The sequence below is a fragment of the Micromonospora craniellae genome, from assembly GCF_014764405.1.
GTDB lineage: Bacteria > Actinomycetota > Actinomycetes > Mycobacteriales > Micromonosporaceae > Micromonospora > Micromonospora craniellae.
In genome coordinates, this window is record NZ_CP061725.1 from 2,130,250 (window position 1) to 2,245,592 (window position 115,343).

Consider the following 115,343-nt stretch of genomic DNA (forward strand, 5'->3'; position numbering starts at 1 on the left):
ACCGGCTTTGGCGCGCGACTGTGGTCCGCAGCCGGTCCGCCGAGGGGCACAGCCGTGAACCGCAGCCCGCAGCCTCTCCCCGACATCACGCCGGGCACCTTGCTCCTACTCGAAGCAAATGACTGGTCCTACGGGCGTGACCTGACCCCCGGTACTTCCGTAGCCATCGCTGTCACAGGGATCCGCGACCTCCTGTACCGCAGCGACGAGTGGATCTGGGTGCTCGGTCACCGGCCGGAGTGCGAGTACCCGAACGTGGACCGGCATTCGCCGTGCATGGAGGTGCGGGCCAAGATCGCCGCGCTGCACCGCCAAGTCGCCGCGTCATGACCAGCACCGACGACAGCGATCGGCCCGTCGATCACTTCGAGTCGGCGCGGAACACTGCGCTGCATCATCGCGACGGCGGTAGCTGTTTCCGCTGCCGGCAGGGCCGGTGTGGGCAGTACGCCTGGGCGGTCGAGGAGCTTGGTCGTCATGCCGGCGGGCGGAAGCTCCTTCGGCAGCTCGGGTTTCCCCTTTCCTGTGATGATTCGATTGAGGAAGGTCAGCCGCGGTGAACGCCACACCTTTCGTCGCTCCGGACAGCTACCCGGAGTATCTGCGTGGGTATTCCGAGTCGGTGGGGCCGTCTCGGCCGGTGCGTGCGGTCGGTAGTGCCGCCGCTCCACCGATGCGTCTTGCGGATGAGTTCTTCTATCTGGCGCACGACGATCAGACGGGTCGGTCGCGTCTGTTCGAGTCCGCGACAGCTTACGGCCTGGCTGCGGCGTTGTAGGCGGAGCTGGGTTGGGAGGGGCGGATCACGTTCGTGGGCCGGCATGTGCGGGTGATCGACCCGTCGCCGCCGGCGGACTGGCTGCAACACGTTGTCCTCGATCGGTTGGTGGCGGAGCCGCAGCACACGGCGACGCGAACGTGGTTGGCGTTCTTGGGCACCACCGCCTATGAGCAGGTGGCGACCCGGATGTGGCAGCTCGGGCTGCTGCGTCAGCGGCAGGTGGGTCGGTGGTGGCGGCAGCGCACCGTCTACGTGCCGTCGGACATGAACACCGCCGCCTGGTCGTGGGCCCGCCTGTCCTACCGGTTACGAAACCACGAACGGTTGAACGCGTTCGACGTGACCCTCGGCGGGCTGGCGATGTCCACCCAGCTCGATCCGATCCTGCTCGACGACGCGCCCCCGCTCGCCCGCGTACTCCTGCGCCGGCAGGTCGACCAGGCGTCCCTGCCGCTACGGGAGCTTCTTGCTGATCTCGGTGCCGTCGTCGGTGGTGCCGTGCTGAGCCACCGCACCACCTGAACGCCACCACACCCACCCGCACCACACCACCACCACTACTGGCTCGGCGTTGCCGCGCCGGGCTGTTGCTGACCCACTGAACTGTTTGGAGAGAGAACTGATGTCTCACACGAGACCTGACACCGTGTCCGCTGTCCTGGCCAGGGGGCGGCTCGGTATCCCGTCGGTGGTGTTCTTCGTGATCGCCGCCGCCGCACCCCTGACCGTCGTCGCCGGTGGCGCGACCACGGGGTACGCGGTCACCGGCGTCACCGGTATCCCGGTGTCGTATCTGCTGGTGGCGGCGGTGTTGGCGTTGTTCGCGGTCGGCTACGTGGCCATGTCCCGCCGGATCGTCAACGCGGGCGCCTTCTACACCTACGTCACCCGAGGACTCGGCCGCCCCGCCGGTGTCGGCGCCGCCATGGTCGCGCTGGTCGCCTACAACGCGATGCAGATCGGCCTGTACGGCGGGGCGGGCGCGGTCACCGCGCAGTTCCTCAACGACCGCTACGGCTGGCACCTCACCTGGTGGATCTGCGCCCTCGCCGTCTGGGCGGTCGTCGCGGGGCTCGGTGTCGCGCGGATCGACCTCAACGGTCGGGTCCTCGCCGTCGTCCTGGTCGCGGAGTGCGTCGTCGCGCTGACGTTCGACGCGATCATGGTCACCCACCCCGCCGACGGGACGGTCAGCTTCGCCACCCTCGCCCCCTCGCACGTGTTCGCCGCCGGGATCGGCGCCGCTTTGGTCACCGCCATCACCGGGTTCGTCGGTTTTGAGGGCACCGTCGTGTTCTCGGAGGAGACGAAGGATCCCCGGCGGACGATCGCCCGTGCCACCTACATCGCCGTCGCGGTGACCGGCCTGCTGTATGGGCTGTCCGCGTGGGCGATGTCGGTGGCCACCGGCCCCGACCGCATCGTCGAGGCGGCCCGCACGCACCGACGGCACGGATCTGATCTTCAACCTGGTGTCGCCGTACCTGGCCGACAGCGTCATCACCGTCGCCCGGGTCCTGTTCATCACCTCGCTGTTCGCCGCCCTGCTCTCCTTCCACCACACCGTGGCCCGGTACCTGTTCGCGCTCGGCCGGGAGCGGGTGCTGCCGGCGGTGTTCGGTCGCACCAGCCGCCGCACCGGGGCGCCGAAGGTCGGCTCCCTCGTGCAGAGCGGGATCGCGTTCGTCGTGCTGGTCGGTTATGCGGTCGCGGGGGCGGACCCGATCGTGCACCTCTTCTTCTGGATCACCGTCACCGGCGGGCTCGGGGTGCTGATCCTGATGACCGTCACCTCCGCCGCCGTCATCGGCTTCTTCGCCCGCATCACCCACATTGAAGGACCCTGGCGAACGGCGATCGCACCCGGGGCCGCGACAATCGCGCTCGCCGGGATCCTCACCGTCACCCTGCGGGAATTCGCCACCCTCCTCGGCGTGGCACCGGACTCGCCACTGCGGTGGGCGTTCCCCACCGCCTACGCCGCCGCCGCACTACTCGGCATCACCTGGGCGCTCACCCTGCGCACCACCCGTCCGGACGTGTACGCGGCGGTCGGCCTCGGCGCGCACAGCGCCACCGGACCCCACCGCACCCCCGACACCGTCCACCAACCCGCCTGACCAAGAGAGAAGCCGTGACCCGCACCAACAACAGACCACTCGTCCGCGCCGCCGCGAAGGCCGACGCCGGGCCGCTGATCGCCGTCCTCGCCGAAGCGTTCCACCACGGACCCCTCGCCGACTGGCTCATCCCCGACCCCGACGAGCGACGCACCGTCTACTACCGCTACTTCCGCGACGCCCTCCACCACGGACTGCAACACGGGCAGGTCCACACCACCTCCGACCAGACCGCCGTCGCGATCTGGTACCCCCGCCCCGAGCCCACCCCCACCGACCACCACCAACGGGTCGAAGCGCTGGAGCGCATCGCCGGCGTCTACGCGCCGAAGTTCGTGCTGATGGAGGAGATGTTCGACGCCGTCCACCCCGACACACCACACCACTACCTGGCCTACCTCGCCGTCGACCCCACCCGCCACAACCAGGGCATCGGCGCCGCACTCCTCACCGACCACCACCGCCACCTCGACCACCTCGGCCTGCCGGCCTACCTGGAGGCCAGCAATCTGCACAACCGGCGGCTCTACCTGCGCCACGGCTACACCGCCGGACCCACCATCACCCTGCCCACCCACGGACCCACCATCTGGCGCATGTGGCGCGGCACCCCCACCACCAACGGCGACCGGACCCCGTTCCCGCACACCACGCGGAGAAACCCATGACGACACAGCCCCACCCCGCCCGCCGTGCTCTCCTGCGCCTGTTCCTCGGCAGCGCCGTCCTTCTCCTGCCCGCCTGCCAGACTGACACCGCCACAACCCCTGGACCCGACACGACCGGCACACCCGCCGACGCACCACCATGGGCCAGCCCACCCACCAGGACCGCGACCGACGCCGGCCTCACCGCAGAGCAGCGGCCGACGCTGCTCGCCGAAACCCTGAGCAGCACGCCAGCCGACACCACCATCGACCTGCCCTACACCTACCTGCACCTGCAAACCTGGACACGCGCGACGAACACGATCATCCGCACCGACATCCGACGCTGGCGACACGCAGACGGCTCCGGCCGCGAAGTCACCCGCCGGGCACCCGACCTGGCAGGCGTGGACCACCAACCCCGACCCGACGAACGGCCCCTGTTCGACCACGCCACTCCCACCACACACCGCCACCCGCCCGGAAGCCTGCACCCGTACCTCCCCGAGCCGGTCCCGGCCGACCCGACACAGCTCGCCAAGCTTCTGGCACCGGCCGAGCTGGCCAGCGAGCCCGCATACCCGAGGCTGCTCGCAGGCGGCGTCATCGGCCTGGCCACCAGCCAACACCTCAACCGCCCCCAGCGGGCCACCGCACTACGTGTGCTCGCGCGGATCACCGGCATCACCTACCGGGGCACGACCACCGACATCGCCGGACGCACCGGCCTGGCATTCCACGTCACCGCCGACGGGTCCACCACCGTGCTGATCATCGACCCGACCACAGGGGAACTACTCGCCGCACACGAACGCATCAACGGCAGCATCAAGCCGGGTCTGTTCTCCTACGTCCTCATCCTGGCCCGAGGCCACACCACCGACACCGTCACACCACCCGCCACCGGGTGACGACCTGACCAGCCGCCGAACCCTGGACCCGAGAAACAGGAGACGGCTGGTCTTCCGGCCGGCGGCAGCGCCCCCCCCCGGTGTTCCTGCCGCCGGCCACCCCACCACCATGACCGACCTTGACATGGGTGTCGGTGGCGTCGTGGCCACGGCGACCGGCGGCACGGCCGCCTTCTCGGCTGGCTACGGAGAGTGCGGTATCACTGACCGGTCGACGCCGAGGCGGTCACGTGCCGGTCGGGGTGGTGTCGGGTTCGTCCTGCTCGGGGACGGGCGGCGGGAGCGCGACCTGGATCAGGCGGCCCGGTTGGGCCCGCTCGACGAGCGTTCCGCGGCCGGGTGGGCGGGTGGCGGCGCGCTCGTTGCCCAGCACGACTCCCTCGCGGCTGTCGCCGGAGAGGATCAGGCCGCTACAGCCCATCTCCTTGACCCGGTTGAGCAGCGGGTCGGCCATGGCGCGGGCCATGCCGCTGACCCGGCGGGCGAGCACCAGGTGCAGGCCGATGTCCCGAGCCTGCGGCAGGAAGCGGGACAGCGGGGCGAGCGGGGCCGCAGAACCGGTGGGCAGCAGGTCGTAGTCGTCGGCCACCAGGTAGATGTCCGGCCCTTCCCACCAGTCCCGCTGGCGCAGCCGCTGCGGGCTGATCCCGGCCGGTGGCAGGCGTTCGGTGAGCTTGGCGACCACCTGCTGGACGTAGGCGCTGGCGGTGTCCGGGTCGCCGGCATAGGCGGCCAGGTGGTCCGGTGGCACCGCGTCGAGCAGGGATAGTCGGGCGTCGAGCAGCACCACCCGCGCGTCCCAGGCGGACTGTCGGGAGCAGAGGGCCGCCAACCAGGTACGCAGGGCCGTCGACTTGCCGGAGCCGGCGTCACCGAAGACGAGGAAGTGCGGGTCGTCGCGGATCAGGTCGACGGTCACCGGCTTCAGGTCGGCCTCGCCGATCCCGATGGGCACGGCGGTCGGGGCGGCGTCCGGTGGCGCCGGCACCTCGGCGGCGTCGATCCGCGCCGGGAGCAGGCGTACCGGCGGGGCCGGGGGGCCCGACCACCCGGCGGCGATCTTGCCGAGTACGTCCTGCTGGGCCGCGCGCAGACCGTCGATGCTGTCCTGTCCGTCCATCCGGGGCAGGACGAGTTGGAAGTATACGCCCGGCAGGCTCAGACCCCGGCCGGGCACCTTCGCCGGCACCCGGGCGGCGAGCCGGCGGTTCACCTCGGACTCGGAGGGGTCGTTGAGGCGCAGCTCGATGCGGGTCCCGATGCTGTCCCGCAGGGCGGGGCGGATGTCGTTCCATCGACCGGTGGTGATGATCAGGTGTACGCCCACGCCGAGTCCCCGGGCGGCGATCTCGTTGATCACCGGGTCGGCCCAGTCGAACTCGGTCCGCAACGCGCCCCAGTTGTCGATGAAGAGGAACACGTCGGCGGCGCGTACGCCCTCGGGCAGTTGGCCGGAACGCCGACGTTCCCGCAGGTCGGCGATGGAGTCCAGGCCGAGGGCCCGGAGCAGGTGTTCCCGTTCGCTGATCAGTGACCGGACCTCGACGATCATCCGGCTGACCAGGTCACGCTCGCTGCGACCGGCCACCGAGCCGACGTGCGGCGCCTCGGCCATCGTGTGCAGCGTCCCGCCACCGAAGTCCACGCAGTAGAACTGCATCTCGTCGGGGCTGTGGGTGAGCATCCCGGCGAGCATCAGGGTCCGCAGCAGCGTGCTCCGCCCGGTCTGGGGTGCACCGACGACCGCGAGGTTGCCGTGCGCCCCGCCGAAGTCCATCATCAGCGTCTCCTGCTCCTGCTTGAGCGGCAGGTCGAGCAGGCCGATGGGTACGGCCAGCGAGCCCGTCATCGGCCAGTGCTTCGCGCCGTAGCCCCGGCCGGGCTGGTGGGCGACCGGGCCGAGCAGGTGGTCCAGGGCGAGTGCCTTCGGCAACGGCGGCAGCCAGACCTGGTGCACCGGGCTGATGACCGAGGTGAGCCGGTCCACCACGATGCCCAGCTCGGTCCGGCCACCACGCGCTGGCCCGGGTGGTGACTCGTCCATCTCCTCCTCGGTGATCCGGGTGATCCCCCGCAGCGGGAACTGCGCGATCGTGTTGCGGGGCTTCGCGCCGCTGGCCCGCGCGCGCTCCTCTGGAGAGACGTACCCGGCCGACACGTGCGCGACCCGGAACCGCTGATAGACGGACTCGTCCACCTTGATGTACGCGGACCCGGGGATCGGCGGCAGGTTGTACGCGTCGGTGGTGCCGATCACCGTACGACTCTCGCTGGCGCTGAACGTGCGCAGGCAGATGCGGTACGACAGGTGGGAGTCCAGTCCCCGCAGTCGCCCCTCCTCCAGCCGCTGGGTGGCCATCAGCAGGTGCATGCCGAGGCTTCGGCCGACCCGGCCGATCTGCACGAACAGCTCGGCGAAGTCCGGCCGACCGGAGAGCAGTTCGCCGAACTCGTCCACCACGATCAGCAGGTACGGCAGCGGGTCGAGCGGACGACCGTCGGTGCCGACGGCGCCCTCCGCGCGGCGGCTCTGGTACTCGCGTACCGAGTCGATGTTGCCCGCGTCGCGCAGCATGCGTTGCCGACGTTGCTGCTCGCCCATGAGCGCGGCGAGCACCCGGTCGATCATCGCGGCGTCGTCGGCCAGGTTGGTGATCAGACCGGCCACGTGCGGCAGCCCGGTCAACGGGGCGAACGCCGCACCGCCCTTGAAGTCGATCAGCACGAAGCTGAGCAGTTCCGGCGGATGGGTCAGGGCCAGGCCGGTGACGAGCGTACGCAGCAACTCGCTCTTGCCGGAGCCGGTGGCGCCGACGATCAGGCCGTGCGGGCCGGAGCCGCCCTGCGCCGACTCCTTGATGTCCAGCACCAACGGGTGGCCGTCCCCGTCGGTGCCGATCGGCGCGCGCAGCAGCCGCGGGTCACCGGCGCCGATCCAGCGGCTGGTGATCTCGGAGTTCATCGGGTCGCCACCGAGCACCATCTCGGTCAACGACACGGTCCGGGCGAGGACCTGCTCGCGTTCGTCGCTGAGTCGGAGCGGTGCCAGGGTCCGGGCGACCAGCTCGGCCATTCCCAGGCTCACCCGGTCGACGTGGCAGTCCGTGGCGGGTGTGACGACCAGTTCCGCCCTGCCCTCCGTGGTGAGCTGGCCGTCCGGCCCGCACCGTAGCCGCAGGTTGACCCGGCTCGGTTCGTCGGACTCGCGCTCGACCAGGAAGACGAGCGTGATGCCGAGGTGCAGCCCGGCGCCGGCCAGCAGCGCCGCCATCAGCTCGCCACGCCCCCACTCGGAGAACGGGTCGAAGCTGGTGAACACCAGGATCAGCCGGGGCAGGGTCGGTCCGCCGGTGGTCGGGCGCCGGTTGCCCTGCTGGTCGAGGCGGCGTCGGAGTTCGGCCTCCAGGTAGTCGGTGAGCGCGGCGGGGCTCTCCGCGACCAGCGACAGCTCCCCCGCCTCACCGCGCAGCTCCGGGTCGGTGGTGTGCGGCAGCCACTTCGCCCACTGCCACTGGTCGTCCCCGCCGGCCTCCACCGCGACGAGCACGTCGTCCGGCGCATGGAAGACGCCGACCTGGCAGAGCATCGCGCGGGCGACCTGCGTGGTGGCCGGCGGCGGGCCGAGCAGGCTGATCACCCCGGCCCGACCGATGTCGACCACCATCGGCTGCTCGGGCACCACGCCGAGTCGTTCCACCAGCCGTTCGGCGGCCTCCTGCGACTCCCAGTCGTAGTCGGTGAGCGGGTCGATCTTCGCGTCGAGCTCGATCGGGGTGGTCAGTCGGACCGTACCCCGGCCGAGCCGGACCTGGAGGAAGTCGGCGTCGTCGCGGCGGCGCTCCCAGACGCGGTGGCCGCCGACGCCGATCGACCAGAGCCGGGCCGGCTCGGGGTGGGCGAGCGCGGAGACGGCGCGTTGCGCGTTCGCGCTCTGTCGCGCCTGGTCCCGCACCAACCTCAGGTGGCCGCTGTACCGGCGGCGCTGCTTGCGGGCCGACACGCCACGGGTACGCCGCTGCCCCATGAACATGAAGATGACCGCGGCGATCGAGGAGATGAAGAAGACCGAGCCGAGGATGATGGTGGCCGGCTGCCCGAAGCTGACCATGTACGCGGCCATGCCCACGCTGCTGATCAGCGGAAGGACCAGGTTCCAGGCGTGACTGCCGGTCGACGCGTCCGGCACCTCGGGCGGTACGGGCAGCACGATCCGGTCCGTGGGCAGCGCCGGAAGGATGTGGCGGGCCGGACGGTGGAAGGCCACCCGGCTCATCCGGCGATGCTCCGCTCGTTCATGCCCTCCACGACGGGCCGGGGTGACCTCCCGTTCAGTCGTCGGGACGGGGTCATGTGCCCGGGTCGGGGCAGGTCATGATCGCCTCTTTGATCCGATCGAGGGGATCCCGGTGGCCCTCGGACACCAACGGCACGAGCGCGTTGATCTTGCGGATCCAGTTCGGCCGGACCGCACCACCGCGCGGCAGGTCGTCCTTGAACTCCCAGATGGCGGTGGTCACCTCGTCGGCCGACCGGGTGCCCTCGACCAGGTCGCCGATCGCGGCCAGGATCGCGTGGCTGGCCCGGTCGTCGAACGACACCCCGGCCAGGTCGGCGAGCATCGGTGCCATCGCGCCGACCTGGGCTGCCGGGCCGCCGGTGCCGGCCGCGCCGCCGGGACCGCCGGCCAGGCCGCCGAGGAGCAGGGGCTTGGCCAGGCTGAGCACCGCGTGGTGACCGGCGAGGGACGGTACCCGGTCCACCGCCTCCCGCAACTGGGAGTGCTGGTCGGGCAGGGCCGGTCCGGCGCGGTCCAGCCCGGACAGGATGGCCTGCGGATCGGTCAGCGGGGCGGACAGGAACGACACGATCGGGACGGTCGGCGGTGTGAACGCGGGCGCCCGGCGCAGACCGGTGGCCGCCTCGATCAGGTCCACACTGAGCGCGTCCACGACGGGCGGTGCCGCCTGGCCACCCCCGCCCGGGGAGCCGCCCGGTCGCCGCGCCGTCCACGCGCTGCCCAGGTTGAGCAGTGGCATTCCGTCCGCACCCGGCGCGGAGAGCCCGGGTGCCTCGTACACCAGTGGCGCGCCGTACTCGTCGAGCACCCGGGTGAGTTCCGGCGACGCGGACGCGCGGGTGTAGACGACCGGCACCGGGTCGTGACCGCCGGCCAGCACCGACTCACCCAGGTGCACGAAGAGGCGCCGGTTCAGCAGCGACACCTGCTCCGGGGTGGGCCGCCGACCGGGCCGATCGGTGGCGAGCACGATGATCGGCTGGTCGAGATACTCGGCCGCCTCCGCCAACACGCCCAGGTCGTGCGTGGACACCGCCGCCGCCGGGCCGATGATCTCCATGACCCGGCCCGTGCCGTCGGCCGCCTGCCAGGTGTGGAGCGCGACCTCGTTGCGAGTGGTGTCCGCCCAGGAAGGTCCGGTGGACACCGCGGCCGAGCTACCAGTCGAAGCCGCAGCGATCTGGATCAGTCGCTCCTCGACGCTCACCGGCTCCCCGGGGTACAGGGCGAGTCGGATCCGGCCGGATTCGGCGGCAGGCAGCAGTGCCGATCCGTCCGGGCCGAGCAGCGAGAGGTTGCGGGCCTCGTCGTTGACGGCGAGGTGGATCGACTCACCGTCCGGGCCGTCCACGACGACCACGGCGTGTGCGCCGGCACCGGCCTGGTCCATCCGGTACGCCAGGTCGACGTACCCGGTCGGCTCGTCCACCCGCTCGGCGCCGGTCGCCGCGAGCGCGTCGTCACCGGACCCGCCGAACCGCAGACCGTGGGTACGCAGCGCCGCGCGGTACCGGTGATTGGTCAGCTCCGCCGGCAGGCCGACCTCGACCCCGTCGGCGGAGAAGACGATCCGCCCGGAGAGGTACGGCTTCCCGGACAGGATATCCAGCACTTCGGCGGGTGCCTCCGCCCACGGCTTCGACGCCCGGTGGTCCGACGGCACCACCCGTACCGTGACGCCCGTGCCGGCTGCGGTGATCCGGCCCTCGGCATCCAGGTCGACGACGCGGTGCGGCCCGAACGGCACCGCGCCGCCCGTCGCGCCGTCGAGTTGGGTACGCAGCACCTGCGTCGACAACCGCAGGTCGTCCGCCCACTGTGTCAGCCCCGGCAGGGACGCCGGTCCGGCCGAGTCCGGCCAGTGCACCGGCATCAGGTCGAGTTGCTCGGCCGACTGCCGGTCCAGCATGCGACGCAACAGATCCGAGTCCGCCTGCGGGAACAGTGGCGTGGCCACCGGGCCGGAGAACCTGGCGGCGGCGTCGGCCCGCCGGACGAACGGGTCGTCGGCCGTGGGCATCGCGTCGGTCCCGACGGCCATCGCCCCGCCGGGCAGGAACACCGTACGTCCGTCGGCGCACAGCTCCGCCATCGGACGGGTGATCAAGGGAAGGTGGGTGACCACGCCACGGCTCCTCATCGTCTCCCCGTGACCGTGGCATCCCGGACGGGACGCGCGACAGTCCCCGTTATGGCCGCCGGGACGTCCCCGGCGGGCAGACGAAGAGCGATCGGCTGAGCGCGGCCAACTGCTCGTTGTGCGCCGGCTGGCGAACTCCCAACGCACGGAGTGATCGGCTCGCGTCCAGCTTGTGCGGTTCGAGGTCGACGACGAGGTCGACCGGCATGACGTGGGTGCCCGGCCGACCGTCGAGGATGGCGAGTACCCGATCCAGTAACGCTACGGCTGCGTCTTCGACAGCAGTGGTGCTCGCACTGTCAGCCCGGTCGGAGAGCATTCTGATCGTCGCGATATCACCGCCACCGATGGAGCGGATCAGCAGATTGGCGCGGGCGTCGGCGGCACCGTCCCGCCCGGCCGCACCGGGCCCAGGGACGACGATGAGCGTTCCCGCCGCGGCGGCTCGATCAGTCGGGCGCGGGGGCGGGGGTGGCGGGACTGGAATGCCTGCCCGGAGGACGGCGAGCGCCGCGAGGTCCCCGCCTCGCGCCGGCTGCCCCAGCACCTGTCGGGCCAGGGTGATGAGGTCGACCAGTTCGGGATAGGGGTCCACGTCGCGCCTGTCGGCATCGCGCACCGTGTGTACGAGTGCCCGCAGATCGAAGCGATCCGGCTTCAGGACGAGACCGTTCGCCCGTGCCCACATTGCGGTCACCTCAGCCAGCATGGGCTGGCGCTGGGTGGCAACGGAGCGGAGAACCTGGGCGAGGCGGCTCACCCCGATCAGGTCCGCCGCATTCGCATTCTGCCCGGAGACGATGACGGTGTCGTCGACGAGGTTGTCGATCTCCTCCGCGACATCGCCCCATGGCTGGATGAGGAGGCGGCTCAGCGAGCGGAGGTGCATCGGCCGGATCTCGCCGAGCATCGGCAGACGTCGCCGCAGGAGGGCGGTGACCGCCTGCAACGAGGAGGGCTGGTCCAGCGGCAGCCCCTGCGGCAACGCGGTCAACAACCGCGCCAGACCGACCATGTCCGGCTCTCGGAGATACGCCCCGAAGACGGCCTCACTCAGCCGCTGCACGTGCAGGAATCGACTCCTCACCTCAGCGGGCATGATGGCTGTGCGGAACGTCGCGACGACGTCGATGGCGACCCTCGCTCGGCTGGCCTGGGCCGCGTTCAGGTCACCGGCCAGAAGCCCCTGCGACAACAGAACCGGCACGGCACGGCTGAGTCGCGAGATGTCTCCCGCCGTGAGCTTGCCACCGAAGATCATCTCGGCTCTGGTCACGTGGTTGCGGAGCGCTGCCCGATTCCGTTCCGGCGAGTCGGTGGGGCTGATCAATGCCTCCAGTGCCGCCACGTCCCGCGACGACAAGGTGACCGAAGGCGTCGGCGCACCGAGCAGCCGACCGACCGAGACCTCGATCTGTTCCCATGTGTGCGGACGATGATCGCGGCCCAGCACCAGCAGAAGCCGGCTCATCCGCACCAGGTCGTTGGCGCCGAATGCAGGCCCGAACACGGGAGCGGTGAAGTAGGCGATGTCGTACAGCACCTGTTCCGCATCCGCATCGCCGGGCAGATCGGCCTCCACCCCCAGGTTCCGGGCCAACTCCGTGACCCGGTGCGCGCCCCCGGCCAGGTCCGCCAGCCGTTCGGCTACCTGCCGGACCGACACCCGCACCGGTGCGGTGTTCGCCCCACGGAACCGGTCACTGAGCTGCGCCCACCGCAGTGGTGGCCACATCTGGTCGTCCGCCACCCGAAGCCAGGCCTTCGGGAACCACCGCTGGACCCGGTGCGAGGTCGGTCCGTCCAGACCTGCTCCGCGCACGTCCACCATGGTGATCTGCCGGCGTAGCGCCGGGTCCAGTCGCAGGTTCACACTCTCCAGCAGGCCCGTCGCCAGAACCGGCCGGTGTCCCTCGGGGACCTGCGCCAACAACGGACCGACGGTCGACAGGGCGAGCCGGCTGGGAATGTCCTGGAGGCCGACCACCAATCGCAGCGTGGCCTGCCAGATGCGGCGCAGGTCGGTCGCCTCTCGGCCCACCCCCTCGGCCGAACCGTCGAGCGACGCCAGTTGGCGAAGAAGATCGGATTCCACCTCGACGAGATCGACCGCGCTGACCAACTTCTGCACCGAGCGTTCGAGGACGACCCGCCGGTAGCCCTTACGCACCCTCCTTCGCAGCCACTCCTCGTCCTGTTCGACCTCGGCGCGGAACCACGGTTCGAAATTGCCGAAGCCCCGCCCCTCCCCGACCCGCAACGCGACGTGGGTCAGATGCCCTTCGTTGGTGTCGACCGCAGCGAATTCCGTGGTGATGCCGAGTGCCTCGGCCACTCCGATGATTCGGCCGGGATTCGGGCGAAGGACATTGTCCAGCAACTCCCGCACCGTGAACCTCGCGCTCCGCGGCCGGTCGTCCAGCAGGTTCCGCAATTCACCCGGGCGAACGTTCAGGTCCAGGCTGACACCGTAGCGCCGACGATAGTGGTCGGCGAACAGGCGCTGGATCCGTGCGGCGTTCGTCGCCAGGTAGTTCCGCAACTCCTGCGGAAGTGCCATCAGCGCGGCATGGAACGTCTCCCGGGTGGCCCACAGCAACAGGTTCTTCGACATAGTTCTGACCTGGTAGAACCTCGATGCGACCGCACCGACCCGCGTGTACTCGTGGGCCAGGTGACCAGCGAGGGTCGTGGCCAGGGAGGGCATGGTCAGATCGGGGCGCAGGCCACCATTGAACTCCGTGGCGATCAGCCGGCCGAAGTCCAGACCTTCGTCGAGCAGGGCCAGCTGGTCGACGCGCGTTTCCGGGTGGTGCCGGCGTTGATGGTCGACGAGGTCTTCCAGGAATTGGTACATGCCCTCGACTGGCAGACCGTAATTGTGCTGCGCCTCTATGGCGTAGCCCCTGTCGGGAACGATCAACATCTGCCGGAAATAGGGAGCGACCGTCCAGTCCGAGAACGCCTCGCCGATGGTGGAGCGCCGCGATGCTCGCCTCATCGCGACGGCGGTCGTCCGGGTCACGGAGTGCGGGTCTGCGCCCACCTCTTCGTCGTCCAGCACGAGTGTCGCCGGTTCGACGATCTCCAGAACGTCGCCCCACCGTCCATCCGCGTCGAGACGGAATCCGTCCCTGGACGTCGCGATCCGTCTGGCGTGGCGAGGCGACGCGTCACCGGGCCACCTGAGGTTGGACACCTCCAGTTCCTTGCCGCCCCGCCCGCCGCGCAGCCGGCCAACCGTCTCCCACCGGCCGTTGCCCGCCCACCGGTAGTCCCGGTCCGGCAGCCCGGTCTCCGGGTCGAGGCCGTGCAGACCGCTCTCGCCGACGAGCACCCGCACCGCCCGGAAGGTCGTGCCGCCCCGGCCCTCCTCGGCGACGTGAATGACGGTCGAGGTCTCCGCGTGCGCCGCCATGCTCCGCCGGAGCCGGACGGCCTCCCGCCGGGCGACGTCGGCCAGCGCGTTCGTTCCCGACGCGACCCCGGTCAGCCCGGCCAGGGCACGATGGCGCGCGAGGGCGGCCGTCGGTGCCGTACCGGTCGGCGGTGTGGCCGCGTCGGCCTGCTCGCCGCTACCGGCCGTCAGCGATCGCGGCGGCTGCACCTGGAAGTCCAGGCCGAACCGATGGTCGAGTTCGCCGGCTCGGAACCACAGCTTCGGGAACCAACGGGCGCCAAGGCCGACCGGCCGGAACACCACCGGCCCGTCGAACGCGTCCGGGTCGGCGGCTCGCAGCCGGTCGAGCAGCACCGTCAGCCAGGCCGCACCACCGGGTACGCCCACCGCCGGGTCCTGCTGCCGGGGCCTGCCGTCCTCGCGCGCCGGGTAGCCGACCACCACCCCGTCCGGGGACGGCTCCTCGGCACGGACACCGCCGAGCGACCACACCCGTCCCTCGGACGCCGACCGCGCCGAGTCGATCCATTCGTCGATCGTCGCGTGCGTCTGCGTCACCCGCCGTGCCAGGTCGTCGGCGTCGACCGCCCCGGTGGCCAGCTCCAGCGCCGTCACCAGCCAATCGAGCGCCAACGGCTCGCCCGGTGCCGGTGCGGGCAGGCCCCACAGCCGGTGCACGAGCGCGGTGAGCCGGGCCGGATCCGCGCCGCCGATCGACCCGTCCAGGGCGAGCAGCCGCCCGGCTGCGGTCAACCGGGGCCAGCTCAACCCACCGATCCCGTAGGCGAGCGCGGCGACGAAACCGGCGTCGAGCAGGGCCGACGGAGTGCGCGGGTCGACACCGACCGCCTCGGCCAGGTGTGACCAGGACAGGCGGACACCAGGTGGATCACTCGACGTGGTGCTCGCCTGGTCACCGATGGCGCGCACCAGGTCCGGCAGGCCGAAGGCGATGCCACCGTCGTCGCCGGGCCACCGATAACGGCCCGGGTCGACCTGCCCGAACAGGGCATCGATCAGGTCGGACGTGCCCGCTGTCGAAACGAGTCGGTCGGGGAACGTGGGTCGACCAGCCACCACGTCCGGGACCCGCAGCGGGTGCGGGTGGACACTCTCGCCCCCGGTCAGGGCACGGCTGACCCGACGGGCCAGCACCACCGCAGCCCAGGGTGCGGGCTCGTCCGTCGGTCCCGTGTGCAGGGTCAGCTCGTCGTCGAGGCTCAGCCACCAGTCGTCGTGGTCGGTGAGCGCGTAGCCGTCAACACGGGTCGACGGCAGCGTCAGGCCCGGACCGGGCCGCAACTCCGAGTACGCCGGGGCGCGGAACGGCCGGAACTCGAACTCGGTGGCCGTCGCACCGAGGCTGTCCCACCCGCCGGCGCGCAGCGGACGGATCCACCCCGATCGCACCGGCACCTCGGCCAGCGCATCGCGGCCCAGCAGCAGCGTCCGGCTCCCGCCGAGCTGGTCGGCCAGCTCCACGGCCTGACCGGTCGTCAGCGGTGCCGCTGGCAGTACCTCCACCATCGCGTGTGCCCTGAGGTGATCGGGCAGCACGTCCAGCGCCGCCTGCACCGCCGATGCGGCGGCAGCCGCACGGACGTCCACGACCACCCGGAGGCGGCTCGGGTGTGCTGGGCGTTCCGGCAGGTCACTGAGGGCCTGGCGGTCGGGGCCCACGTACAGGCCGTCGGGGCGGGCCAGCAGGTGCTGTCCGGGCGGTGCGATGCGGTCCACGTCGGCCAGGTCCACCCGCCAGTCCCGGGCCGAACCGAGGGCCGACGAGGTCAGTTCCAGCTCGTCCGCCAGCGTCTGGGCCAGCGACGCGAGGTGCAGGGCGGAGGCGGTCGTCGCACGCGCCCAGGTCTGCTCACGGGCGACACCGAGCCAGGCCAGCGTCCGGGGGCTGAAGCCGGGGGTCTCCGTCGCCTCGGCCAATCGCCGGTCAGCGTCGCGGCCGTCCTGGTGCAACCGCTCCCGGGCCGGTCGACGGAGCGAGTCGCCGTGCTCGGGGTCGTACAGGTCCTGTCGCAGCGCCGTGGCAAGGCCGTGCCGATCGTCGTCGACGGGCAGCGGGTTCGTGCGGGCCGCGTCCAGCGCGGTCTGGTCGGTCACCCCCTGCGTGACCTGCTGCCAGGACCACTCGTCGTCGGTCGCCGCGACCGAACGGTGAACGAGGAAGTGCTGCGCGGCGACCAGCACCTCCCGCCGCAGCCCGACGAGCATCCGGTCCGGCTCGTCCAGGACCACCCGCACGGTCCAGGTGGGGCGGTCGAAGACCGCACCGAGGAGGCCGTCGGTGTCCGGCGGCAGCAGGTCGACCGAGGGTGGCGGCATCTGTTCGACGCTGGCGAGGTGAGCGGCCAGTTCCCGCAGCGCGTCCTCGGCGGCGGTGACAGCGGCATCGTCCGCCCCCGTGACGGCCGTGCTCTGCCAGGCTCGCCGCAGCGTGTCGAAGTGGGTCCGGGCCAGGTCGTGGGAGGCCCGCTGCACCTCGGAGGCGGCCATGGCGAACCCGCTGGCCGGGTGCGGGTCGACCGACGTGGGCGGTGCCGACGGCTGCCCGACGACCGGCACTCCGGTCAGCTCGGGTCCGATCCGCGCCGGATCGCCGCCGTCCGCCGGATAGCGCCAGAATGCCGCCAGGTCGCGCCGCAGCGCGTACTCGCCGATCGGGTCGAAGCCGACGTGCAGCGCCCGCAGCCGCCCCGGCTCGCTCTGCACCCAGCCGTCGCTGGCGTACACGTCGACGCCCAGGATGCGGCGGAGCGTGTCGGCGAGGCGGGTCGACCAGGAGTCCGTCGCGCAGTCGCAGATCGCCAGCGCCAGCGGCTGACCCCGCCACCCCGGCGTCACCCGGATGATCTCGGCGAAGCGGGCCACCGAGACGTGCCGGCCGTTGACGCGTACGCCTCGGGCGTCGCCGTGCAGGGCGAGCACGAAGGCGCCGGGGATCGTCGACAACGACTGCGGCACGGCGGTTTCCGGACCGCTCGCCTCGGGAGACCAGTACCGCCCACCCGGGAAGCCGAGGCCCGCGTCGGCGAACTCTCCGCCGACGCCGCCGTGCAGGGCGGGCGTGGACGGGGCCGGCAGGCCGCCGTCGTCCGAGGCGCGCGACGCGTCGTCGACCGCCCACACGTCGCCGGACACCTGGCCGCCGACCCGGACCTTGCGGCTGCCGCGCGATGTCGCAGTGGAGTCCCCGGCCGTCTCCGGTGCGCTGCCCACCGCCGCCCAGGCCGCCGGCAGATCCGCCACCCGGACCGGCCGGTCGCCTCGGGTGTTCTTGGCATGCTCCACGGCCGCCAGCAGCCGCCTCAGTTCGCTGTCGGTGACCGTTGCGGAGTCGCCACCGCGCAGCGCCCACACCGCCAGGTCGAAGCGGTTGCCCCACTGGACCGGGCGCCGGTCCTCCGCCGCCAGCGCGGCCGACAGCCGGCGCACCGAGGCGACCTGCGTGACGGTGGTCCGCGCGCCGAACAGCGCCCGCGCCCACACGCCCAGGGTGAGCAACGACTCCTGCTCGTCGCCGTCCACCGGCAGGCCCGCGTGGAGCAGCCGGCCGAACCGCTTCCGCAGGCTGGTCCCGTGTCGCAGACCGGTCTGCTGCGCCAACGGGCCCGGTTCGGCGTCCAACGGAGCGAGATCCGTCAGCCAGTCACTCAGCGTCTGCCGCCAGTTCTGCACCAGTTCGCGGCTGGCCGGATGGCCGGGCGGCTCGAACGCCCAGACCTGACGCCGGAGCTGCCGTGCGGCCCCGTCGGTTGCGCTGTATCCGAGGAGAGCGTTCGCCACCGCTCTGATCTCGGCGACGCTGCCCGTCCAGAGCGGGTCGTCGGCGAAGATCTCCCGCCGTACGGCGGCGGCAAGTTCATCCCGGTCCACCGACGGTCGGCCGATCCCCAGCGCTCGGACCAGGTGCACCAGGCCCGCCAGGTCCCCCGCCATCGGTTGCGGATCGTCCGACGAGCCGAACACGGACCAGACGGACCGGAGGGTGTCGCGCACGGTGGCGACGACGTCGCCGTCGGCAGCCTGCCGGACCACCTGGGTCAACGCCTGAACGTCGACGTAGGCCAGTCGGAGCGGCCCGCGGCCGGCCGGCGCCTCCAGGTGACGCACCAGATCGACGACGTCGTCCAGCCTGAGGTTCCATCGGCGGGGGCCGGCCAGGAGGCCGATCAGGCGTCCCAGCCCGACCATGTCGTCGGCGGTGGCCGTCGGGCCGAACAGGACGTTGGTGTCCCGGGCCAGCATGTGGAGCATCTCCACCGCTTCGTCACGGAAGTGACGGAGGGTCCGGGCCAGCCAGCGCAGGTGTCGCGGCTCCACCTCGGAGATCCGCAGATGCTCGAAGACCAGCCGTCGCAACGGTGTGATCAGGGCGGCCGGATCGTCGAGTCTCGGCCGGTCCGGCAGCACGGAGACCAGCCGGGCCGTACCGACGAGGTCCGCCGCCTTGGCCTCGTTGTCGAAAAGCCGCGCGGTAAGTGCCCGCACCTCGCGCAGCAGGTCGACCGTTGCCGGTTCGCGCTTGTCCAGGTCGGTGATGAGTGTGGCCGTCAGGGCGACGTCGGTCCCGCGAAGCTGCGCCGGGTCGCCGTCGGTGACAGCGGCGACGGCCTGCCGCAGGTCGGTCTCCCCGACGAAGGTCCGCCCGGTGAAGACCTCGATGGTCCGCCCCAACCGGGCCAGACTGCCTTCGCGCGGCTCGGGGCCGTACACCCAGCGGGCCAGCGCCGCCGCCGCACGCAGAAGTGCGTCCGCCGCCCGCCGGTCGCCGTCGGACAGCACCTCCAGCAGCCAGCGGACGTCCGGCACAGACAGCGTCACGGTCCACGGCTGGTCGGCGGAGAGCCGGCCGACCGCCGCTTCGAGGTCGCTCCAGGTCACCACGCGGTGCTCCGAAGGCAGCGCCGTCAGCAGGCTGGCGAGGCGCTCCAGGTCGGCCCGGCCGAACGCCGTCCCGGAGACGGCTGCGGTCAGGTACGCCAGGTCGTGCAGCGCCTCCCGGGCGTCGGCGCCGGTGGCCGGGTCGTCGGTCAGCCCCAGACCGTGCGCGAACCCGGCCACCCGGTGTCGGTCCCCGGCCAGCTCATCCAGGCGCCGGGCCACGTCGCGCACCGGCACCCGGACCGGCGCGCTGTTGGCACCAGCGAACCGGTCGCTGACCTCCGTCCAGGTGGGTGGCAACTGGACCGGCTCGTCGACGACGCGCAGTTCCGCCTTCGGGAACCACTGGTGAATCTTGGGCCACGACCGCTCGGGCAGGTCCACCGCGCGCAGGTCGACGATCCGGATCCGGCGGCGCAACGCGGGGTCCAGTCGCAGGTGCACGCTCTCCAGCACTGCCGTCGCCAGGTCGACGCGCCGCTGCGGCGGCACCCGGTCCAGCACGTCGCCGATCGCCGAGAGATCGAGCCGGTCCGGGTGCTCCAGCAGCCCGGTCAGCAGCCGGAGCGCGCCCTGCCAGACCGGTCCGGGCCCGGCCGGGCCGCCCGGGGCCGGTTCACCGGACGCCACCTGGCGTCGCAGGTCCGCCACCAGGTCGGCCAGCTCGACGGTGGGCGGGGCGGCCGACGCCGTACGCGCGAAGGCGACCTTCTGATAGCCCCGACGAACCCGCCGCCACAGCCATTGGCCGTCGCGTTCGAGGACCGAGGAGAACATCGAGTGCGCCAGCCCGAAGTTACGTCCCTCGCCGACCCGCAACCCGACATGGCGCAGGTGGCCCTCGTTGGAGTCGATCTCGTCGGTGTAGGTCCGGATGTTCAGCGCCTCGGCCGGCGTGATCACGCGGTCGGGGTTGGTGCGGACCACGTTGTCGAGCACCTGGCGCAGGGTGAACGACTTCCCCGGCACCTCGACGTCCAGCAGGTCCGCGCCGCGTCCAGCCTTCGTCAACTGGTCGGCGTGGTGGATCCGGTAGTGCCTGACGAACTGGTCCTGCACCCACTCGGCGTGGGTGTGCAGGTAGCGCCGCAGCTCGGCCGGGAGCGCGGCGAGCGCGGCCCGCCAGGTCTCCCGGGTGGCCCAGAGCAGCAGGTTCTTCGGCCGGTGTTCCTCGGTGTGGTAAGCCGACGCGACCGCGCCCACCCGGGTGTACTCGTGCGCCAGGTAACCGGCCAGGGTAGTGGCGGGCGACGGCCGGGTCAGGTCCGGCTTCACGCCGCCGTTGAACGCGGTGACGACGGACTCAGCGAAGACGAGGCCCTGCGTGGTCAACGCGGCGGCCTTCCCGAACGCCTCGTTCCTGGCCTGGTCGCGGTAGTCGACCAGGTCCCCGAGGAACTCGTGCAGGTCCTCGACCGGGAAGCCGTAATTGTGTTGCACGTAGGGCAGCTCGGTCAGCGGGGTGAGCGGTGTTTCCCGCATGTCGGGGTCGACCGCGTAGTCGTCGAAGACGGAACCGAGCCGGCCCGGCCAGTTGACCCGCCGGGACGCCTCGGCCGTCGCGCGGGCGACCACGGTCGGGTCGGCGCCGATGACCTCGTCGTCCAGGACGAGCATCGGCGGCTCGACCACCTCCAGGCGGCCGCCGGTGCCACCGTCGGCGTCCAGCCGGAGTCCGTGCGGTGAACGGGCGATGTCCCGGCGGCCTCGCCCTCGGCCCGGGTCGGTGCGTCTGAGGAGAACCGGCAACTCCAGCTCCCGGGCTCCCCGTCCGCCCCGCAGTCGCAGGATCGGCTCGGTGTGCGCGCGAGGTGGCTGCACCTGGAAGCTCTGCGACAGCCGGTGGTCGAGTGCGATGGCCTGCCGACGCAGTTCCGGAAGCCACCGGGCGTCGATGCCGACCGGCCGGACCACGACCGGGCCGCCGAAGAGGTCGGGATCGGCGGCGCGTGCCCGGTCGAGCAGGACCGTCAGCCAGCCTGCCCCACCGGGCACACCGATCGCCGGGTCCAGGGGCCGCGGCCGGCCGTCGTCGTGGGCCGGGTAGGCGATCACCGCCGCGTCCGGCCACGGGTCCTCGGGACCGGCATCGCCGACCGACCACACCCGGCCGCCGAACAGGGGACGGGCCGAGTCGATCCAGGCGTCGACCGTGGCGTAGAGCTGCCGTCGACGGTGCGCCAGCTCGGCGAGGTCGGCGGCGCCCGGCGCCAGTTCGACGGCGACCATCAACCAGTCCCGGGCCAGCGGTGTGTCCGGGTCCGGGTCGGACAGGCCCCACAGCTCGTGCAGCAGGGCGGTGAGCTGGGCCGGGCTGCGATACCAGGCGGCTGCGGGGCCGGCGGAGATTCCGCTGTCGAGGGCGACGAGCTGCCGGGCAGCGGTCAACCGGGCCGAGGTCAGGCCCCCGAAGCCGTACGCGAGTGCGGCCACGAACCCGACGTCCAGCAGCGCCAGCGGGTCGCCGGAGCCGACGCCGACGGATTCGGCCAGCCGCCCCCACGCCTCGCGGGCCGTGTCCGGCGGCGCATCCGGCGCGACACCGGCCAGGTCACCGAGCGCGTACACCAGATCCGGCAGCGCGAACCCGAGATCGCCGGCACCGCCGGACCAGACGTAGCGCGCCGGGTCGACCGGGCCGAGCAGGTCCGGCCCGACGGCGTCCGACGCGGACGACGAAGGCATCGGCGGCGGCGCGGCCACCTCGTCCGGCGTACGCAGCGGCATCGGGTGAAGGTCGTCGCCCCCGGCCAGTGCCCACGCCACGCGGCGTGCCTGTGTCAGCGCCGCCCACGGGACCGGGCCGGGCACGGCGCCGTCCAGCGACAGTTCCTCGCCCAGGATCAGCCAGCGGTCGCGCTCATCGGCGAGCCGGTAGGTCCCGTCCGACCCACGGGGCAGGTGCAGGGAGGGGCTGAGGCGCAGCGTCGATGGCGGTGCGGCGTCCCTCGGGCGGAACTCGAACTCGGTGGCCGTCGCCACGAGGCTGTCCCAGCCTCCGGCCCGCAGCGGCCGGACCCGCTCCGACCGGGCCGGTACGCCGGTCACCGCGTCCCGGCCGAGCAGCAGAGACCGGCCGGATCCGCCGAGCCGCTTCGCCAGCTTGATCGCCCCGGTGGTGTCCAGCGGTGCGGGCGGTAGCAGTTCCACCATCACCCGGTCCGCGAGGTGACCGGGCAGTGCCTGCACCACCGCCCGGACCTGCCGCCGCGCCCTGCGAAGCGACCCGGCGTCCCGGGCGTCCACCACCAGGCGCAGCCGCGACGGATGCGCCGGGCGGTCCGGCAGCTCACCCAGCGTCTGCATGTCGGGACCGACGTACAGGCCGCCGGGCCGGGGCAGCAGCCATTGTCCGGGCGGTGCGTCGAGGTCGGCGCCGAGCAGGTCCGTGCGCCAGTCCCGGGCCGAGCCGAGCTGCGACGCGGCGAGTTCGAGCGCGTCGGCCCGGGTCTGCGTCAGGGAGTTGCGGTACGACTCCACGGCAGACGCGTACCGCTGCCACGCCTCGTCTCGTGCCTGTGCCAGCCGATCGCGTACCTGCGGACTGAACCCGGGAATGCGCTGGGCACGGCCGAGCCGCCGGTCGGCGTCGCGGGCGGCCCGGTGCAGTCGCTCCCGGACCGGCCGACGGACGGCGTCGCCGTACTCGGGGTGGTACAGATCCCGCCGGAGCGCGACGGCCAGGTTCCACCGGGTGTCCTCGGCGGACAACGGGTGTCGCCGGGCCGCGTTCAGAGCCAGCCGACCGACCGCGTCCCGGCCGGTCTCCTCGTCACCGATGCTCGCCGTCAGCCGGTGCGCCAGGAAGTGTTGTGCTGCCGCCAGGACGGCCCGCCGCAACTCCGTCAGCATGCGGTCCGGCTCGTCCACCGCCACCCGCGCCGTCCAGGTGACCGGGTCGAGGCCGCCGGCCGTGCCGGTGTGCGGCGACAGCTCGACCGAGGGCGGCGGCATCTGCTCGGCAGCGGCGAGGTGGTCGGCGAGTTCCTGGAGCGCCTCCTCGGCGGCGGACCTGGCCGCGTCGGTGCCGCCCAGGTCGGACCGGTCGGAGGTCGACACCGGCCCGGCAGGTGCATCGGCCGCCCCCGCGACGGCCGTGCTCTGCCAGGCGCGGGTCAGCGCCTCGTAGTGGGTCCGGGCCAGCTCGTGCGAGGCCCGCTGCGCTTCCGGGCTCTCCACGGCGAGCACACCCACCGGGTCCGGATCGAGCGACCACGACAGCGCTGGGGAGGACTCGCCCGCTCCTACGGCGACCAGGTCCGACCCGACCCGCACCGGATCACCACCGTCGGCCGGATACCGCCAGAACACCGCCAGGTCACGCCGCACCACGATCTCGTCGTCGACGACCGGGGCCGCTGCACCGGAATCCGGCCTGTCGGTCGGCGCGAAGCCCACGCGGAACGCCCGCAGCCGCTCGTCGTCGGTCTCCACCCAGCCGTCGCTGGCGTACACGTCCACCCGCAGAATCCGCCGCAACCTGTCGGCGAACCGGGTGGACCAGGTGTCGGTGGCGCAGTCGCAGATCGCCAACACCAACGGCTGCCCCGACCATCCCGGCGTCCGGCGCACCAACTCGGCGAAACCGGCCATCGAGACGTGCCGACCGTTGATCCGGACACCCCGGCGGTCGCCGTGCAGCGCGGCCACGAACACACCCGCGATGACCGGCAACGACGTCGGCACCGCCGACTCGGACCCACCCGCCTCCGGCGGCCAGTACCGACCACCGGGAAAACGGACACCCGCGTCCGCGAACTCTCCGCCGCCCGGTACGTCCAGATCGACGACGGTCGGCGTGGACGGCAGACCGCTGTCGTCGACCGATCGGGGTCCCGACTCGGCCGGCCAGACGTTGCCCGGCACCAGGCGCTCGACCTGGTGCTTGAGCGAGAGCCGCAGGTTCCGCAGTTGCTTCGCGGCCTCGTCGGCCTTCGCACGCAACTTCGGGTAACCATCGAGACGGTCATCTGCCTCGCCTGCCACCTCGCCTGCCGCCGTGCCGGCCGCCGCGTGTACCCGATCGATCGCCTCATGCCAGGCCGTCGCGAGCGGCCCCAGCTCGGCATGGTCGTCCGTCAGCCGCGCTAGGCTGACCGGCCCGGACAGCGCCTTCAAGGCATTGCTGAGTTCCTCCTGCTGGAACTCCACACCGTCGTCAGCTGCCTCCGCCGCCGCCCGCCCGGCCGGCAGTTCGGCGGCGACACCCGGCTCGGCTTCGGAAAGGTCGAACACGGGGGCCGCCTGCTCCTCGCGGAATCTCCGGTTGGCCGCGGAGGCCACTCGGAGGGCGTCGACGTATTCCTCGCGGGCCTTCTGGACCGTCTGGACCTGCGGCTGGTACTCGTCGTCGCGATGAGCGGTCCATTGCCGAAGCAGGCTCTCGACGCCGCTGGGCAGTGGGGAGTCGTCGTTCGCGCGGGCTGCGGCGACCGCATCGAGAAGACGTTGCCACGCCTGCTGCTCGGCCTCGATCCGCTGCGCAAGATCCTGCCCGGCCACGATCATCCGGTGCCAGGCGTCTTCTGCCTCCTGCGCGGCCCTGCGATAGGTGGCGGCGGCCGCGTCGACCATCTCGATGGGCGGCGTCAGCGCCGCAGCCACGGGCACCGTCAACAGATGGGTGGTGAACGCCTCCCGCTCGCGCAGCCGGAACCAGAAGCCGTCGGGGACGACCACCTCGATGCCTTCGGCTCGCCCGTCGAGCGTCGCGACGAACCGGTATACGACGTCGGCCCGGTACTCGTAGGTGCGCCCGATGTCGCGGATGCTGCGGTAGCCGCCCGGTTCACCCTCGTCACCGACGGCGTCGTCCTCGGTGTTGGACGTCTCGTTCACCCCGGTGAGCGCGAACAGGTCGGTTTCGTTGATCTCGCCGTCGCGCTGGTTCCAATGGTCGAACGAGGTCTGGAAGAGCAGGTCCTGGATTCCGCTGTCCGCGTGCTGGTGATCGACGCCCGATGGGGTGAGCGTCACCTTGCGCCGCTCGATCCGGACGACCTCACCGGTGGGCCCGGACACCGAGTGCAGGCGCACGTTGCGCAGGTTGGCGAGAAGCCGCGCGTCCACGTCCCGCCACGTGCCCTCCGTCACGCTCCGGACCGAGAGCACCGACACCGTCGGCAGGGCCAACCCGGCCTGTTCGCCGTCCACATCCGGCAGACGGCCGGCAGAGTCCCGGTCGCTCGCGTCGTTGATCTGGAAGAAGGTGCTGCTCAGGACGGTTCGGGTAAACAGGGATTTCAGGGTGGCGCTCGCGTCCGATCCGGCCACCTGATAGGACGAGCCGATCCGGTCCATCGCCGTGAGGTCGCTGCCCGGCAGACCGGTGCCGCCGTTGACCATCATGGTGAGCAGGCGCTGCGCCGCGAGCCGCAGCGACACGGTTCCCCGGACCTGGCCGGGTCCGAAGAACGCGGGCAGGCGGACCGCGAGCGGGTCGTTCTTCCACCGCACCAGCCGGGCCGGCTCCACCTCCCAGGGCGCCAACAAGCGGATCGTCGCCGGCCCCGGCGAGACGTCCGGCACCTCGCTGCCGCCCGGATGCTCGGGAGTGCTCATCGTCTCGGGTACCCGGACCAGCGGCCGTGTCGGCACACCGGAGATGATCTCGACGGTGCCATCCCCGTACTCGACGACGGCCTCCGGTAGGAGGTTCACCGCGAATCGCACCGTCGGCCCGGTGGAGGTCACCGTGGTGTGCACGCGCAGGAGGAGCGCCTGGTGTTGGTACGTGGACCGGCCCCGAGCGCCACCCCCTGCCGCCCCCGGCATCAGCGCGAAGACCGGGCCGTGCGAGGTGCCGTCGCCGGCCAGTCCCTGCAGCGTGCCCAGGTGGCGGCGGGAGACCGTGTCGTTCTCCTCCTGCCGGATGTGGGCGATGTGATGGTGCTCGATGCTCACGTCGTGTCGCAGGTCCCGGAAGACGGGTTCGCCCTTCTGTCGCAGCCGCACGGACACCTCGACGACTCGCCGTCCGAGATAGGTCCGTCGGCGCAGCACCAACGGGATCCCGTCGTCGAGCAGGTCGTCGAGGAAGGCGTTGACCCCGTCGGCGCGGACCCCGGCCAGCAGGTGCCGCAGACCACCGAGTACGTCGTCGGCGAGATCGTCGGGCAGCGCTCCGGTGATCTGCTCGGCGAGCCGGTCGTGGAGCAACGCCCTCAGCTCGTCCAGGTCGATCTTGTCCTCGAGAACGTTGATCGTCAGACCCTGCCCCACCCGCATCGGCTCGGGCGCCCGCCAGGCACGCTCCCGCCCCAGCGGCGGCGGCATCAGCCCCGCCAGCAGCCGCGCTGTCGTCGGATCCTGGGGATCGATCAGCAGAGCCAGATCCTGGAGGTCCGACTCGGCGACGTAGACGAACAGCGAGTCGGGGACCGTCGCCTGCCAGGCCGACGACCGTAGCAGCGGACCTCGCCGGCCGGGCAGCAACGCCAGCAGGTCCCGGGTGCCGGGCAGTTCGGTGAGCAGATTGCCCCACCGTGCGGTGGCCAGGGCCAGGTACTGCAGATCCGCCTTCAGCACCAGGTAGCGACCGGTGTGCGACCGGTTGCGTTCCTGGGCGCCGGTGACCTCCTGGCGGATGGCCCGCATCCGTTCCCGGTCGTAGTAGTAGCTCCCGAAGAGACGACCGGCGAAGCGCCCCGCGGGATGGTCGGGAGTCCAGCCGGGTCCGGTCACCACGCCGCCGGTCCACCTGGTTCCCCCGCCTCGCAAGACGAACGCGCCGCTGGTGCCGCGGTAGTAGTCCTCGATGGACAGCGCGTCGATGTACTGCTCCAGCCGCCAGTTGACCGGCACGACCCGCGTCGCCACCCCGGCGTGCCAGTCGGCGTAGCTGCCGTCCCCGAGCAGACCGCCCAGTTGGAAACCGCCCGGCGCGGTGAGTGTGCTGAAGTGCCCCTTCTGCACCGACTCCTCAAGCGCGTCGTTCAGCGCTTCGTTGACCGGGGTTCCCGAGGTGGTCATGATCGGCGAACCGTTGCTGACGTCGCGTATCGCCAGTTCGGCGAGGGTCGTCAACACCCCCGGCTGCACGTCCATCGCGTCGATGTGGGTGGCGCGGGTCAGCAGTAGCGGGCGGGCGCTGTCCAACACCAGTCGGGTCTCCCCGGGGGCGATCTCGACCGGTGGCGTGTGTGTCGCCGCCGCGACCGTGACCGGCGTGACGCCGGACTCGACACGCCAGGACAGGTCCGACGGTGTCCACAGACTCACCGTCCCCTGCGGCGGCGCGCCCCCGGTCAGCAGCCGTTCCGGCGGACTCACCTGCATCCGCCAGCCGCTGTTGGCCCACGCCACGAGCGCCGAACGCCGCCATCGTGCGGGCCGTCGGTGGTGCAGCCAGAGCGCGTCGAAGTCGAGGTCGAAGTCGAACACCTCCACCCCGGTCGCCCGGTTGGCCCAGCGGTACGCCAGCACCGGTGCGCCGAAACCGCCGGATCTGACCCGTGGCCAGCTCACCTTGCCGATCACACCGAACCGGCCACCGATCTCGGTGGCCAACGACTTCACCGCCACCGCGAATTCGGGCCCGGTGGAGTACGCCTGCTCACGGGCGTGGGTGGAGCTCACCAGGTCGGTCAGGACCGCGACGTCCACCGGCTTGATCAGGCCGGTGGTTCCGGCGTGCCGCCGGTTGCTCAACGTCCCCTTCACCACGAGTTCGTAGTAGTCGGAGTGCAGCACGCCGAACTGTCGGAAGTTCATCCGCGTACCGCTGCCGATCAGTGGGGACAGGCCGCCACTGATCGACGAGGTCCGCGCCAGGCCGGCCGCCAGCGTGCGGTAGTTCTGCACGATGTCGTAGACGTCCCGCAGGCGTCGGTCGGACGGCTCCACCGTCCGCCAACCGGGGAACAGTTCCTGTTTGCTCGATTCGAGTTCACCGAGCAATTGGTCGTGCAGGTCACGCAGGCCGGTGAGGTCGGCCACCACCGAACTGCCGATCGTGGTCGGATGCTCCCTCGACAGGTACCTCGGCGGCTGGATCCGGTCGCCGTTGGTGGGCGTACGGCCCACTCCCCTTCGTGCGCTGGACCTGCCCGGGTAGCGGAACGTCAGATCGGTCACCCGCTGTGGGTTGACCATCCGGTCGGCGTCGACCAGCCGCCGGACCTCTTCCACCTGCATCCGCACGAGCAGGGTCACCACGGCGTGCTGGCCCGGCTGGTCGCCCATCGGTTCGACGTCGAAGGTGACCTCGGCCGCGTACAGCGCGGTCTGCCCGACGGTCTCGGCGAACTTCTGGCTCACCGCACCGCTGCCGGCGGCACCGCCACGAGTTCGTCGGAACGACTTGCCGAACAGCCACCGCAGACCGCCGGACACGGTGATTCCGAACCCTCGGAAACGCGATCCGGGTCCGGCGCCCACCGTGCCGCTGAGGGCGTCGATGACGCCGGTCTCGGCGGCCACCTCGATCGTCCTGGCGAAGATGTGCCGCATCGCCACGTCGTCGTCCATCTCGGTGACGGAGAGCAACTGGGCGGCACCGAACTCCGCGCGTACCCGCTCCGCCGCGATGGGCTTGGCGTTCCGGTCGTCGGCCAGGACCGGGGCGTAGAGGTAGGTGTCCACCATCTCGTGGATCGTGTTGCCGACCTCGTCCCGGTCGGAGAACTCGTACAGGGTGGCTCGGGCCGATCCACCCACCACGAGGGGCCGGCCCGCCGCCGTGGCCATCGCGTCGACCAACGCCGTCGTGTCGCCGACATCGTCGACGACGTACGCCCGTGGCAGTTCGCCGTGGAAGTCGATCGTCAACGGAAGGTCGCCGGCGGTCACCGGTTCCCGGGCGATCGGACGCTCGCTCGGCTGCGGGACCAGCCGGCCCGAGGGCGTACGCCGCAGCTGCTTCAGGTCGAAGCCGGACTGCTCGTGGCTCTTCTTCCGGAACTTCACCCACTTGATCAGGCTCTTCGACCCCGACTCGATCCTGCTCGAGCTGCTGGGCTGGCGGATGACCGACGACGCGGTGGAGTCGATGGAGCCGCGGCGGGAAATTGTCGGTGGTGACCTGTCAGGGCTTGGTTCGCTACCCCAGGTGTCCTGCCGGAACTGTGGCGACGGGTGGCTCGACTCGGAGATGACGGAGTCGGTGATCACCGATTCGGCGTCGTGCGACGACCTGACCGAATCGGACGCCGAGAAGGTAGTGGCTCGGGCCTTGCCCTTCGCGTTCGCCGACGGACGCGTCATGTAGACCGGTATGTCGAGCAGCACCGATTTCGGCAGCAGCCGGCTGTGCGGTTCACCGCGTACCGCCTGTCCCGGTTCGGCACCGGGGGCGATGCTGGTCACCGTCCATCTGCTGTCCGCGCGGAAGGCGGTGGCGGTGGTGCCGCTGCGCAGCATCCGGGTGTGCAGGACCCCTGCGGACCTGCTCATGGTGCTCGCCGGCTCGTTACGCGTGATCGCGACGTGCACGGCGACGAAACCAGCCGTCAACGCGCCGAACAGCGCCGAGAACGGGAGGTGGACGGTACGCGGACGGAGGAACTTCTTGAGGTACTTCTGCTTGCGCGCGGACAGGGTGGCGCTGTCCAGCCGCCGGGAACTCGGTATTCCCGGGACCTTCTCCTCGACCAGGGCGTTGACCAGTTTCGAGCCGACGTGCAGCTCGATCGGGATGCCGTCGCGACGCATGAAGTACCGGTTGCCGTTGACGAGGAAGCCGCGGTACCGGTGTTCGAGGTCGTACCGCAGGCGCACCATGCCGGGGTCGTGGTCGGGAACGCCGCGCCCGACCGCTTCCTGGACCAGCACCAACACCTGGGCGGCCTCGGCCGGGAGCAGGGTCGCGTCGGCCGGGCCGAGAAGCTGGTCCTCGACCAGGTGCCTCGGCAGCTCCCAGCGGTCCACCGCCCGGTCGACGGGCAGGGTGAGCGCCTCGTCGGCGGAGGGCGGCACCGCTCGGGCCGGAGCGGACCGGTACCGCTCCTGCCAGGCGCTCAGCACCTGGTTCAGCCGAACCTTGTGCCCCGGCTGTTTGATCTCGTCGACCAGATCCACGAGCGCGCGGAGGTCGTCGTTGGTGATCGGCCGGTCGGCGGACGCGCCCCGCCATCCCCGCAGCAGGTCGGTCAGCAGCTCCGGACGCATCCGATCCTGCACACCCGGGGTACGCCGCCACAACGGGTCACGTCGGACCGCATCCACCAGACGCCGTACCCGCCGCAACAGCGTGGCCCGCCGCGCCTCGTCGCTCTCGACGAGTTCTCCCGGGTACAACGCCTCGGTGAGACCGACGATGTGGAACAGCCGGCGACGGGCCCAGATCGGGATGTCCGGGCGTCGGGCCCAGGGGTTCAACCGGGACATCTCCTGGCCCCACTGCGCGGTGCCCGGTTGGTGGTGCAACCCGACCGCCTGCGCGGTCTCCCGCAGCCAGGACCCGAGGCTGCCGTCGACACCGACCAACCGACTGAGCAGCTCCCACATCTGCCGGTGCCAGTCGGACAGTTCCGTCCCGAACCCGAACCATGAGGTCAACTCCGCGTCGGCCACCGCCCGGTCCAGGTCGACGTCGAACCGGCCCAGGTCCGCGCGGAGCAGGGCCATCGCCTGTCCGGTGAGGGGCGCCCATTCGTCCTGGCCGCCGAAGGCCAACTCCTGGCGTGCGCCCAGGCTCCGCTGTGCCCGCTCGATCCGGTCGCTGAGCTGCGACCATCGGCGACCGAACCGGCCACTGTCCACGCCACCCAGGCGGGCCAGCCGGGCGCGTACCTCGTCCGTCGCCACCGGGCGGTTCCGGAGTATGAGAGCGTCGAGCGATGCGGTGAGTTGCCCCGGTCGGTCGCTCCAGAGCGCGTGGTACCGGTTGTCGTCGGTGCGGAGCAGGTACAGCATCGGACCGGACTCGCCCCACGCCGGGTAGGACTGGATGCGTCCGGGCTCGACCTCGTCGAAGGCCTGGAACCGGAACGCCCCGGCGCCGCCGAGGCCACGGACGGCGCCGTGCAGCCACTCGAAGATCTCCCGGTCCCAGTCAAGTCCGGCCGGTACCGCTTCGGCGAACCGCAGCAGTTGCGCGGACGTCGGCACCCGCCGTACGCCGGTGGCCACCACCAGCTCCCGCACCGCCCGCAACACGGCCGGCACCGACGACCCGCCCAGGCCCGGTGACAGCGCCTCCGGCAGCCTGGGTGCGGTCCCCTCCCGCTGGTACTCGCCATCGGCGGTCACCTCCCAGCCGTCCTCCGACGGTGGCCGTGCCGTCGCCGGCAGCAGGTCCTCGGCCGGTCCGGTCCAGGCCGGGGCGTAGCTGCCGTCGCGGGAGTCGTGGACCAGGTGGAACAGCGGACCGAGGTCGCCCCGGACCGGCTCACCGACGACGGTCTCGCCGTCGGTCACGAAGACCTGCGCGCGGAAGCCGAGTTCCTGCCCCATCACGGAGAGCAGAGCCGCGTCGGCGGGTTGCTCCGGCACCGTCCCGGCGGGCAGGACCTCCGCCTCGCTCAGGTGCTGCCACAGTCCCTCGGCGGTCGCCGGGTGTCCGTGCACGGTCATCAGCCGGGCCACCGCGTCGGCCAGTCCGATCGCGTCGGCGCGGTCGGCGGGGCTGACGTTCAGCCCGTCGGGCAGGCGAACGGCCCGCACGCCGGGCACCGGAGCGAATCCGCCACTCCCGGATCTCGCCCACTCCCGCCTGTGCAGCGGGGCGATGCCGTTGTACGCCGACTCGTAGACGAAGATCAGCGGCCCGGAGTCGCCCTCGATCGGGTACGCCCGGTACCTGCCCTGGCCGACCTCCTCGAACGCCTGCAACCGGAACGGGGCCGGTTCCACGGACTGTGCCGCGCCCGCAGATCGCTTCAGCGCCCAGTGCAGAAGCCGGAAGATCCGCCGGGGCCAGGCGAGGTCCGCATAGAACGTCGACTTCTCCTGTAGTGCCGAGCGCGGTGGCAACCGCCGTGCGCCCATCACCTCCGTCAGCAGCATCTCCACCGTGAGCACGATCTGGTCGGCCCGACCGTTCACCCGGGTATCGAATGTCGACAGGCCCGGGGGGAGTTCGGCGGCGGTCGTCTCCTGATAGCCGCCGGTCGACGTCACCGGCCATCCGCGCAGCCGGTGCAGCGTCTGCCCCGCCAGGTACGCGCGCACCACCTCGCCCGAGTCGCCCTGCACCGGGTACGCCCGGATGCCGCCCGAATCCAGCCGTTCGAAGCCCTGCAGCCGGAACGGGACGCCGCCCGCATCGGCCGCCGCCGCCCGGAGCCAGGTGTACAACTGCTCGTCCCACCGCTCCGGTTCGGTGGGCGTCGCCGAGGCCACCGGGGGCATGTCCCGCAACTGGCGCAACGTGGGCAGCCGTGCCGGTCGGGCCCCGGCAGCCAGCAGGTCCTGCACGACCCGAAGGACGTCGTCGTCCTCCTGCTCGGCGACGCCGGAGTCGTCGAACCACAACCCCGTGGGCAGCCCGGCAGCCTCCCCCTCCGGGTATGCGCCGTCGGGGCGAACGTGCCAGCCGCCGGTGCCGCGAACCGGTGTCACCAGGGCCGACGTCTCGTCGATCGAGGGCGGCTGCGCCACCACGCTGATCACCGACGCACGACGATCACCCGGGTGGCTCTGCGAGACCTCCTGCGCGGCCGCCTCGACCGCCTCCGCCAGCTCGGCCCGGAAGGTGGCGAGGTCCGCGTGCAGGCCGCCGGCCAACCGGCCGGCGCGCTCCCGCTGGCCCGAGCCGGGGTCATGTAGCTCGGCACCCGGGCGGGTAGCCCACTGCCACGCCTGACCGATGCGCCGCCGAAGTACGGACCAGCCGGCTTCCATGACGGTCCGCGATTCGCCGTGCAGTTCGTCGATCTGGTCGATGATCTCCCGTTCGACCAGGGGTGTCCCGTCCACGGCGAGTGACCGCAGCCAGAGCACGCTCCGACGCCACTGCGAGGCCGTCGCGACGACCGGGGTCGCGTCGACGCCGGTGGCGGAGTCTGACGCGTACCGACCACCCGGCGTCACCGTGTCGGGAATACCGAGTCGCGCCTGCCGGATCCGGCGCACGAGTCCGGGCACCGGTTCGGGAGGCCCGGTGTCTCCGGCCAGTCGTGCAGCGTCCTGGCCCAGGAAATGGCGGTGGATGCCCGACTCGGCCTGCACGTCGACGAAAGTGTTGATCAGCTCGTCACCGTCGCCTGCCACCGGCAGGACATGGACGAGATGGCTCTCCGGCAGTCGCAGGAATGCCTGCATCCGGAAACCCGGCTCGCGGTCCATCAGGTTCCGCGATGCCTCGCTCACGCCGTCCATCAAGGAGACGGATGGCCCCTCGGTGTTCCGGGATGTCCACCGCAGCAGGTAGTCGACCCACTCGTCCTGCGTCGGGACCCGCTCCGGTGCGGTCCGGGCGATCACGAGGCGCAACAGAGACGTGAAGAACTCCACGCTACTGAGCCGCCGTGACCGGGTCTCGCGCAGCGCTTCGGGGAGATCGTCGGCGCCCTCCTCGGGATGCGTGTACGTGCCGTCGACGGCACGCTTCCACCCGAGGTCGTCACCGGGGGGGTCGACCGACACCGGTTCCTCGGCCGGATCAGGCGGACTGGCGTCCAGTTCCGTGGTGTCGTCGAGGTGCTCACGGTCGCCTGTCGTAGGGGTCGGCTCCGGCTCGTCGACCGTCACCGCGTCGCCGAGCCGCACCCCCCAGGCCAACCACTCGTGCATCGCGTGGAGCTCGGCTCGCAGCGAGGCCAGGTTCGGGCCGGGGGCCTGCTCGCCGACCAACGGGATCAACCAGACCGACAGTTCGTGCCGGGCCACCTGCGGCGCGACCCCCGCACGGACTCGGTCGCCGAGCTGTGCCAGCAGCGCAGCGCCGCCGGTCACCCCCTGCTCGGCCGCCGACCGGCCGTCGACCATCGGCAGGCCGTCCGGACCGGACAGGTACCCGACCACGATCCCGCCTCCGGCGAAGGGCAGCAGATGCTCCGGCCGTACCCCGTCCCAGCCGAAGATCTGTTCCTGCCAGTCGACGGTCCTGGTGGTAGCGAACACCTGGTCGAGCCAGTCGTTGGCGGTCAGGTAGCGGTCTGCTGCCGCCGCTGTGTCCACCTCCGGGGACAGCAACGGCTCCAGCACGCGCCGCAGGCGTAGCGGGAAGTCGGGATCCTGTGCGTCGGCATCCTCGTAGAACGACCCGAAGCGGCTGAGCAGGCTCTCCGCGAAGTCCACCGCGGATTCACCCCGATCGGGTCCGGCGTGCCACAGCCGGTGCGCCGCACTCAGCCTCGGCAGGGTGAGACCGTGCACGCCGTACGCGATCGCCGCCAACTCGGCCAGGTGCACCAGGTCCCGGCGGGAGTGGAGCGCGTCCTCGTCGGACGTCGGCATGCCCAGTCGTCCCGCCAGCGCGGTCAGGGCGCGCACCGCGACCGCCGGGTCGGCCGGCACACCGGTGGGCTCGGTCAGCCCGGCCTCCTCGGCTCGCTCCAGCAGGGCATGGAGCAGGAGACGAAGGGAGTCGGCGCCCTGGCTCGGGTTGGCGTACGCACTCAACCTGACCCGGAAGCCGCCCGACGAGTAGCCGGTCCCGAGCGCGCGGCGTACCAGGTCCCAGTCGGCCGCCGCGACGTCGTCGGTCGTGGTGTAGCCGTCCCCGTCGACCACCGGCGGTGTGCGGGACGGCCGGTGCACGTGGACGAAGCCGTCGTCGAAGCCGACGCCGATGTGACTGGCCAGGACGCGGGCCACCCAGATCCCGGCGCCCGCGACCGTCCAGGGTGTCTCCCGCTCCGGGGTGCCGATGACCACGCGGGCGGTACCGGCACCGGTCAGGTCCGGCGATGCGTCGACCGGGCCGATCCACACCCGGTCGTCCACGGTCGTCACCTGCCAGCCCGGATAGAGCTCGAAGGAACCGTTCCCGAGGTTGCGCAGGAGGTAGGGCTTGGCGAGGGTCAGCGTCTGCCGCTGTGGGTAGCGGTGGACCGTGTAGTAGCCGGCGAAGGGCGGCAGCGTGAGGGCATGGTTCCGGGCGTGCGGTACGAGATGGTCGGTGTGAGGTCCGGACACGTCCAGCAGTTCCGGGGCGAGCGTCAGCAGGTGCCAGCCGCCGAGGATCTCGGCCAGACCCACCGCCTCCGGCACGGTCAGCCGTCGGGTGGGCGTGGCCACCAGCTCCACCAGCGACGGTATCCGCAGACCGTCGGCCAGTGCCGCCAGCACCAACCCGGCATTATCGAGATCATCGATACGTACCAGCACCAGCGGCCGGTCCGCGCTCGCCAGGCGGTCCGGTGGCACCGCTTCCACTGACGACGACGGAGACACGAAGCTGCCGGCGGGGATGGCCAGCGCGGTGTATCCCTCCGGTGGCACGACCTCGGCGTTCGGCTCCGTCCGCCAGTCCTGCACCGAGCCGGTGGCCTCGAAGTCGACCTGGATGAGGTGCGCCTGCGTCTCGAGGGGCAGAGCCATGTAGAGGATGGCCGCGTCGGCCATCTGCCGCATCGCCACGGCCTGTCTCCGACCCAACCAACGGCGGAGCCGGGGGCTGAATCCGTCGATGCGATCCACCACGTCGAGCAGGCGGGTCGCCTCACGGTAGGGCGCCCCGGCGGCGGCGACCGCATCGATGACCCGGCGGCTCTGCTCGCTGTCGACCGTGATCTCCGCCCACAACCGCTCACCCGAGCCGGTGCGCAGGTCGCCGGCCACCTGACCGGCGGCCAGTTCGTTGCGGACCCGGGCGTCGTTGGTCAGCGGCGTGATGGCGAAGGCACCGACCAGGCCGGCCACCGCCTGGCCGGCCACCACCGCCTGCTCGTAGTGCACCATCTCGTGCACGAGGGTGGAGACCATGCTGTCGAAGGAGCTCGGGTCGACGTTGACCCGCCACGTCTGGCGGGAGAAGAGACCGGCGGCCCCGGCCATCTGGTTGCCACCGACGGTGAGGTTCTGCGGCAGGAGCAGCGGGCCACCGATGTGGGCCGCGATCACATTCGCCAGGCTCCGCCACGCCTCCCTGTCCTCATTGGCGAGAAGGGCGCGATGATCACGTACGTGCGCACGCACGGCATCGTGCAGTGCCGGGTCCGAGGTCGCCAGCAGCCGGTGGTCCAGCAGCGGATCGGACGGCCCGACGACCGTGACGGGCAGCGGTCGGGCCTGCCGCAACGTACGCCAGGCCTCCTGCTCCTGGAAGGCGTCCACCTGGATCCGGCGCGCTGCCGGATCGACGGTGTTGGTGTGGCCCGGCCGCACCGTCCACCCGTCGCCGACCAACTCGGTCAGGATCTGCTGGTCGTGATAGCGCTCCAGGATCTCGTCGAGCGGAGTGGGACGGTGCGCATTCGTCACCGTGCCGGCCTCGTCCACCCGCGCGTAGACGAGGGCACTGCGTCGTCCGGTGACGAGCCGGTACAGCCCGACCCCGGGCAGCGTCAGATGATCACGGATCCGCGTACCGGCGCCGACGACGTGCCGGACGTGGTCGATCGCCGAGTCCACCCCGGCGGCCTCGGCGTACCGGGCGAAGTACCTCTCGTCGGACGGGGACATGAGGGGGGCCCGCCACCGCCGGCCGCCGTCCGCGTCGGCCACCGCACGGAGGCGGTAGATGTCGCGTCCCGTCTCCGGACTGACGATCTGGAAGGTCTCCGGATCGATCCTGCGGCCCGACACCGGCCGGGTCCCGCCGTCCGCCAGTGTCTCCGTGACCACGTCGAGCGGGGTGCCGTCCGGACCGGTCGGCTCCCATCCGCCCGCCTCACCCACCCACGACGTGCGGAGCACGCGGGCCGACGGGGCACCGCCCGACGGCGGCAGCGTCCATCCCACCTGGTCCAGCCGCTCGCGGGCCACCCGGTTGGCGGTCAGCCGGGACACGCGGTAGTCCTCAGCGTCGAAGCCAGGCGAGGCCACCGACAACCCGGCGAAGAACCCGTCGCCCGGCGTGGGCTGCATGCCGTACTCGTCGACGAGTACCCGCCGGATCCGGTCGTTCGTGACGAACCTCGACTGGTAGTACTCCTTGCCGCTGTTCTCGGTGACCAGGTATGCGGCCAGGTGCACGAGGCCGGGCACGTCGGAGTTGTTGTACAGCCCCATCGTCGTCACGTGGTCGGCGTCCGCCCGCATGGTGTTGACGGTGTGACTGCCGCGAGCATCTCCCCGAGGGCCGAAGACGTCGAGGATGATCCAGCCCCCCTCCTCCACGGTGCCCGCCAGCGGCTCCCGCAGCCGCACGTACGAGCCGTCCGGGGCCAGCGCCACCGGCCGGAGCAGCGCTGCGGCCTCCTGGAGGACCGGCCAGGCGGTGTCGTCGGAGGCGTTCAGGTCGACGCGCCGCTCGGCCGGGTCGAGGGCGCTGGCGTGACCGGGGCGCAGGGTCCATCCGGCCTCGCGCAGCGCCGTCACGGTGTCGTACGCGGCGAAGCGGTCCAGCAGCCGGTCCAGTGGCAGCGGTCGACGCGCCGAGAACACCTCGCCGTCGACCACCATGGCCCGGACCAGCACGGTGTGCCCACCCATCCGATGCCGGTAGAGCTGGTGACCGGCCGCATCGAGGTCCACGCTCCCGGCGACGGGCTCGCCGTTGCGGACGACGTACGTGACGAAGTCCCGCGCCTTGTCCTCCGGCGTACGCGAGCCCAGCGTCCGCTCCACCCGATGCCGCGCCCGCTCGACGGGGCCCTGGGCGGCCGTCCAGCCGAGGTCCCTGGCGAGTGCGTGGAAGTGCCGCGCGTCCTCCGGCGACAGCATGTCCCGCGTCGAGGTGCGCCCGCCGTCCGGGTCGCCCTCGGAGGTCGCCGCACCTGCGGCATCGGCGACCGACACCGGAGCCTCCGCCGGATCAGGAGGACTGGCGTCCCACGAGCCGAGATCCGAGTCCGTCTCGGCGTCCGGCAAGCGGTCCTCTTCGACTGCGGCCCGGAGGCGGTCCTCCGTCACGCCCAGCAGGCCGTGTCGTTCGTGCACATCCACCGCGACATGCAGCAGGGCCACTCGGGCGCTCTCGTCGACGACGTCTCCCTGACCGCCGGTGTGCAGGCCGACCCGACGCGCCAACTCGGTCAACAGATCGACGACCCGGTCCGGATCGGCCTCCGCGTCCCCACCCGCGAGGCCGACCAGTTGGTCGAGCAGCATGATCGGCAGGTAACCGTCGAAGCCACCCATCTGTGTGTCAGTGGTGGCGAGATCGCTGTCACCGAAGGCGTGGCTCCACAACAACCCGTCCAGCGGATCGACGGCGACCACGTCGCGGAACTCGCGGCGCGCTGGTGGCGGACCGACGTCTCCGTACACCTTCCACAAACCCTCGCCCAGGGGCATGCCGGCCTGCGACGCCAACCCATCGGTGAGCAAGATCCCGAGCCGGACGACCGACCACGGTGTCGCTACCCCCGGCGCACTGATGGCGACCGACTCGTCCCCGAAGGAGGGCACGATGTCGAGGGCATCTTCGGGGCGGATCCAGATCCGGTGCGGCTCGGCCTGCACCGTCCAGCCCGGCCCGAGTGCGAAGCGACCGCCACCCAGGTCGGCCAACTGCGTCACGTGCGACACCGGTAACGGCTCGTCCTGCGGCTCGGCATGGACCGTGTAGTAGGAGACGAACGGTCCGACCGCCCGAGTGTGCGCACGTGAGTACCCGACGAGATGGTCGACCCGTTCACCTCGAGTGATCAGATCCGCCCGCAGAGCCAGGTTCTGACCGTCCTGCAACAGACCGGCCAGCGCCGTCACCCGTGTCCCGGCGACCCGGGGAACGACCAGATCGACGAGGGCGTTCGCCGGTAGGTCCGCAGCCACCCGGCGGAGGACCTGCCCGGCCTCCTCCGCAGAGGCCGCGTGCACCACCACGATCGGGCGCTCGGGGTGCACGAGATGCCTCGGCGGTGGGACGGCCGCACCGTTCGTCGCGCGGAGCTGGACACCAGCCGGCCCCGACCATGCCACCTCGACGCCCGAGTCCGGTTCGACCCGGACGTCGATCTCCGCACGCCAGTCGCGGACCGATCCGCCGGCGAGCAGACGATCCTGAATGCTCCGCGCATACCTCTCGACCACCTGGCTGTGCAGCAGGGCAAGCATGTCGGCGCGGAACCGTGCGACCCTGCTCTCGTCACGCGTGAGGCGTCGGTCCAGTCGCGCCGAAAGCTCACCGTCCTCGGCGGAGCGCACATCCGTTTCGGTGCCCAGCCACCTGTCGGCAGCCAGCAGGGCGTCCTGCAACAGCACCCGCCGGGCCTCGACCTCCGACTCCCGCAACCTCGCGGCCGGGGCGAACCGACGATCGCCCGGAACGAACATCCGCTGGAGGTGACGTCGGGCGTGGGGAGCGGTGAAGGGACTGTCGACCGACTCGCCGAGAGTCCCCCGGTCATACCGCGCCTGTTCCGCGAGCATCCGCTGCTCGGCGCGCAGAATCTCGGCGGACAGCGTGCCCAGGCTGCGGTCGACCGAATCCGTGCTGATGCTCAACGACCACGCTGCGTAGCTCAGGGCAGTGGGCTCTCCCGGTACCACCTCGACGCGGAGTTGCGGCAGGCCGACCCAGTCGGTCAGCAGGTTCGTCAGCTCCGTCCACGCTTGATCCCGTGCGTCGCCGCCTGCGGTGAGCGTCGCGTAGTGGTCACGGGCCCAGGTACGCACCATCGCGGTCAGCGCGCGATCGAGAGCGTCGAGAGGCGGCAGGACCGGGCCCCCGGAGTCGGTGGTCGCGACCGGCGACAGCGGTCGGTACGCCCTGTCGGTGGATCGGTCGAGATACAGGACCGGCCGCTCGCCCGGATTGGTGTGCTCCGCGAGCACACCCTTGCGGATCACGATGTCGACGTCGAGTGCCCGAGCCAGCACCACGGCCAGGTCACGGCTCGCCGTCGGGTCGCGGGTTTCCTGCGGCCCCAGGTGCTCCGCCAGAGCGTCCGGCCGGCCCGCCAGGGCGCTGCCGAGCGCGGCGGCGAGCACCCGACGTCGTGGGGCGACCGGCACGACCGGCCGGTCGGTTGCGGCGGGGAACTCCTGCGGTGGGAGCGTACGTGCCAACTCTGCGCGGACAAGACGACGCTGGCTCTCCCGTGTCCAGTCGTCGAGCGCTGCCTGGACCAGACGCGAGAGCTCCTGATCGCTGGCCCCTGGATGCTCGCGCCGGACGTTGTCCTCAATGATGGCCCGTCGGTGCTCGTTCGGTACGGGCGCTGCGGCCAGCGCCGGGAGCCTCGACCCCAGTTCGAGCAGTGCACCGGGCGGCAACTCTTCGACACGCTGTGCCGGTTCCGCACCGACAAGGTCGCGAACGAGATCGTGGTGCTGCCCGATCTGCGCCAACACGTGGCGGCGCAGTCCTGCCGGGGCGCTGACACCGGACGGCAGACGCACACCCTGCCACCCGGCGGCATCGATGACGGCGCCCAGCAGACCGTGTTGCGCCCACCGCCCCGATCGCGAGTGCAACTCCGGCATCGACACGGAGAACCGATCCGGGTCCCGTTGCGCCAGCCACGTGCCGATCTGGCGCAGCAGGCTCGTGGCGGGTTCGGTTCGCACGCCCGCCAGCCAGTCGACTGCGGTCCCCAGGATCGCGACGTCCTCTTCGGTGGCGCTCTCCGGCCGGGCAGGGGTGGCCAACCAGACCGACCGGGCCGTCTCGTACGGGTCGGCGACGCTCGGGACGGAGGTGGGTGAGGTCCACTCGGGCAGGGGGATCTGGGCCTGGAAGCGCTCGTACCAGACACGCACCGACTCGTCGCTGCCGTCCAGTTGGTGCCACACGTTCCCAGCGGCTCGGCGCCGGTCGCCGCGTGCGGAGGCGAGGTCCGTGCCGGGTGGTAGTGCACTGGCGAAGGCGTGGAACCGGGCGTAGAGCCCGTGCCAGTACCGCAGCGAGAGGTGACGCGAAGCCCGCTGCCGTACGGCGTCTCGGACGAGGGCCTCCGGGTTACTCGTGACGACCTCGGCCAGGAACGCGACCGGGTGTTCCTCGTCGGGAGCGAGCATCGGCACGTCCGGCTTCCACCGGACACCTCGTGGCAGACTTGCCCTCTCCTCGCCGGGCGGATACCACGACGTCAGCTGGAACAGTGTCGCGACCTGCGCGGCTCCCGGCGGGTCCAGGTCCAGCACGTCGAGCAGGGGATGGAGTTCCGTCCAGCCGGACAGGTCGAGCAGCCGGTCGTCGAGCCAGACCATGTCGGAATCGCCCTGGCCGGAACCGTCGCCCCGCGACGGGCCGGCGTCGGCCGTGCCGACACCGCCTCGTTCCGCCGCCCGGACCAGCGCGAGGACGATGCGCAGCCGGGCCTGTAGTCCCGCCAGACCGAACTCGAGATGCAACGGCATCGACCAGGTGCGTACACCGTCACCGGTGCTCTCGAACGTGCCGTCCGAATCGGCCCGGGCGCTCACGGCGGCGCGTTCCGGGCCGGACGACATCCGCGTCAGGAGGTCCGAGTACGTGACGGCAGCCTCGTTCAGCGAATCGAGCGAGAAGGAGTCCACTCCCGTGCCGGGTGTCCTCACCTCGATGGAGAGCGCCACCTCTGCCCGGCCGTCCCACTGCCGCAACTCGTCGACCAACAGACCGAGAGCGCGCCAGACCGCAGGACTGTCCACCAGACCACGTACTGCGGACTCGTACCCCGCCGGGTGCACCACCTGGTGCTCGCCGTCCATGCTCGGCACGGCATTCCGGAGCCCCTGCCACACCGGCGTCATGTCGTGGCTGATCTGCTGGAACGTCCGGGTGAACTCCGCGTCCTCGGAATCTCCCTTCGGCCCGAGGGTGAGGTGCAGTCCGAAGGTGGTGCCGCTGTCGGGCCCGGCCAGGCCGCCCAGCGCGTTCTCGACGAGATACGGCAAGGGGCTCACGCCGACCGAGACGCGGTCGCGCAGCCAATCCACAAGTTCCTGCGCCGGCGGCCGCGCGCCGGGGGCACCGAGGTCGGGCCAGTCGTCCAACCCGTCCGCAGCGCCGTCGTCCACCCAGTTCGGTATCGCCAGGTTCATCGGTGGCCGTGGCATCGGAGCGGAGAGCAGGTTCGTCCAGTCCGCATCCGAGGTCCCGATGACGAAGTGGTACGCCGCCCGGATCACCTCGTCGGGTAGGGCCATCCCTCCGGTGACGAATTGACGTGCCAGGGCCGGCCAGGGCTGCTCGGCCAGCCGACCGAAGGAGTCCGGGCTCCCGTGCACCGCCGCCCGCAGCACCGTCTCCTGCCAGCTCACGCGCTCGCCCCGCAGGTCGGTGGAGGTGCTCAGCCGATCGGTGAGGGCTTCGGCGTCGAGACCGGACGTCGACGTGTCGACGGCGAGGATCGCACGAACGCGGGCAGCGCTCGGGATCTGCGGCGCCTCGAACGACGTGTGGGCGACGGTGGGATCGTCGAGTACCCCGCCCAGTCCTGACGCCGGTGGCTCGGTCTGGTGATGGACCTGCCGCCCACCGAGCACGAGTCCGGCCGCCTGGGCGCGAAGCGCCGGATCGGTGAGCAGCCCGGTCAGTCGGTGTGCCCGATCTCCCAGCTGGTGTGGGCCACCCACCTGTGACGGGTCGCGGAAGCCTGGGCTGGTGAAACGCCAGTTCCACTGCTCCTGCGACAGGGGTCGCCGGGCGACCCGGACGAGTTCCGCCGCGATCCGCACGCGGGCCTGCAGGACACCGGGCCAGACCTGACCGGGAGCCATGGTAAACGAGACGTGGTCGCCCGAGCGCCAGTTCGCGCGAACGACGAGGGGGCCGGTGCGGTGATGCTGCAGGAATTCCTCGAAAGAGTCGAACTCCTGCATCAGGTCTGCGGACCGGTACTGGTCTCCGTCGGCGAAGGGAGTCAGTCCGGCGGCCGTCAATACGTCGGCCAGCGCGTAGTAGAGGTGAGCCAGCCGGAGGTAGGCGGCTGCGTCCGTGCCGAACTCGGTCCGGACGGAGATCGCCACGTACGTGGCGGCGGCATTGTGCGGCACACTGTCCGTCAGTCGGGCGAATCCGTCCCAGCCACTACGGTCGGTCCCGAACTCGTAGATCAGGTCGCTGCCCAGCAGGTGGGCACCAGGCAGTTCCCCGACCTGTTCTGCCAGCTCACCAAGCCCGGTCAGAGAGAGTTGGATCGTCACACCGGTCGGCGCGGGGGCCTCCGGCAGGATCGGCACCAGCCACGCGCCGGGCTCACGTGCTCGTGCCAGTGCCTCGACCACTGCGAGCGGATCAGAGCCACCGATGAACCGGTGAAACAGCTCGGCGGCCTCGCCGGACTCTGCGGAGGCCAACGCGGCGGCCTGGACGGCGCGATCGCTGTAACGGCTGAGCGCGGCCGAGCCCTCACGGTTCCACACCCGCCAGAGCTGCTTGGGGCCGAGGGCGTACCTCTGGAACATGGACTCGGCCCATGCCTGGTAGTCCGTGACCACCTGCGCGATCGTGGGCCGCACACCGCCCGACACGGTCGGTGGCCGTCGGGTGTTCGCGTACAGCGCCACCGACTCCGGTGCAAGGTGCAGTAGCTCCGCGATCTCCAACAACCTGTCGATACCGAGCCAACTGCCGTCGTCGAGCAGCGTCGGAAGATTCGACGGGACGGTCCCCGAGCGCTGTACGAGCCGGAACAGTCGATCGGTGATCGTGTCGCCCGATGATCGCCCCGCCCAGTCGGGCCGGGCCCGGATCGACTGGCCGACGTCGTACGCGACGCTGAAGCGGTCGCCGTCGGGCGTCTGGTTAAGCCGTTCGAGGTCGTCGTCGGGTCCGAGCACCGCCGGGTCGACACCGAGGACGGATGCGAGCGCGAACAACCGCGCCGGATCCTGCACCCCGAGGCGGCGGGCCTGATCGACGACCCGGTCGGGAATCTTCCCGATCCGGAGACTGAACGCGGTCACCCAGGCGGGGCTGACACCCAGCTGGCTGGCCAAGGCCGTCTGCGCCGGCGTCGACAGGTCCATCCGCTTGGCCAGGGCGTGCAGCAGTTCGAGGTAGCCGACCTGATCCGGGAAGTGGTCGTCGGTGAGGAGCCCGACGACCCGCGTCTGCGCGCTGGAGTCCAGTCCCCACTGCCAGGTGAGCCACCGGCCGATCAGTCGACTCCGGTCGGTCGTCGGCTGCCAGGCGTTCGCGCCCAGTCCCAGATCGGTCAGGAGCGTCAGCGGGAGCGTGGCCGCCTGATAGACATCGGCGGGCACCTGGTTCGGATCGCCCCAGATCAGGGCCGTCAGACTGGCGGCGATCTCGTTCAGATCCTGTGTCCAGAAGTCGGTCTCCCGCGGCAGCAGGTCGGCGATCGGAGCGAACTGGTGCAGGTGCACCTCCCACTGAATGGCCAACTCGATCAGCCCGACCTGCGACGGCCCGGACGGCACCTGATAATTCCGCGTCGCCGCCAGATCCTGGCCGCCCGACAATCGCGCGTAGTCGAGGACGTCCTCCGGCGGCGCCTTCATCCTGCGTGCCTCGTCGAGCACCGCGAGGTGGTCCACCCACGGTCGCCTCATGATGTCGTGCGCGATGTCCGACTCATCGGTATCGAACCGCTCGCTGAACCACGTGGCGAACCACTGGTCAGCGGCGCGCTCGACGGGCAGCGGGCTGATCAACGCGGCGTCTCTGGGCGGTCGGTCCGGGTCCCTGACGCGGTCGAGAAGCTCAGCGGCGCTCAGCGCTCCCGGATGCGCGAGGACATCCTGCGTGTCGACACCCATCAGGTCGAACAGCTCGCCCGGCGTCAGGCCGTCGGTGCCCGAGGTCAACGGGGTGTGCGTGCCGACCCACAACGCCCACCACGGCGCGGTCGTCACGTCGTCGAAGCTGTTCCGAAGGTGCGTCACCAGCTCCGCGACGGAGAGCCGGTCCGGTTCCGGCACCGACGGTGGAGATGCCGACAGCAGGCGCGCCGCCGATCGGAAGGGCATGAGGTCCGTCGGAGCGGCGTCCATCCGCCAACCCCACTCGAGCAGGACCGGTGCCCGCACGTTCGCCCGATATGTCAGCCTCGGCAGGTAGGTCGGCATCTGACCGGTCTTTCGGGTCAGGTCGAACAGCCAGTGCGCCTCGCCGTCGTCCAGTTCCATCCGCTCGGCCAGACCGACCAGGCGGGGCAGGTCGACCCAGGCGTTGGCGGCCAGTGCCCGCACCTCGTCGGCGGACACCCCGAACCGGGCCGCCCACCTGGTCGCCTGCGCCTCGGTGACCGGAGGCACCTGCCGATACAGGCCGGACGGCGTCAACGCGCCGAAGGAGCCTGCGACGTCGTACGGCGTCAGCGCGTGGAGGAAACCTGCGATGTCGTCCAGCGGCCGGTCGCCGAGCATCCGATAGAGCTGTAGCCGCAGGTGCCGGGACGACAGATCCGCGAGCAGCGCGGTGGCCGGGAAGCCGAGCCGGCCGCTCAGTGATGCGTACCGGACGAGCTGCTTCGGCGTACGGAACCCGCGTTCCCGGGCGACGTCGAGGACCGCCTCCCCGAGCGAGCGATGCGGACCGCCCCGCGCGGACGCGGTCGCACGCCGCACGCCCTCCCGCACCACGTCACCGATCATCAACAGCGCGGACCAACTGTCCGCTGCGGTATCCGTCCACTGTGCTTTCGGAGGTTCGTCGGGGTCCGTGGGCACTGCGGGCGCCGGAGACTGCGGCGGCTCGGCACTGTACGGCGGTGGCTCGGCCTCGGAGAACTTCGCCGCTGACCGGAGCTCGTCAACCAGTCGATTCAGCTCGTCGGCCATCCGCTCCGGCTTGTCGGCCTTGGGAAGACCGAGTTCCGCCACCACGGACGTCGGATCGTCACCCCGATGGTACTGCTCCCAGGCCCAGTCGAACGACCGCGACATCAGGTGCGCCGGCAGCGCGTCCAGCAACTCCAACGACACGCCCCGGGCGTTGAGCCACCGCAGGACCGGCAGGTCGGCCGGGTCCAGAATCAGCCGGCGGCCGATGTCGGCCAGCAGACCCAGATCGTGGTCGGTGTACACCCCGTACGGCCGCAGCCGCCACCGCAGTTCGGCCAGCAGTTCGTCGGGCGCGATGTCGTCGCGTCCGGCCACCGTCGCGGCCAGCTCGCCACCGAACAGCTCCAGCGCGTACGGATCCACCCCGATTTCCACGGCGAGCAGGTACCAGGCCCGCAGCAGTCCCGGCACCGACGCCGCATCGGCCGGGTTCGCGCCGAGCGACGACAGTTCCCGGCGGCGGCCTTCGACCTCGACATGCTGTGCGGCGATCTCCCGGGCGGCATGACGTACGCGGGCGGCGGCGGCAGTCCGCGCGTCGCGGATCCGGTCGACGTCATCCGCCACCCTGGCCAGTTTCTCCTGCGTCCTGGCGAGTTCCGTGACCAGGGCCGCATGGTCGGTCAGCCGCTCCCGGTCGTGTTCCATCCGACGCCGGAGGTCGTCCGCGCGGGTCTGGAGGCGTTCCGCCGCACCGTCGAGTCCGGTCGCCTTGGTCTGCCAGTAGCCGTGGTGGTACTCGGCCGACCAGTGCGCCTGCTTCGCCCGGTCCAGCTCGACTTCCGCGTGTGCCAACCCGCCGCGCGTGTGGGCCAGCACCGCCGCCACCGCCAACGGCTCGATCCGGCCCGGCTCCGGCACCCGCTCGATGAGCTGCACCCACCGCAACATTCGGGTCAGCCGGGCAGCCTCGACCACCAGGTCGTCTTCACCGATGACCCCGAGCAGTCTCGCCAGCCGCCAGAACCCCGCACCGTCGAACCCGTTCGGCTGACTCCTCAGCAACCGGTCCCAGGCGTCGGGGCCACCCACCGCGTCGGTGAGCGTCTGGTGCTGGTCGGCGCTCAGCCCCGAGGCCGACGGTGCTCTCCGCTGCTCGGCGCTCAGGTTCGACGCCGACGACGCCTCCCGCTCGTAGGTGGGCAGTTCGTCGCGCAGCGGATCAGCGTCGCGCATGATCCGGTCGGCGTCGCCAGGCGACACCGACAGCTCGACCGCACCGTCCAGCCGGACAGCCAGTGGCGGTGCTGCCGCCGAACCCGTCGGAGTCACCTGCGCCAGCAGCCCCACCCGGATCCGCTCGCGGGTGGTGCCGTCCCGATCCGACCGGCCGAGGCGTACGCCGCCGAACATGGCCAGCTCGACCCGGATCGGACCCGCCACCACACCCGATCCACGCAGCGCGTCGGGCAGCAGCGCGGTCAGCCCCGGCGCAGAGAGCGCGTGATGGATCATGTCCACCGTGACCGGGTCGGCCACCGCCGGGTGGGGCCGGACACCGCCCCGGGCACTCGCCGACCGGCGGCCGGTCCAGCGGCCCGAGTGGAGTTCCGCCGTCACCGCGTCGTGGAGCGCACGCACCGACGTCGGAACGATCGCGCTGACCTGGATCTGTCCGTTCCGTACGGCGTCCGTGGTCACCGCCAGTGACCGCAGGCCGAGCGCCCCGAGCGTCTCCTGCGGACCGCCGGGCAGTGCCGGCACCGTCGCGACACCGTCGCGATCGATCCGCAGCTTCGGCTGCGTCAGGATCTGGTCCGGCACCGTCACCTGCTGATCGAGAAGCACCGCACGGGTCTGTGGCAGATCAGTGACCGGTTCGCGGCTCGGAATTCCGGGCGGTACCGGCCCGGTGTGCTCCAACCGCACCGTCACCAGCAGGGATGCGTCGTAGCGATGCGCACCGTCAGCCGAATCGACGTGCCGGTAGGGGCCGGCCGACGCGGTCCGCACGACCAACCGGAACCGCTCGTCCCCGGACCTTCCGGACCGCGCCGGGCGGATGATCACACCGGCCTGAAGGTGTGCGGCCGGTACGGCCCCGAGGCGCTCGGTGGAGAGCAACTCGGTCAACCGCCCCGTCGGCCGACCCGACACACCGATCATGCTCCAGCGGCTCCGCGCGAGTCTCGACGCGTACGCGCCGACCACATCTGCGGCAGCCTCCGACACCGGATCCGGAACGGCCGGGTCCGATGCCGAGAGGGAGCGCTGCTCGTGCTGGAGGGGAAGCGCTGCGGCGGGCAGGAGTTCGGGTGGCCACGTCCCGGCCGCCACCGGCGTCTCGGCCGGATCGGGTGGGCTGGCGGTGATCTCCATGTCGTCCGGATCGCCGCCGGCCGAATCCGTCTCGTCCATCCCGGTCGACACCGACGCCGCCAGCCGTACTCCCCAGCCCAGTCGCTTGTCCAGCGCGGCGAGGTCGGCCCGCAGCACGTCGAGCGACTCCTCGACCGCCGGATCGTCGACGAGCGGCGTCAGGAACACCCGCTGCCGGCTCGGGTCACCGTCGTTCAGCTCGGTGCGCAGCGTGTCACCGAGTTGGGCCAGCAGCGCGGCACCGCCGCCGACCTGGTGGTCGGCGGGCGGCCGGCCGTCGAGCAGCGGCAGCCCGTCCGGGCCTGCCTGGTAACCCACCACCAGAACGTCGTCGACCTCGGGTAGCAGGGGAAGTGCCGCCCAGACGTCGAGTGGTATCCGGGCCAGGTCCGCACCGGGCCACCAGAGAGCCCCGGCCTCCTCACCGGCCGGTCTGGTGCCTTCGAGCACCCGGACCAGCCACTCGTACGAGCGATCGTAGGACGGGCCGAGCGCCGACCGGGAACCGTCCGACATCGCCACCGGCTCCAGCACCCGCATCACGAGCAGCGGAAGCTCCCGGTCCAGGTCCTGGACGTGGCGTGCGGGAACGACCCGCTCGACCAGCGTCCTCGCCCGGGTGACGGCAGGAAGCGCCAAATCTCCCGCCGTCGTGTGCACGTGCCACGCCGCACGTAGTCTCGACATGGTCAGGCCGCCCGGACCGTACGCGACGGACGCCAGTCGTCCCGCCGCCAGCAGGGCACGCCGGGCGGCGAGCGCGTCGGAGTCGGGTACGGCCGGATCGAGCGCTCGCAGCCGGTCCGCCAACCCGGTCAGCGCGTCGACCGCGCGCGACGGTGGCACGAGCGAGTCGACGCCGCTCAGGTGGAGCAGGGCGTCCAGCACGTAGTACAGCTCGTAGTCGGCGGACTCCACCAGCCCGGACAGGCCCCCGTCGGCGTACCGGCCCTCGGCGGAGCCCCCGGCTGTCGGGACGTACTCCGCGCCGAAGGCGAGGCGTACCAGCTCACGGTCGCGGTCCTCGACCGCGTGGAGCACGTCGTCGGTGACAGCCGCAGGCAGGTCGGCGGGTGTGCTCCCCGGTCGGAACACGTGGACGAAGCCCTCGTCGGCGGTGGCACCGACCTGGCCGGCCAGGATCCGGGCCAGCCAGAGTCCGGCGCTGACCACCGCCCACGGCGTCTCCTGGCCGGGGCTGCCGATCACCACGCGCGCGTGTGGCACACCGGTCAGGTCCGGCTGCCCGTCGGCCGGGCCGATCCAGGCCCGGTCGCCCACCGCGACCACGTGCCAACCCGGATACAGCTCGAAGGTCCCGACGCCCACATTCCGCATGAGGTACGGGAAGGACATCGGCAGGAACGGTGGTCGCGAGCTTCCGTGGAGTCGGTAGTAGGCGGCGAACGGGGCCAGGGTGGGCGCGTGCGTCCGGGAGAACGGCAGCAGGTGACGGGCGAACTCACCGGCGGGTGCCACCAGGGCCGGGGCGACGATCAGATGCTGACCGTCGTCGAGCGCCGAGGAGAGCACCGCCAACTCCTCGACCGTGAACAGCCGGCCTCCCGGCGCGCCGTGCAGTTCCACCAACGCGTGCGCGGGCAGGGACGACGCCAGCTCGGGCACCACCCGCTCGGCGTCGGCGAGGTCGGTCAGGTGGATCAGCACCAGTGGCCGGTCGGGATGGGCGAGCCGAGGCGGCGGCGGCACCGTCACGCCCTGCGGACGGAAGACGCTGCCCGCCACGGTCGCCTCGACGACGTACCCGGGAAGTGGCGGCACCTGTGCCTGCGGTTCCCGTCGCCAGTCCCGCGCCACACCGCCGGAGTCGAAGTCGAACTGCACGAGGTGTGCCTGAGCCTCCAGCGGCAGGTTCAGGTATCGGGTCATCGCCTCGGCGAAGTGTCGGAGCACGCCCTCGTGGCCCCGCGCCAATCGGCCACGGACTCCGGCGTTGAACCCGCCGAGGCGGTCGACTTCGTGCAGGAGTGTCGCCGTCACGTCGATGCGGGACTGCGCGGCACCCACGGCGGCGATGATCGCCGTGGCCCGAGCATCACCCTGCGGTTCCAGTTCCGGCCGCATTCGCGCGGCGATGCTGTGCCCAGGGCTGCCGGCATCCACCGCTGTCGCGGAGAGTTCGTCACGGACCCGGGCGTCGTGGACGAGTGACCTCAGCTCGCCGCCGTCCGACCGGGCCGCCGTCAACCGGCCGACGAGCGTGACCTGCTCGACATGGACCAGCTCGTGCATCAGCGTACGGAGCAGGTGTTCGACGGAGCCGTCGGCGAGCCCGAACCTCCACGACCGCCGGTCGAATCCGCCCAGGTGTCCCTCGGCCGGTTGACCGATGTGGAGACCATCGGGTCCCAGCTCGGGCAACCCGGCGTGCCGCAGGACGAGGTTCGCCAGGTTCCGCCAGCCGTCCTGCTGCGCGGCTTCTCCCGACCTGCCGGAGAGCCGCCCGTAGTCGGCACGGACCAGCTCGCGTACCGCCTCGTGCAGGACGCGGTCGGCGGTCGCGAGGAGCCGGTGGTCCAACATCGGATTCGTCGGCGCGAGCGCCACGGCAGCTTCGGCCGGATCGGGCGGGCTGGCGGTGATCTCGACGGGTTCGTCCGGTGCCGGTCCGACCCCAGCCGCGCCGGCACGATCCGCCACACGGCCCGGCCGAGGTCCGGTGGCGACGGCGACCGACGCCTCATCCGGCATGGTGTCCCAGGCGAACAGCCGGTCCAGTTGCCGTTCCCGCTCGATCGCCGGGCCCTCAAGGGGCAGCGCGGCGTACTCGATGAGGGTGGATTTGTACGCGGCGCGGGCACGGATCATCTGCAGCCCGAGATCAGCCTGATCGTGCGGGCTCAGGGCCGGCCCGGCGACGGCGGCCCGAAAGCGCTTCACCGCATCGATGTGCTCCCGGTACACGTCGCGCCGACGTGCCTCCACCGCCTCGTTCGCCCTCCGGTCGGCACCGAGACGACTCTGGAACAACTGCTCGCCGTACTGATGGTCGTCGCTGCCCGCCACGGTCGGGTTGTCCAGTGCGGCCTGGAGCACCCGGTCGTCCTCGATGGCGAGGTGCCGCCGCAGGTCCGCCACCGAGCGGTGGGTGGCCGCCAGGTAGCGAGCCATCAGGAAATACTGCTCGACGTGCTCCCACTCGTGGCGCAACGTGATGACCACGGACTGCCAGGTGGTCAGCTTGTCGGAGAGCAACAGACGCCAGCGCTCGTGCTGGAAGCCGCCCTTGTATTCATGGACTCCGAAACTGCCAGGGCCCGGGGCGTTGATCAGCGGCTCGAACCGCGGCACCGGGACGTGTCCCGGACCGGCCGGATTGAGCGTGTCCGACAGGTACGCCCAGAGCTCCTCCTTGGCCTCGCGGGTGGGTGGGCCGGTGAGACCGTGCCCGATCCGGCGCGCCGCCTCGTGGTACTCCATCAGCCGGCGATCCTCCGGCAGATGCCGGTCGAATCGCTGGGAGATCAGTTCCCTCATCTCCAGTCGGGCCAGCCGCTCCTTCGGGAGGCCGCGCAGGTACGTCCCCAGTTCGTCCCACACCTCGCCCGGCGGGTCGGCATCGGCCCCACCCACGAGGACCCAGGTCTTCCCGTCGTTCGGGCGGGCCAGGAATTCGGTGATCGCCGACTCCGTGGCGCCCGGCGGCCGGACCCAGATCAGGTTCGGATACCTCACCAGGGTGTACTCGGCGGCCATCGGCCGGGTCCGTGGCCCGTCGCCCGCGGTGGTGTCCTCGTCGACCAGGTACCAGCCGTGGTCCGCCGACGTGCCCCCGGGCAACCGGCGGAACGGCACCGGCGTTCCGGCGGTGACCTGACCGACCGGTACGGTCATGACCGCCCCCACCGGCAGGTGCCGGTCCACGAGCGTCCGCAGCTTCTCCGGCGTCACCCGCCGCCCGGTACGCGGCATCTCCACCTGCTGCCGGCCGGCGATCACCGGCTCCAGGGCACGCAGGTACCGGCCCACCACCCTCATGTCGGTCACCGACCGGTCGACCCGCAACGCCTCCCGGCCCGCCACCAGCGGCGCACCCGCGTTATCCGCCGACGTCGGGGCCGCGCCCCGATAGAGCCGGTAGGTGTCGGCCTGCTCGTGCCGGATCTGGTAGCCCTCGGGAACGGCAGCCGCGCGCACCGCGGTCTGTTCCTCGCGGGCTTTCCGCTCCTGCTCGGCCTGCCACGTCCGCAACGCCTCGTCGAGCTCGCGCCGCCACCGGACCTCCTCGGCCTGCCGGACCTCATCGGCCTGCCGCGCCGCCTCCCGCTCGTGGATGACGACCGTGACGCGCTGCTCGTACGTCAGGCCACGGCCCTCGCCCCGGCCACGCAACACCGTCCACTCGGCCTCGGTCAGCGGGCCGGGCAGCTCACGCGGGGGCAGCAGCACCGGTTGCCGGTCCCGGTCCAGCACGATCCGGACCCCACGGTCGCCGTACGGGCTGCGCCCCTGCTCGGCCGCCTCCACCTGCTGCCGGAGCCGTCCGGCCCGGGCATCGTCCGCGCCGACCGCGACCAGTTCGTCCAGCTCCGCCCGGCCGCGCTGCGCGAACGACCGCAGTGCCTCCACCACGTCCCGCCGCCGCAGCGGCGACAGCCCCGCGCCGAGCCCTTCGCCGTCGAGGATCCGCTGCTCGCCTACTGACGGGGCGACCACCGGCGGCACCGACGGGGGGCCGTCCCCCGCCGGGACCGGTGGTGCGGGCTGCTCGTCGTGGGAGTGCGTGAACTCGTCGGTCGCCACGGCTTCGAGATGGGCGATCCGGTCCGCGCGCCACATCCGTTGCGAGACCGAGCCGCCCGGCAGGGCGTCCCAGGCGCGCAGCTCCGCCAACTCCGCCTGCACCTGCGCGGTCTGCCAGGCCCGGTTGCGCTCGCCGACGACCAGGTCGGTGCGCTGGTCGAACGGCAGCCCTCGGCCCTCGCCCCGACCGGCCAGCACCTCCCGTTCGGCCTCGGTCAGCGGCTCGTCGCGAACGTCCGACGGTGACGGCTGTCGCACCGGGGCGACCGTCCACACCCGGTCACCGGCCGAGGCGTCGCCCACCAGGGCTTCCAGGTCGGCGATGTGCTGCGTCCGCCACGCCTGATCCGTTGTCGGCTCGTCCGGCAGCGGCTCCCGGTCCCGCAACTCCGCCAACTCGACCCGCAACTGCTCGGCCTGCCAGGCCGCGTTGCGCTCGACGACCACCAGGTCGATCCGCTGCTCGTACGACAGGCCCGCGCCCGCGCCCTGTCCGGCCAGCACCCACCGTTCGGCCCGGGTCAGCGGCAGGCCGCGTACGTCACGCGGTGGCAGCAGTTCCGGTCGGCCGTCCCGGCCGGGCACCACCCGCACGCCCCGATCCCCGTACGGGCTGAGGCCCTGCTCGGCCCGGGTCACCTGCTCCCGTAGCCGGGTGGCCTGCCGCAGGTCTGCTGGACCGCCTGCCGCCGTCAGGTCGTCGATGCGGGTCCGCGTCTGCTGCACGAACGATCGCAGCGCCTCCACGGTCTGCACCCGCCGCGCCGGTGACAGCCCCTCGCCGAGACGCTGACCCGCCAGGATCCGTCGCTCCGGCACCGACGGACGCTCCACCGTCGGAAGCGGCGGACGCTCCACCGTCTGCACGGATGGGCGCTCCAGCGTCCGCACCTCCGGAGCCGACTTCCCAGCCTCCGGCCGCTCGCGTACCACCGGTGTGCTCTCGACCGTCCGCGTCGGCGGGGCCGGTGCCTCGGTCACCGGCAGCAGTGCGCCACGGTCGGTGACATGCACGGGCTCCGGCCGCGGAGCCGCCGGCTCACGGCCCTGGGCCGGCACCTCCCACTCCACCCGCGTGGAGGGAGCGCCCGAGGTCTCGCGCGGTCGCAGGCTCGGCTGGCTGTGCTGATTCAGGACGACCCGGAACCCGCCGTCGTCGTACGGGCTGAGGCCCTGCCTCGCCAGCTCGACCTGCTGCCGTAGCTCGGCGATGCGGGCCGCGCCGGCCGCAGCAGCCGTCGGCCCCTCCAGCCAGGTCTCGGCGCCCCGCGCGAACGACCGCAGCGCCTCGACCGTGAGCACCCGATGTCCCGGCGACAGGCCCGCGCCCAGACCCTCACCGTCGAGGATCCGCTGTTCCCCTTCGGACGGATCGGTGATCCGTCGCGAACGGGCCTGCAGATGCGCCAGTTCCGGCGGCAGCATCGTCGGCGTCTCGACCTCGGCCGCCCTGGTCTGCCGCGCCCAGGTCCGCTCGTTGAGCACCAGGTTCACCCGCTGGTCGGGACGCAACCCGAACCCGGCACCCCCACCCCGCAGGATCTCGGTCTCCGCAGGAGTCGCGTTCTCCCACGCCCGCGTGCTCCGCTCGGCAGCCGACGTTCCCGCAGGCGGCTTCGGCACCGGCACGACAACCGGCTCCGGTGTACGCCCCGCCAGCGTCGACTGGATCTCGGCGATCCGCTGTGAGCGCCACACCCACTCCGACACCGGTTCGCCCGGGGTCCGCACCTGCCGCCGCAGATCCGCCAACTCGGCCCGCAACCGCTGCTCGGACTGCTGTGCCCAACTGCGCTCGTTGAGCACCAGGTTCACCCGCTGGTCCGGACGCAACCCGGCACCCGCACCCCGACCGTCCAACACCTCCTGCTCGGCGGGCGTCGGGTTCTCCACGCGACGCGGACCAGCAGCGGACGGCCTCGACACCGGTGTCGTCTCCGGCTTACGGTCACCCAGCGCAACCTGGATGTCGTACATCCGCTGTGAGCGCCACACCCACTCCGACACCGGTTCGCCCGGGGTCCGCACCTGCCGCCGCAGATCCGCCAACTCGGCCCGCAACCGCTGCTCGGACTGCTGTGCCCAACTGCGCTCGTTGAGCACCAGGTTCACCCGCTGGTCCGGACGCAGCCCGGCACCCGCACCCCCACCCCGCAGGATCTCGGTCTCCGCAGGAGTCGCGTTCTCCCACGCCCGCGTGCTCCGCTCGGCAGCCGACGTTCCCGCAGGCGGCCTCGGCACCGGCACCTCGGCCGGTTGCTCGCCAAGCCTGGACCTGATCTCCGCGATCCGCTGGGACCGCCACACCCACTCCGAGATCGGCTCACCCGGCGTCCGCACCCGGCCCCGCAGTTCCGTCAACTCCGCCCGCAGACCCGCCTCGACCTCAGCCGCCTGCCGCGCCCAGTTCCGCTCGTTGAGCACCAGGTTGACGCGCTCATCCGGCCGCAACCCGGCACCCGCACCCCCACCCCGCAGCACCTCCGACTCGGCAGGCGACGCACCCGCCCACGCCCGAGCACTGCGCTGCTCAGCCGTCTCACCCGCAGATCTCGGCAACGACCACTCGGAACGCACACCCAACGCCGACTCGAGCTCCGCGATCCGCTGATCCCGCCGTACCCACTCCGACCCGTCCAGTTCCACCTGCGTGGCGGGGGCCGCAGGCGTGTCCATCTCAGGTGCCCGCAGTTCCGGGCGGCCACGCCGGTGCAGCACGACCTGGACTCCACCGTCCCCGTACGGGTTGAGGCCCTGCCTCGCCAACTCCACCTGCCGCCGCAACTCAGCGATCCGCGCCGCCCCGGCCGCAGCAGCACCCGGCCCGCCGATCCAGGTCTCGGCGCCCTGCGCGAACGACCGCAGCGCCTCCACCACCAGCACCCGCTGATCCGGCGGCACGCCCGTGCCCAGCCCCGCACCATCGAGAATCCGCTGTTCCGCCTCGGACGGGTTCTGCCCCCACTGCTCCCGTGCCCGCAGATCCGTCAACTCCGCCCGCAGGCCCGCCTCGACCTCAGCCGCCTGCCGCGCCCAGTTCCGCTCGTTGAGCACCAGGTTGACGCGCTCATCCGGCCGCAACCCGGCACCCCCACCCCGCAGCACCTCCGACTCGGCAGGCGACGCACCCGCCCACGCCCGAGCCTGCCGCGCCGCCGGCGACTCACCCTGCCTCGGCGACGGCACGTCCACCGGCTTCGGAGCACTCCCACCCAGTGTCGACTCGAGCTCCGCGATCCGCATTTCCCGCCGTACCCACTCCGAGGTCGGCTCACCCGGCGTCCGCACCCGGTCCCGCAGATCCGTCAGCTCGGCCCGCAACGCATCGTCAGCCGCCGTCGCGTATCCGGCCGAGATCCGGTCATTGAGCACCACGTTCACCCGCTGGTCGGGACGCAGCCCGGCACCCGCGCCCCCGCCCCGCAACACCTCCAACTCCGCAGGCGACGCGTCCGCCCACGCCCGTGCCCGCCGGTCAGCGGCCGATCCGGGCGATGGAGCCTTGCCACTGCCCGATGCGGGCTCCTGCCTGGTCGCCGGCTCAGGTCTGGTGCCCGCCTCGGGCTTGGGGCCCGCCTCCGGCTGCACCGGCGGCGCAGGCGTGGCCTCGGCTGGCGCGACCTGGGCCGGCGTCGCCGGGGCCGGTTGTTCGGTCGTCGGCGCAGGCCGACCATCCCGGACCGGCGGCGACGGCTCGTACGTTCCGGTACGCGGCGTCGACGAGCCTGCCGGCGGATCCTTCCGCAGGGTGCCGGACTGCCCCGTCGAGGGCTCCAGACGCTTCGTCCCCGACTCCGGACGCTGCCCGAACGTCTCACCGGGTCGCGGCGCCGAGTCTCCGACCGGCGGATCCTTGCGCAACTTGCCGGGCTTGACCGGCCCGGACTCCGGCGACGACTCCAACCGCCGGTTCGCCGACTCCGGACGCTGCCCGAAGGTCTCGCCCGGCCGCCCCGCATCGCCCACCGGCCGGTCCTTGCGCAGCTTCCCGAGCCCCGCCTGCGGCTCCGGCGACGACTCCAACCGCCGAGTTCCCGACTCCGGACGCTGCCCGAAGGTCTCGCCCGGCCGTCCCGTGTCACCGACGGGCCGATCCTTGCGCAACTTCCCAGGCGTGACCTGCTCCGGCTCCGGCGACGATTCCAACCGCCGGGTCCCCGACTCCGGACGCTGCCCGAACGCCTCACCCGGCCGGGACTGCCCCGGCGGCGTGGTGACGTCGCCCGGCGGACGGGAACTCTCGCCCGCCCGTGTCCGCGTGCCCGGGTTCAGGTCCGCATCCGGCCTGGTCCCGGTGCCGGGTTTGACCTCTGCGCGCTTGGCCGCGCCCTCAACCAGGTCCGCCATCTGCCCGTGCAGACTGTCGCGCGCCGCCACGGGCTGTCCGGCCGACCTCGGCCCCGGCGCGGCGGCCGGGCCGGACCGCGAGCCGAAGACCTCGCCCGGCTGCGACCCGGCCGGCGTCCGGGTGTCGGTGGTCGGGATGCGGTCCGGGACGCGCTTGGCACCGCTCGGCGGTGCCCCCTCGGTGCCGGAGGGCGAGCGCTGGCCGCCCTGCCCGGCTGGTGCCCGGGTCTCGCCCCCGACTCCTCGGGGCGTGTCACCGACGTCCCGGGCGCCACGGGTGGTCCAGGCCGGGTTGTCCACCGTCGGCTCGATGTACCGGTCCGGGGTCACCGTCTCGGTACGGCTGCCGGTGCGCGGCTCCCGCATCCCCATCGTGCCCTGCGATCCACCGGTACGCGACGAGCCGCCGCCCTCCGCCCCGGCCGAGCGACCCGGCTGCGGATTACCGGTGTCGGTCCTCGGTGTCGGGGTGTCGGTCGACCGGGGCGGCGTGGTGAGGTCCCCGGTTCTGGCCGGTCCCGCCCCGCCGCCGTCCAGGCCCCGCTGTCCCGGCGGGACCAGGCTGCCGTCGGCGTCCGGTCGGGCCGGTCGGCCCCCGAGCTGCTGGCCCTCGCCGTACCCCTTCCAGCTTCCGCCGGAGGCCGGCGCGTCCGGGGTGGTACCCCTGCCCCCCGGTGCGATCCCGCCGCCGGTGTTGCCGCCCGGTCCCGCCGACTTGATGACGACGGAGGGCGGCTGTGGGGTCGGCGCGTCACCGCCCCGGCGGAACATGCCCCTGAAGTTCTCCACCGAGTTGACCACGCGATCGATGGTCCCGCCGCCGAGCCGGTGACCGGGGCCGGGCATGTCCGCGCCCGGAGTCGGCCGGGAGGTCACACCGAGTGGCGCGGGCTCCGGTGGGTTGAGTTGCCACCCGGGGCGGCTCTTGATGTCGACCATCTGCCCCCGGCCCCGGTCCAGTCCGGAGACGGCGGACTTGCCGGGGGTGTGCTCCTGCCAGGAGTAGTAACTGCCCTCCGGGGCGCGCCCACCGGAGTCCGGCAGGACGCGGTTGTCCCGGTCGGGCATCCGCATCCAGCGGTCCGACGGCTGCTGGTTGCCGGCGCCGGGCCGGCCCTGCACCGCCTCGTCCGGCAGGCGGACCCACTTTTCCCCGTTGATCTCCCGGACCTGGGCGGGACGCTCGGTGACCCGGCCGTCGCCGGTCGGTCTCGACGAGACACCGAACTGGTCGTCCCGGACCACCTTGCCGTCGCCCAGGCGGCGCCCGGCGCCGGGGTCGGGTGGATCCACCGGATCGGTCCGAGGCGGTCGGCCGAGCCCTCCCGGGCCGTGCGGCTCGCCGCTGGATCCGCCGAGCCGCACGCCTGGCGGTTGGTCCGGACCGCGTTGCAACAACAGGAACTCGGTGCCGAACTTGTCCGTCCGGATGTGCCAGTCCCACTCGCCGCTGTACTGGTCACGACCCGAGGTCCTGGGGGGTGGTGCCTCGGCAGGTGGCGGGACCGGGCCTTTCACCTCCGGGTCGGGTCGCGGACCGCCGGGTCCCTTCGGCCCCATCACGGGTACGGCCGTCTGGTCCGGATAGGGCGCTCGGGCGTCGATGCCGTCGGGCCCGGTGTGCCGCGGACCACCGGGCATGGGCTTCGTCGGCACCGGGACCTGCTTGAGCGGAGTCTCGACCCCCGGCTGACCGCTGAACTGCCGACCCGCGCCGCCCTGCGCGTCGCCGCCGACGGGCCGCCGTGGGGTCAGGGCGGTGATGTGATCGTCCAGGCGCTGCACGACGAGGGCGTTGCCACCGGTGGGCTGCCCGCCGGGGCTGTCGGCGAGGATCCGTTCGCGCAGCGCGCGCATCTCGGTCAGCGTGCCCGGCCGGCTGGACTGCGACACCCCGGGTTGACCCTTGCCGCCGCCTCCCTCGGTGATGAGGTCGCGGATCCGCGCGTCGAGGTTGGCCTGCACCGGGTTGGTCTTGCCCGGCTCCGGCGCGCCCTTCGAGGACGCGCCCACCGGGGCGGTGTCCGTGGTCGGCTTGCCCTGCCCGACGACCGGCGGCTGGTCGCCGTTGGTGCCGCCCGGACGGGAGCCGGGCGGGACATCGGCCGGGACCTGTTCGGGGGTGTCCGGCCGCGTCGCCGTGTGCGAGGTGGGTCGGGGTGACGTGACCGGGGTGTCCGGCCGCACGGCCGGTGGCTCGCCGGAGGCAGGTGCCCGGTCGAGCGGTGGTCTCGTCGTGACCGGGGTCCTGACGTCGACCGGCACGTCGCTCGCGGCGAGGTTGCCCCGTGGGCCGGGCTGCCCGGCGGGTGGTGCCGGTGTGGACGGCTCGGGGGTGGCCGGTCTCGGGGTGGACGTGGGGACGTCGACCACCTGGTTGGTCGGGATTCCCTCGACGGGACGCCCTGGACGCGGGGCCCCGCCGACGGTGCCGCCGCCGGGCGTGTTCACCGGGTTCCCCTCGACACCCGGCTGGACCGGGCGGCCGGGCGGTGGCACCGACACCGTGGCATCGGGAGTGGTACCGGCAGGTCTGCCACCCGGCGGGGGAACGTCCGTCACCGTGCCGACGCCACCGGGCCGCGCCACGGGCGGATCGACCGTCAGGCCTTGGCCCGGCGGCGGAGTGCCGGACCGGACCGGTTCGGGGGTGATCGGTGACACGTCCCGGGCAGGACCGTTGACACTGAAGTCCCGACCCGCGCCCGGGGTCGCGGGCAGGTCCGGGCTGGCGGCGGGCGGCCGTCCTCCAGCAGGGGTAGCGGGCAGGTCGGGGCTGGCGGCCGGCGGCCGTCCTCCGCCGGGCGTCGCGGGCAGTTCAGGGCTGGCGGTCGGCGGCCGTCCTCCGCCGGGCGCCGGCTCGGGCGTCAGCGCCGACGGCGGCCGAGGATCGGCGGCGACGGCGCGCGGAGGCGTCGCGGGCGCGTCCACTCCGGCCATCGCCGGTCCACCCGGCGTCCGCGTACCGACGGGTGGAACACCCGCGTCGGCCTTCGGCGGTGGGGTGGTGCGGGCCGGCGGCGGCAGGCTGCTGGCCGCGTTGCCGTTGCCGACCGCCGCCGGTGGCCGACCGTCGGGCTGCGGCACCCCGGCCCGGGGTTGCGGTTGGGCTGGTGGTGGCGTGTTCACCGGGCCGTCGAGGCGGGCCGGTGGCGGTGTGGTCCGCGCCGGTGCGCCGCCGAGCGCCGAGGGTGGGGGCTGGTCGACTGTGGTGGGTCGGGTGGTCCGGGTCGGCGCGGCCCCACCGGCGGTCGCCCGCCCGCCGGTGGGACGGACCGGTGGCGGCGTCGAACTGGCACTGACCGGGCCCGGCGTCGGGGGCCGGCCACCGACGGCGCCGTACGGGGGTGGTGCGCCGAGCGGAGGGCCGTCCGGCGAGCCGACGCCCGGCACGTCTCCGCGACCGGTCCGCAGGTCCGGGGTGGGGGTGTCGCCGGGCCGCCCGCCGGGGGCGGTGCCGTCCAGGCCCTTGACCGTCGGCACGTCGGTCGACTTCGGCCCACCGCCGCCGACCTTGCCGAGTCCCCGGGTGGAGAGTCCGAACAGACCGCCCAGACCGGCGGCGGCACCGACGTTGATCCAGCTCTCGTTGGTGATCTCGAACTTGCCGTCGACGTGCGACGCGATCGCCTGAGCGAAGACCTCGGCGGCGAGTTGGGTGGAACCGAACACGGCCGCGCCGAGGCCGAACTGGAACGACATGTTGATGATGGCCCGCAGCGCCGTGGCTAGACCGGCGACCGCGCGTGCCATCGCGGCGACGAGGGCGGCGAGCGCCGGGCCGATCGCGAAACCGACCAGGAAGCCGAAGAGCAGTCCGAAGATGACGCCCAGGATCGTGGCGAGGGATTGTTTCCGGATCTCTTCGAGCTTCTTGCGGATCTCGTCCGCCATCTTGCGCAACCGCCGGGCCCAGCGGCGGCACAACTCGGCGGTGTTGCGGAGGTTCTTCTCGAGATTGGGCAGCGTGCGGGTGGCCGCCGCCCGCCCGCTGCCCTGCCAGTTACCGACCCGAGCCAGCGCCCTCGACGGTGTGAGGACCAACCGATCGAGGTCCTCGGCCTTGGCTTCCCACTGCGCGGCGAGCGCATCGAGTTTGTCAGGATCCGGATGGGTGTCGCTCGCCATCCGTCACTCTTTATCCGGCGGCGGTGGCTTGTTCGCGTCGGGATTGTTGGGGTAGAGGGTGTGCACCGGCGACTCGGTGGTGTTGTACGCGTCCCCGAGATCGACGGGCGGAGGGGTGCCGCCGTCGCCTTCGCCGTCATCCTCCGGCGGCAGGTCATCGGCGGGGATGGCGGCGGTGAACTCGTCGAACATCTTGATGACCGTCTTCTCGGCCTCGCCGTAGTTCGACGCCGCGCTCGCCGCGATCCCGCACACCTGCGAAATCAGCCCGTAGGTTTCCTGTTCCTGCGATCCGAACAGATCCCACTGCAGTTTCTGCAACCGATAGTTGAACTGCTGGACCTCTTCGGCGGTCTCGCCGGCCCAACTGAGTTCGAGGTTCTTCCAGGTGTTACCGATACGCTCCCACGAATCGACGACATCACCCATGAGTTTGACGACTCGCTCCGACCCGATCGTCCACATTCCCTGCGGGTCCACATTGATGCTCTGGCCGTCGTCGTAGTGTGCGGGCGCACCGCTCCCCATGCTCAGCCCCCCGCCCACGCACAAATCGGTTCCGTGCCGGAGACGCTAGCATCGGCCCAGCTCAACCGGACCATCTCAATGTTGGTGACGGTGGGCGTCCCCCGAAGAGGGACATCCGTCTGCGGGGGCCCACGTGGTACATGTCTAAGATGGCCGACCCTGAGCTGGACACCTACGTACAGGCGTCGATTAAACACGTACCCGAACTGCACATGGAAGAGCGCACGGCGCGATCGGTCACCGGCGACAATCTGTTCAACCCGCCCAAGGACGCGGGCGACGAAACGAAGGAACTCGTCGAGCCGACCGTCCGCGCGTTCGGGGTCACGCCCGCCGACCTTCGCGGGGCACAGGACTACATGCTCAATGAACTCAACACCCAGGTCGACGAGTTCGAGGCGTTCAAGGCGGACGTGCTCAGCAAGGGTGGCTGGATCTTCTACGCCGAGAACGAGGGCGGCGTACAGAACGACCGCGAGATCAGAAGCCACGACGGCGGTAGCCACATCTCGCGGCACACGGTGAGGGGCGAGGACCTCCCGCCGGTCGAGGACCCCAATCCGGATCAGACGCAGATGCTCGTGGACGCCCAACTCTCGCTGCTCAAGGCGGTCGGCGGTTCGATCCAGGCGGTGGCGCAGTACGTCGTCCGGGTCAACAATGCCGCCCAGTTCTACGCGGAGGCCGACAAGCAGTCGTTCGGTGAGACGGTGCCGACCGCGCCCGAGTCCCTTCCCCGGGTCGGTGGCCCCGAGGAATCCGCCTGATGACCGGGCCGGAACTGACGCCGACCAAGGGGCACACGTTCGAGCGGCAGAGTGACGGCTCCGTGGTGACGTACGACGCCAACGGACAACCGGTCCAGCAGGTGATGCCGGACGGGCGGGTCTACAGCTCCTTCGACGACGCGGGGCGCGCCCGGTACGTGGAGATCCCGCCGTCGGACGGGCAGGCGGCGACGTACGCGCACATCGGCTACCAGGACAACCTGACGATTTTCCGGTACTCCGACAAGTCGGTGCTGACCTTCGACAGTCACAGCCAGGACCTGGTCAGCCAGCGGCTGCCCGACGGCACCCTGTACACCGACTTCAACGCAAACGACCAGCCGCAGTACGTCGAGATCCCGGCCCGCAGCGGCCAGCCGGCGACCAATGCCGAGATCAGCTACGTCAACGGCAACACCGTCTACACGTACGCCGACGACAGCGTCGTCACGTACGACGCCGACGGCAAGATCCTCAGCGAGCAACGCCCCGACGGCACGACGTACAGCGACTTCGACGCCAGCAACCGGCCCGGCCACATCGACGTCCCCGCCACCGAAGAACGACCCGCCACCAGCGCCGACATCACCTACCAGGACGGCAACACCCTCTACACGTACGCCGACGACACCGTCATCACCTACAACGCCGACGGCAAGATGCTCAAGGAGCAGCGCCCCGACGGGACCACCTACAGCGACTTCGACGCCGACAACCGGCCCGGCCACATCGACGTCCCCGCCACCGAGGGCCGCCTCGCCACCAGCGCCGACATCACCTACCAGGACGGCAACACCCTCTACACGTACGCCGACGACAGCGTCATCACGTACAACTCCGGCGGCAAGATCCTGACCGAGGAACGTGCCGACGGCACCACCTACAGCCAGTTCGACGCCGACAACCGCCCGCACTACGTCGACATCCCCGCCACCGAGGAACGCCCCGGCGTCACCGCCACCATCAGCTACCGGGACGGCAACACCGTTTACACGTACGACGACGAGAGCGTCGTGACGTACGACTCGGAGGGCCAGATCCTCACCGAGGACCGTGGCGACGGGTGGGTCATCACGTACAAGGACGGGGCGCCGACGTCCGGCGTCAACTCGGAGACCCGGGAGACGGTGACCATCACGCCGACGGCCGGCGGTGGTTTCCAGTGGACCTACTCCGGCGGCACGACCATCTTCCGCAACTCGGACGGTGCGGTCACCAGCATGGAGCAGAACGGCTGGACGTTCACCACCTTCGACTCCGAGGGTCGACCGACGTACGGCACCCAGGGCACCAAGACGGTCACCATCGAGTACGGCAGCAGCGGCAGCGACATCAAGTGGGCGTACACCGACAACGGCAAGCCCTCGATCACCGTGGTCACCAACGCGGACGGTACGCCGATCACCCAGATCAACCCGGACGGTTCCCAGTTCACCTTCGCCGTCGAGCTCGACAAGCTGGCCGACGCCGCCAAGAAGGTCGCGACCGAGCGGGACGCGCTGGAAAGCAAACTGAACGAGATCAACAAGGAGTTCCGCACGCTGCGCGACTACTGGATGAGCCCGGCCGGCAAAAACTTCGCGCTGTTGCTCGATCAGGTCGACGGTCTGAGCGGGCAGACGCGCGACGTCCTCAACGAGGCGATCCGGCGGATGAAGCACACCCATGCGATGTACACCGACGTCGAGGAGCAGAACACCAAGAACCTGACCAACAACAACCGGTGAGCCGCCGCCTCACCGCACCTCGAACTCGTGGATCGAGTACCCGTACCCGGGCATCGCCTTGGCCGTGCCGACCATGCGTACGTAGCGGGCCGGGGTGCGGGTGACGGCGATGTCGACCGTCCCGCCCGCGCCGCTACCGGTCTGGTAGACCGTCCGCCACGTCCCGCCGTCGGCGGACACCTCGACCCGGTACGCCGTCGCGTAGGCCCGTTCCCACCGCAGCCGCACCTCGGTGACCTGCCAGAGTTCGCCGAGGTCGACGGCGAGCCACTGGGTGTCCGGGGTGAACACGCTGCCCCACCGGGACTCCCGGTCCCCGTCGATCGCGCTCGACGGCCGGTAGATCGTCTCGAAGCTCGACGCGCTGGCGGTCCCGGAGAGTGCCAGGTTCCGCCCCGAACTGTTCACCCGACCCGGCATCGCCGAGGACGCCGCCGGCCGGGGGGTGGCACTCGGTGCGGACGACGGCGACCCGGCGGGGCGGGTCGGGGCCACCGGCGCGGGCACCCGGTCGGTGCCGCCCGTCGACGCCTGGCTCTGCCCGGGAAAGCTCGGGCCGGGGGCCGCACCGGTCTGGCCGCTGCTGCCGGAGGCGGGACTGACCGAGGTGGACGGATCGTCGCCCGGGGTACCGGACGGGTCGGCGGCGACCGGCGTCCCGGCGGAGAACTCCGGAAGACCCTGCGGCGGCGGTACGGCGTACCCCGGCGACGTGTCGGCACCGGACGGCTGCCCGTTCGGATTCAGCACGTACCCGCTGGCGACCGCCACGGTCAGGACCGCGACGGCCGTCAGGATCTGGGCCGACAGCCGGGGATTGCGCCGCCGCCGGGTCTCCGGTCCGGCCGGACCGGACCCGGACGGGTGTCGCCGCTCGTCGTCCGGACCGGACGGGGGCGAGACCGGCGGACGGGACGCCTCGGTACGCGGTGGGTGCCCCGCCTCCGTACCCTGCTTCGGCTCGTCGCGGCGGACCGGACGGACGGCCTCGTGCCGCGCCACCGGACGGATCGGATACTGCGTCGTCGGCTCGGCCGCCAGCGCGGGCCCGACCGGGGCGTTCCCGCCGGCCCGGCCGCCCGCAGGCGACGCGGTCGTCTCCTGCGACGCCGCACCCGCCCCGATCGTCCGTCCGCCTTCGGGACTCCGCCTCGGGACCGTCGGGTCCGCCGGCCGCTCCGCCGGTGCCGGGACAACCGGGATCGCGCCATCGGACTGCGGGGCACGCAGCACGACGGTCCGCTGCACCACCGGCGCAGCCGGTTCACCCTGCTCCGGGTCCGGCGTCGGGACCGCGTCGTCCCCGGCCGCCACCGCGAACCGGGCCGGCGACAACTCGACCCGCTGACGGGTCTCGGCGGGCATCCGGCCCAGCAGCGCGCCGAGCACCGGCAACACGTGGTACCGGGGCGGCTTGCCGGGTACGCCAACGAAGATCCGCATCTTGCCGGAGGTCCACGGGTGTGACCGCACCAGGCGTGCGGCGTGCTCCTGCTCGGGCGGCCGCACCCAGAGGCCGGACTGTGTCACCTCGGCCACCCACCGCTCGCCGAGCCGGAAGACGTTCTCCGTCAGCTCCGGGTAGCCGTCGAGTCCGCGTACCGGTCCGACCGGGCGGGCCGGACCCTCGGGCGGAAAACTGAGGACGGTCGCGATCGGTTCCCAGGTGGCCGCCGAGTGGTCGACGGCGAGACTCGTCGGTCGGCCCTCGGGCGTGAGCGCCGGCAGGCCGGTGTGCACCTGCACCGGGACACCCGTTTCGCGGGCCAGGCTCGTCGCCGCCGCCGCAGTCGTGGTCACCGATCCATAGGAGGCCAGCACGAGTTGCTGGCGTAGGTGGGACGGGAGCCGGTCGAGGAACTCCACGATGGCCTCCGCCTCCGGCTCCGGCTGCCCGGGCCGCCCGATCAGCAGCACCGGCCGGTCAGCGTCCATCGGCACCCCGTACGCGGGGTCGTCGTAGTCCGGCATCGGCGTGCCCGGCAGCCGACCGAACAGCCACATCCCGGCCGGTACGGGAAGCAGCACCAGATCACCGGGGCACGTCGCGGCGCACAGCTCGTCGACGTCGTTCTCCCAGGGCGGCTGCGGGCTGCGATGGCCGGCCGGGGAGGCCACCCCGTCGGGGGTGTGCCGCAGCCAGCCGTCCACCGCGAACAGCGAACCCCCGGGTACCAGCAGCACCTCGGTACGGGGTACGTCGAGGGTGGCGGTCAGCTCCCGGGCCAAGCGACCGACCGGTCCGCGACCGGCCGCCCCGGCCACCGCGACCCGGGCACGACTGCCCGGCGGCACCGCGATGGGCAGCACCGTCTCGACGAACGCCCAGTCCTCGGCGGTGTCGAGCGGCCCGATGACGGTCACCACGTCGCGCTCCGCCGCCAGCCCGGTCGCTGCGGCGGCGACCGCTCCCGTCGGGTCGGCGCCGACCACGGCCACCCGGTCACCGACCCAGTTCAGGGCCGAACCGAGCTTGCGGAACCGGTTGCTGTCCGCGAGCGACTCCGGGTTCGACTCGGCACCCGGTCCGACCGGTTCCGGCGACGGCTGCGCGTCGGAGGTACGGCCTCGTTGTTCACGGATCATGTCGACTACTACGGGCCGGGGGCTTCGAGTGTTCAAGACCCCCGGCCCGGCCTGCGGTGATCGTCAGCCGCGCCAGGTGCGCAGGTTCGAGAACTCCGCTTCCGAGTAGTTGTTCCAGGCGAGGTTGGCGGCGTTCGCGATGTCGCCGAGCGCGCCGTCGACGCCGAACAGACCGTTCGCTCCGGCGTTCCACTGCCCCTGGAGTCCGACGTACTCCTCGCGCGCCTCGCCGACCCAGCTCTCCTCCAGCGGGACGAGCTTGCTCTTCAGGGTCGCGAGCATCTCGACCAGCTCGTCGGCGGTGCTCTTGAGCCTGGCGCCGGCGAACTCCAGCTCCGGGGGGACCCGGATGCGACTACCCATACTGTCGGTCACACGAACTCCTCTACTCGGGCGGGCTGACGGTTCCGGTCAGGCGCCGGGCTCGGGCCCGAGGCGGGCCGCCGGAATACCGTTGATCTCGGGCATGGTGCGCACCGTCGCCTCATCGGCCGTGACGTAGTTCCCGGCGTTGCGCTGCAGGCCCCTGGAGATCCCGTTCAGGGCGTCGTTGAGCATCCGGCCGCAGGAGTCGTACTCCTCCATGGTCTGCTTGTATGCCTTGGAACCCGGCCCCAACCAGTACGACGCCAGGTCGTCCACGTCCCGTCGCAGTGTCGCGAGCCGCGCCTGTAGTTGTGCAGCCGTGTCGGTGCAGGACTGTGAACCGTCCAGCAGCATCTGCGGAGTGATGTCGACTAGCTTCATAGGCCCTCCCGGTCGATGCCGCTCGGCCTCCTGGCCGTCCGGACGGCGGTCCCGTCCCAGCCTGCCCTGCCGGCACGGGACCGGCACAGTCACCAGTTCCAGGGACACCCGTCGCACCGGACGGTGAGGACACCCGGTGCGGACATAAAGGGACTACCGGCGATACGGCGAGTCGTGCCATCGTGCGGCGGGAGTGTCCTGGGCAGGGAGGCCGACGCAGAGCACCGAACGGCGGAGACCATCCGAGGCTGGCGGTGCCGGAGGAACGACCGGGAGGTGATGGGTGTGCCGGTCGCTCATGGTTGCCGGGAGATTCTCGTGGTGGCGGGCCGGCTGGTACTCACCGGTGAGCTGACGCAGACCGGGCATTCGGCGGCGTTGGCGGCCTCGCTCGCCGCGGTGCGGCCGGTCGACGCGGCCCTGGTCTTCCTCGCGGAGGAGAAGCCCCGTTCGGCGGTCGGCGCGGACTTCCTCCACGGGCAGCCGTTCTCCGACCAGTTGGTGCTGGTGCCGTGGGAGGTCGAGCGCTGGGGAGTCGACGGGCGTCGCCTGGTGGACGACGCGGAAGCGGTGGAGAAGCTCGCGGATCTGTACCGGGTGCAGGTGCAGGTACCGGTCGGGTCGGCGCGCTCGGCGCGGCTGGTGCCGGTGGACCGGACAGGTCGGGAGACGTCGTGGGACGACGCCGTGGCGGTGCGGAGCCTGCCGTGGTCGCACGTCGCCGCCCGAGAGGCGGTACGCACGGCGATCGAGATAGCGTCCGACCGCACCTCGCCGTCCTGGACCCGGATCGAGGCGTTGGCCGGCCGGCTGACGGAGTCGCACCAGCGGTTGCGGGTCCCGGTGCCGACGGCGGCCGTCGCGATGGCGTTCCGTCTGGTACGTCACGGCCTCCCGCCCGGGATGGACGCGACCGCCCCGGCGGTCAAGGTCATGCCGGCGTCGGTGACCGACGTGCTGTCCCTGACCGGTGGCGAGCCGGTGCCGACGGGCGACGTCGACGCGCTGTTCGACGGCCTGTTGCGGGTCCCCGACTCGACGGCGTTGGTGCGTCTGCGGCCCGGTGCGGGCACGGGTGGACTGGGCTGGTTGGTCCCGCACGACGGGGTGGTGTGGTGGTTCGGTGCGTCGCCTGCGCCCGGTGGCGGCACGGGGCCGATCGCCGCGCCGGTGGGCGAAGGATGGCTGGCCGCAGCGATTCGTGAACCCGAAACGCGCATGGTGGTGGTCGACGCGGACGGAGGGGCGACCACCCTGGACGCCCTGCTGCGCGACGTGGTCGAGGTGCGGGCGCCCGGCGGGGTGAACAGCGTGATGACGCCGCCGCTGCGGCCCGGGGAGTACGTCCTCCCGGCGGCCGACGCCGAGGCCGCACCGAAGACGTGGCCACCACCCCACACGGTGGGTGTCTTCGCCGACGGCTCGTACGCGGTGGCGAAGCCTCCACCGGACGACGTCGACAGACGGTACGGCTCCACCGGATTCCTGATCTTCGGTCCGGACGGCAGGCCGCGCGGTCGCTACGACATCCACACGTTCGAGGAGAACGACCATGTGGCCATGTCGCAGTTGCACAACCACTCGGACATCCCGGGCGCCCTGGACCTGGCCGCCTTCTACGTCACCGAGCACAGCAGCAAGCCGTACTTCCAGTTGGTCAGCGTCATCAACGCGAAGTTGCAGCAGACGAGCGGCGACGACTACGGGATGGCGCTACTGCCGGGATCGAAGGCGGGATCGCGCGACTACCGGGCCGCACGAGAGCCGATCAACCGGATCGCGCGACAGCGGCTGAGCGCCTCGGGCTGGAGCCTGGCACCGGACGGCGGTACCGCTGCGACGCCGCCGTTCGGCCCGGCACGGGATGCCGACGGACGGCTGCGGACTCCGGCTGCTGCGGAGCCGATCCTGTCGTCGTCCGAGGCGGGTTACTTCTATCGGCTGGCCAGGAGCGTCCGCTGGGAGTCGGCGTCCGATGCGCTCGGGCAGGCCTGGCACCGGATGCAACGGGCGGGCGGTCTGCGTACGGAGGCGGACAAGGCACGCGAGTTCGTGCAGTACGTCGTCGATACCGGTCAGGAGGTCCGACCGGACCTGTTGCTCGACGGCTACCGGGTGTACCGGGCCACAGTGAACGGGAAGACCGTCACGGCACGCGCCCGTGTGCTGCCGTACGGGACGGACGGACGACGGGTGGTGGCGGCACGCCGGCCGATGCCGCTGGACCGGATGTTGGAGCGGTTTGGCGGCGAGGAGATGCTTGCGGACCTGCGTCGCTTCGGCTGGCCGATACGCATCAGCCACGAGAGCCGGTTCGTGGCCTCGTCCGCCGGTGTCGCGACGCCCGAGCTCCACGTTGATCCGTTCGACGACCGGTCCTGGCCGGTGGTGCAGCGGGCGCACCGGGCGCTGCTCGGCGCCGCCGACACGGAGGACGTCCACCTGTTCCGGTCCGCCCACCCCGACCTGCGTGAGGCGGTGCGCGCTCGGGTCCGTCAGACGTACCCACGGTTGATCGGGCGGCACGGCGTCGAGAGCCAGTGGCAGGCGTGGAAGGGCGTCGCCCGGGTCATCGGCCGACAGACCGGCTCGCCCACACTCGTCGGACGGGACCAACTGAGCCAGCCGTCGCACCTGAGCCACGGCTCGTTCTCCGCCGACGTGTGGAACGTCCATCTAGACCTCGGACAGTCGCTCGACAGCACCCTGAGGACCCTCGCCCACGAGATGCTCCACGTCGAGCACGCCGCCATGATCGCCTGGTGGCGCGCCGGGCGGGAGGGACCGGAGGTGTACGCGCAGAGCACCACCAGCCCCGAGGTCCAGGAGATCCTGAGGGACGGGCGACCTGCTGACGACGACCCGAGGTATCCGGCCGCCGGGCGGATGTGGCACGACAGCCGGAGCCGGCCCCGGGGGCAGTGGGTGAACGTCGCTCTCGACGCCGTCGGCGACCTGGTGGGCCGCGCAGAGATGCGCCTCGATTCGGCACGTCGACTCGACCGGTTCGGCCCACGGGTGTTGCGCCGGCTCGAGACCGGCCGTGATCGGGCCCGGCTGGCCGAGGCCAGTGTGCATTCCGTGTACCGGAACGATCCGACCGAGGCCCAGGCGTTCCGTCTGGAGTTGACTCTCGCCGCCGACGGTTCGGTGCGGGACTGGCACGTCGAGGTCGACGGGCTGGTGGACGTACTCGCGGAGCCGGGGGCTCTGAGCCTCGGCCCGGCGGGCGTCTTCCTGCCGAGGACACCGACGGCGTCACCGCCGCAGCGGCTGCCTCATCCGGATCGGCCACTGGTGGTCGTCGAGGTCAGGGATGTGGCAGACGCGCGTCGACGGCTCACCGACCTGCGGGCGGCGCTTCCGACCGACGCACTCGTGGAGTTGCTGCCCGCCGCTCGACTCTCGGCGGCCGACGTCGTCTCGTTGGCCGATGTGCTGGGCGACGACCACGTCCTGGCGGTCGGTCGGGACCTGGTGGATTCCGCCGCCGGTCAGCTTGTCGCACACACCCGGGCGCACCAACCGACCATCACGCCGTTCGCCGCCTACTACACCAGGCATGCCGTCCCACAACGGGACATTCCTGTCGGTGACATGTTCACCCTCAGCGCCCGCGACGACGGCAGATTCGAGATGCTGCCGGGCTGGCATGTCGTCACGGTCGGCGACCGGGTGTGGATCGGCTCTGCGGACGCCTCACCACGGATCGCCGACGACGACCCGCGCGTGGTGATCGGCACCCCTGACCGCCCCGTCCCGTGGACGGTCTGGCAGTACGGCATGTGGGTCGCCCGGGCGCTGGCCAGCCACACCGGGGCCGTCGCCGACGCGGATTTCGTCCGGGTGCACCGACCCGAGCCTCCGGTGTCGCCGCGACCGTGGCCGTCGACCGCGTCGCTGCACGCGGAGACCGCGCACGACCGGCGGCTACTCGACCTGGCGTTCGGTGCGCAGTGGCAGGAGGCCCTGCCCACGTCCGGGAGCGTCCCGGCGCGGGTCGGTCACTACCTGCTGGACGCGTTGCTGGACGAGGCCGGTGCCGATCCGGCCGAGCGGGACCCGGCAGCGCTGGTGGCCCACCTCGACCGGTACGCCGAGCGGTTGCGCCTGCCACGTACGACGGCAGGCCCGGTGGCGGCCCGGCGGGAGTTGCTCCGGCGGCTGTGGCGCGACGCGGGCATGTACTACGGGATCCTTGCCGAATTCGACCCGCAAACGCCGCCGGGCAGCACCGCCGCACACCCGGACGACCACCTGGAACTCGACGCCAGTCCGCCCGACCCCGCCGAGGAACCGGTCGTGGTCGGCCCGCAGCCCCCCGCCGTGCTGGTGCCGGGCCGGTTCCCACTGCTCGTCGACGAGTTGCTGTTCGTCTCGGAACCAGACACCGAGGACGCCGCCGACGAAGCGCCGTCGGACCCGATGGACATCGACACGTCGCCCGAAGCCGACGAGACCGGGTCGGACGCGATGACCGTCGATGCGCTGTCCGAAGCCGACGACGCACCGAACGAGCGTGTCGAGGGACTGGCGGCGAGCCTGGTGAGGGATCACGCGCCGCATCTGCTGAACGCCCGCTGGGAGGCGACGGCCTTCGATACTGCGGTCACCAACCAGCGCGTCGTGCTGCGTGACCTGTTGAGCGTCGAGCAACTGACGAGATGGCGTACCTCCGGCCTGTTCGACAGCGGTGTGGTGCTGCGCCCGGCGCGCGGGAGCAGACCGGACGACCAGGGGGTCCGGCTTGTGGTGCGCGCGGACCCAGCCGACGCCTACCAGCACGTGGACACGGCGGAGTCCGCGCAGTGGTATGCCGCACCGTTCCTGATGACGGTGCGATGGGAGCACCCCGGCCGACCGTCGAATGACCTGCCGGTGGTCCGCGCGGCGCTGGTGCGGTTGCGGGCGTTGGTGTCGGACGAGGTGTTGTCCGGGCCGCAGTCGCGGGTGACGCGGCGCGGGGCCGAACTCGTCGGTGTGGATGAGAAGTTGGCCGCGACGGTGGGCCGACTCAATCCCGCAACGCTGGATCTTCCACCGGAGACGCTGCGGCGGGGCCTGGCGCGAGTGGCCGCCATCGATCCAGTGTCGGTACGGACACTGCACGACGCCGTCGTCGCGGAGGTCGAGGTGGGCCGCTGGCGAGCGGCTGGACGGCAGTTGACGCGGGCCGACACGGTGCACCAGGTGTTGTCCGGGCCCGGGTTGTCCGGATTGCTCGGCGTTGCCCTGCGCCCCCAGGGCACAGTGGCGGGTCCGCTGAGGATCCGGATGGCGATGGTCGACGCGCTGCCCCTGGGCACGCTCAGCAGAGACGGCGTGGTCTACCAACGGGTCCGGGTCGGGCTGCTGGTGCAGGTGGAGCCGGCAGAAGCTCGCGGTTTGCCGCAGCTCGTCTTCCGGCTCGACGGCGCACTGGAGTTGGCGCTGGACCCGCCCACCGCAGCGCGGCTCAGGCAGGAGACGCCACCACCGGCGTACCAGCGGGTGTGGGAGCGGGACGAGCCGGTGTCGGAGGCGGCCCCGACGGTGCCGACGGTCACCCCGACGGTGGATCAGCAGCCGCAGACCGACGACTTCCACGGCGACGAGTGGACCCGGCTGGTCAGCGACCTGGGTGTGACGGGCCCGGACGAGGCCAGGACCCGGCAGTGGGGACGTCTGATCGAGAGCGTGCCGGACCCGGACGAGGTCACCGACCTCACGGTCGAGGCGATCTCGGCGGTGCACGGGCCGCTCCCGACCGACGCTGAGGTGCGCGCCTCGGCGGATCTCGTGGAGCCGGTCCGACGGGCGTGGTACGCGGTCGCCCAGGATCTGGGTCTCCCGCCGGGCGCCCTGCGGATCCTCGGTGCGGAACTGGTCACCGTGGTGCGGACGCGTACCACCGGCACCAGGGCCACGGCCGACGAGCTGCTGATCGGGTTGCGCGAGCGGTTGGGGCCGTTCGGGGTGTCGACCGATGTCGAGGTGGTGTATCTGGCCGAGCTGAGCGCCCGGCTCGGACTGGGCCAGGATGATCTTGCGTCGTTCCGCTGGCTGAGCGAGCGGGGGGTTCCGCTGGAACTGGTGCACACCCTTCCGGACAGGTTGGCCGGACGGTCCGTGGCCTGGGCCGCCGAGCAGGTCCACCGGAGCGACGACGTCGACGGTGTGGCGGCGGACCTGGGCCTGTTCCTCGGCTCGGTCGGGCCGGACGAGGCGGCGCGGAAGGTCCGGAGCACGCTGCGGTCGCTGGCGCTCACCGCGCTGGCCGGGCAGCTCGGCCTCGGGCCGAGCGCCGTGTCTGCCACGGAGCGCGAGCACCCGACGGCGGCGCCGGGCGCCCCTCCTGTCGACGGAGCGGAGGATCCGCCGGGCGGGAGGCCGTCCGAACGACTGGAGACGACCGGCAAGATCGATCTGGCCGGCCTGTTGGCCATCCGAGAGATGATCCGGACTGCGGCTCGGGTGATCGGCATGAGGGCGGACCGTGTGCGGCCCGCTGAGGTCGGGACGCTGGTCGAGCGGGTGGTGGATCAGGTCCGACTCATCGCCGAGGAACTCGGGTTCAAGTCGCCGCAGCACGTCACGCGGTACGCGGAGTTGAGCGGCGGGCTCGGATTCCCGGTCACCGAGTTGAGCGACCTCCTGCCCTCCGGTCACCTGGCCACACTCGTATACCGGTTGGTCGGCAACGTGCCGATGCCTCAGATCACGCGTTTCCTGGACGAAGTTGCTCCCGCCCGGCCGATTCGGCAGTCGGCCGATCGGGAACCTGAGCCGACGTCGACGTCGACGAGGTGGAGCGTGCGGGAGGCCGCCGGCTGGGCCGACCGGTGGGAGGTGCCCGAGGAACAGGTCCGGGCGGTGGCCGCGCTCCCCTTGGTCGACCTGTCGCGTGTGGCCCGGATGGTGGACAGACTGCACCTGCCGAAGGAGCAGATCGCGCGACTGCTCGACGTGATCGCGACGACCGGCCAGGTGCCGGACCGCCTGGACTGGTTCGCCTATCGGGCCGGGGTCGAGCCGGAGGTCGCGCTGGAGCTGGCCTGGCGGTTGAACACGAACATCCTGGATCTCCTGCCGATGCGGGCAGTCCTGCACCGCCTGGCGGTACACGCGCCCGAGCGGTCGGACGACCGACTGACCGTCGAACACCTGGTTCGCCTGCTCTCGCAGGGGCCGCACGGTGAGCCGGTGCCACCTCCGGCGTGGACCTTCTGGGTCGGGGCACACCTGCCCACCGGGTCAGGGGCCGACGGGCTGACTCCGAACGAGTTGCACGACCTGGTGTTCAGCAGGTTCCGGGTGGGCCACGCCAGCGTCGCGGAGTATCACCAGCGTCTGATGGGCCTGGACTGGATCGGGCTGCTGGAGCAGGCGATGGACGACTCGGCGGGCCGGTTCGACGAGGACGAGCCTCCACCGGTCCGCCCACAGCTACCGGCAGCGCGCGACGCGGACCTGTGGCTCGCCCAGTGGCTCGCCGAACAGGTGGGCATTCCGCCCCACGAGGTCGAGAGCGACCTGATCGACCGCCCGTGGCTGGACCATGTCGCCGTACTCGACGCCGCCCGTGATCTGGCGGTGCCGGTGCCGACAGCACTGACCTACGCCCGCCGGTGGGGCGGACTCAAGGCATCCGACGTCCCGCCGCTGCCACCGGACGCACATCCCGACACCGTGACGTGGCTGTTCGGCATGTCCGCACGGTGGGACGTGCCGCTGGTCCAGTTCGGGCCGATCGCGGCGGCGATGCCGCGTCAACAGGACCCACCCACGCCGATCCCGGCGATCCCCGACAACGTGCTGCGACGACTGTGGCCCACGAGAGTCAGCTTCGGTGAGACGGACACGTTCTGGGCCGCGCAGGTGCCGCTGGCGTTCCTCACCGACTGGAGGCTGGCGCCGACCGACTGGACGGGTGATCAGGTCGATCTCGGGTGGTGGCTGACCAGCGTGCTGGGCCTGCCGTCCGCAACGAACACCAGCAGACCAGGCTCAGCGATGGACATCGACTCGGACGTCGGCACGGCCAGCGAGTCGGATGTCGAGATGGCGGACGAGTCGGATGACGAGACGTCCAGCGTGTCGCATGTCGAGCCGCTCGAGAGTCTCGTCGAGCAACTGTGGGACGAGCTGACCGATCACCACCGTGCGCAGTACCTGACGACCCTGTCGGAGGTGGCCGACCAGCTCGGCCTCGACCTGCACCGACGCTACGAGTTGTCCACGGCGCTGCGGGTCAGCGTCTGGTGGGTCACCGGTTTCAGCGTCCGGATCGGGCAGGTGCCCGACATCGAACACCACGCGTCACGGCTGGGCGTCCCCTCGGACAAGCTGTTCGCGCTGGCTTCCGTCCTGGGTGTCGATCCGGCAGTCCTCGGCCCGCAGGACGACCTCACACGCCTCAACGACGCCGACGAAGCCGGCGTGATGAGGTTCGCCGCGGTGGGCGCAGTCGCCGACTCCATCCGGAACCGCCCGGACTGGCGGTCACGGCAGATGACCGACACGATCACCGACCACCTGTACGCCATCGTGTTCGCGCAGACCAGCGTGCCACCGAAGCTTGTCCACCAACTCAACGACGACGGCAGATGGCTCGGTCTCCGCGGTCTGTTGGAAGGCGCCGCGAGGGCCGATGTCCCGGCGGAGTCGCTGGCGGTGTACGCCAACCTGAGTCGGCCGCCGAAGACGGCCGGTGGCGGCGCAGCCGGGCCGAGCCAGGTGATCGAGGCGTATCAGAGGCGGCAGCGATCCGACGAGGCGACGTACGGACTCGACACGTCGGACCTGTGGCCGGTGTGGAACCACGACGGTTCGGCGACCCTCGCCCGAGGCGACGTCGCCGAGGTCAGCGCCGCAGCCCTGCGATACGCCGAGCCGTATCAGCGCGCCGAGGTGTTCCGCCGGATCACCGCTCATGCCGGTCGGCAGGACGCCCCGCAGAATGTCGCCGGTCTGATCCGGGCGATGGGCGCGGCTGCGGGACCCGACTCCGCACCGCACGAATGGCTGAGCCCGCTGCTCCGCGACGCACCCGTGCCGGACGGCATGTCGATCAGCCTCCTGTCGTCTCTCAGCGGCGCTTCAGACGAGGTGAAGAACACGTTCGCCAACCTCTCGGACATAGCCGGTGTGCGTGTCGGGCGTCCCACGGACGGCCGGTACTCGTTGCAGTTCACGTTCGGCTCGGCGTGGGGCGGCTGGGCCGGTCTTGCCGACGTGCTCGACACGCTCAGAGACCTGAAGTTCACGATCAACCAGGCAACGGTCGAGGTCAGGACGGGGTACGGCGCGGACGCCGCCGCCTACCTCCGGCTGGCCCACCTCTACTACGCGCATCTCAACGCGCTGAGCCAGATCGGCCTCGCGAACAGGAGGAACCCGCCGCCGCAGTACGGCTTTTCGAGCTTCGCCGGGTTCCTCCGAGCCCACCGGGAGGCCAGTGGCCTCTCCGTCAGGGTGGCCTGGAGCTCCGACGACGTCGTCGGGCTTCGCCTGGACGCCCGAAAGGAACTCCTGTGGCCCGGCATACCCCAGGCCGGGCTCCGGATCATCGCGGAGATGGTGGAGCTGGCCCGCCGACCGTTCCCCGATCCGCAATGGTGGGACTGGACGTTCCGGCCACCCGGCGATCACGCGGACGACGCCTTCGAACTGGGCCTCGACGGGTGGCGGCTGGTGGGGTTGCTCGCCGACGAGTCGACCCGCGCCCAGGCCGCCGCACTGTTGACGATCTTCCGGCCGGAACGGAAGGCCTCGGATCACCCGATGGCGTGGGGCTTGGGTCCGGTCCGGGACGATCCGACGATCCCGGAGACGCTGCCGCAGACGCACGAGGTGCCCGACGCCGGCCTGCTGGCCGAGATCCTGCCCGCCGGCCGGTCTACGGCGGGATTGGCCGCCGCCGCCGCGGTCACGGCCCGGTTGACCGATCCGGAACTGGGGATGTCCTATCGGGCTGCGGTGGTGCGGGCGGCCGGCGGCCGTCCGGTGTTCGTACCCGGCCGGGTGCCGGGAGATCAACCCGTCTCGGATGTGCTCCGACAGTTGATCAGCGGGCAGCTCACGTTGCCGGACGAGGCGATACGGGCGGCGTACCACGCGGTGGCGCAGGCGCCCGACACCGCAGCTCTCCGGGGTCTCCTGGGCCGGGACGGTTGGGACGCACTGATCCTCGACCCGACCACCGTCGACGCGCGTCTGGGTCGGCCCCGGGTGCGGCGCGACACGCTGCCGGCGACGTTCGAGGCGAACGCCTCGGACAGACACGGGAGATGGCCCGATCCGTCGCAGACCGTGGACTGGCTCCGGCATCGGATCGGCGCCGGCCGACCACCGGTGCCGTACTTCCTGGCGAACGCGTTGGGCCGCCTGGGCGATCCCGGGTCCGGCCGGACGTTCGCTCTCACCATCGACGGCATGTGGAGTGACGACGTACCAGGTGAGCCGTGGACGTGGGTGGCCGCCGAGGACCGTTGGGACCCGTTCGCCGACGCGTTGGCCGCCGCACAGTCTGCGCTGGCCACGGCGCAGTCCGCGACGGTTCCGGATAGCCGCAGGTCACGGCTGAGGATCGAGCCGGACCCGGAAGAAGTCGACCAGTTCGTCGTCCACGCTACCGAACTCGTGGACAGCCCACCGGTGTGGCGCGCACTCGGCGCCGTGGTCGAGGCCATGCGACGGTACGGCGTGTTCGTCCAGCGGATGGCCATCACAGCAGACCACGCGCCGCTACCGACCGCGAGGACCGGGCAGTCGGTCGACCGTACGGCGGCGCTGGACCGTCTCGTTCGTGCCCACGAGGACACGCTGACCCGGCTGTTCGGTTCACCGGAACTGCCATGGCTGAATCCCGTCGACCCGCCGGAGGTGGGCGCGGCCGGATCGAGGCCCCACGCGGTCGAGGTCGGCGTCACCTATCCCGGCATCCTCGCGACCGGCCTGGGCGGATTGCAGGGCGGGGTACTCGTGGTGTTGGCGCTCCTGGCCGCCACGGCACGCGCCTCCGTGGCCGCCTCGGATCTGCCCGACTCCGATGCTGATCCGGTCGGCACGAACTTCGCCACGACCAGGTCTGAGCCGCAGCAGGTGGACGGGTGGTTCCTCGACCCGTCGGGGGAACCACAGATAACCGCATTGCTGGCCGCACTGAGGTTGGACCAGGCCGAAAGCGCACAGGTCGCCGCCCTGTTCCACCTCAACTCGTGGTATCCGCCGCCGGACTCTCCGCCCGCAAGGGCGCGGGGCATGGGCGACCGCGCCGTGTGGCCGATATCCACCAGATCGGAGCATCCCGCCGCGTTCGTCGCCGCAGTCGCCGGCACGACCCCGGCGATGGCAGCTCGAGACGCCGTCACAGGCCTTGAGACGCTCCGCCTTCCGCTTGACTATCTGCGGGGTGTCCAGCGGCGGGCCGACGCGTACCTGCGCTCGGCCCCACCGGTCACCGATGCGGCCACCGCGTTGACGCTGCGAGAGGCCAGCGTGGCGGGACTCTGGGAGGAACTGGGGCGCAGCGGCGCGACGATCGGCGCCTGGCACGAACGGTTCCAGCGTGAGCAGGTCGGGCTGGGCGATCTGGCCGGAGACGGCGAGTCGCCGCCCGGCCCGATCCCGAGCCTCACGGCAGAGGCCCGGAGCGTCCTGGACACCGTTCCCACCAGTGGTGCCACCGTCGAGGACGCGGCCGTGCTGGGTTCGGTGGCCTCCTGGCTGACGTCGCGGACAAGACCCAGGATGGAGGTGGCGGTCGAGAGCGAGGTCGAGCTGCTGCGTCGCGAGATCGCGGACCGGCTGCACGCGGGTACGCCCGCGCCTCTCCTTGCCGCCGCGACCTCGGCCGTGGAGAGGCAGTGGGCCCACCGGGGATTACTGGGGGCGGTCCTCGACGCCGCGGCGTGGCAGGGTGTCCCACTTCCCCCCGAGATCCACGCCCCCCGCCATCTGCGGGACTTCGTGACATCGCTGGTGGCGGCCGAGCCGGCACGGTTCGCCGACGTGGGCGGTGGGCGGGGCGCTCTGCTCGCCGAGGAGTTGCCGTTCAGCACGTTGTCCGCACTCCTGGCCGGTTTCCGCGCTCCCGAGCCGACGCCGGAGCAACTCAGTCGATGGCAGGCCGAAGCATCGGCCGCGGTACGACGTCGGCTGCCCGACGCGGACGGCCACACCATCCGGGAGGCGGTGCTGGCCGCGACCGGAGCACGGGTACGGGAACACCGGCGTAGCCAGTGGCGGGCGGAGTTCGCCCGACGAGTGGAACGGCCGACTCCCCAGTTCAAAGCACAGCTCATGCGGGCGCTGACCAACGTCGATCCGCACCGCGTACGGCTGGTGCAACTGGTCATCGACGCCAGCGCGACCAGCACGCGTCATCTGCAGGAGGGCTTGGCACAGGTCGACCTGCACGCGACGGCGCTGGGCCGACACCTTCCCGAGGCCATCGCCAGGGCGCTGGACGTCAACATCGTCGTGCACAGCGACCAGAGCCCGACCGTGCAGACGTACCCGGGCCCCCGTCCGGTGCTGCACCTGTCCCGCGTCGATCGCGGCTCGGCCGAGGTGTTCGACAGGTACCAGCCATACCCGTCCGCAGTCAGCGCGGGGCCGGCCCCCTCGTTGACGGGGCGTCTCGCCGACACCATGGACCCGCGACTGTGGCGCTTCGCCCAGGACTGGGTGCGCGAACGCTACCCGCTCCTCGACGGTAGTCGAGGCTGGAACGAGCAGCGGATAGCGTGGTACCGGCTGGTGGAACTGCTTGCTCAGTGGATCGACGTGCCGATGATGGCGACGTTCATCGCTACCGGCGAAGACCGGGCTCAGGCCACTTTCGACCCGATGCCGTGGAGGATGGATCTCACCGTCGCATCGGTCGATGAAGCCCTCGTCGAACTGTTGCCAGAACTGCTCGTGGCAGAGGTGGTCACGATGCAGGCTCAGGCAGAAACCCACAAGTCGCAGATGTCGCGGCACACGGCGGATGAAAACGCCGTGGAGCACATGTGGAACACCCGCGATCCGGGCGACGAACGGCATGAGGAGTGGCCCCGACACTACACCCAGGCGCGGTTGCAGCGGGACGACGTCAAGCGCGCGGGAGATCTGCTCTGGGAGGCGGGAAGACGCTCTTCGACCATTCTCCCTTTCCCCGGGCTGACCCGGCTGCGACGTCGACTCACGCAGGGCTGGACGGCTGCGCGATGGGAGTACGCCAACACGCTGACCAGAATCGAGCGCTACGATTCGGTAGCCCAGACGCAGTTCGATCTTCAGCAGCAGCTCCGGAAGCTCGGTTCGACGCGAGACTGGCGGAAGACACCGCACACGCAGATGCGGGAGATCGACGGCTTCGAGTCGGTCGACCTGGGCCCGGCAGGGACGTTCCTACGCCCGGCAGGTTCGCACACCGCACCGCCCGCGCGGATGTCGAGCGCGACTCAACGGCTCGTCGTGGTGGAGGTCGGCGACGCGGCCACCGCACCTCACGTGTTGACGCAGATCCTGGACGGCCTGCCCGACACGGCAATCATAGAGCTGATGATGTCCGGCCCGGTGAACGCACCGCAGGCCATAGAGCTCGCCCGGCTGATCGGCGACAACCGAACACTGGTGCTGGCCTCGAATCTGGTCGTTCCCGGTGACCTCTCCGATCACTTCGCTGCCCACTCACGCTCGCTCACACCGACCTTCGGCCCGGTCGCGGCGTACTACGCCGTCAATCCCGAACCACGCCCTCATGCCGTCGACATCGCAGGTCTACTTCTGCGCCACCTCGGCGCCGGCAGGTACGAATTCCTGACCGGCTGGGACGTCGTCACCGTTGGGGATCGCCTCTGGATCCGACCGACCGACTACCGGGGGGAGCTGCCCTACTCCGGTGCCGCCCGGATCGTCATCGGCGCACCAGGACAACCGACACCATGGACTGTGGAGCAGTTCGGTCAGAAGATCGCATCGACCGTCACCATCGCTGCCGATCTCGCACTCCAGGGTTTCGTCCATACACTCGGACGGACCGCTCCGATGTCGCGGCCACCACGCCCCAACCGGAGTGTCATAAACCCCGTCGACGAACCGGACAGGCAGCTTCACCAGCAGGCATTCGGCCGTGGCCATCCCGGGAACGAACTCGTCGTGCCGGTGGGCGCCGGCCCCGAAGCCGCTCAGGAGACCCTGACCCTCGGCCATGTGGTCGACATCCTGTTGGACCTCGCCGGGGCCGATCCCGCCGAAAGCGACATCCAGGTTCTGCTCGGCCGGTTGGACCAGTTGGCAGTGCAGCAGGGCATCCCGCGGGACGACACGACGCCGAACGGCGCGCAACGCGCACGGAGGGCGTTGCTCAAGCGGGCCCGGGACAAACTGAGCGAGGCGGGCCTCGCCGGGTTGCTGGCCGAGATCCCCCCACCACCTGACGTCGTGGAGCTCACCGCCAGCCCTCCCGAACCGGCCGAGGCACCGGTCGTGGTGCGAGCACCCGACCCCGACCCGGCCGACGCCGGACACCCAGCGGCCGACGACGACGGTCACACGGGTCGTACCGGAACTGCACAGACCCGGCAGCCGGCGCTGTTGCCGGTCCAGGCCGGGGTGTACCTGCCACCGGTCGACCACGACATCGTTCGCCCACCCGTGATCGACAGCATGCCCCGTTACCAGAGCTACGTCTCGGCCTTCGCGACCCTGGACCCCGCCACGACGGAACTGGTCGCCGGCACCCGCCGATACGGACCGGAAAGGTTCCACCAGGAACTCACCGCCGCAGGCGTACCGGTCGACGCGAAACTGTCGTTGGCCCTAGCCCCGCCAGCGGCCATCGTTCATACCGAACCCGATCGCCGCGCGGCACAACGATTCGCAGACGAGCTGTGGTCGATTCGCGGCACACCGGGAATCTTCAGCATGGCCGAGACTCCGGGGCCGACCACCGCCCTGCCCGCCCTGCCGGAGGTACTGACCGGATGGCTCAGGCAGGCGGACTGGTCGGATGCCCAGCACTACCTACACCAGCACCTCACCGAGTTGTCACAGCGGGACAGCATCGAGGCGATGCGCGCCCTCACCACACTCGATCCGGACAACCGGGTGGCGGCTCCCTACCGCGCGGTCCTCGACCTGGTGGACCTAGCCGGAGGCGTCGCCGGACCGGTGGCGGCTGCCGACGGTGCGCAACCATGGATCGTGCCGCCGGGACCGGTGCCGCCGGCGTTCGCCTTCGACTACCTGCAGGCGAGACCCGACCGGCAGGCCCGGAAACCGTGGAACGACCAACTCCTCCAGATGATGTACGAACGAGCGGCGTTCCGGGAGCTGGCAGTAATGCTGGCCTGGGGCGTCGTGGAACGCGCGGATAGCCCGACGCAGGGCCGACGCGTCGGTCTCGACTACGGTCAGGGCAACGCGATGGCCTTCGCCGCCGTCCACCACGTGCTCAGGATGTCGGTGACGAGGGCACGCACTCCCGGGCCGACCGGAAGCTGGCCAGAGATCGATGCGGTGGACGCATGCGTACTCGATCCGCTCGACAAGTCGTTCTGGATTCCGCGGATGGACGAGCTACGTCGCGAGGTGCGCAGCTTCGGCATTCCCGGCCACCCTGAGCGCAGCGGGAGCCCGGCGCCGGAGCACGAAAGACTGCTGAACCTGCTGATCGAAAGGCTGGTGAGCTGCTAGCCGCCAGCGACGCCACCATCCACCGACAGAGAAGCGTGTCCGCAGCTGAGATGGCGTCCTGGCTGATCTTCGAGGTGCCCCCGGCAGGGATCGAACCTGCGACACACAGTCCAGCCATTGTGGTCTCAGCCTGGTCGTGGGCGGCCACGGCTACCGCAGATGCGGTTGGCCGCGCCCGGGGCCTTCGCGATCACTCCGCATCTACATCGAGCCGGATGTGCTGGTCGAGATCGAGGTGTACGCCGCCCTCCACTGACGCCGGCTGCCGAGTTCGGGGGCAGGGACCAAAGAACCTCTTTTCCACGATGCGAGACACGGTGAGTGATGAAGCCAACACTCCTGCATCACATCTCATCACCGAGAGTGCATATTGGAGGCGACCGCCCGGGCGCCGGATCGATCACCTAGCTCCGGGTAACAGCACTCCCGATGGCCCGCCACCTCGCGTAGCCGCCGCCAACAACCCCATAAAGAATCATCACCGGAAGTGACGGGACGCTCGCTTCCGGGTAACCTCGCCGCCAAAGGGGGCACCTTTCCGCAGTTCCGTCCTGCTAGCGTCCCCATCGTCTCCAGAAGATCTGATCCATCGGGGCAGGCGCGACCCGCATCAAACAGGGGGGAAGATCGTGGAAATGAGGGGTCTCTGTGTGCTGCTAGGGGCCGGAGATCCCTATTATCGCGAGTACGCGTTGACGGCGCTCGGTGAATTCTGCGATCTCGTACTGGTGGCCCCGCGCGAGCCGGAATGGGCATCGCCACACATTCACACGTTGGTGCTCGCCGATCACCGTGATCCATTGGCGACGTTGTCGGCATTACGAGAAAGCGTGCAGGTCGGCCTGACCGGTGTGCTGACCTACGACGAGTTCAGCGTGGAGTCGGCCGCCCGGGTCGCCGCAGAGTTGGGACTGCGGGGTTCCTCGCCGGCGGCCGCCGCCCGGTGCCGGGACAAGCGGCAGATGCGGGAGGCCTTCGAGGCGGCCGGCGTCGCCTCTCCGGTCAGCATCGCGGCCACCACACTGCCTGAGGTGACGGCCGCGGCGCAGAAAACCGGCTTTCCGCTGGTCCTCAAGCCCGTCGATCTGGCGGGGAGTATCGGCGTGGTGCTGGTGCGGCAGCCCGGCGAGCTGCGCGAGGCGTACCGCAGGTGCCTGGCCTCGGGGCGGCCCGAGTACGGCGCCGTTTCCGACGCGATCCTAGTCGAGGAGTACGTCGAAGGTCCCGAGGTCAGCGTGGAGTCACTGGTCAGGGCCGGTGAGGTGCAGACCGTGGCGATGACTCGCAAGAGGTTGGTGCCACCGCCGTGGTTTGAGGAGTCCGGTCATGTGGTGGTCGGCGGTCCGGTGCCGGAGGAGATCGCGCGGCTGGCCGAACGGGCACAGCGGGCGCTCGACATCGAGTGGGGCGCGACGCACACCGAGATCCGGCTGGGCGCGGCCGGCCCCCGGGTGATCGAGGTAGCCGCGCGGCCGGCGGGCGACGTCATTCCGCTGCTGGTGCTCCTCACCACCGGCGTCGATCTGACTGTCGCTGCGGCGGCCGCCGCGATGGGCCGGCCGGTGCCGGCTGCCCGGGAGCCGGTGGCACCGGCGGCGGCGGTCCGGTTCTTTTCCCCCGGTGGGGACATGGTTTTCCGGTCGGCGTCCAGTGAGGTCGCCGCCGCGGCACCGGAATGGCTCGTGTCGTTTGTGATCGAGGCGACGGACGGCGATGTTCTTCGCCTGCCACCCCGCGGCTTCCTCGATCGTGTCGGATACGCGATAGTGACCGGTGCGAACGAGGCAGAGTGCGAGCAGAGACTAGACGAGTTGGAGCGGTCTCTGTGTGTTTCAGCCGATCCTTTTGTCGGCTGAGTTCAACTTAGGTTTCGAATTCCCGGGCGAGCAGGCTCTCGATGACGCGGGCCCGTCAGGCGCTTTGTGGTGCCCAAACGGTCCCCGGGGTAATGGTTAGTTAGTGGGAGGGGAATGCGATGACCTCGACACTCAACGTAAACGACCGGATCGAGAAACACTTCGCGGGGTTCGACGGGCGGCTGTCCGACCTCCGCGATCGCTACAAGACCGAGCACTACATCGAGATCGACCCGTTCGTACCGGAGGATCTGCAGGCCGCCGCCCACACCGAGCTTGAGGGTCTCTTCGCGGCGAACGCCCGCCGCCGCGACCTCCTCGTCGCCCAGTCCGGCAACACCCCGCGGCGCTACAGCAACATCGACCGGGACGCGATCCACCAGGACGGCGACATCATCCCGGCGATCTACCGCGCGCCGGCACTGTACGAGCTGCTGGGGAGCATCGTCGGCGAGCGGGTACTGCCGGTGCCCTACACCCCGGAGGAGTACATCGCGTCGCGGCTGCACGAGCCGAACGACGTGCACGGCTGGCACTGGGACGACTACACGTGGGCGGTCGTCTGGGTGTTCAAGATGCCCCCGGTCGAGCACGGCGGCAGCCTCGAATACATCAAGGACGCCCCCTGGGACCGGGAGAACCCGCAGCCGGAGAAGCTCGTTGCTCAGGGCCCGGTCTGGACCCGACACCCGGGCGTCGGCGCGGCGTACCTGCTGAAGGCGGACACCGCGCTGCACCGGGTCAAGCCACTGTCGGTGGCGGACGAGCGGATGATCGTCTGCTACTCGTTCGCCACGGAGGCGGACCTGCAGCGGCCGGTCGATCACTCGTCGATGGCGGCGCTCTATCCGGAGTCGCACGCCAGGCACGAAGGCTGAGCGGGTCTTCATGACCGGAACCGGCCTCGTCGGCGCGGCCTTCGCCGCCACGATCGAGCTGGCTCGCGCCCGGCACCTCAACGTCTGGGAGCCATGGCTTCCGGCCGAGGCCGTGCCGCCGGGGGCGGGCCTCGTGCGACTGCTGCACCTTGGCGTCGATGTGCCCGCCGGCGCGGTCGACCCGGCCCAGGCCGAGCTGATCGTTCAGCTCGGCCTGGGCCGGCGGGAATCCGACCGGCTGGTGGCCGCGTCGTGGGCGGTGACGGCGTTCCGTGGCGTCCTCGCCGCCGGCCACCGGGAGTACGGTTCCGGCGTCGGCGACATCCACATCGGCGAGGATTCGCTGCGCTTCGCCGCCGCAGTGCTCGCCGCGGCGCCGCGCGGGCGGGTTCTGGACATCGGCTGCGGATCGGGCCTGGCGAGCATGGCCGCCGCCCGCACCGCCCACCAGGTGCTTGGGCTCGATGTGCTGCCAGCGGCGGTCGAGGCGTTCGGAATATCGGCGGCGCTCAATCCCGGCTTGGCCGACTGTCGGGCCGAGGTGGGCGACTTTCTCGACCTCGGCCGCGGCGACGGGTACGACGCCGTGGTGGCCAACCTGCCCGGAGTTCCGGTGCCGGACGGGGTCCCGTACCCGACGGCAGGCGACGGCGGTCCAGACGGGCTGCGGCTGATTCGGGCGCTGTGGCGGTGGTATGCGGGCATGAGTACCGCCGACAGCCTGGTCATGCGCTTCCAGTGCCCGGGCGGCCCGCGGACGCCGATCGCCGTGGCCGAGCTCGCCGGTTTCATGCCACCGGGCTGCGACATCCTCGTCGTCACCGACAGCGCCGTGCCGATGCTGGTGCGCAACGCCATTACCGCGACGCGCGCCGCCACACTGGACAGCCAGCGCGGTGCGGAGGAGCTTACTGAGGAGTTGCAGCGGCGCTGCGCGGAGCGGGGCTGGACCCACTACCACTGCTCAACGCTACGGATCCGGCGGAACGGCAGCGGCATGCGTGTCCACGTGCCCACTCCAGACTTGGTCGATGTGCGGCGATCGTACCGGGGCACGGGCTGGAGCATGTCCGTCGAGGAGTTGGCGCTGAAGGTCGGTGCCGAGCTGCGGCGGATGCCCGATGAGTTCTGGTCGGTGGCGGGCCTCAACGCCATCCAGGACGCTTTGGCTCATCTAGAGCGCATATATACTGACCTCGGTCACGGGGCTACCGAGCGTCAGATCGCATCGTCGCTCTCTGACGCCAGCACGCCGCTCGATCAGGCGGCGGCGGTGCTGGTGGTCTCGGCGATCGCCCGGGTCATGGTCCGGATGTCCCTGCTCGTTCCGGTCGTCGGCGTGGACGCACCCGTAACCGAAGGGCGTCGTGGGATGGGGAGTGCATGAGCAACGGCTGGCAGGTCATCGACTCCATCGATCACATCGATCCAACGGAATGGAACGAGGTGGTCGACGCGGCAGGCGGTTCCGTCTTCTCCACAGTCGAGTGGCTCAGTGCCTACGAGAAGACGCCGCCCGCGCCGCTGCACGCCGTCCGCCACATGGTGTGGTACGAGAATGGCAGGCTGCGAGCCGTCGCTCCGATGTACTACGCGTCGGAGGACCCGCACTACACCGGATACGGGCCGGACTACGGGTTCGACCACCCGATCCTGCGGGCCCGGATGCTCGTCGGACACTCGTTCTACTCGTACTTTAACGGGATCTGTTCGACGCTGCCGGCCGCCGAAATCGCGCCCGGGCTGGTCGCGACGATGCGCGAGGTCGCCACCGACCTCGGTGGTCCGCTGTACGGCTTTCCCGGCGTGCCGGAGACGGATCCGCTCTGCGACGAGCTCGACCGCCTCGGCTTCGTGGGCGTCTACACCGAGGCGACTAGCGGGGTGGACTTTGTGGGCACCGCGGAGGCACATCTGGCCGGTCTCAAGAACAAGGTTCGCCGGGAGTTCGGCCGGCTGTGTCGTCGTTCGGAGCGCCTGGGCGTCACGGTACGCACAGACGTGGACCCCGGATACGTCGACGCGTTCGCACGGCTCGTGGAGGATGTCTGCGCCCGCCACAGCATCCCGACGATCAACCCGCCCGACAACATCCGCAGCATCTTCCGGCACCTTCGCGAGCAGTTGCACTTCCTGACCATCTGGAAGGACGACGTGCTGCTGGGTGGGTTCATCCTGCTGCACCGCGCCGACACCCTGTATGCATGGATCGCCGGTCTGAACTACGACTTTCACAAGGAGTACGCCACCTACTACGCGCTCTACGCCAACACGTTGGATCTCGCGGAGCGGCTGGGTGTCCGGCGCATCGAGATGGGCCGAAGCATGTACGGCTTCAAGGTTCGGATGGGCTTCCACCCTCGTCTCCTGGTCTCGTGGTTCGACGCGACCGACGATGCCGGAAGGGAGATGCTGACCAGCGGTGCCGAGGCGCTCGAAACTTACTGCCGCACCCGGCAGCGGATCGCGGAGGCGTACGAGGCGGTCGACCTGATCCCCCCGGTGCCCCTGCTCGGCGCGCCCCGGTTTCCCCGTTCACTCGCTGCGGCCATCCACCCGTGACCGCCGCTGATGAGGCGCACCGAAGGCACCGAGGATTCCTGAGCCGCTGGCGGGTCGCGTTCGCCAGCGGGATTGTGCTCGCCACCGTGTTCGGCGTGGTGGAGGGCTTCTCCATTTTTTACTCGTCGTTCGTGATCGATCTCGGGTTGGATCGCGCGCAGGCGTCCGGGATGTTCGCGGGGTACCTGCTCGCCAGCACGGTCGCCGGACCGTTCGCGGGACGCGTCGTCGGCCGCTACGGCGCACGCCGGATCGTCCTGATCTTCCTGCCGCTCTTCGCGGCGGCGGTGGCGGCAGCCTCGCTGCCGACCGAGCTTTGGCAGTTCTACCTCCTCTACATGGTGGTGCTGGCGCCGGCGACCACGATGCTCGTCGTGGCCAGCCAGGTGATCATCACTAGCGGCTACGCCGAGGACCGGGGCCGAGCGACCGGAATCGCGTACGCTTGCCTGGGGGTCGGCAATTTCCTGCTCTTCTCGCTGCTCGCCCTCGTCGTTCAGGAGTACGGCTGGCGCGCCGGCTATCTGGTGGCCGGTTGCCTCGCCGCGCTGGGCACGGTCGGCTTCCTCCTCATGGACCGGCCGGTGGCTGCCGGCACGGGGATCGAGGAGACGCAGACGCCGAAGGAGAGCGCGACGAACCTGTTCCGTAGTCCGGTGTTCTGGTTGGTCTGCCTCGCCGCCCTGACCGCGAGCGTCACCGACTTCTTCACCTTCCAGACCATCGTGCCGTTCCTGACCACCGAAGGACACGGCGTCGCGATCTCCGGGTTCCTGCTGGGCATGACCGGCCTGAGTTACTCCGGCGGTCAACTGCTCGGCGGCGTGCTCTCCGACCGCACGACCCGGGAGTTGACCGCCGCAGTCGGCGCGATCGCCTTCCTCGCGGGTATCAGCCTCCTCTGGGTTCTGCCGCCGACACCGTTGCTGGTCCTGGCGATTCTCCTGCTCGGCTCCGGGGTTGGCATGATCATCGGAGCCCGGATCGCCGCCGTCGGCGACCTCTTCAGCGGTGCCCGCCTCGCTCGGGCAATCGGCTTCTTCCAAGTTGCCAGCGCCATCGGTTCAGCCTTCGCGACCTGGTTCGGTGGCTTCAGCTACTCCACTACCGGCAGCTACGGGCTGAGCTTCGTGGTCGCCGGCGGATGTGCGCTGCTCTGGATCGTCGTCATCTGGCTCGCGGCCCCCCGGCGCGCCGCGGCGACCCGGACGGCCGCGACCGGGACGCCTGAGGCGGTGCCGATCGGGGGCACCTGAGGTCCTGCCGACCGGCCGGCAGCGCAGCGCTCGCCGGCGGGCCGGGTAATACACAGGACGAGACTGGGGCGCGATCAGGATGCCTGACGTCGACGACGTTCGCCGGTCGGCGCTGTAGCTGCCGCACGTCCTCGAGATCGACAGCGCGGGCTTCGACTTCCGCGTCACCGACAAGGGGTTCATCTTGCCCTACCCCGAACGCAGACCCAGTCAGCCGCGTCTCATCCGGACCGACAACGTCTTGCAGGAGACCCGGGTTCGACAGTTGATGGGCATGCGGCGGTGGCGAATCTGCGGGCTGACCTGCGGTGATGGGCGTGAGGAGTCTTCGGGGCGGTTTGCCCACGGCTCCGAAGCGCGTTTCCCAACTCAGCGGCTATTCGGTGGTCTTGAGGCCGCTCATCTTTGGCGGGAGCGGGACACCGCAGTCGATGAAGAGTTTGTGCCGGTCGCTTTTAAGCGGCAGGCTCGGCTGCGTGCGGTCCAGGGCCTGGATCTGTGACTTCGTGCGCCACGAGGCGCTGTGTTACCGGGTGGAGATGGAAGGGCTCCACCGCCGGTCTGTCGCAGCAGGCCGGTGAAGCTGAGGGCAGCCGGAACCGGGAGGCGCCGGGGATGGTGGGAGCAGCCCTGACAACGGCGGGACCGGTCGGCACTGCCAGACGACCGGGGTCCGCCTAGCGAGACGGGAAGGTGCACGTGAGGAACCAGCGGGTAAAGCCTCTCAAGAGATACACCGGCTCAAATCTGGTGGATATGGGCCGGGGTGCGATGCACGCCCACGGTGGGTGGGCGACTCCTGCGTCGGGTGAAGACGCCGGTAGGGAGGCCACGAGGAAGGCCTACGGCGTACTCGTGGCGATGTCGCAGGGGCAAAGTTGGGCACCTCACCCGTCGACCGGTGCGCGGTGAACGTGGGAAGCGTCCCGGGCTCGACCCGTTGTCCGGCCGTCCAGGCCGGAGGCGGGCAGGCTCGCGCTCGGCTGATGGGTTCGGGACGTGGCGGAGCCGCCGTAGTAGTCGTGGGCGTAACGCCCCATCACGGAGGACGGGAAAGCCGTCCGCAGGGCCAAGGGCGGCAGCGAGTTCGCAGCGTAGGGACTGGCATGGCGGGAGATCGCCGGTGAATACCGGCGTGCCGGGACCGGAGGCCGAACTGGCCGAGGACCGGGTACTGCGGATCCAGACCAAGCTGCACCAATGGGCGATCGATGATCCTGATCGCCGGTTCGACGATTTGTGGAACCTCGTCTGTGATCCCGCCGTGCTGGTCGTGGCCTGGCGGCGGGTGCGGGGCAACCGAGGGAAGCGGTCCGCCGGGGTCGATGGGGTCAGACCTGACGCCATCGAGGTGCCGGAGGCGGGGTTCATCGCGGAACTACGAGCTGATCTCAAAGCCCGTCGGTTCACCCCGATGCCTGTGCGGGAGCGGATGATCCCGAAGCCGGGGGCGACGAAACGTCGCCGGCTCGGCATCCCCACTGCGCGGGACCGTGTCGTGCAGGCCGCCCTCAAGTTGGTGCTGGAGCCGATCTTCGAGGCGGGGTTTCGCCCGTGCTCCTACGGGTTCCGCCCGAAACGCCGAGCCCACGACGCGATCGCCGAGATTCATCAGTTCACCTCCCGCTCCTACGAGTGGGTGTTCGAGGCTGACATCGAGGCGTGCTTCGACCAGATCTCGCATCCGGTGCTGATGGACCGGGTCCGTCGTCGGGTCGGGGACAAACGCGTCCTGGGTCTGGTGAAGGCATTCCTGCGCGCGGGCATCCTCAGCCTCGATCCACCGATGAAGGTCGAACCGGCGGGAGCCCGGGTATAGAAAGTGCCCCCTGAACTGGAAGGATAGGAGTGTTGACGCTTCTATCGGTCGGTTCGAGAGGGCACTTCGCAGGTGAGATTACGCTATGACGCGCCGGTGGTGCGCGCGACGTTCGACGATCCAAATCTGGTGTCGTGTGCCGGCCTTGTTCCGGTGATGCGTCTGGCCGAGCAGGCCGGTCTGCACGATGCGGTCGCCGACCGGGTGAGTCTGCCGACGGACAAGGGCGCGAATCCGGCCGGGAAGGTCGCCACGATCGTGGCCGGGATGCTCGCGGGCGCGGACAGCATCGATGACCTTGACGTGGCCCGGCACGGCGGGATGCGGTCACTGTTCACCAGCGTGTACGCGCCCTCGACGCTCGGTTCGTTCCTGCGCACGTTCACCCACGGGCATGTGCGGCAGTTACAGGCCGCCGCCCGCGACACTCTGGTCGGCCTCGCCGCCCGGACACCGCTACTGGCCGGCGCGGACACGCTGTGCTTTGTGGACATCGACTCGATGCTGCGCCGTGTCTACGGCAAACAGAAGCAGGGCATCGGGTTCGGTCACGCCAAGGTCGGCGGCTACAACGTCTGGTTGCGCGGCTACAACCCCCTCGTGGCGACGTTGTCCACCCCGCTGACGGCGCCGGTCGTCGCTACCACGAGGCTGCGTTCGGGTAACACCGGCTCCAGCAAGGGCGCTGCCAGCATGATCGCCGAGACGATCACCACCGCCCGTGCCTGCGGCGCGACCGGCGAGATCGTGGTGCGGGCCGACTCCGCGTTCTACGCCAAGGCGGTCATCAGCACCTGCCGGCGCCACCAGGTGCGGTTCTCGGTCACCACCCGCATCGACACCAAGATCCGCGCCGCCTGCGACAGCATCGGCGATGACCAGTGGATCAACATCCGTTACCCGCAGGCCGTCTGGGACGACGACGAGCAGCGGTGGATCTCCGACGCGCAGATCGCCGAGACCACCTACACCGCCTTCGCCGGCACCCGGCACGCCGTCACCGCCCGGCTGATCGTGCGCCGCATCCGCCGCGACGACCCTACCCAGGCCCCGGGCCAGGAAGAACTCCTACCGAACTACCGATATCACGCGGTGTTCACCGACAGCCCGTTCACCCTCGTGCAGGCCGAAGCCCAGCACCGGCAGCACGCGGTCATCGAGCAGATCAACGCCGACCTGATCGCCGGCCCTCTCGCGCACCTGCCGTCCGGCCGGTTCAACGCCAACGCCGCCTGGCTGACCTGCGCCGGCATCGCCCACAACCTCACCCGGGCCGCCGGTCACCTCGCCGCCGGCGCCTGGACGACCGCCCGGACCACCACGATCCGGACCCGGATCGTCACCGTCGCCGCCCGCCTCGCGCACCGGGCCCGCACCATCCACCTGCACCTACCCGAGCACTGGCCCTGGCAACCCGCGTTCGAGAATCTGTTCACCGCCATCCGTACCGCACCCGACTGACCGCCGCATACCGACCGGAACCAGGCGGCCCGACCACAAGCCACGAACCCCACCCCACTCCAGCACAACCTGCCCAGAGCAAGCCGACCACGTAATCGGCAATTCCGCCGTACCCCAAAACCACCCGATATCAGAGCTATTCAAACGCGACCATCACGAACCGCGTCGGTGGATCGAGGCTCAGCGAGGACGGCACGGCCGTTTCATGATCGATAGTGGCGGGGAGTGACGATGTGTTTGGTGGCGTGTCGGATATGGACGAAGCTCCGTTGAGACCAGGTCCTCTCACAGATCTGGTTCAAACGGAGCTTCGTCGTGCCGCAGTCTGCCACCCTCATCACCGATCCGTCGCCTGCGCCGCTGTCCGGGGACGTCTCGTTCACGCCTTCGTGTCACGGTCTGCTCGACCTGCTGCTCGCCGTCTGCGACGGCCGGTCCGACCAGGGCCGTGATCATCCGGTCGCGGTCGTGCTCGCACTGGTCGCGGCGGCCACGGTCGCCGGGCTGAAGGGTTACACCGCGATCAGCGGCTGGGTCGCCGATGTGCCTGCCGAGATCCTCGACGGCCTGTACCTGCGCGTCGAGGCCCGGCCGGCTGGGCGGCCGTCGCGCTCGACGCTGTGGCGGGTCTGCACCGACACCGACGGCGACGTCCTGGACGCGGTGATCGCCGAATGGACTACCGCCCAGCGCACCAGCACCGGCGAGCAGGCTCCCACCAGCACCGACACGGTGACACAGGTCCGCCTGGACGGAAAGACTGTGCGCGGCGCCGTCAACGCCGACGGCGAGCAACTGCATCTGTTGTCCGCCCTGGCCGGCTCGCCCGGCCCGGACCCGGCCGCGCTCGTCATCGCCCAAGCCCCCACCGACGGCGCGAAGACCCGCGAACCGGAAACCGCCCGTGCACTGCTGGAAACCCTCGATCTGCGTGGCGTGACCATCACCGCGGACGCGCTGCACACCGTCAAGGCCACCGCCGAACTCATCCACCGGCAAGGCGGCCACTTCGTGCTGCCGGTCAAGGAGAACCGGCCCGCGCTGTTCGAAGCCCTCGACGCCCTACCCTGGGCCACCACCGTGATCGGATACGAGAGCACCGAGGCCGGACACGGCCGCAGCACCCGCCGCACCATCCGCGTCCTGCCCGCACCGGCCGGCCTGCCGTTCCCGCACGTCAACCAGGTATGGCTGATCGAACGCTACGTCACCGGCAGCGACGGCAAACAATCCGCCGCCGCGCAACTGGGTGTCACCAGCCACCCCGCCGACGCCGCCGGACCGGCCGAGATCGCCGCGTTCAACCGCGGCCAATGGTCCATCGAATCCCTACACTTCATCCGCGACACCTGCTACCGCGAAGACCACTCCCGCGTGCGTACACGCTCCGGACCACGCGTTCTCGCATCGCTGCGCAACCTCGCGATCAACGCCCTACGCCTAGCCGGCCGGACCGACATCACCGAAGCCACCCGCTGGGCCAACCGCAACATGACCAGACCATTCACCATCCTCGGCCTCACCGGATGATGTTGAAACGGCCGTGGCGAGGACGGCCAGGCGCAGGCCACCGTTGCCGGCACCCCGCAAGGGGGCGTCCTTTCGCCCCTGCTCGCGAATGTGGCACTGCCGGGTAGACGGCGGGAGTTTCACCCGCCGTCCCCCACAGATCCGGACGTGAACCTCTCGACTCATCCGGCTCGTGCCGTTCGGTTGTCAGGTCGTGTACCGCATCGCCCAGTGCGCGAACAGGTCGGGCGACCGTTGCCGGACGTCTCGTAGCCATACTCGAGCTCTGTCGTCGCTGCGTTTGAGTCGCTTGTACTTCCACTTCGCCCAGCGCATCAGATGACGATCGATGCGCTTGCCGATCGGGTAGACCGCGCTCGGGTAAAACACGGTGAAGTAGTTCAACCAGCCCCGAAGGACAGGGTTGACCTCTACGGCGAGGTCTGCCAGGTTGCCGGTCGTGCGTCGATGTAGCCGCCAGGACGCGACCTTGCGGCTCATATCGGTCAGCTTCCCCGGGGCAACCGCGGGTAGGAACCCGGTCCGGGCCCTTCCGCGGGTCTTGTCCCAATGCCATTAAGTTAAGGCGTCTGGGCAGGCCAGCCTGGGTATGGCGGGCCCGTCGTGGCGGGTGGTCCGGTCGGTGGGTCGTTTGACGCGGTAGGAGTTGTGGCGGGCGCGTTTGATGACGCGGGGGCAGCTGCGGTCGCGTCGGGGCGGGTTCGGCTGGTGGCGGATCTCGGTGAGGGCATCGTCGAGGGCGGTGGAAAGGTGCTCAGGGGGTAATGGCCGCCTGGTCGGTGACCTGGCGGCGTACGACGCGTAGGCCTTTGACGAACGACATGCGGTCGGGGTCGTAGCCGGCCGGGTCGGCGGCTTCCAGCAGCAGTGCGCGGATGGCGTAGTGGGCCAGCAGTAGTCCCCACATCTGCTGTTCGACCAGGTCAGGGACCTTCGATCGGAGGACTTCGCCGCGGCCGCGCAGGTCCGTCTTGATCTCGTTCAGAGTGGACTCTTCTTCCCAGCGCTGCTGGTAGGCACCCGCCAGTTCCATCGCGGGGACCTCGTGGTGGTCGGTGAGGGTGGTGACCACCACGATGAGTTCGCCGTCGGGGTTGCGGTCCGGGACGGTGTACTCGACCACCCTGACGAGGCGGGCGAGATCGGCCGGGATCTCCTGGCCGGTCCGGGCCTGCTCGACCAGCCTGGCCCGGCGTTGCGCGGACAACCCCGCCTTGAAGATCAGTGCCTGGTAGGAGCCGTCCGCGAGCCACCGCAGATGCCCGATGGACACGCTCGCGCCGACTCGCCAGGCAAGGTCCGCGCCGGTGGCGGCGAAGGAGTTGAACAGGTCGAAGGAGTACAGGCCCGCGTCGGCCAGGACCAGCATGCCCGGCCCGACCCGCCCGGCCAGATCCTTGATCAGGGTACGTTCCCCGGTGCGGCACGACCCGAGTACCGCCCCGACGATCGCGTGGCTGCCGCACTCGGCCAACGCCGCGATGTGCAGCTTCGGGTACGCCGACGCCTTCGGCCCCGACCCCATCCGGTCGAAGCGTTCCACGTTGGCCGGGGTGTCGGCCACGTCGAGGGTGGTCGCGTCGATCGCCATCAGCCGGCGCCGGGCCAGCCAGGCGCCCTTGGTGCCCGGTCCAGCCAAGGGCACGCACGCCCTGTCGAACAACATCTTCACCGGCTCGGCGCCCAGCCGCTGACGTGCCTGGGTGATCGCCGACGCCGTCGGGACCTGCCAGTCATCGTCCCAGGAACCAAGTCTGCGCAGGTTACCCACCAGCCGGCGCATCACCTCGTCAGAAGACTCGGCGCAGAACAACCCCATCGCGATCACGTAACGGATCATCACGTGCGCCGGCAGCCGCCGGACCCGCTTCTCACGCCGCCCGCTGCGGTTGAGTACCTCTTCCAGCAGATCCCGGTTGAACCGGGCCGACACCACCCCGAGCCCGATGTGATCGGTCAACCGGCCCTGCGGCCGCAGCGACTCCACCCCAGACGACGTCACGCCACGGCACGGTACCGGCCCGCCGACCCCTAGTCAGCTCACCGCGCTGACCAGCACTGATGCCTTAACTGAACGGCATTGGGTCTTGTCCCATGCCTTCCGGGGACGAAACGCGTACCCGCAGAACGTGAACGTCACCAGCTCGTAGTCGAGACGGCGCCGGTCGTCTTTGCAGTACACGATGCGCGTCTTGTCGGGGTGCAACTGCAACCCGATGTCCGCGAACCGACGATCGATCGCCTGACGCACCTGTTGCGCCTGACGTTCGGTCACGCAGTGGACCACCACATCGTCTGCGAACCGCTCGAACCCGACCCCGGGAAACTCACGGCCCATCCAGGTGTCGAAGCCGTAGTGCAGAAAAATGTTGGCGATCAACGGGGAGATCGGACCACCCTGCGGTGTCCCCTTGTTCCGATGGGTCAGGGTCCCGTCGGGCATCAGCATCGGCGCTCTCAACCAGCGCTCCACATACAGCATGACCCACGGGTGAGTCGTGTGACGCGCCACCGCCTTGAGCATCAAATCCCACCGCACGGAGTCGAAAAAGGCCTTGACGTCCAAATCGACGACCCAGTCCTTCTTGAAACACCGCTGCCGACACACCCGAATCGCATCGATCGGGGACCGTCCGGGACGATATCCGTAGGAGTCGTCGTGGAACACCTTCTCCACCTCCGGCTCCAACACCAGCACCGCCACCGTCTGCGCCACCCGGTCGACCACATTGGGAATGCCCAGAATCCTGACCCCACCCTTCTTCGGGATCTCCACCGCCCGGACCGGGCCGGGGAAATAGCTGCCCGACGACATACGGTTCCAGTAACTGGATAGGTGCTGGAACATCGGGTATGCGTGTACGCCGATTTGCTCAGGTGGTGGCGGGGATCCAGGGGTTTCCGGTGACGGCTTGGATCAGGGCGTCGAGCATGTTGTTGCCTTGGCGGATGGCGGTGGCGGTGTAGCTGCGGATGGCGGCGAAGTGTTCGGCGCCGGTCATGGTGCGCATGCTTCCGGAGACCTTGATCCGTAGTTTCGGCATACGGATGGTCTGTTCGGCGGCGTTGTTGTCGAAGGGGACGGCCGGGTCGGTGACGAATCGTAGGTAGTCGTCGCGGCGGTCGCGGAGCCGGACGAACAGGGCGTGGTGTTTGCGCTGGAGTTTGCCGTCGCGGCCGGCGGTGGCCTGCGCGCCGAGCACGACGGCGGAGCGCAGCAGGTGCTGCTGCTCGCGTAGGGCGTCCGGGTTCGCTGTGTCCTGCCCGGTGTGGGCGTCGTCGGCCAGGCGGTTGAGCCGGCGCAGCGCGTTGATGGCTTGGGTGGCGAGGTCGGCGGTGGGGCCGGTGGCGGTGTCGGTGACGTAGACCAGTTCACGCAGCACGTGGGCGTTGCACAGGGCGTGGTTGGCGCTGGTGTAGGTGTCGTATGGCGCCCACGCGTCGTGCACGGCGACACCGGTGAAGCCGGGCAGGACACCGGCGTCGTCAATGGCGGCGGCGCCGCGTCTGCGGTGCGCCGTGAGGAGCACGTCGGTGCCGGTGGACGCGGAGTGCAGCCAGGCCAGACGGCCTTCGACGCGCATCCCGGTCTCGTCGAAGTGCACGACCGGCGCCTGCCGGATCCGGTCGCGGATCACCGGCAGCACCTGCTCGATGATGCCGAGGGCGGTGCGTGTGACCCAGGCGGTGACCGTGGCCGCCGCGACCGGCAGGCCGAACAGGTCCCGCAGCGCGTCGGCGGTACGGCCGATCGACAGGAACTGCCCGTGCAACAGGTAGACCCCGATCGCGGCGATCCGCGGCCCGTACACGGCAGGCGCGGTGGCCTCGGCGGGCCCGATGCCGGTGGTGCGATGTCCACACGGGCAGGCGAGGGTGACGATCTGATGCTCGGTCACCACGACCGTCGGTTCCGGAATGTCGAACACCTGCCGCCGGGTCACGGACACTTCGGCCGCGCCGGCCAGATCGTTGTCGCAGCCCGCGCACACCTCGGGGGTGTGCCGCACGATGACGTCGGGGTCGGCGACCTGCTCCAGAGTGGTGCCGGGCTGCCCGGCCGGGCGCCCCGGCCCCCGCCCGGACCTACCGCGCAAAGATTTGGGTGCCGGCTTGGCCAGCCCGTCCGTCGACGGCGGTTTCGAGGAGTTCTTCGACGACTGCTTCAGCTGGGCTTCCAGATCAGCGATCCGGCACTTCGCCGTACTGAGGTCAGCCTCCAGCTCCGCGATCCGCCCGAGCGCCTGATCCAACCGGGCGAACAGGTCCGCGTTCAGCGCAAGCAGCTGCTCATACGACGGCTGCGAAGGATCGGCGGGCACGAACGGTCAACCTCCCCGAGTCAGAGGCGATTTGACTGATCGAGGGCGATAAACGAAAGGTGCTCCTGACCTGCAAGGATTTGGGTGTCGAGTCCATGTCCACAGCAGAAGCGGGTGCACCTTTCTGGTGAGTAAGGGTAGCGGGTGGGATCAGCGGCTGGTCGTCGGCGCGGGCGGGAAGGGTCTGGTCGGTCACGCGGGTGCGGTCCTGCTGCGCAAATGCGCAGATCGGACCGGTCTGACCAGCGGTTTGAACAAGGTGCTACCGCGCGGCAAGGGCCCTGGGTGGTGGGATCGCGGCACGGTCCTGGTCTCACTCGCGGTCGCGATCGTGCTCGGCGCCACGAGCATGTCCGACATCGCGGTCCTCGCCCATCAGGGATTGGTCTTCGGTGATCGGCCGTCGGAGCCAACCGTCCGGCGAGCGTTGGCCGGTCTCGACGAGACCGCGCTGAAACGGATCGGCAAAGCGCGGGCGAAGGTCCGCGCTCACGTATGGGCCCTGCTCGCCCGCCGCCCGCAAGGGTTCCCGTGGCTGACGGTGGCGGGCAAGCTGCTGTCCGGGTGGGTGGTCATCGATCTGGACGCCACCCTGATCACCGCTCACTCACCGAAGCAGGGTGCGGCGGCCACGTTCAAGAAGGGTTTCGGGTTCCATCCGCTCGGTGCGTGGTGTGCGAACACCGCGGAATGCCTGGCCATGCTGCTGCGGCCCGGCAGTGCCGGCTCGAATACGGTCGCCGATCACATCCGGGTTCTCGGTGAGGCGATCGCTCAGTTGCCGGTCGCCTACCGGCGCAAGATTCTGATCAGGGTCGATGGGGCCGGTGCCACCCACGACCTGCTCGAGCACATCGAGGCGATGAACCGGCTGTGGCGCAGCGTGAAGTTCACCGTCGGCTGGACGATCACCGACGCCGACGAGATCGCGATCGAGCAACTGCCTGCTGAAGCGTGGACCGACGGCCTCGCCCAGGACGGCACGGCCGTCGACACCGCGCATGTCGCGGAACTGACCGGCCTCAACCAGCGCCTGGAGAACTGGAACGGCCGGCTACGGCTGCTCGTGCGGCGCACGAAGCCGTCGGCCCGGCACGCGAAGAATCTCACCGCGCTGGAGAAGCGGACCGGCTGGCGGTACGCGATCGTCGCCACCAACATCAGCCGGATCGCCGGGGTGCCGGGCTCGCACCAGCCGCAATGGATCGACGCTTTGCATCGTTCGCACGCAGGAGTGGAAGACAAGGTGCGCACGAACAAGGCCATGGGCCTGCGGAACCTGCCGTCGAAGGCCTGGACCGTCAACCGCGGCTGGGTCCTCGCCGCCAACATCGCCGCGGACATCACTTCCTGGACCCGGTTGCTCGGCCTGCACGACCAGGACGACCTCGCCCACGCCGAACCCGCAACACTGCGTTACCGGCTGCTGCACCTGCCCGCGAAACTGGCCGCCCACGCCCGCCGGCGTGTCCTGTCCATCCCCGAGACCTGGCCGTGGGCCGACGCGTTCACCCTCTGCTGGCAGCGCCTCACCCTGCTACCACTGACAACCTGACCCTGGACCCCTGTACCTACCAGTAGAAAGACCGTGACCGAGGGCCCGGAGAACTCGCGCTTCCACAGCGACACGTGGCGATATCACACCCAAACCGGGTGGACAAAACGGTCAAGCCGAAACGGTCAGGCAGGGAGCAAGACCCTCTGACGGATCGAGGCCAACCTCGTTTCGAACTGTTCGATCGTCACTCCGTCGGCCCCGGCCGCTCCGCCATTACCTTTCACCTTCAACCACGCGGCCCAGATCAGCCGCTTTGGGATATCGTGCGACTTGCCTGTCAACCCTGGCTGACTCACGCGGTTCCTCCCTCACGGTTGACCGCACAAACCAGCCTGAACGACCCCGCCCCTTCGCTCCCCGACCCACTGCGATACGCAGGCGGTTCACAGCTACTACGGGCGAGTCCGCCAGCGGCCCCGCATCGGTACTCTGCTCCTCGCGGTCTCCTCCGCTTGGAGTCCTCCCTCTCGCCGCCGGTCAACCGACGGACAGTGTCGGGGTCCGCCTTCACACGTTCCGTATGAGAGCCTGGACCGGGCTCATGCTGCCTATATGCCGGACACCACCTGGGCAGTAAGCGGATATCCCCCAGGCTCATCCCGAGACTCACCTCCGGCCTCGGTTCTGATGTCGTCTGACTGAGTTTCGACACGTCAACGGCAGAGAACTCGACGTTCATCGCTCATCTTCCCGGTCCATACCTGACGCGATCACAGTCACGCCTTCTCCAACGACGCTCAGGACGACGGTCTTCAGCCAACGCCCCTCGTGGTGGTTTGAAGCCTGCTTCCGCAAGCCGGCTCCGGAGGGCCAAACAACCTCCATCTCCCATACAGCACCGCAGTCCACGAGACCGTCATCAATCTTTGCCTCGCTTTCCACGTTCGTGTTCACAAGAGCTGATCTCAGCGACGCATATGGGTTGATTGGCGCGACACGGGCGAAGGCGGCGAGTCGGGCGGCAGTGGAGACAGGCGTGGAGCCATCGATAGACATGTCCTTGCGACAGATCCACGTCTTCGAGAGGGCTCCACGTGATTGCCTATCGTGCCATGATCGACGTCCCGAGGGAACTCGTGCAGCATCTCGCGCGGCTGCTGTACGTGCAGCGCCGGGCCTGCGGCACTCGCCGTGGCACTCGTGCGTTGACCTGCTTCTACCAGGCCCTGATGGTGCTCGTGTGGTTCCGCAAGGGTGAGGACATGACCTTGCTGGCAGCCGGCTTCGGTATCTCCCGGGCGACGGCGTACCGCTACCGCGACGAGGGCATCACGGTGCTCGCCGCCCAGGCGGCCGACCTGCACACCGCTCTGCGTCGGGCCGCCGCCGACGGCTGGTCCCACGTGATCCTCGACGGCAAACTGTTCGACTGCGACCGGCTCACCGAGACCACCCTGTCGGTCAAGGGCGAGACCATCGACGCCTGGTACTCCGGAAAACACCGCGACTTCGGCGCGAACATCCAAGCGATCATGCGTCCAGACGGGCTGCCGATCTGGACCTCGGAAGCGATGCCCGGACATCTACACGACACCAGCTGCGCCCGCGACCTCGGGATCACCGCCGCCCTGAACTGGTCCGCCGCCGAACTCGACCTGCCCGCCCTGGCCGACTCCGGCTACGAAAGCACAGGCCACGGCATCAAGACCCCGATCAAGCAGCCCACCGACGGCAGCCGCCTCGCACCCGACAACCGCGCCTACAACCGACTGCTCCGCGGCCTGCGATGGCAAGGCGAACGCGGCTTCGCCATCCTGATCGGACGCTGGAAGACGCTCCGCCACACGAACATCAGCCCACGCCGAATCGGCGACATCGTCACCGCCGCATTACACCTGACCCACTTCGAATACAAATACCTATCCGAATCTTGTTGAGATAACTTCATTGGGAATGCCCAGAATCCTGACCCCACCCTTCTTCGGGATCTCCACCGCCCGGACCGGGCCGGGGAAATAGCTGCCCGACGACATACGGTTCCACAGCCGGTAGAGGTTGTCAGCCAACCTCGTTTCGAACTGTTCGATCGTCACTCCGTCGGCCCCGGCCGCTCCGCCATTACCTTTCACCTTCAACCACGCGGCCCAGATCAGCCGCTTTGGGATATCGTGCGACTTGCCTGTCAACCCTGGCTGACTCACGCGGTTCCTCCCTCACGGTTGACCGCACAAACCAGCCTGAACGACCCCGCCCCTTCGCTCCCCGACCCACTGCGATACGCAGGCGGTTCACAGCTACTACGGGCGAGTCCGCCAGCGGCCCCGCATCGGTACTCTGCTCCTCGCGGTCTCCTCCGCTTGGAGTCCTCCCTCTCGCCGCCGGTAAACCGACGGACAGTGTCGGGGTCCGCCTTCACACGTTCCGTATGAGAGCCTGGACCGGGCTCATGCTGCCTATATGCCGGACACCACCTGGGCAGTAAGCGGATATCCCCCAGGCTCATCCCGAGACTCACCTCCGGCCTCGGTTCTGATGTCGTCTGACTGAGTTTCGACACGTCAACGACAGAGAACTCGACGTTCATCGCTCATCTTCCCGGTCCATACCTGACGCGATCACAGTCACGCCTTTTCCAACGACGCTCAGGACGACGGTCTTCAGCCAACGCCCCTCGTGGTGGTTTGAAGCCTGCTTCCGCAAGCCGGCTCCGGAGGGCCAAACAACCTCCATCTCCCATACAGCACCGCAGTCCACGAGACCGTCATCAATCTTTGCCTCGCTTTCCACGTTCGTGTTCACAAGAGCTGATCTCAGCGACGCGAATGTGTTGATTGGTGCGACACGGGCGAAGCTGTTGAGATCGGACGGTGCTGGAAGAGGACGCGGAGTCCTCGGTAGGTAGTTCTCACCACAAGATCACCTACACCATGAGGACTCCGCGTGATCGCCTATCGTGCCATGATCGATGTCCCCAGGGAACTCGTGCAGTACCTCGGCCGGCTGCTGGCCGCCGAACGCCGAGCCCGCGGAACCCGGCGTGACACCCGCGCCCTGACCTGCTTCCACCAGGCACTTCTCGTGCTCATCTGGTTCCGCAAAGCCGAGGACCTGACCCTGCTGGCCGCCGGATTCGGGATCTCCCGGGCCACCGCCTACCGCTACCGCGACGAGGGCGTAGCCGTACTCGCCGCCCAGGCGACCGACCTGCACACCGCTCTGCGTCGGGCCGCCGCCGACGGCTGGTCCCACGTGATCCTCGACGGCAAACTGTTCGACTGCGACCGGCTCACCGAGACCACCCTGTCGGTCAAGGGCGAGACCATCGACGCCTGGTATTCGGGAAAGCACCGCGACTTCGGCGCGAACATCCAAGCCGTCATGCGCCCGGACGGGCTACCGATCTGGACATCGGCGGCGATGCCCGGGCATCTACACGACACCAGCTGCGCCCGCGAACTCGGCGTCACCGCCGCCCTGAACTGGTCCGCCGCCGAACTCGACCTGCCCGCCCTGGCCGACTCCGGCTACGAAAGCACAGGCCACGGCATCAAGACCCCGATCAAGCAGCCCACCGACGGCAGCCGCCTCGCGCCCGACAACCGCGCCTACAACCAGCTGCTCCGCGGCCTGCGATGGCAAGGCGAACGCGGCTTCGCCATCCTGATCGGACGCTGGAAGACGCTCCGCCACACGAACATCAGCCCACGCCGAATCGGCGACATCGTCGCCGCCGCATTACACCTGACCCACTTCGAATACAAATACCTATCCGAATCTTGTTGAGATAACTTCACTGTCGGTGCTCGACGAACACTTCACCGAGCACTGGCAGACCAACAGCGGCACCGACTACCAACGGACCAAGCGTCGCCGGGCTGGGCTGCCCAACTACAGAATCGTCCGCTACGCGGACGATTTCGTGGTGATGGTCAGCGGCAGCCAGGCACACGCGGAGGCCCTGCGAAAAGAGGTCGCCGAGGTCCTCGCACCGATGGGCCTGCGCCTGTCGGAGGCGAAGACGAAGGTCTGCCACGTTGACGAGGGCTTCGACTTTCTGGGCTTCCACATCCAGCGGAGGCACAAACGAGGCACCGGTAAGCACGTGGTCTACACCTACCCGTCGAAGAAGGCGCTGGCCTCCATCGTCGGCCGGGTACGCGCGTTGACCAGCAGATCGTCACATCCCGCTCTTGCCGTCCTGCTGCGCCAGCTCAATCCGGTGTTGCAGGGCTGGTGCACCTACTTCCGCTACGGGGTGTCCAAAGCCACCTTCGGCTACCTCGACCAGTACACCTGGCACCGGGTCGTCCGCTGGCTGCGCAAACGACATCTCCGCACGAAGATGGCCGTCCTGAAACGCCGCTACCTACCCGGATGGCGGCCAACCGAGGACGGGGTGACGCTGTTCCAGCCGCAGCAGGTGACGGTCAGCCGTTACCGCTACCGGGCGAACAACATCCCGACGCCCTGGGCAAGAGCAACACCAGGAACAACCGGATAACCCAACGGCACGGACTCGTGGAGAGCCCGGTGCCCGGAGACGGGCCCGCCGGGTTCGGAGGGCGGGCTGAAGAAACGTAGCGTGAGCAATCACGACAACGCGCTTCAGCTCGACCCTACTCGTCCATGCACAACACGACGGCCTGGTCCGGCGGGTTCAGGTACAACCCGACGACGTCGACGAGCTTCTCCTCGAACCGCTTGTCATTGGACAGCTTGAACGTCTCCACCAGGTGCGGCTTGAGCCCTCGGGCGTCCCACACCCGCTGCACCGTCGCCGCACTGACACCGACCCTCGCCGCCATCGACCGGCACGACCAGTGCGTCGCCCCCTCGGGCCGCGAATACAGCGTCAACTCCACGATCTGATCGATCACCGCCTGCGGGATCGACGGCTTACGGCCCCGCCCCGCGGCCACCTTGCCCAGATCGGCAAGCCCACGATCGGAGAACTCCGCCCGCCACGCCCGAACCGTCATCCGGGTCACCCCGGACAACACCGCATTGTCGGCGTTGGACACCCCGTCCGCAGCGCGCAACAACACCTGCGCCCGCTGCACCAGCCGATGCTCGACCGTACGCGACTTGGCAAGAGACTCCAGCAGTTCCCGCTGACCTGTTTCGAGCGCCAACGGCGCGGCAGCACGTGTCACACGCAAAGCCTACTAAACGGCTAGCTATTTACGAGACACAACACTAGAACCTGATCGCCCACAGGTGTTACCGGGGGGTTTTCGGGGGACGATTCCAAATCACATAGATAAGCGTTGAGGCCCTGGCCGGCTTGTTGCTGGTCAACGCCTCGCGCTGGTGCCCCCGGCAGGATTCGAACCTGCGACACACGGTTTAGGAAACCGATGCTCTATCCCCTGAGCTACGAGGGCCGGACGATCAACGCCGCTCGGCGGCGGCTGTCAGCGTACCGCAGGAAGCTCCCGGGGTGATCAGCGCTGGCACCGCCACCAGCGGATCACACACCGACCGCACATCGCCGGGCCGACCGGGCCGACCGTCACCGGCGGCCACGGTCGCGCGACGCCGTTCACCTGCGGTCACCAGCTGCGGAGCACACATCGCGCACATCAGCAAAGATCATCTACCGGGCTGGAGGCCCGCTGACCGCGGGCGATCTCCGTGGGACAACCGCGGTCAGCGGACTCGCCGATGGAACGGTTCCTCAAATCCCATCACTACAGCCCGATCGAGCGTGGTGGGATCGTCCGCCTATGGCAAGGTCCGTGTGCGAGAGGAGGGGCTCATGGCGCCAGTAGTGCGGCGGTCTGCCCGAGCGATCGCCGTAGACGATCTCGGACGCCTGGTGCTCATCAAACGGACACGTCCTGGCTCACTCCCGTACTGGACCACGCCGGGAGGCGGCGTCGAGCCAGACGACCTGTCCATGACGGCCACGCTGACCCGCGAACTGCGCGAAGAACTCGGCGCGGAAGCGGACATCGCTCAGCAGGTCCTCATCCTCTCCGAACAAACGGACGAGGGAATGCTGGTACAGCACTTCTTCCTCTGCCACATTCGCACGATCGACCTCGCCCGGCGCTGCGGCCCGGAATTCGAGGACCCCTCCCGCGGCCTGAGGTGACCCGAGAACTCCGGACACGTCCCCAAGTAGGGTGACGAGGAGTCCGGGAGGAACAGTACGTGAGCAAGAAACCTGCGAAGTATTCGCCTGAGTTGCGGGCAGAAGCGGTGCGTTCGGTGGTCGAGGGTCGGCGTACCTATGCTGAGGTTGCGCGTGATTTCGGTCTGGTCGCCGAGACAGTCCGGAACTGGGTGATCGCCGAGAAGAAGCGTAATCCTGGGCAGACCGACGAGACGCGGGATGCGATCGATCGGGCGAGGGTCGCGGAGATGGAACGGCGTATCCGTGAGCTGGAGCAGGAGAACGCTTTCTTGAAAAAAGCTGCGGCCTTCTTCGCGAGAGAACAACGATAAGCGAGCGTTACGCGCTTGTCGCTGCGGAGAAGGCTGCCTTCGACGTGACGATGATGTGCCGCCTGGTCGGTGTTTCCCGGTCCGGTTTCTACGAATGGCTGGATCGGCCGCCGTCGGCCGGAGAGCGACGTCGTGTGGAGTTGACCGCGATGATCGAAGCCGTGTTTATCGGCTCGGGCCGCACGTACGGGTATCGGCGTGTGCACGCCGAGCTCGTCCGCGGTGGGGTCGAGGTCGACGATGACCTGGTGCGGCGGCTGATGGGAGCGAAGGGGCTGGTGCCGGTGCAGGTGAAGCGGCGGCGAGGGCTGACCGTGCCGGACCGTGCTGCGGGGCCGATCCCGGACCTGGTCGGCCGGGACTTCACCGCGACGGTGCCGGGCGTGAAGATGGTTGGCGACATCACCCAGATCGATACCGGCGAGGGGCCGTTGTATCTGGCTTCGGTTATCGATTGCTATTCGAAGAGTGTTATCGGGTGGGCGGTCGACGAGCGTTACCCGGCTTCTTTGGTGTGCGCTGCCGTGGACATGGCAGCGCGGCGTGTTCCGCTGCCGGACGGGGCTGTTTTTCATTCCGATCGCGGCAGCCAGTACACGTCCGGCGACTTCGCGGCCACGCTTGCCCGACACGAGATTCGGCAATCAGTCGGGCGGACCGGCATCTGTTTCGATAATGCCATGGCCGAGTCGTTCTTCGGGAAACTGAAGACCGAGTGGGTACATCATCGTGTGTTCGCTACCCGGGCTGACGCACGCCGCGAGATCATCCGGTTCATCGAGGGCTTCTACAACCGGCGTCGGTTGCATTCCGGCCTTGGCTATAGACCGCCGGCCGAAGTTCTCGATGAATGGTTTGCTAATCGTCAAGTCGCATGATAGATTGCATTTGGTTCGAGTCCGGATTTTTCGGATCACGTCAGCCGCTACGACCTCGACCGAGTAGCCCTGGCCAGTGACGAACTTGTCCACCTCGACCTCAAGCCCCGAGAACTCCACACCTTCGTACTGACCAACCGGATGGCCCTGCTCGCACGAAGCGCAAGGTTCGACGCCCCCAACACCCACCTCGGCTCACACCCAAACCCTCAGCCCACCGGTCCCGAACCCGGGCGGCTGTCAGCTCAGCCACCGTCTGGCTGACCGGCCAACCCAACGGCAGCCCTGGACTTCCGGTCATCAGTCTGCGTTGAGGAAGACGGCGGGATAGCCCTGCTCCACACAGAGCGGCACACCGTGATACTGGGCGACGATCCGGGCCGCGTCGCGCTGCGGGTGCTCGACCTCCACCACCACACACTCGCCGAAGCGGACGTAACGACCGTGAACGACAACGTCGCGCCGCTGCCACCAGCCCGCGTCGACGCCGACCTGATCGTTCCAGGTGTTCAGTTGCCGCGCGGAGTACACGGCGTCGACGAACCGCACCGCGACCTGCGGCACCATCGCCGCGACCTCGGCGTCGAGGCCGGACGTGGGGACACGGTGCACCAGCAGGAACCCAGCCGGCAGATCAAGGGCCACGCCGGCATACGAGTCCGGCCAGCGACGAGGACCGGCAACATCGACAGTCTCGGCGGCTGCCATCAACTCCTCCTGCCCTGGCCAGTACGACTGCCCGGGAGCGGGAGCACTCGACTCGGACAGGTGCGGTGGAGCCGACACAGCAGGCGTCGCGCACGCGGCCACAACAAGCAACAACGGCACAACCAGCAATACGGACAGACGTCGTCGCATAACCAGGCTCCTCGCCTACAGGCACGTGCCACCAACGAGCTATACCGGTAGAACGATCCGATCTTGGGTTAGGCGTCAGGCATGGGTATCGACGCACAGATAGTCGACCATGCAAACACGCTTTCGCATTCGGCTCCCCACTCCACATCAAGGCCGATCACGATCACTCAACTCGACGTCGTAGAGAATCCTCTTAACTGCAGGCTGCCACTTCAAGTGCACATCCCCAGGACAGAGAGACTCCCGCCCCGCCATGGCCGTAGTTGTGGATCACGCATAGGCCACCGAGCCGTTCCTGCTCAAGGCGGATGCAGGGTCGTGTGGGGCGAAGGCCGACGCGGTGCTCAAGAACCCGGGCACGCCGTAGGCGTGGCTCAACTTGAGCGCAGCGGTCGATGATTGCCTCAGCCGTTCGCGGATCCGGATCTCTGCCCCACGCGCCTGTTTGGCTGGCACCTCCGAAGACCACCGCATCACCCTGCGGGTAGTAGTGCAGAAGATCGGATGAGTGCCCTGTCTCCTCGGAAAAGAACTCGGTGATACCGGGGTTCTCGACTACGACAAGTTGTCCGCGAACCGGTATCAACTCGAGGTCGGGTACGAGGTCCCGAGCGCCCATGCCGGCACAGTTGACCACGACAGGAGCCGTGGACGCCGCCTGCCTGAGCGAATCAATCCGACGGATCTCGATCTCGCCGTCGGCTGGGGACTGTAAAAACAACGGTGTAACTCCGATCAAGGGAGTAGCACCTGATGACGATCACGACCGATGCGGTGGACACTGCCGCTGTGCCCGGTGACGAGAAGGCCAAGCGGCCGCGTACGAAGACGACGCCAGGGGGTGTCGACCCGGCGCTGGTGTCACAGCTGGTGACCCAGGCTCGTGAGCAGGGGCTGCAGCTGTCCGGTGAGGGTGGGCTGCTGCAGCAGCTGACGAAGATCGTGCTGGAGTCGGCCCTCGATGGTGAGATCACCGACCACCTCGGCTACGACAAACACGACCAGGCCGGCGCGAACTCCGGCAACTCCCGCAACGGCAACCGGTCCAAGACGGTGCTCACCGATGTCGGGCCGGTGCAGATCGACGTGCCACGCGATCGAGCGGGCTCGTTCGAACCGGCCATCGTCAAGAAGCGTCAGCGCAGGTTGTCCGGGGTGGAGGACCTGGTGCTGTCGCTGTCGGCGAAGGGCCTGACCACCGGCGAGATCTCCGCGCATCTGGCCGAGGTCTACGGCGCCGAGGTCTCCCGCCAGACGATCTCCACCATCACCGACAAGGTGATGGACGGTATGACCGAGTGGCAGAACCGGCCCCTCGATCCGGTCTACCCGGTGGTCTTCCTCGACGCCATCAACGTCAAGATCAGGGACGGGAAGGTCGCCAACCGGCCGATCTACGTCGCTCTCGCGGTCACCGCCGACGGCCACCGAGACATCCTCGGCCTGTGGGCCGGCGACGGCGGGGAGGGCGCCAAGTTCTGGCTGCAGATCTGCACCGAACTGAAGAACCGGGGCGTCGACGACGTGCTCATGGCCGTCTGTGACGGACTGACCGGCCTGCCGGATGCCATCGGAGAGGTCTGGCCCCGCACCGTGGTCCAGACCTGCGTGGTGCACCTGCTCAGGAACTCGTTCCGCTACGCGGCCCGCCAGCACTGGGACGCGATTGCCAAGGCACTCAAACCGGTCTACACCGCACCGACCGAGGCCGCCGCTACCGAACGATTCCTCGAGTTCGCCGAGGCATGGAGCAGCCGCTACCCGGCGATCGTGAAGCTGTGGGAGAACGCCTGGGCCGAGTTCGTGCCGTTCCTGGCCTTCGACGCCGAGATCCGCCGGATCATCTGCTCCACCAACGCCATCGAAAGCGTCAACGCCCGCATCCGCCGCGCCGTCCGCGCCCGCGGACACTTCCCCAACGAGCAAGCCGCCCTCAAGTGCGTCTACCTCGCGGTGATGAGCCTCGACCCGACCGGGCAAGGCCGCAAACGCTGGGCCACCCGCTGGAAGAGCGCACTCAACGCCTTCGACATCACCTTCGACGGACGCCTGTCCGCCGGCCGCAAGTAGAAGATCAACCAACCCCAGTTACACCGTTAACTTGACAGACCCGTCGGCTGCGGTCAGCCGCTGGCGCAGGTAGCCAAGGTAGACCGGCATGTTGATCAGCGGTGCGGTGTATCGCCACCCGACGACGAGGCCGTCTGGGAGTTCGTTCGGCTCGCACATCCGGAATCCGTCGAGCTGACTGCTCCACTCTGGCGGATCGACGGGTTGGCGGGATGCCTCGATGCCGGCGACGAGGCGCACGCCGGTCGCTGGTTCGGTGGCGAGTTTCCGTAGGACATTGAGGGTCTGGGCGCTCCAGACGCGTACCCGGTCGACGGGTTCGACGAGATGGGGGCCCCACATCGCTCCGGCGGCGTAGGAGGTGCTCTGCTCGGGTGGTTCGGCTGCCCAGATCTTGACCCGTTTACCGGCTTCGGCGAGGCAGACAGCGGTGGTTAAGCCGGATACGCCCGCGCCGATGACGAGGGCGTCGAGGTCGCTGCGGCTCATCGCTCGACCGTAGTGTCAGGCCGGTTGCCGCGCGAGGACGTTCTCCAGGTCTGGCAACAGGTCTGCGACATGCTGGTTGCGCTTACGGCGGCGTAGTTCGTGGGCAAGAGTGTTGAGCAGGGCCGTGCTGCGCGGTGAGCGGACCTGATCGAGGCGAGGTAAAGCCATCCGGGTGACGGCGCGGGCAACAGGCGGTGCCCCTGTCGGACACAGTGGGCGAGGTCGGCCAGGAGCCACATGCTGGTGTCGAGTTCGATCATGAATGGGAAGCCGGGTCACGGTCAGTGCCGGCGCGACCTCGCGCGACGATGAGGACGTAGGTGAACAGGCCGGGCCGGAGGCTGTCGACTCGTTCCTCGGCGGACAGCACCTGGCCGTTGGTCGGGTCGATGACCAGCGATGAGGTGGACTGCTCGGCGACGACGTGGAACGACATTCCCGTGCGTCCGGCGAGGTCGGTCGTCAGACCTTGATAGGTGATGCCGGGTACTGCCGCCAGGACCTGTAGGGTCGCCGCGCGCTGCTGTGGGTCGAGGTGGTGGTGCGAGGCCATTGCGACGACACGGTCGACGAGCAGCCTCGGATAGGTGGGTTCGGCGGCCAGCTCGGGCGGCACCAGCCGCGCGATCAGCGTGTCCGTGTCGGAGGGGAACACGTCGGGTAGGTGAGTTGCCAGTTCTCCCGGCCGGTAGCGGATGGTTGTCGGCTCGGCGGCGTCGAACAGTTCCTGCTCGTCGCGGGTGGGCTGGTGGTGGACGCCTTGCAGGTCCGGTGCCCGGCGGGTGACCTCGCGGCCGGAGCCGTCCGCGTGTCGCCAGCGTTGGGTGTCGGTGCGGACGATCGCGTTGGTCGCGCGGTTCCAGTTGCGGGTGTGTAGGTATTCGTAGGGCAGCACCGTGGTGGCGCTGTCGTCCGGTGTGCTGACCAGGGTGTCGGCGAGCAGGGTCAGTCGCTGTGGTGCGGTGAGTCCGGTATCGGTGGGGGTTCGGGCAGGTGTGCTGGCCGGCGGTGTCACGGTGGCCGGGGTGCCGCCGGTCGTGTCCGGTCGCGGGCCAGCGGGTCCGGTGTCGGTCTGGCACGCGGCGAGCAGGACGAGCGTGCCGCCGACCAGCGAGGTGCACAGGAGGCGAGCCATGGGAGTGAGGTTCACGGTGCCTTCAGCAGACGGGTTTGCGGGCGTGGATGACCTGGCGTTCGTAGGAGGCCAAGAGCACGCGGGGATCGGCCATGAGCGCCCCGAACCGGTCGATGTCGCGGCCGGTGATCTCGGTCAGGGTGGGGCGCAGGTGCGTGACGATGTCCGCGAGGAGACGGCATCCGGGGCCTCCGCCGGTCCACGTCTCGGTGCCGGTGTGCGTGCAGTGCCCCGCCATTCCGTTGTCCAGCAGCAGGGTGTCGATGTCGCGGGTCCAGGTCGCCGACCCGTCCGGGCCGACGAGGACCCTGCGCGCGTGGTGCATGACGGTGCCGATCAGGCGGGCGTCCTCGGCGTCAGGTGCCCGGTAGATGCGTGGCGTGGTGGGCGTGATGAAGGCCAGCGCGAGCGTGCCGCCGGGCCGTAGTCGAGCGATCATCTGCTGCACCACGTCGACCGGGTCGCGCAGCGGACCGTGCGGCCAGCGGGCCACGATGAGGTGGTAGCTGTCGGTCGTGCCGGGCAGCAGGTCGCAGTCGAGGTCGCGCCGGTAGATGTCGATGACGCTGGTGGGGGCGAGCTGGCGGGTGTCGGCGGTGACGGCGGTGACGGATCCGTCCCGGCCGACGAGTGCGGCGAGGCGGGCAGTGATCTCACCGGGGCCGGCGCCGACCTCCAACACCACCTGACCGGGTTTGATCTTCAACCGGTCCAGGTGGTTGCCGATGATCGAGTCGAGAAGCTGGTGCGCCGGTCCCGGGCGTGTGAACAGCGACGTGGTGGTCATGGGTTTCTCCGGGTGTCCGTGTCGGGTCAGGGCTGGTGGAGCGGGCGGATGGATACGTGAGGATGCCAGTGCAGCTCGATGCGGTCGGGGTGGTGGACGAGGGTTTGGTCGATGAGGCGGGTCAGGTGCTGGCGGAGTTCGGTGCGGGTGGATTGGTGCCAGCGTTGGTAGGTGATCAGTGGTCGGGCTGTCGAGGTGCGGCGGTCGTGGGCGGCGGCGGAGCCGACCACGAGGGCTTCTAGGTGTTCGGCGGGGTGCAGGGTGAGGCAGAAGCAGACGTAGAAGCGGCGGCGCGGGGTGGGCGCGTAGGGCTGGAGGAGTTGCCAGCAGGTGGTGCAGCGGGCGAGGTCGGTGAGCAGCCACAGGCTGGTGTCGTCCTCGGCCATCAGGTCACCGCACCGCGCGTGGTGGTGGGTGGGGTGGTTGGCGACGGTGTTCGGGTCTTCGTCGCCAACCACCCCGTGCCGTCCGCCGTGCCGGAGGCTGGTGGGCGGACGGTGGTGTCCACCAGGCCCGGTCGGGCTCCTGGGAGCAGTCGAGCCGACGGGCCGGGTGAACCACGGTCGAGGCAGGGATGTCGCCTCGCCGCTGGGGTGGGGATCACGGGCTGAGTTCATGCGGTGGCGGTGGTCGGGATGGTGAGCAGGTCGTGTACCTGTTTGGGGCTCTCGCGCAGGTCGGCGGTGGTGATGTGCCGGGCGATGCGGGCGCGGTCGAGAACGGCGATGTCGTGGGCGACCTGGAGGGCGAGGGGAAGGTTCTGCTCGGCGAGCAGAACGGCGGTGCCACGGTGGGCGAGGCCGGTGATGATCGCCGCGACGTGGCTGACGATGGCGGGGGCGAGTCCTTCGGAGGGCTCGTCGAGCAGCAGCACGTCGGGGGCCGCGAGCAGCGCGCGGGCCAGGGCGAGCATCTGCTGTTCGCCTCCGGAGAGTTGGTGGGGTCGGTGGTGGCGCCGGTCGGCGAGGGCGGGGAACAGGTCGAGTACCTCGCGGGGGCTGACCGCCCTGGGTCGGGTGGCGCGCGCTTGAGGTAGGGCGAGGTGTTCGTCGACAGTCAGTCCGGCGAACAGGCGGCGGCCCTGGGGGACGAGGCCGAGGCCGGCGCGGGCACGCCGACGGGCGTCGAGCCCCGCCATCGGCTGTCCGTGTAGGCGGATATCGGTGCCGACCGCGGCGGGGTGGAGGCCGGCGATGGTGTTGATCAGGGTGGTTTTGCCGGTGCCGTTACGGCCGACGACTGCGGTCACCCGACCGGCACGGATGTCGAGGGTGATGTCGGTGAGCACAGGCGCGCCGGTGTAGAAGGCACGCAGGTCGCGTACGCGCAGGACGGGTGTGCCTGCGGCGTGGGTGGCGCTGGTGGTGTCGGTGTCCGGTGGTGGGCTGGTGGTGGGGTCGGTGCCGAGGTAGACGCGGCGTACTTCGAGGTGGTCGCGGATGTCGGTGGGGGTGCCGGTGGTGATGTGTCGGCCGTGGTGCAGGACGGTGACGGTGTCGCAGGCGGCGGCGACGAAGTCGAGGTTGTGGTCGACCAGCAGGACACTGATCTGATCCGGCAGGGCACGGATCAACTCGATCAATCCAGCGACCTCGGACCCGGTGAGGCCGGCGGACGGTTCGTCGAGCAGCAGCAGCCGGGGCCGGGCGGCGAGGGCGACGGCGATCTCCAGGCGGCGTTGGTCGCCGTAGGCGAGCTGCGCGGCGGGCAGGTCGGCGTGGTCGCCGAGGCCGACCTGGGCTAGGGCCTCGTGCGCGGCGGCCACCGCCCGAGGACCGGTGCGTAGGGCGGCCAGGCGCTGGCCGGGCACAGCGAGCAGCACGTTCTGCACAGCGGTGAGAGGCAGGGCGAGGGCGGGGTGTTGCCAGGTGCGGGCGATACCGGCGCGGGCACGGCGGTACGGCGGCCAGCGGTGGATGTCGCGTCCGCCGTAGCGGATACGCCCCGCGGTGGGGCGCAGGGTGCCGGCGATGAGGTGCAGCAGTGTGGACTTGCCGGCGCCGTTGGGGCCGATGACCGCGTGCCGGGTACCGGGGTGCAGGTCGAGGCTGACCTC

Annotated in this window: 44 protein-coding genes, 1 tRNA gene and 2 pseudogenes (1 of these 47 running past the window's edge); 24 read left to right on the top strand and 23 right to left on the bottom strand. The window is 70.3% G+C overall.

The window, feature by feature from the left end:
• Positions 1–54 precede the first annotated feature (54 nt).
• From ID554_RS09705 to ID554_RS09725, 5 genes and pseudogenes are all read left to right on the top strand, one after another.
• On the top strand, positions 55–330 hold the full coding sequence (locus ID554_RS09705) for a hypothetical protein (protein WP_117229474.1): 276 nt from the start codon (positions 55–57) through the stop codon (positions 328–330).
• Positions 331–784: 454 nt separating this feature from the next.
• Positions 785–1,303: a GOLPH3/VPS74 family protein gene (locus ID554_RS09710; RefSeq protein ID WP_223884645.1), complete on the top strand. Its 519-nt coding sequence runs from the start codon at positions 785–787 to the stop codon at positions 1,301–1,303.
• Between the two features lie 100 nt (positions 1,304–1,403).
• Positions 1,404–2,901 (top strand): annotated as a pseudogene (locus tag ID554_RS09715) (APC family permease).
• A 14-nt stretch (positions 2,902–2,915) separates the two neighbouring features.
• Entirely contained in the window at positions 2,916–3,569 is a 654-nt protein-coding gene (locus tag ID554_RS09720) for a GNAT family N-acetyltransferase (protein WP_117229472.1), read from the top strand.
• Positions 3,566–4,459 (top strand): hypothetical protein, encoded by an 894-nt coding sequence (locus tag ID554_RS09725; RefSeq protein ID WP_223884510.1) that lies wholly within the window; start codon positions 3,566–3,568, stop codon positions 4,457–4,459. The genes ID554_RS09720 and ID554_RS09725 overlap by 4 nt, the downstream gene beginning before the upstream one ends.
• Before the next feature lie 226 nt (positions 4,460–4,685).
• On the opposite strand, the gene eccCb is transcribed toward ID554_RS09725, so the two are convergent.
• The 4 genes from eccCb to ID554_RS09745 all read right to left on the bottom strand — a co-directional run bounded on the left by eccCb (position 4,686) and on the right by ID554_RS09745 (position 61,963).
• Positions 4,686–8,732, bottom strand: a complete 4,047-nt coding sequence (eccCb, locus tag ID554_RS09730) for a type VII secretion protein EccCb (RefSeq protein ID WP_117229471.1) — start codon at positions 8,730–8,732, stop codon at positions 4,686–4,688.
• A gap of 73 nt (positions 8,733–8,805) precedes the next feature.
• Positions 8,806–10,881 (bottom strand): hypothetical protein, encoded by a 2,076-nt coding sequence (locus ID554_RS09735; RefSeq protein WP_117229470.1) that lies wholly within the window; start codon positions 10,879–10,881, stop codon positions 8,806–8,808.
• A gap of 64 nt (positions 10,882–10,945) precedes the next feature.
• Positions 10,946–61,417: a hypothetical protein gene (locus tag ID554_RS09740; RefSeq protein ID WP_117229469.1), complete on the bottom strand. Its 50,472-nt coding sequence runs from the start codon at positions 61,415–61,417 to the stop codon at positions 10,946–10,948.
• A 3-nt stretch (positions 61,418–61,420) separates the two neighbouring features.
• Positions 61,421–61,963: a hypothetical protein gene (locus ID554_RS09745; RefSeq protein ID WP_147333517.1), complete on the bottom strand. Its 543-nt coding sequence runs from the start codon at positions 61,961–61,963 to the stop codon at positions 61,421–61,423.
• A gap of 131 nt (positions 61,964–62,094) precedes the next feature.
• Here ID554_RS09745 and ID554_RS09750 point away from each other — a divergent pair, with 131 nt between their 5' ends.
• Positions 62,095–62,712 (top strand): hypothetical protein, encoded by a 618-nt coding sequence (locus tag ID554_RS09750; RefSeq protein ID WP_117229467.1) that lies wholly within the window; start codon positions 62,095–62,097, stop codon positions 62,710–62,712.
• Entirely contained in the window at positions 62,712–64,439 is a 1,728-nt protein-coding gene (locus tag ID554_RS09755; RefSeq protein WP_117229466.1) for a WXG100 family type VII secretion target, read from the top strand. The genes ID554_RS09750 and ID554_RS09755 overlap by 1 nt, the downstream gene beginning before the upstream one ends.
• A 9-nt stretch (positions 64,440–64,448) precedes the next feature.
• On the opposite strand, the gene ID554_RS09760 is transcribed toward ID554_RS09755, so the two are convergent.
• The 3 genes from ID554_RS09760 to ID554_RS09770 all read right to left on the bottom strand — a co-directional run bounded on the left by ID554_RS09760 (position 64,449) and on the right by ID554_RS09770 (position 67,772).
• The gene (locus ID554_RS09760; protein WP_117229465.1) at positions 64,449–67,025 is read right to left on the bottom strand and encodes a discoidin domain-containing protein; all 2,577 of its coding nucleotides are present in this window, start codon (positions 67,023–67,025) and stop codon (positions 64,449–64,451) included.
• Positions 67,026–67,088: 63 nt separating this feature from the next.
• Positions 67,089–67,400 carry a WXG100 family type VII secretion target gene (locus ID554_RS09765; protein WP_147333516.1) on the bottom strand — a complete coding sequence of 104 codons (312 nt, stop codon included), beginning with the start codon at positions 67,398–67,400 and terminating at the stop codon, positions 67,089–67,091.
• 36 nt (positions 67,401–67,436) lie between these two features.
• Positions 67,437–67,772 (bottom strand): WXG100 family type VII secretion target, encoded by a 336-nt coding sequence (locus ID554_RS09770; protein WP_117229463.1) that lies wholly within the window; start codon positions 67,770–67,772, stop codon positions 67,437–67,439.
• Between the two features lie 285 nt (positions 67,773–68,057).
• On the opposite strand from ID554_RS09770, the gene ID554_RS09775 reads away from it, so the two are divergent.
• The 9 genes from ID554_RS09775 (at position 68,058) to ID554_RS09815 (ending at position 94,800) form a co-directional block, all read left to right on the top strand.
• Positions 68,058–83,438 carry a hypothetical protein gene (locus ID554_RS09775; protein ID WP_147333515.1) on the top strand — a complete coding sequence of 5,127 codons (15,381 nt, stop codon included), beginning with the start codon at positions 68,058–68,060 and terminating at the stop codon, positions 83,436–83,438.
• A 650-nt stretch (positions 83,439–84,088) separates the two neighbouring features.
• Entirely contained in the window at positions 84,089–85,294 is a 1,206-nt protein-coding gene (locus tag ID554_RS09780) for an ATP-grasp domain-containing protein (RefSeq protein WP_158573789.1), read from the top strand.
• Between the two features lie 119 nt (positions 85,295–85,413).
• Positions 85,414–86,172 carry a HalD/BesD family halogenase gene (locus ID554_RS09785; RefSeq protein WP_117229460.1) on the top strand — a complete coding sequence of 253 codons (759 nt, stop codon included), beginning with the start codon at positions 85,414–85,416 and terminating at the stop codon, positions 86,170–86,172.
• Between the two features lie 10 nt (positions 86,173–86,182).
• The gene (locus tag ID554_RS09790) at positions 86,183–87,559 is read left to right on the top strand and encodes a methyltransferase domain-containing protein (protein ID WP_117229459.1); all 1,377 of its coding nucleotides are present in this window, start codon (positions 86,183–86,185) and stop codon (positions 87,557–87,559) included.
• The gene (locus ID554_RS09795; protein ID WP_117229458.1) at positions 87,556–88,734 is read left to right on the top strand and encodes a GNAT family N-acetyltransferase; all 1,179 of its coding nucleotides are present in this window, start codon (positions 87,556–87,558) and stop codon (positions 88,732–88,734) included. Before ID554_RS09790 ends, ID554_RS09795 begins: the two co-directional genes overlap by 4 nt.
• On the top strand, positions 88,731–89,990 hold the full coding sequence (locus ID554_RS09800; RefSeq protein WP_158573788.1) for an MFS transporter: 1,260 nt from the start codon (positions 88,731–88,733) through the stop codon (positions 89,988–89,990). The genes ID554_RS09795 and ID554_RS09800 overlap by 4 nt, the downstream gene beginning before the upstream one ends.
• A gap of 1,123 nt (positions 89,991–91,113) precedes the next feature.
• The gene (locus ID554_RS09805) at positions 91,114–91,809 is read left to right on the top strand and encodes a reverse transcriptase domain-containing protein (protein WP_191088767.1); all 696 of its coding nucleotides are present in this window, start codon (positions 91,114–91,116) and stop codon (positions 91,807–91,809) included.
• A 72-nt stretch (positions 91,810–91,881) separates the two neighbouring features.
• The gene (locus ID554_RS09810) at positions 91,882–93,270 is read left to right on the top strand and encodes an IS1380 family transposase (protein WP_191088612.1); all 1,389 of its coding nucleotides are present in this window, start codon (positions 91,882–91,884) and stop codon (positions 93,268–93,270) included.
• 315 nt (positions 93,271–93,585) lie between these two features.
• The gene (locus tag ID554_RS09815; protein WP_158573890.1) at positions 93,586–94,800 is read left to right on the top strand and encodes an ISAs1 family transposase; all 1,215 of its coding nucleotides are present in this window, start codon (positions 93,586–93,588) and stop codon (positions 94,798–94,800) included.
• 186 nt (positions 94,801–94,986) lie between these two features.
• Here ID554_RS09815 and ID554_RS09820 read toward each other — a convergent pair whose 3' ends face one another.
• From ID554_RS09820 to tnpC, 4 genes are all read right to left on the bottom strand, one after another.
• The gene (locus tag ID554_RS09820; RefSeq protein WP_117231410.1) at positions 94,987–95,280 is read right to left on the bottom strand and encodes a group II intron maturase-specific domain-containing protein; all 294 of its coding nucleotides are present in this window, start codon (positions 95,278–95,280) and stop codon (positions 94,987–94,989) included.
• Positions 95,281–95,554: 274 nt separating this feature from the next.
• Positions 95,555–96,802 (bottom strand): IS4 family transposase, encoded by a 1,248-nt coding sequence (locus ID554_RS09825; protein ID WP_191088608.1) that lies wholly within the window; start codon positions 96,800–96,802, stop codon positions 95,555–95,557.
• A gap of 33 nt (positions 96,803–96,835) precedes the next feature.
• Positions 96,836–97,648: a group II intron reverse transcriptase/maturase gene (ltrA, locus tag ID554_RS09830; protein ID WP_223884511.1), complete on the bottom strand. Its 813-nt coding sequence runs from the start codon at positions 97,646–97,648 to the stop codon at positions 96,836–96,838.
• Between the two features lie 25 nt (positions 97,649–97,673).
• Positions 97,674–99,122, bottom strand: coding sequence for an IS66 family transposase (tnpC, locus tag ID554_RS09835; protein WP_191088768.1), 1,449 nt, complete (start codon positions 99,120–99,122; stop codon positions 97,674–97,676).
• 127 nt (positions 99,123–99,249) lie between these two features.
• On the opposite strand from tnpC, the gene ID554_RS09840 reads away from it, so the two are divergent.
• Positions 99,250–100,677 (top strand): IS1380 family transposase, encoded by a 1,428-nt coding sequence (locus ID554_RS09840; RefSeq protein WP_199489339.1) that lies wholly within the window; start codon positions 99,250–99,252, stop codon positions 100,675–100,677.
• Between the two features lie 678 nt (positions 100,678–101,355).
• Here ID554_RS09840 and ID554_RS09845 read toward each other — a convergent pair.
• Entirely contained in the window at positions 101,356–101,676 is a 321-nt protein-coding gene (locus tag ID554_RS09845) for a hypothetical protein (RefSeq protein WP_191088769.1), read from the bottom strand.
• Positions 101,677–101,714: 38 nt separating this feature from the next.
• Between ID554_RS09845 and ID554_RS09850 the strand changes: the two genes are divergently transcribed.
• Positions 101,715–102,557, top strand: coding sequence for a transposase family protein (locus ID554_RS09850; protein ID WP_396888495.1), 843 nt, complete (start codon positions 101,715–101,717; stop codon positions 102,555–102,557).
• Here ID554_RS09850 and ID554_RS09855 read toward each other — a convergent pair.
• Positions 102,540–102,821 (bottom strand): hypothetical protein, encoded by a 282-nt coding sequence (locus ID554_RS09855; protein ID WP_223884512.1) that lies wholly within the window; start codon positions 102,819–102,821, stop codon positions 102,540–102,542. The two genes, ID554_RS09850 and ID554_RS09855, sit on opposite strands and share 18 nt — an antisense overlap.
• A 757-nt stretch (positions 102,822–103,578) precedes the next feature.
• Here ID554_RS09855 and ID554_RS09860 point away from each other — a divergent pair.
• Together ID554_RS09860 and ID554_RS09865 are read left to right on the top strand one after the other, a co-directional pair.
• Complete coding sequence (locus tag ID554_RS09860) at positions 103,579–104,403, top strand: transposase family protein (RefSeq protein ID WP_191088878.1); 825 nt, start codon at positions 103,579–103,581, stop codon at positions 104,401–104,403.
• A 16-nt stretch (positions 104,404–104,419) separates the two neighbouring features.
• Positions 104,420–105,121, top strand: a complete 702-nt coding sequence (locus tag ID554_RS09865) for a group II intron maturase-specific domain-containing protein (protein WP_117231390.1) — start codon at positions 104,420–104,422, stop codon at positions 105,119–105,121.
• A 118-nt stretch (positions 105,122–105,239) separates the two neighbouring features.
• On the opposite strand, the pseudogene ID554_RS09870 reads toward ID554_RS09865, so the two are convergent.
• Positions 105,240–105,773, bottom strand: a pseudogene (locus ID554_RS09870) (helix-turn-helix domain-containing protein); the annotation flags it as partial.
• 155 nt (positions 105,774–105,928) lie between these two features.
• Positions 105,929–106,004: transfer RNA gene (locus tag ID554_RS09875), tRNA-Arg, on the bottom strand.
• Positions 106,005–106,378: 374 nt separating this feature from the next.
• On the opposite strand from ID554_RS09875, the gene ID554_RS09880 reads away from it, so the two are divergent.
• The 3 genes from ID554_RS09880 to ID554_RS09890 are packed head-to-tail and all read left to right on the top strand — an operon-like array spanning position 106,379 to position 107,948.
• Positions 106,379–106,717, top strand: a complete 339-nt coding sequence (locus tag ID554_RS09880) for an NUDIX domain-containing protein (protein ID WP_117231391.1) — start codon at positions 106,379–106,381, stop codon at positions 106,715–106,717.
• A gap of 59 nt (positions 106,718–106,776) precedes the next feature.
• Positions 106,777–107,070: a transposase gene (locus tag ID554_RS09885; protein ID WP_191088698.1), complete on the top strand. Its 294-nt coding sequence runs from the start codon at positions 106,777–106,779 to the stop codon at positions 107,068–107,070.
• A complete protein-coding gene (locus ID554_RS09890) occupies positions 107,067–107,948 on the top strand; it encodes an IS3 family transposase (RefSeq protein ID WP_191088873.1) in 882 nt (293 codons plus the stop codon). The genes ID554_RS09885 and ID554_RS09890 overlap by 4 nt, the downstream gene beginning before the upstream one ends.
• Positions 107,949–108,248: 300 nt before the next feature.
• Here the strand turns inward: ID554_RS09890 and ID554_RS09895 are convergent, their stop codons facing one another.
• The gene (locus tag ID554_RS09895) at positions 108,249–108,656 is read right to left on the bottom strand and encodes a hypothetical protein (protein WP_147333669.1); all 408 of its coding nucleotides are present in this window, start codon (positions 108,654–108,656) and stop codon (positions 108,249–108,251) included.
• Positions 108,657–108,999: 343 nt separating this feature from the next.
• Positions 109,000–109,545 carry an FAD-dependent oxidoreductase gene (locus ID554_RS09900; protein WP_158573891.1) on the bottom strand — a complete coding sequence of 182 codons (546 nt, stop codon included), beginning with the start codon at positions 109,543–109,545 and terminating at the stop codon, positions 109,000–109,002.
• A 14-nt stretch (positions 109,546–109,559) separates the two neighbouring features.
• Between ID554_RS09900 and ID554_RS09905 the strand changes: the two genes are divergently transcribed.
• Positions 109,560–110,876 (top strand): IS256 family transposase, encoded by a 1,317-nt coding sequence (locus ID554_RS09905; RefSeq protein ID WP_191088637.1) that lies wholly within the window; start codon positions 109,560–109,562, stop codon positions 110,874–110,876.
• A gap of 18 nt (positions 110,877–110,894) precedes the next feature.
• On the opposite strand, the gene ID554_RS09910 is transcribed toward ID554_RS09905, so the two are convergent.
• From ID554_RS09910 to ID554_RS09935, 6 genes are all read right to left on the bottom strand, one after another.
• Positions 110,895–111,365, bottom strand: a complete 471-nt coding sequence (locus ID554_RS09910; protein ID WP_117231228.1) for an FAD-dependent oxidoreductase — start codon at positions 111,363–111,365, stop codon at positions 110,895–110,897.
• 15 nt (positions 111,366–111,380) lie between these two features.
• Positions 111,381–111,533 (bottom strand): hypothetical protein, encoded by a 153-nt coding sequence (locus ID554_RS09915; RefSeq protein ID WP_191088955.1) that lies wholly within the window; start codon positions 111,531–111,533, stop codon positions 111,381–111,383.
• Positions 111,534–111,621: 88 nt separating this feature from the next.
• Positions 111,622–112,500: a hypothetical protein gene (locus tag ID554_RS09920; protein ID WP_223884513.1), complete on the bottom strand. Its 879-nt coding sequence runs from the start codon at positions 112,498–112,500 to the stop codon at positions 111,622–111,624.
• 22 nt (positions 112,501–112,522) lie between these two features.
• Positions 112,523–113,287, bottom strand: coding sequence for a class I SAM-dependent methyltransferase (locus ID554_RS09925; protein WP_117231226.1), 765 nt, complete (start codon positions 113,285–113,287; stop codon positions 112,523–112,525).
• A 26-nt stretch (positions 113,288–113,313) separates the two neighbouring features.
• On the bottom strand, positions 113,314–113,745 hold the full coding sequence (locus ID554_RS09930; protein WP_117231225.1) for a hypothetical protein: 432 nt from the start codon (positions 113,743–113,745) through the stop codon (positions 113,314–113,316).
• A 155-nt stretch (positions 113,746–113,900) separates the two neighbouring features.
• Positions 113,901–115,343 carry the 3' portion of an ATP-binding cassette domain-containing protein gene (locus tag ID554_RS09935; protein WP_117231224.1) on the bottom strand. Its footprint extends 99 nt past the window's final position, so 1,443 of the gene's 1,542 nt are visible here — the last part of the coding sequence; its start codon lies off the right edge, out of view — the gene reads right to left on this strand; it ends in the stop codon at positions 113,901–113,903.

Bases quoted from the DNA above. Each gene is read 5' to 3' on its own strand.
- ID554_RS09760 (WP_117229465.1), bottom strand. From the start codon at position 67,025: ATGATCCGTGAACAACGAGGCCGTACCTCCGACGCGCAGCCGTCGCCG.
- eccCb (WP_117229471.1), bottom strand. From the start codon at position 8,732: ATGAGCCGGGTGGCCTTCCACCGTCCGGCCCGCCACATCCTTCCGGCG.
- ID554_RS09770 (WP_117229463.1), bottom strand. From the start codon at position 67,772: ATGAAGCTAGTCGACATCACTCCGCAGATGCTGCTGGACGGTTCACAG.
- ID554_RS09880 (WP_117231391.1), top strand. From the start codon at position 106,379: ATGGCGCCAGTAGTGCGGCGGTCTGCCCGAGCGATCGCCGTAGACGAT.
- ID554_RS09860 (WP_191088878.1), top strand. From the start codon at position 103,579: ATGATCGATGTCCCCAGGGAACTCGTGCAGTACCTCGGCCGGCTGCTG.
- ID554_RS09925 (WP_117231226.1), bottom strand. From the start codon at position 113,287: ATGACCACCACGTCGCTGTTCACACGCCCGGGACCGGCGCACCAGCTT.
- ID554_RS09845 (WP_191088769.1), bottom strand. From the start codon at position 101,676: ATGTCTATCGATGGCTCCACGCCTGTCTCCACTGCCGCCCGACTCGCC.
- ID554_RS09740 (WP_117229469.1), bottom strand. From the start codon at position 61,417: ATGGCGAGCGACACCCATCCGGATCCTGACAAACTCGATGCGCTCGCC.
- ID554_RS09910 (WP_117231228.1), bottom strand. From the start codon at position 111,365: ATGAGCCGCAGCGACCTCGACGCCCTCGTCATCGGCGCGGGCGTATCC.
- ltrA (WP_223884511.1), bottom strand. From the start codon at position 97,648: ATGTTCCAGCACCTATCCAGTTACTGGAACCGTATGTCGTCGGGCAGC.
- ID554_RS09915 (WP_191088955.1), bottom strand. From the start codon at position 111,533: ATGGCTTTACCTCGCCTCGATCAGGTCCGCTCACCGCGCAGCACGGCC.
- ID554_RS09920 (WP_223884513.1), bottom strand. From the start codon at position 112,500: ATGGCTCGCCTCCTGTGCACCTCGCTGGTCGGCGGCACGCTCGTCCTG.
- ID554_RS09725 (WP_223884510.1), top strand. From the start codon at position 3,566: ATGACGACACAGCCCCACCCCGCCCGCCGTGCTCTCCTGCGCCTGTTC.
- ID554_RS09750 (WP_117229467.1), top strand. From the start codon at position 62,095: ATGGCCGACCCTGAGCTGGACACCTACGTACAGGCGTCGATTAAACAC.
- ID554_RS09785 (WP_117229460.1), top strand. From the start codon at position 85,414: ATGACCTCGACACTCAACGTAAACGACCGGATCGAGAAACACTTCGCG.
- ID554_RS09905 (WP_191088637.1), top strand. From the start codon at position 109,560: ATGACGATCACGACCGATGCGGTGGACACTGCCGCTGTGCCCGGTGAC.
- ID554_RS09895 (WP_147333669.1), bottom strand. From the start codon at position 108,656: ATGGCAGCCGCCGAGACTGTCGATGTTGCCGGTCCTCGTCGCTGGCCG.
- ID554_RS09795 (WP_117229458.1), top strand. From the start codon at position 87,556: ATGAGCAACGGCTGGCAGGTCATCGACTCCATCGATCACATCGATCCA.
- ID554_RS09790 (WP_117229459.1), top strand. From the start codon at position 86,183: ATGACCGGAACCGGCCTCGTCGGCGCGGCCTTCGCCGCCACGATCGAG.
- ID554_RS09820 (WP_117231410.1), bottom strand. From the start codon at position 95,280: ATGAGCCGCAAGGTCGCGTCCTGGCGGCTACATCGACGCACGACCGGC.
- ID554_RS09755 (WP_117229466.1), top strand. From the start codon at position 62,712: ATGACCGGGCCGGAACTGACGCCGACCAAGGGGCACACGTTCGAGCGG.